This window comes from Actinomadura terrae (assembly GCF_022751215.1).
GTDB lineage: Bacteria > Actinomycetota > Actinomycetes > Streptosporangiales > Streptosporangiaceae > Spirillospora > Spirillospora terrae.
Genome location: NZ_JAICDG010000010.1, coordinates 1 through 113241, shown reverse-complemented (window position 1 = coordinate 113241; position 113241 = coordinate 1). Strand labels below are relative to the sequence as shown.

107 protein-coding genes, 1 rRNA gene and 1 pseudogene (1 of these 109 only partly in view) are annotated in these 113241 nt (G+C 73.9%); 77 read left to right on the top strand and 32 right to left on the bottom strand.

What is annotated here, in order from left to right:
* From K2F47_RS39135 to K2F47_RS39115, 5 genes are all read left to right on the top strand, one after another.
* On the top strand, positions 1 to 679 hold the 3' portion of the coding sequence (locus K2F47_RS39135) for an ABC transporter ATP-binding protein (protein WP_242911307.1). It extends 335 nt beyond the left edge of the window; 679 of the gene's 1014 nt are visible here — the last part of the coding sequence; the start codon falls outside the window, past its left edge; its stop codon occupies positions 677 to 679.
* The gene (locus K2F47_RS39130; protein ID WP_242911306.1) at positions 663 to 1754 is read left to right on the top strand and encodes an ABC transporter ATP-binding protein; all 1092 of its coding nucleotides are present in this window, start codon (positions 663 to 665) and stop codon (positions 1752 to 1754) included. The genes K2F47_RS39135 and K2F47_RS39130 overlap by 17 nt, the downstream gene beginning before the upstream one ends.
* A 10-nt stretch (positions 1755 to 1764) precedes the next feature.
* A complete protein-coding gene (locus K2F47_RS39125; protein WP_242911305.1) occupies positions 1765 to 2625 on the top strand; it encodes a spermidine synthase in 861 nt (286 codons plus the stop codon).
* Between the two features lie 40 nt (positions 2626 to 2665).
* Positions 2666 to 3433 carry an SDR family oxidoreductase gene (locus K2F47_RS39120; RefSeq protein WP_242911304.1) on the top strand — a complete coding sequence of 256 codons (768 nt, stop codon included), beginning with the start codon at positions 2666 to 2668 and terminating at the stop codon, positions 3431 to 3433.
* Positions 3434 to 3613: 180 nt separating this feature from the next.
* Positions 3614 to 5611, top strand: coding sequence for an ATP-binding SpoIIE family protein phosphatase (locus K2F47_RS39115; protein WP_242911303.1), 1998 nt, complete (start codon positions 3614 to 3616; stop codon positions 5609 to 5611).
* 16 nt (positions 5612 to 5627) lie between these two features.
* Here K2F47_RS39115 and K2F47_RS39110 read toward each other — a convergent pair whose 3' ends face one another.
* From K2F47_RS39110 to K2F47_RS39095, 4 genes are all read right to left on the bottom strand, one after another.
* Positions 5628 to 6467 carry a DUF4253 domain-containing protein gene (locus K2F47_RS39110; RefSeq protein ID WP_242911302.1) on the bottom strand — a complete coding sequence of 280 codons (840 nt, stop codon included), beginning with the start codon at positions 6465 to 6467 and terminating at the stop codon, positions 5628 to 5630.
* A 124-nt stretch (positions 6468 to 6591) separates the two neighbouring features.
* A complete protein-coding gene (locus tag K2F47_RS39105) occupies positions 6592 to 6765 on the bottom strand; it encodes a hypothetical protein (RefSeq protein WP_156221685.1) in 174 nt (57 codons plus the stop codon).
* A gap of 22 nt (positions 6766 to 6787) precedes the next feature.
* Entirely contained in the window at positions 6788 to 9241 is a 2454-nt protein-coding gene (locus K2F47_RS39100; protein ID WP_242911301.1) for an ABC transporter permease, read from the bottom strand.
* Positions 9238 to 9981: an ABC transporter ATP-binding protein gene (locus tag K2F47_RS39095; RefSeq protein WP_242911300.1), complete on the bottom strand. Its 744-nt coding sequence runs from the start codon at positions 9979 to 9981 to the stop codon at positions 9238 to 9240. Before K2F47_RS39095 ends, K2F47_RS39100 begins: the two co-directional genes overlap by 4 nt.
* 169 nt (positions 9982 to 10150) lie before the next feature.
* Between K2F47_RS39095 and K2F47_RS39090 the strand changes: the two genes are divergently transcribed.
* The gene (locus K2F47_RS39090; protein WP_242911299.1) at positions 10151 to 11371 is read left to right on the top strand and encodes a sensor histidine kinase; all 1221 of its coding nucleotides are present in this window, start codon (positions 10151 to 10153) and stop codon (positions 11369 to 11371) included.
* Positions 11359 to 11997 (top strand): LuxR C-terminal-related transcriptional regulator, encoded by a 639-nt coding sequence (locus K2F47_RS39085; protein WP_242911298.1) that lies wholly within the window; start codon positions 11359 to 11361, stop codon positions 11995 to 11997. Before K2F47_RS39090 ends, K2F47_RS39085 begins: the two co-directional genes overlap by 13 nt.
* On the opposite strand, the gene K2F47_RS39080 is transcribed toward K2F47_RS39085, so the two are convergent.
* Entirely contained in the window at positions 11982 to 12668 is a 687-nt protein-coding gene (locus K2F47_RS39080; protein ID WP_242911297.1) for a TetR/AcrR family transcriptional regulator, read from the bottom strand. The two genes, K2F47_RS39085 and K2F47_RS39080, sit on opposite strands and share 16 nt — an antisense overlap.
* 80 nt (positions 12669 to 12748) lie before the next feature.
* On the opposite strand from K2F47_RS39080, the gene K2F47_RS39075 reads away from it, so the two are divergent.
* Positions 12749 to 14323 carry an ABC-F family ATP-binding cassette domain-containing protein gene (locus K2F47_RS39075; protein WP_242911296.1) on the top strand — a complete coding sequence of 525 codons (1575 nt, stop codon included), beginning with the start codon at positions 12749 to 12751 and terminating at the stop codon, positions 14321 to 14323.
* 8 nt (positions 14324 to 14331) lie between these two features.
* On the opposite strand, the gene K2F47_RS39070 is transcribed toward K2F47_RS39075, so the two are convergent.
* Positions 14332 to 15204: an aldo/keto reductase family oxidoreductase gene (locus tag K2F47_RS39070; RefSeq protein ID WP_242911295.1), complete on the bottom strand. Its 873-nt coding sequence runs from the start codon at positions 15202 to 15204 to the stop codon at positions 14332 to 14334.
* Between the two features lie 205 nt (positions 15205 to 15409).
* On the opposite strand from K2F47_RS39070, the gene K2F47_RS39065 reads away from it, so the two are divergent.
* Positions 15410 to 16285 (top strand): alpha/beta hydrolase, encoded by an 876-nt coding sequence (locus K2F47_RS39065; RefSeq protein ID WP_242911294.1) that lies wholly within the window; start codon positions 15410 to 15412, stop codon positions 16283 to 16285.
* A gap of 13 nt (positions 16286 to 16298) precedes the next feature.
* Here K2F47_RS39065 and K2F47_RS39060 read toward each other — a convergent pair whose 3' ends face one another.
* Positions 16299 to 17249 (bottom strand): LysR substrate-binding domain-containing protein, encoded by a 951-nt coding sequence (locus K2F47_RS39060; RefSeq protein WP_242911293.1) that lies wholly within the window; start codon positions 17247 to 17249, stop codon positions 16299 to 16301.
* Between the two features lie 129 nt (positions 17250 to 17378).
* On the opposite strand from K2F47_RS39060, the gene K2F47_RS39055 reads away from it, so the two are divergent.
* The 8 genes from K2F47_RS39055 to K2F47_RS39020 all read left to right on the top strand — a co-directional run bounded on the left by K2F47_RS39055 (position 17379) and on the right by K2F47_RS39020 (position 24158).
* Positions 17379 to 18815: a 2-hydroxymuconic semialdehyde dehydrogenase gene (locus tag K2F47_RS39055; RefSeq protein WP_242911292.1), complete on the top strand. Its 1437-nt coding sequence runs from the start codon at positions 17379 to 17381 to the stop codon at positions 18813 to 18815.
* 11 nt (positions 18816 to 18826) lie between these two features.
* Positions 18827 to 19627 carry a 2-keto-4-pentenoate hydratase gene (locus K2F47_RS39050; RefSeq protein WP_242911291.1) on the top strand — a complete coding sequence of 267 codons (801 nt, stop codon included), beginning with the start codon at positions 18827 to 18829 and terminating at the stop codon, positions 19625 to 19627.
* Positions 19624 to 20370, top strand: a complete 747-nt coding sequence (locus tag K2F47_RS39045; RefSeq protein ID WP_242911290.1) for a 2-keto-4-pentenoate hydratase — start codon at positions 19624 to 19626, stop codon at positions 20368 to 20370. Before K2F47_RS39050 ends, K2F47_RS39045 begins: the two co-directional genes overlap by 4 nt.
* A complete protein-coding gene (locus K2F47_RS39040; RefSeq protein ID WP_242911289.1) occupies positions 20367 to 20810 on the top strand; it encodes a RidA family protein in 444 nt (147 codons plus the stop codon). The genes K2F47_RS39045 and K2F47_RS39040 overlap by 4 nt, the downstream gene beginning before the upstream one ends.
* Entirely contained in the window at positions 20807 to 21379 is a 573-nt protein-coding gene (locus K2F47_RS39035) for a 3-hydroxyanthranilate 3,4-dioxygenase (protein ID WP_242911288.1), read from the top strand. The genes K2F47_RS39040 and K2F47_RS39035 overlap by 4 nt, the downstream gene beginning before the upstream one ends.
* Positions 21372 to 22418 (top strand): amidohydrolase family protein, encoded by a 1047-nt coding sequence (locus tag K2F47_RS39030; RefSeq protein WP_242911287.1) that lies wholly within the window; start codon positions 21372 to 21374, stop codon positions 22416 to 22418. Before K2F47_RS39035 ends, K2F47_RS39030 begins: the two co-directional genes overlap by 8 nt.
* Entirely contained in the window at positions 22415 to 23698 is a 1284-nt protein-coding gene (kynU, locus tag K2F47_RS39025; RefSeq protein ID WP_242911286.1) for a kynureninase, read from the top strand. Before K2F47_RS39030 ends, kynU begins: the two co-directional genes overlap by 4 nt.
* A gap of 256 nt (positions 23699 to 23954) precedes the next feature.
* Positions 23955 to 24158 carry a cold-shock protein gene (locus tag K2F47_RS39020; protein WP_030173892.1) on the top strand — a complete coding sequence of 68 codons (204 nt, stop codon included), beginning with the start codon at positions 23955 to 23957 and terminating at the stop codon, positions 24156 to 24158.
* 79 nt (positions 24159 to 24237) lie between these two features.
* Here the strand turns inward: K2F47_RS39020 and K2F47_RS39015 are convergent, their stop codons facing one another.
* The gene (locus K2F47_RS39015; RefSeq protein ID WP_242911285.1) at positions 24238 to 24804 is read right to left on the bottom strand and encodes a luciferase domain-containing protein; all 567 of its coding nucleotides are present in this window, start codon (positions 24802 to 24804) and stop codon (positions 24238 to 24240) included.
* A 137-nt stretch (positions 24805 to 24941) separates the two neighbouring features.
* Positions 24942 to 26138, bottom strand: a complete 1197-nt coding sequence (locus K2F47_RS39010) for an MFS transporter (RefSeq protein WP_242911284.1) — start codon at positions 26136 to 26138, stop codon at positions 24942 to 24944.
* A 74-nt stretch (positions 26139 to 26212) separates the two neighbouring features.
* On the opposite strand from K2F47_RS39010, the gene K2F47_RS39005 reads away from it, so the two are divergent.
* Positions 26213 to 27232 carry an ROK family transcriptional regulator gene (locus K2F47_RS39005; RefSeq protein ID WP_242911283.1) on the top strand — a complete coding sequence of 340 codons (1020 nt, stop codon included), beginning with the start codon at positions 26213 to 26215 and terminating at the stop codon, positions 27230 to 27232.
* 36 nt (positions 27233 to 27268) lie between these two features.
* On the opposite strand, the pseudogene K2F47_RS39000 reads toward K2F47_RS39005, so the two are convergent.
* Positions 27269 to 28497: pseudogene (locus K2F47_RS39000) on the bottom strand (acyl-CoA dehydrogenase family protein).
* A 40-nt stretch (positions 28498 to 28537) separates the two neighbouring features.
* On the opposite strand from K2F47_RS39000, the gene K2F47_RS38995 reads away from it, so the two are divergent.
* Entirely contained in the window at positions 28538 to 29494 is a 957-nt protein-coding gene (locus K2F47_RS38995; RefSeq protein ID WP_242911282.1) for a quinone oxidoreductase family protein, read from the top strand.
* A 29-nt stretch (positions 29495 to 29523) separates the two neighbouring features.
* On the opposite strand, the gene K2F47_RS38990 is transcribed toward K2F47_RS38995, so the two are convergent.
* Together K2F47_RS38990 and K2F47_RS38985 are read right to left on the bottom strand one after the other, a co-directional pair.
* Entirely contained in the window at positions 29524 to 30198 is a 675-nt protein-coding gene (locus K2F47_RS38990; protein ID WP_308198541.1) for a response regulator, read from the bottom strand.
* Between the two features lie 51 nt (positions 30199 to 30249).
* Positions 30250 to 31497 carry a sensor histidine kinase gene (locus K2F47_RS38985; protein WP_242911281.1) on the bottom strand — a complete coding sequence of 416 codons (1248 nt, stop codon included), beginning with the start codon at positions 31495 to 31497 and terminating at the stop codon, positions 30250 to 30252.
* Between the two features lie 164 nt (positions 31498 to 31661).
* Here K2F47_RS38985 and K2F47_RS41880 point away from each other — a divergent pair, with 164 nt between their 5' ends.
* The 6 genes from K2F47_RS41880 to K2F47_RS38960 all read left to right on the top strand — a co-directional run bounded on the left by K2F47_RS41880 (position 31662) and on the right by K2F47_RS38960 (position 37628).
* Positions 31662 to 31745: a putative leader peptide gene (locus K2F47_RS41880; RefSeq protein WP_372491008.1), complete on the top strand. Its 84-nt coding sequence runs from the start codon at positions 31662 to 31664 to the stop codon at positions 31743 to 31745.
* Positions 31746 to 31785: 40 nt separating this feature from the next.
* Entirely contained in the window at positions 31786 to 32361 is a 576-nt protein-coding gene (locus K2F47_RS38980; protein WP_242911280.1) for a cysteine dioxygenase, read from the top strand.
* A gap of 126 nt (positions 32362 to 32487) precedes the next feature.
* A complete protein-coding gene (locus tag K2F47_RS38975; RefSeq protein WP_242911279.1) occupies positions 32488 to 33120 on the top strand; it encodes a class I SAM-dependent methyltransferase in 633 nt (210 codons plus the stop codon).
* Positions 33121 to 33171: 51 nt separating this feature from the next.
* Positions 33172 to 34653, top strand: a complete 1482-nt coding sequence (locus K2F47_RS38970) for a sugar porter family MFS transporter (protein ID WP_242911278.1) — start codon at positions 33172 to 33174, stop codon at positions 34651 to 34653.
* Positions 34654 to 34938: 285 nt separating this feature from the next.
* The gene (thrS, locus tag K2F47_RS38965) at positions 34939 to 36924 is read left to right on the top strand and encodes a threonine--tRNA ligase (protein WP_242911277.1); all 1986 of its coding nucleotides are present in this window, start codon (positions 34939 to 34941) and stop codon (positions 36922 to 36924) included.
* Positions 36925 to 37013: 89 nt separating this feature from the next.
* A complete protein-coding gene (locus K2F47_RS38960) occupies positions 37014 to 37628 on the top strand; it encodes a hypothetical protein (RefSeq protein ID WP_242911276.1) in 615 nt (204 codons plus the stop codon).
* A gap of 35 nt (positions 37629 to 37663) precedes the next feature.
* Here the strand turns inward: K2F47_RS38960 and K2F47_RS38955 are convergent, their stop codons facing one another.
* On the bottom strand, positions 37664 to 38296 hold the full coding sequence (locus K2F47_RS38955; RefSeq protein ID WP_242911275.1) for an Asp23/Gls24 family envelope stress response protein: 633 nt from the start codon (positions 38294 to 38296) through the stop codon (positions 37664 to 37666).
* Positions 38297 to 38478: 182 nt separating this feature from the next.
* On the opposite strand from K2F47_RS38955, the gene K2F47_RS38950 reads away from it, so the two are divergent.
* Together K2F47_RS38950 and K2F47_RS38945 are read left to right on the top strand one after the other, a co-directional pair.
* Entirely contained in the window at positions 38479 to 39105 is a 627-nt protein-coding gene (locus K2F47_RS38950) for an HIT family protein (protein ID WP_372491005.1), read from the top strand.
* A gap of 41 nt (positions 39106 to 39146) precedes the next feature.
* Complete coding sequence (locus tag K2F47_RS38945) at positions 39147 to 39542, top strand: thiol-disulfide oxidoreductase DCC family protein (RefSeq protein ID WP_242911274.1); 396 nt, start codon at positions 39147 to 39149, stop codon at positions 39540 to 39542.
* Positions 39543 to 39588: 46 nt separating this feature from the next.
* Here K2F47_RS38945 and K2F47_RS38940 read toward each other — a convergent pair whose 3' ends face one another.
* The 4 genes from K2F47_RS38940 to K2F47_RS38925 all read right to left on the bottom strand — a co-directional run bounded on the left by K2F47_RS38940 (position 39589) and on the right by K2F47_RS38925 (position 44200).
* Positions 39589 to 40530 (bottom strand): HTTM domain-containing protein, encoded by a 942-nt coding sequence (locus K2F47_RS38940; protein ID WP_242911273.1) that lies wholly within the window; start codon positions 40528 to 40530, stop codon positions 39589 to 39591.
* Positions 40527 to 40982 carry a hypothetical protein gene (locus K2F47_RS38935; protein ID WP_242911272.1) on the bottom strand — a complete coding sequence of 152 codons (456 nt, stop codon included), beginning with the start codon at positions 40980 to 40982 and terminating at the stop codon, positions 40527 to 40529. Before K2F47_RS38935 ends, K2F47_RS38940 begins: the two co-directional genes overlap by 4 nt.
* 9 nt (positions 40983 to 40991) lie before the next feature.
* Complete coding sequence (locus K2F47_RS38930) at positions 40992 to 41849, bottom strand: polysaccharide deacetylase family protein (protein WP_242911271.1); 858 nt, start codon at positions 41847 to 41849, stop codon at positions 40992 to 40994.
* A 185-nt stretch (positions 41850 to 42034) separates the two neighbouring features.
* On the bottom strand, positions 42035 to 44200 hold the full coding sequence (locus K2F47_RS38925; RefSeq protein ID WP_242911270.1) for an elongation factor G-like protein EF-G2: 2166 nt from the start codon (positions 44198 to 44200) through the stop codon (positions 42035 to 42037).
* Positions 44201 to 44565: 365 nt separating this feature from the next.
* On the opposite strand from K2F47_RS38925, the gene pgsA reads away from it, so the two are divergent.
* The 18 genes from pgsA (at position 44566) to K2F47_RS38835 (ending at position 63307) form a co-directional block, all read left to right on the top strand.
* Positions 44566 to 45243: a phosphatidylinositol phosphate synthase gene (pgsA, locus tag K2F47_RS38920; RefSeq protein WP_242911269.1), complete on the top strand. Its 678-nt coding sequence runs from the start codon at positions 44566 to 44568 to the stop codon at positions 45241 to 45243.
* Positions 45244 to 45287: 44 nt separating this feature from the next.
* Complete coding sequence (locus K2F47_RS38915) at positions 45288 to 46166, top strand: phosphatidylinositol mannoside acyltransferase (protein WP_242911336.1); 879 nt, start codon at positions 45288 to 45290, stop codon at positions 46164 to 46166.
* Complete coding sequence (locus K2F47_RS38910; RefSeq protein ID WP_242911268.1) at positions 46163 to 47335, top strand: glycosyltransferase family 4 protein; 1173 nt, start codon at positions 46163 to 46165, stop codon at positions 47333 to 47335. The genes K2F47_RS38915 and K2F47_RS38910 overlap by 4 nt, the downstream gene beginning before the upstream one ends.
* An 8-nt stretch (positions 47336 to 47343) precedes the next feature.
* Positions 47344 to 47886, top strand: coding sequence for a LemA family protein (locus K2F47_RS38905; RefSeq protein WP_242911267.1), 543 nt, complete (start codon positions 47344 to 47346; stop codon positions 47884 to 47886).
* A gap of 117 nt (positions 47887 to 48003) precedes the next feature.
* Positions 48004 to 49053, top strand: coding sequence for a DUF3048 domain-containing protein (locus K2F47_RS38900; RefSeq protein ID WP_242911266.1), 1050 nt, complete (start codon positions 48004 to 48006; stop codon positions 49051 to 49053).
* Between the two features lie 144 nt (positions 49054 to 49197).
* Positions 49198 to 50121, top strand: a complete 924-nt coding sequence (pdxS, locus tag K2F47_RS38895; RefSeq protein WP_242911265.1) for a pyridoxal 5'-phosphate synthase lyase subunit PdxS — start codon at positions 49198 to 49200, stop codon at positions 50119 to 50121.
* A gap of 196 nt (positions 50122 to 50317) precedes the next feature.
* Positions 50318 to 50932 (top strand): DUF6928 family protein, encoded by a 615-nt coding sequence (locus tag K2F47_RS38890; RefSeq protein WP_242911264.1) that lies wholly within the window; start codon positions 50318 to 50320, stop codon positions 50930 to 50932.
* 101 nt (positions 50933 to 51033) lie between these two features.
* Positions 51034 to 51651: a pyridoxal 5'-phosphate synthase glutaminase subunit PdxT gene (gene pdxT / locus K2F47_RS38885; RefSeq protein ID WP_308198539.1), complete on the top strand. Its 618-nt coding sequence runs from the start codon at positions 51034 to 51036 to the stop codon at positions 51649 to 51651.
* Positions 51652 to 51654: 3 nt separating this feature from the next.
* On the top strand, positions 51655 to 52410 hold the full coding sequence (locus tag K2F47_RS38880) for a YebC/PmpR family DNA-binding transcriptional regulator (RefSeq protein WP_156221743.1): 756 nt from the start codon (positions 51655 to 51657) through the stop codon (positions 52408 to 52410).
* A gap of 55 nt (positions 52411 to 52465) precedes the next feature.
* The gene (locus tag K2F47_RS38875; RefSeq protein ID WP_242911263.1) at positions 52466 to 53617 is read left to right on the top strand and encodes a GNAT family N-acetyltransferase; all 1152 of its coding nucleotides are present in this window, start codon (positions 52466 to 52468) and stop codon (positions 53615 to 53617) included.
* Positions 53618 to 53725: 108 nt separating this feature from the next.
* Entirely contained in the window at positions 53726 to 54334 is a 609-nt protein-coding gene (gene ruvC, locus K2F47_RS38870; RefSeq protein WP_242911262.1) for a crossover junction endodeoxyribonuclease RuvC, read from the top strand.
* Complete coding sequence (ruvA, locus tag K2F47_RS38865) at positions 54331 to 54936, top strand: Holliday junction branch migration protein RuvA (protein ID WP_242911261.1); 606 nt, start codon at positions 54331 to 54333, stop codon at positions 54934 to 54936. The genes ruvC and ruvA overlap by 4 nt, the downstream gene beginning before the upstream one ends.
* Positions 54933 to 56000 carry a Holliday junction branch migration DNA helicase RuvB gene (gene ruvB / locus K2F47_RS38860; protein ID WP_242911260.1) on the top strand — a complete coding sequence of 356 codons (1068 nt, stop codon included), beginning with the start codon at positions 54933 to 54935 and terminating at the stop codon, positions 55998 to 56000. The genes ruvA and ruvB overlap by 4 nt, the downstream gene beginning before the upstream one ends.
* A gap of 174 nt (positions 56001 to 56174) precedes the next feature.
* Complete coding sequence (gene yajC / locus K2F47_RS38855; protein WP_242911259.1) at positions 56175 to 56828, top strand: preprotein translocase subunit YajC; 654 nt, start codon at positions 56175 to 56177, stop codon at positions 56826 to 56828.
* Positions 56829 to 56927: 99 nt separating this feature from the next.
* Positions 56928 to 58676: a protein translocase subunit SecD gene (gene secD / locus K2F47_RS38850; protein ID WP_242911258.1), complete on the top strand. Its 1749-nt coding sequence runs from the start codon at positions 56928 to 56930 to the stop codon at positions 58674 to 58676.
* 4 nt (positions 58677 to 58680) lie between these two features.
* Positions 58681 to 59829 carry a protein translocase subunit SecF gene (gene secF / locus K2F47_RS38845; protein ID WP_242911257.1) on the top strand — a complete coding sequence of 383 codons (1149 nt, stop codon included), beginning with the start codon at positions 58681 to 58683 and terminating at the stop codon, positions 59827 to 59829.
* A gap of 205 nt (positions 59830 to 60034) precedes the next feature.
* Positions 60035 to 60559: an adenine phosphoribosyltransferase gene (locus tag K2F47_RS38840; protein ID WP_242911256.1), complete on the top strand. Its 525-nt coding sequence runs from the start codon at positions 60035 to 60037 to the stop codon at positions 60557 to 60559.
* 573 nt (positions 60560 to 61132) lie between these two features.
* Complete coding sequence (locus K2F47_RS38835) at positions 61133 to 63307, top strand: RelA/SpoT family protein (protein ID WP_272498115.1); 2175 nt, start codon at positions 61133 to 61135, stop codon at positions 63305 to 63307.
* 52 nt (positions 63308 to 63359) lie between these two features.
* On the opposite strand, the gene aspS is transcribed toward K2F47_RS38835, so the two are convergent.
* Genes aspS through K2F47_RS38820 form a run of 3 tightly spaced genes read right to left on the bottom strand, consistent with a single transcriptional unit; the run spans position 63360 to position 67201 of the window.
* Entirely contained in the window at positions 63360 to 65186 is a 1827-nt protein-coding gene (gene aspS, locus K2F47_RS38830; protein ID WP_242911255.1) for an aspartate--tRNA ligase, read from the bottom strand.
* Positions 65183 to 66451: a histidine--tRNA ligase gene (hisS, locus tag K2F47_RS38825; RefSeq protein ID WP_242911254.1), complete on the bottom strand. Its 1269-nt coding sequence runs from the start codon at positions 66449 to 66451 to the stop codon at positions 65183 to 65185. Before hisS ends, aspS begins: the two co-directional genes overlap by 4 nt.
* 12 nt (positions 66452 to 66463) lie before the next feature.
* Positions 66464 to 67201, bottom strand: coding sequence for an MBL fold metallo-hydrolase (locus tag K2F47_RS38820; protein WP_242911253.1), 738 nt, complete (start codon positions 67199 to 67201; stop codon positions 66464 to 66466).
* A 230-nt stretch (positions 67202 to 67431) separates the two neighbouring features.
* Between K2F47_RS38820 and K2F47_RS38815 the strand changes: the two genes are divergently transcribed.
* Together K2F47_RS38815 and K2F47_RS38810 are read left to right on the top strand one after the other, a co-directional pair.
* Positions 67432 to 68226 carry a peptidylprolyl isomerase gene (locus K2F47_RS38815; protein WP_242911252.1) on the top strand — a complete coding sequence of 265 codons (795 nt, stop codon included), beginning with the start codon at positions 67432 to 67434 and terminating at the stop codon, positions 68224 to 68226.
* A 73-nt stretch (positions 68227 to 68299) separates the two neighbouring features.
* A complete protein-coding gene (locus K2F47_RS38810; protein WP_242911251.1) occupies positions 68300 to 69535 on the top strand; it encodes a DUF349 domain-containing protein in 1236 nt (411 codons plus the stop codon).
* 63 nt (positions 69536 to 69598) lie between these two features.
* Here K2F47_RS38810 and K2F47_RS38805 read toward each other — a convergent pair whose 3' ends face one another.
* From K2F47_RS38805 to K2F47_RS38790, 4 genes are all read right to left on the bottom strand, one after another.
* On the bottom strand, positions 69599 to 70213 hold the full coding sequence (locus K2F47_RS38805; protein WP_242911250.1) for a TIGR03086 family metal-binding protein: 615 nt from the start codon (positions 70211 to 70213) through the stop codon (positions 69599 to 69601).
* A gap of 76 nt (positions 70214 to 70289) precedes the next feature.
* A complete protein-coding gene (locus K2F47_RS38800) occupies positions 70290 to 70949 on the bottom strand; it encodes a DUF305 domain-containing protein (protein ID WP_242911249.1) in 660 nt (219 codons plus the stop codon).
* Entirely contained in the window at positions 70946 to 71617 is a 672-nt protein-coding gene (locus K2F47_RS38795) for a thioredoxin-like domain-containing protein (protein WP_242911248.1), read from the bottom strand. The genes K2F47_RS38800 and K2F47_RS38795 overlap by 4 nt, the downstream gene beginning before the upstream one ends.
* A gap of 95 nt (positions 71618 to 71712) precedes the next feature.
* Positions 71713 to 72135, bottom strand: coding sequence for a hypothetical protein (locus tag K2F47_RS38790; RefSeq protein ID WP_242911247.1), 423 nt, complete (start codon positions 72133 to 72135; stop codon positions 71713 to 71715).
* Positions 72136 to 72300: 165 nt separating this feature from the next.
* Here K2F47_RS38790 and K2F47_RS38785 point away from each other — a divergent pair, with 165 nt between their 5' ends.
* The 8 genes from K2F47_RS38785 to K2F47_RS38750 all read left to right on the top strand — a co-directional run bounded on the left by K2F47_RS38785 (position 72301) and on the right by K2F47_RS38750 (position 80717).
* Entirely contained in the window at positions 72301 to 73101 is an 801-nt protein-coding gene (locus K2F47_RS38785) for a phosphatase PAP2 family protein (RefSeq protein WP_242911246.1), read from the top strand.
* A 140-nt stretch (positions 73102 to 73241) separates the two neighbouring features.
* Entirely contained in the window at positions 73242 to 74510 is a 1269-nt protein-coding gene (locus K2F47_RS38780) for a replication-associated recombination protein A (protein ID WP_242911333.1), read from the top strand.
* Positions 74511 to 74702: 192 nt separating this feature from the next.
* Positions 74703 to 75209: a DUF948 domain-containing protein gene (locus tag K2F47_RS38775; RefSeq protein ID WP_242911245.1), complete on the top strand. Its 507-nt coding sequence runs from the start codon at positions 74703 to 74705 to the stop codon at positions 75207 to 75209.
* Complete coding sequence (locus tag K2F47_RS38770; protein ID WP_242911244.1) at positions 75206 to 75526, top strand: DUF6167 family protein; 321 nt, start codon at positions 75206 to 75208, stop codon at positions 75524 to 75526. The genes K2F47_RS38775 and K2F47_RS38770 overlap by 4 nt, the downstream gene beginning before the upstream one ends.
* 2 nt (positions 75527 to 75528) lie before the next feature.
* The gene (gene alaS, locus K2F47_RS38765; RefSeq protein ID WP_242911243.1) at positions 75529 to 78198 is read left to right on the top strand and encodes an alanine--tRNA ligase; all 2670 of its coding nucleotides are present in this window, start codon (positions 75529 to 75531) and stop codon (positions 78196 to 78198) included.
* 55 nt (positions 78199 to 78253) lie between these two features.
* Complete coding sequence (gene ruvX / locus K2F47_RS38760; protein ID WP_242911242.1) at positions 78254 to 78712, top strand: Holliday junction resolvase RuvX; 459 nt, start codon at positions 78254 to 78256, stop codon at positions 78710 to 78712.
* Positions 78709 to 79869, top strand: coding sequence for an endolytic transglycosylase MltG (gene mltG / locus K2F47_RS38755; protein ID WP_242911241.1), 1161 nt, complete (start codon positions 78709 to 78711; stop codon positions 79867 to 79869). The genes ruvX and mltG overlap by 4 nt, the downstream gene beginning before the upstream one ends.
* Complete coding sequence (locus K2F47_RS38750) at positions 79842 to 80717, top strand: shikimate dehydrogenase (RefSeq protein WP_242911240.1); 876 nt, start codon at positions 79842 to 79844, stop codon at positions 80715 to 80717. Before mltG ends, K2F47_RS38750 begins: the two co-directional genes overlap by 28 nt.
* A 25-nt stretch (positions 80718 to 80742) precedes the next feature.
* On the opposite strand, the gene K2F47_RS38745 is transcribed toward K2F47_RS38750, so the two are convergent.
* Positions 80743 to 82122 (bottom strand): prenyltransferase/squalene oxidase repeat-containing protein, encoded by a 1380-nt coding sequence (locus tag K2F47_RS38745; protein WP_242911239.1) that lies wholly within the window; start codon positions 82120 to 82122, stop codon positions 80743 to 80745.
* Positions 82123 to 82275: 153 nt separating this feature from the next.
* Here K2F47_RS38745 and K2F47_RS38740 point away from each other — a divergent pair, with 153 nt between their 5' ends.
* Positions 82276 to 82998, top strand: coding sequence for an HIT family protein (locus K2F47_RS38740; RefSeq protein WP_242911238.1), 723 nt, complete (start codon positions 82276 to 82278; stop codon positions 82996 to 82998).
* 15 nt (positions 82999 to 83013) lie between these two features.
* Here K2F47_RS38740 and K2F47_RS38735 read toward each other — a convergent pair whose 3' ends face one another.
* On the bottom strand, positions 83014 to 83955 hold the full coding sequence (locus tag K2F47_RS38735; protein WP_242911237.1) for a carbohydrate kinase family protein: 942 nt from the start codon (positions 83953 to 83955) through the stop codon (positions 83014 to 83016).
* Between the two features lie 7 nt (positions 83956 to 83962).
* Entirely contained in the window at positions 83963 to 84490 is a 528-nt protein-coding gene (locus K2F47_RS38730; RefSeq protein ID WP_242911236.1) for an NUDIX domain-containing protein, read from the bottom strand.
* 564 nt (positions 84491 to 85054) lie between these two features.
* Between K2F47_RS38730 and infC the strand changes: the two genes are divergently transcribed.
* The 9 genes from infC (at position 85055) to K2F47_RS38685 (ending at position 95391) form a co-directional block, all read left to right on the top strand.
* On the top strand, positions 85055 to 85618 hold the full coding sequence (gene infC, locus K2F47_RS38725; protein WP_308198544.1) for a translation initiation factor IF-3: 564 nt from the start codon (positions 85055 to 85057) through the stop codon (positions 85616 to 85618).
* 281 nt (positions 85619 to 85899) lie between these two features.
* Positions 85900 to 86094, top strand: coding sequence for a 50S ribosomal protein L35 (gene rpmI, locus K2F47_RS38720; protein ID WP_242911234.1), 195 nt, complete (start codon positions 85900 to 85902; stop codon positions 86092 to 86094).
* Between the two features lie 70 nt (positions 86095 to 86164).
* Positions 86165 to 86542, top strand: coding sequence for a 50S ribosomal protein L20 (gene rplT / locus K2F47_RS38715; RefSeq protein WP_131736762.1), 378 nt, complete (start codon positions 86165 to 86167; stop codon positions 86540 to 86542).
* 33 nt (positions 86543 to 86575) lie between these two features.
* Positions 86576 to 87436 (top strand): TrmH family RNA methyltransferase, encoded by an 861-nt coding sequence (locus K2F47_RS38710; protein ID WP_242911233.1) that lies wholly within the window; start codon positions 86576 to 86578, stop codon positions 87434 to 87436.
* Between the two features lie 273 nt (positions 87437 to 87709).
* Positions 87710 to 88240 carry an STAS domain-containing protein gene (locus tag K2F47_RS38705; RefSeq protein ID WP_242911232.1) on the top strand — a complete coding sequence of 177 codons (531 nt, stop codon included), beginning with the start codon at positions 87710 to 87712 and terminating at the stop codon, positions 88238 to 88240.
* A 256-nt stretch (positions 88241 to 88496) separates the two neighbouring features.
* The gene (locus K2F47_RS38700; protein WP_242911231.1) at positions 88497 to 89570 is read left to right on the top strand and encodes a sensor histidine kinase; all 1074 of its coding nucleotides are present in this window, start codon (positions 88497 to 88499) and stop codon (positions 89568 to 89570) included.
* A gap of 132 nt (positions 89571 to 89702) precedes the next feature.
* Positions 89703 to 90812, top strand: a complete 1110-nt coding sequence (pheS, locus tag K2F47_RS38695) for a phenylalanine--tRNA ligase subunit alpha (RefSeq protein ID WP_242911230.1) — start codon at positions 89703 to 89705, stop codon at positions 90810 to 90812.
* A complete protein-coding gene (gene pheT, locus K2F47_RS38690; RefSeq protein ID WP_242911229.1) occupies positions 90812 to 93301 on the top strand; it encodes a phenylalanine--tRNA ligase subunit beta in 2490 nt (829 codons plus the stop codon). The genes pheS and pheT overlap by 1 nt, the downstream gene beginning before the upstream one ends.
* A 473-nt stretch (positions 93302 to 93774) precedes the next feature.
* Positions 93775 to 95391 carry an ABC-F family ATP-binding cassette domain-containing protein gene (locus K2F47_RS38685; RefSeq protein ID WP_242911228.1) on the top strand — a complete coding sequence of 539 codons (1617 nt, stop codon included), beginning with the start codon at positions 93775 to 93777 and terminating at the stop codon, positions 95389 to 95391.
* A 48-nt stretch (positions 95392 to 95439) separates the two neighbouring features.
* Here the strand turns inward: K2F47_RS38685 and K2F47_RS38680 are convergent, their stop codons facing one another.
* The 5 genes from K2F47_RS38680 to K2F47_RS38660 all read right to left on the bottom strand — a co-directional run bounded on the left by K2F47_RS38680 (position 95440) and on the right by K2F47_RS38660 (position 101128).
* On the bottom strand, positions 95440 to 96771 hold the full coding sequence (locus K2F47_RS38680) for an extracellular solute-binding protein (RefSeq protein ID WP_242911227.1): 1332 nt from the start codon (positions 96769 to 96771) through the stop codon (positions 95440 to 95442).
* A 70-nt stretch (positions 96772 to 96841) separates the two neighbouring features.
* Complete coding sequence (locus tag K2F47_RS38675; protein WP_242911226.1) at positions 96842 to 98671, bottom strand: vWA domain-containing protein; 1830 nt, start codon at positions 98669 to 98671, stop codon at positions 96842 to 96844.
* Positions 98672 to 98808: 137 nt separating this feature from the next.
* Complete coding sequence (locus K2F47_RS38670) at positions 98809 to 99648, bottom strand: ABC transporter permease (protein ID WP_242911225.1); 840 nt, start codon at positions 99646 to 99648, stop codon at positions 98809 to 98811.
* Entirely contained in the window at positions 99645 to 100589 is a 945-nt protein-coding gene (locus K2F47_RS38665; RefSeq protein ID WP_242911224.1) for an ABC transporter ATP-binding protein, read from the bottom strand. The genes K2F47_RS38670 and K2F47_RS38665 overlap by 4 nt, the downstream gene beginning before the upstream one ends.
* Positions 100590 to 100609: 20 nt before the next feature.
* The gene (locus K2F47_RS38660) at positions 100610 to 101128 is read right to left on the bottom strand and encodes a MarR family winged helix-turn-helix transcriptional regulator (protein WP_242911223.1); all 519 of its coding nucleotides are present in this window, start codon (positions 101126 to 101128) and stop codon (positions 100610 to 100612) included.
* A gap of 165 nt (positions 101129 to 101293) precedes the next feature.
* Here K2F47_RS38660 and argC point away from each other — a divergent pair, with 165 nt between their 5' ends.
* The 12 genes from argC to K2F47_RS38600 form a co-directional block, all read left to right on the top strand.
* Positions 101294 to 102322, top strand: a complete 1029-nt coding sequence (gene argC, locus K2F47_RS38655) for an N-acetyl-gamma-glutamyl-phosphate reductase (protein ID WP_242911222.1) — start codon at positions 101294 to 101296, stop codon at positions 102320 to 102322.
* Positions 102319 to 103476: a bifunctional glutamate N-acetyltransferase/amino-acid acetyltransferase ArgJ gene (argJ, locus tag K2F47_RS38650; protein ID WP_242911221.1), complete on the top strand. Its 1158-nt coding sequence runs from the start codon at positions 102319 to 102321 to the stop codon at positions 103474 to 103476. Before argC ends, argJ begins: the two co-directional genes overlap by 4 nt.
* The gene (argB, locus tag K2F47_RS38645; RefSeq protein ID WP_242911220.1) at positions 103473 to 104438 is read left to right on the top strand and encodes an acetylglutamate kinase; all 966 of its coding nucleotides are present in this window, start codon (positions 103473 to 103475) and stop codon (positions 104436 to 104438) included. Before argJ ends, argB begins: the two co-directional genes overlap by 4 nt.
* Positions 104435 to 105661 carry an acetylornithine transaminase gene (locus tag K2F47_RS38640; RefSeq protein ID WP_242911219.1) on the top strand — a complete coding sequence of 409 codons (1227 nt, stop codon included), beginning with the start codon at positions 104435 to 104437 and terminating at the stop codon, positions 105659 to 105661. The genes argB and K2F47_RS38640 overlap by 4 nt, the downstream gene beginning before the upstream one ends.
* A 2-nt stretch (positions 105662 to 105663) precedes the next feature.
* A complete protein-coding gene (gene argF, locus K2F47_RS38635; RefSeq protein ID WP_242911218.1) occupies positions 105664 to 106578 on the top strand; it encodes an ornithine carbamoyltransferase in 915 nt (304 codons plus the stop codon).
* A gap of 8 nt (positions 106579 to 106586) precedes the next feature.
* Positions 106587 to 107108, top strand: a complete 522-nt coding sequence (locus K2F47_RS38630; RefSeq protein ID WP_242911332.1) for an arginine repressor — start codon at positions 106587 to 106589, stop codon at positions 107106 to 107108.
* A gap of 47 nt (positions 107109 to 107155) precedes the next feature.
* A complete protein-coding gene (locus tag K2F47_RS38625) occupies positions 107156 to 108358 on the top strand; it encodes an argininosuccinate synthase (protein WP_242911217.1) in 1203 nt (400 codons plus the stop codon).
* 153 nt (positions 108359 to 108511) lie between these two features.
* Complete coding sequence (argH, locus tag K2F47_RS38620) at positions 108512 to 109918, top strand: argininosuccinate lyase (protein ID WP_242911216.1); 1407 nt, start codon at positions 108512 to 108514, stop codon at positions 109916 to 109918.
* 131 nt (positions 109919 to 110049) lie between these two features.
* Positions 110050 to 110685, top strand: coding sequence for a DNA-3-methyladenine glycosylase (locus K2F47_RS38615; protein ID WP_242911215.1), 636 nt, complete (start codon positions 110050 to 110052; stop codon positions 110683 to 110685).
* Positions 110678 to 111133 carry a hypothetical protein gene (locus tag K2F47_RS38610; RefSeq protein ID WP_242911214.1) on the top strand — a complete coding sequence of 152 codons (456 nt, stop codon included), beginning with the start codon at positions 110678 to 110680 and terminating at the stop codon, positions 111131 to 111133. Before K2F47_RS38615 ends, K2F47_RS38610 begins: the two co-directional genes overlap by 8 nt.
* Before the next feature lie 94 nt (positions 111134 to 111227).
* Complete coding sequence (tyrS, locus tag K2F47_RS38605; protein ID WP_242911213.1) at positions 111228 to 112505, top strand: tyrosine--tRNA ligase; 1278 nt, start codon at positions 111228 to 111230, stop codon at positions 112503 to 112505.
* 644 nt (positions 112506 to 113149) lie between these two features.
* A 16S ribosomal RNA gene (locus tag K2F47_RS38600) occupies positions 113150 to 113241 on the top strand; the annotation flags it as partial.

Here is a 113241-nt window from a genome sequence, read left to right as displayed (position 1 = left end):
GAACCCGGTGTTCACGGTCGGCGACCAGATCCGCGAGATGTACCAGGTGCACCGGGGGATGCGGCGCAGGGAGGCGACGGCGAAGGCCGTGGAGCTGATGGAGCGGGTGCGGATCCCGTCGGCGGCCAGGCGGCTCGGCGACCACCCGCACCAGTTCTCCGGCGGCATGCGGCAGCGCATCATGATCGCGATGGCGCTGGCGCTGGAGCCGGACGTGCTGATCGCCGACGAGCCCACCACCGCGCTCGACGTGACCGTCCAGGCGCAGATCATGCGGCTGCTCGCGGCGCTCCAGGACGAGCTGCGCATGGGCATGGTCCTGATCACCCACGACCTCGGCGTCGTCGCGGGCGTCGCGGACCGGATCGTCGTCATGTACGCGGGCTCGGTCGCCGAGCGGGCGCCCGCGCGGGAGCTGTACGCGCGGCCCGCCCACCCCTACACGCGGGGGCTGCTGGCGTCGGTGCCGCGCCTGGACCGGCGCGGCGCGCCGCTCGTCCCGATCAAGGGGGCGCCGCCGAATCCGGCGGCGCTGCCGCCCGGCTGCGCGTTCGCGCCGCGCTGCCCGCGCGCCGAGGCGCTGTGCTCGGCGGAGCCGCCGCCGCTGGTCGCCGTCGCGCCGGGCCACGAGTCCGCCTGCCACTTCGCCGAGGAGGTGCACGGTGCCGCAGCGCGGTGAGGACCCGATCCTGCGGGTGGAGGGCCTGGTCAAGCACTACCCGGTGACGCGCGGCGTGCTGCTGAAACGGGCCGTCGGGCAGGTCCGGGCCGTGGACGGCGTGGACCTGGAGCTGGCGCGCGGCGAGACCCTCGGCGTCGTCGGCGAGTCCGGGTGCGGCAAGTCGACGCTCGCCAAGCTGCTGCTCGCGGCCGAGCGGCCCACCGCCGGGACCGTCCGGTTCGAGGGCCGCGACGTGTTCGCGCTGCCGAGGGGCGAGCTGCGCGCGCTGCGGCGCCGCGTCCAGATGGTGATGCAGGACCCCTACTCCTCCCTCAACCCCCGGATGACCGTCGGCGACATCGTGGGGGAGCCGTTCGCGATCCACCCGGAGGTCGCGCCGAAGGGGGAGCGGCGTGCCCGCGTCCAGGAGCTGCTGGAGCTGGTCGGCCTGGACCCCGACCACGTCAACCGGTACCCGCACCAGTTCTCCGGCGGGCAGCGCCAGCGCGTCGGCATCGCCCGCGCGCTCGCGCTGCGCCCCGACGTGATCGTCTGCGACGAGCCCGTGTCGGCGCTGGACGTGTCCGTCCAGGCGCAGGTGATGAACCTCCTCGCGGGGCTCCAGCGCGAGCTGGGCCTGGCGTACGTTTTCATCGCGCACGATCTGGCGGCGGTCCGCCACATCTCCGACCGCGTCGCCGTCATGTACCTCGGCAAGGTCGTCGAGACCGGCGACGACGCGCAGATCTACGAGCACCCGACCCACCCCTACACGCAGGCGCTGCTGTCGGCCGTCCCCGTCCCCGACCCGGACGCGCCGGGCTTCGCCGGGGGGTTCCGGCTGGAGGGGGAGCCGCCGTCGCCGCTGGACCCGCCGTCCGGCTGCCGGTTCCGCACCCGCTGCTGGAAGGCGCGCGACGTCTGCGCCGCCGAGGAGCCCGCGCTCACGGCCCGCGACGGCTCCGCGCACCCGAGCGCCTGCCACTTCGCCGCCGAGGACTTCGACTCTGTCACCTGTGAGGGGACGACCCCCCACACCCCCCGGAACGAACCAACTACAACCCCCGGCGAGCGCCCAGAGGCCGTTCCGTAGGGTGGGGCACATGGCACGCAAGGGCAGGCGGGGCCCCTGGCCCGACCGGTATCCGATCGCCGGCGGGGAGGCCGAGATCCTGCGCGACGCCGACCGGGACGGCGGCTGGATGCTGCTGGTGGGCGGGGTCCCGCAGTCGTATGTGGACCTGTCCGACCCGACCTACCTCGACTTCGAGTACATGCGGCTGATGGGCGACTGCGTCGACACGATCGCCCCCGCGGGCGGCCCGCTCGACGCCGTGCACATCGGCGGCGCCGGGTGCACGCTGCCGCGCTATGTCGCCGCGACCCGTCCCGGCTCGCGGCAGGTCGTGCTGGAGCCGGACGGCGAGCTCGTGGCGGTCGTCCGCGAGCGGCTCCCGGTCAAGGGAGTGCCGGGCCTGCGCATCCGCGTCACCGACGGCCGCGCCGGGATCGCCGCGCTGCCGGACGCCGCCGACGACCTCGTCGTGATGGACGCGTTCGCCGAGGCGTCGATGCCGGTCGAGCTGGCCACCCGGGAGTTCGTCGAGGACGTCGCGCGGGTGCTGCGACCCGGCGGCGCGTACCTGGTCAACGTCGCCGATGGGTTCCGGCTGCCGTTCGCCCGCCGGGTCGCCGCGACGGTCCGGTCGGTGTTCCCGCACGCGCTGCTGATGGGCGACCCGGGCGTGCTGCGGGGCCGCCGGTTCGGCAACCTCATCGTCGCCGCGTCCCGCGCGCCGCTGCCGGTGGACGCGCTGACCCGCCGCGCGGCGGGCGGCATCACCCGGGCGCGGCTGGTGGAGGGCCGCGACCTGGCCGGGTTCTGCGCCGGTGTCGCGCCGCTGCGCGACGGCGAGGAGGTCACCGCGCCCGTCCCGCCGCCGCGGACCTTCGGCAAGTCCTGACGTCCGCCGCGCCGCCCGGCGCCGGCCTGGAGGGAAGCACATGATCATCGTGACCGGGGCGAGCGGCACGCTCGGCCGCCCGCTCACCCGGGCCCTGCGCGCCGCGGAGGCGGACGTGCGCGGGCTCAGCCGCGGCACCAGGGAGCCGGAGGACGGCATGACCTGGGCCAGGGGCGACCTGAAGACCGGGGAGGGCGTCCGCGCGGCGCTGGCGGGCGCCGAGACGATCGTGCACTGCGCCAGCGACGCCCTGCACCCGAGGAACGACCTGTACGCCGCCCGCAACCTCATCGAGGCCGCGCGCGAACAGGGCGCGCCCCATTTGGTCTACATTTCGATCGTCGGCGTGGACCGAATCCCGTACCGCTACTACATGATCAAGCACACGGTCGAGCGGATGATCGAGAAGTCGGGGCTGCCCTACACGATCCTGCGGGCCACACAGTTCCACACGCTCCCCGCCGCCGTCCTGGACTACCTCTCCCGAGCCCCGGGCGTGATGCCGCTGCCGACCGGGCTGCGCTGCCAGCCGGTCGAGGTCGCCGAGGTCGCCGACCGGCTCGCCGGGTTCGCGCTCGGCGCCGGGCCCGTCCGCCGGGCCGACGACATGGGCGGACCGGAGGTGCTGACGCTGGAGGAGATGGCGCGCACCTACCTGCTGGCCCGGGGACGGCGCCGCACGCGGGTGCCGCTGCCGGTTCCGGGCCGGGCGATGCGCGGTTTCCGGGCCGGCCTGCACCTCGCCCCCGGCGACGCGACGGGCCGCCGGACATGGCAGGAGTTCCTCGACGCGTCTTTTCCCAGATAGCAGCGGCAATATACGAAATCGGCAACGGGTGAAAGGCGCCCACGTGTCCGCGGATTCCAATTTCGCGCGGCGCGGAGGGCGGCGGCGCGCGGCCCGCGAAGCCTACGGGACCGGGGTTCCGGGACGGTTTCCCCCGCCGTATCGGCCTCACGGGCGCGCGGGATGTCCCATAATCGAGCGATGGAGTCGTCCACCCGAATTCTTATTCTCGGCATGGATTCGTCGGGGAGAATACTCCAGTTCGACCGTAACGCCGCCGGAGTGCTGTCCGGTATACCGGGCGGACTGCGCGGCGCCGACCTCGACGAGGTGATCGCCGGAGCGCGCAGGCCGCTGCTGGAGGCGCTGCGGGCCGGGCGGGAGCGCACGGCCATGCTCGCCGTGGAGACGCCGGCGGGCGGCACGCTGGACGCGGTCGTCACCGTGCACCCGATGAGCGGCGGCGCGCCCGACCTCGCGGCCCTCGCCGTCGTCCGGGTGCCGGTGCCGCTCGCCGACCGGTTCGTCGACCCCGCCGTGATCCGCCGGGCGCTGCTGGACGACGCGCTCCCGCGCATCGGCTCCACCCTCGACCTCGACCTGCTGGCGCGCGGCCTGATGGACGTGCTGATCCCGCACTTCTGCAACGCGGGCGCGCTGCTGCTGCTGGAGAGCCTCGTCGACGCCGACGAGTCCCCGGCGGGCGCCGACGGGTCGCTGCTGCTGCGCCGGATGGCGCTCGGCTTCGACGACGGCGACCCCGCCTGGGACGCGACGTTCCCCACCGGCGAGACGCTCACCTACCCGAGCGGCACGCCGTACTCGCGGTGCATGGAGACCGCCGAGCCGGTGCTGGTCGGGCTCGGCGGCGACGGAGCCGCGCGGATCGCCGCCGCGTGGCGCCGCCCGCCGGTCGCCGACCTGCTCAAGGGCGCCTCGATGCTGCTGCTGCCGATCACCACGCCGACCGGCGTGCTCGGCTTCTTCGTCTGCACCCGCAGCGTCGCGCACCGCCCGTTCGACGCCTACGACGTCGAGATCGGGATGGAGTTCGCGGGCCGCGCGTCGATCTTCGTCGAGACCGCCCGCCGCTACTCGCGGGAGCGTGCCACCGCGCTCACCCTCCAGCGGAGCCTGCTGCCGACGGGCCTGTCGGCGCCCTCCACGGTCGAGGTCCACCACCGCTACCTGCCCGGCAGCCGGCTCATCGAGGTCGGCGGCGACTGGTACGAGTCGATCGCGCTGCCCGGCGCGCGGGTCGCGCTCGTCGTCGGGGACGTGGCCGGGCACGGCGTGAAGGCAGCGGTCACGATGGGACGGCTGCGCACCGCCATCCACACGCTCGCGGGCCTCGAACTGCCGCCCGCCGAGGCGCTGGAGCGGCTCGACTCGCTGATGCGGACGCTCGGCGAGCGCGAACCGCACTTCGCCACCTGCGCCTACGTCGTCTACGACGCGGTCAGCGGCCGGTGCGAGGTCGCCAGCGCCGGGCACCTGCCGCCGCTGATCGCCTCGCCCGGCACCGGGTCGGACTACCTCGCGGTGCCGCCCGCCCCGCCGCTCGGCGTCGGCGACGGCCCGATCGTCAGCCGCGAGTTCGCCGTCGACGACGGCACGCTGCTGTTCCTCTACACCGACGGGCTCGTGGAGAACCGGGCCCGCGACATCGACGACGGCCTCGCCCGGCTCCAGCAGACGTTCGGCCGCGACGCCGCCGCGCGGCCGCTGGAGGAGCTGTGCCAGGCCGCGCTGGACGGCGTCTACGACGACCAGCACCGCGACGACATCGCCATGCTCGTGGCGCGGCTGCGGCGCATCCCGGCCGACCACCACGCGTCCTGGGAGCTGCCCGCCGAGCCGGCGGCGGTGCGGCGGGCGCGCGGGCTCGTCCGCGACCGGCTCGACCGCTGGGACCTGAGCGAGCTGGCCGACACCACCGTGCTCCTGGTGTCGGAGCTGGTCACCAACGCGATCCGGCACGCGGGCGGCCGGGTGACGCTGCGGCTCGTCCGCGAGGGCGGGCTCGTGTGCGAGGTGTTCGACCACTCCGACGGCCGTCCCCGCATCCGCCTCGACGAGGACGGCGAGATGCCCGAGTCGGGACGCGGGCTGCACGTCGTGGGGCGGCTCGCCGAGCGGTGGGGCGTCCGGCACACCGGCGGCGGCAAGGTCGTCTGGTGCGAGCAGCGGACGTCCTAGCCCCGCCGGGTCGGCGTCAGTCCCACCAGAACGACCACCAGGTCTTGCCGCGGATCTCCTCGGCGTACCCGGCGAGCGTGCCGGGGCCCTGGAACAGGATGTCGGGGCAGAACGCCCAGTGCTCGGCCGCGACGTGGACGGCGTGCCGGGTCGTGACCGGCGGGGCGGCGACGCTGAGCTCCAGCGTGTTGAACCCGAGCCCGACGACGCGGGCGCCGAACCGCTCCTCCCAGCTCCGCACGACGGCGGCGAGCGGGGCCGTCCACTCGTTGTGGTTGAGCGCGCCCTGCCAGCCGACGGCGGCCAGCGCGTCCGCGCCCCGCTCGACGGCGACGAGCCCGAGCGACAGGCCCCGGGCCGACAGGGCGCGGGCGTAGCGGTCGGCCATGGCGTCCGGGTCGTCCAGCGGGTGGCCCTCCGGGGCGGGGCCGGGGCAGTGCCGCCCAAAGGGGGCGAGGTCGTCGTGGTCGCCGTCGGCGGCCTGCGCCGCCCAGTCGCCCCACACCTCGTACATGAACGCGTGGGGGACGTAGTTGCCGACCTCCTCGACCGGCTCGGGCGCGATCTGGCCGGACGCCCACGGCTGGTCGGTCTCGTCCATCAGCAGCGGCCACAGCCCCGACCGCTCGTGCTCGGCCCGCAGCCGCCCCCACAGCTCCCCGTGCACCGGCTCGTCGCTGAGCCAGAACGCGGGGCGCGGCAGCAGCTGCCGCTGCGGGTACCCGGGGTCGGGCCACACCACGTCGCCCTCGGGCAGCGGCACCGACAGCGTCCGCCCGGCGGCGTCCTCCGCGCCGCCGGTGAACAGCTGGGGCAGGTTGCCCGGCAGGTGCCGCCGGACCTCTACGTCATCCATTTCACGCCGTTCCGGTACAGAGCATGCCAACGGGATCTTGGCACTCCGAGATGGTAACGGCGTGGGACGCCCGCCGTGGCCGGAGCGGCCGGGTTCGGTAACCCGGCCGGGCTCCGGCCTCGGATCAGCGCGCGCCGCCGCGCCCGCGGACCAGGTAGTCGATCACCACGGCGAGCACGCCCAGGCCGGTGACGACGCTGATGACGGTCTGGTACCAGGTGCCCCGCAGCATGACGCTGCTCATGACGTTGACGGTGAGCAGCACGCCGAAGATGGTCCAGCGCCCGTTGTTGGTCATCGTGTTCTTCCTTCCGGTGGGGTCAGGGGAGGTGGGGGGAGGAGCCGCGGCGCAGCATGGCGCGCGCGGGCAGGAGCATCGCGGCGGCGGCCGGGCCCGCCACGCCCGCGAGGAGCGCCGCGGCGGCCACCGGGGAGATCGCGGGCAGCGGCGTCCCGGTGACGGCCATGGCGAGCGCCGCCAGCGTGACCAGGGCGATCGCCGCGCCGGTGAGGAGCCCGGTGCCGAGGACGATCGCGGCCTCCCAGCGCAGCGCCGCGAGCACCTGCCGCCGCGTCGCGCCGACCAGCCGCAGCAGCGCGAACTCGCGCCGCCTGGCGCCGGTCGCGAGCGCGAGCGTGGTGACGAGGCCGATGACGATGAACCCGCCGATCGCCGCGACGACGATCAGGCTGACCAGGCTCTGGAGCCGCATCTCCCGCGACAGCGCGTCGCCGTAGGCGTCGCGGTCGACGACCTGGGCCCCCGCGTAGGCGGCGGTGACCGGACGCAGGTCCGCCCTCCCTCGGACGAGGACGTGGTCGTCCAGCGCCGTGGTGGAGTGCGCGACGGCCGTCGCGTGGGGGAGGAGCACGTCGCCGAACCCGAGCCCCCGGTCGTAGACCGCGACCACGCGCGCCTGGACGCGCGTCCCGTCGCCGAGCCAGAGCCGCGCGGTCGAGCCGACGTGCAGTCCGGCGGCGACGTCGCGGCTGAGCGCGACCGTGTCGCCGCGCAGGTCGGCGAGGCGCCCGGAGCGGACCTTCGGGTCCATGGTCGTCTCGGCGCCCGCGCCGACGCCCTGGGCGTTCAGCGTCTTGAGGTTCTTCTCGCCGAGCTCCTTGACCGCCATCACGACCGTGGTCCGCTTGACGGGCGTCGCGGCGGTGACGCCGGGCACGCGCCGCGCGGCCTCGGCGGCGCCGACCGGCAGCCCCGGCCCGGCCGAGACGATCACCTGGTCCGCGCGGTTGCCGCTCGCCGCCTGCTCCTGTGTGGCGTGGGCGACCGTGGACTGGGCGAACAGCTGCGTGCAGCCGAACGCGATCGCCAGCGCGACCGGGGTGAGCACCGACCCGGCGCGCAGCGCGGCGGCGCCGCTCGCGTGCCGGCCGAGGCGTCCGGGCACCGGCGAGGCGAGCACGGCCGCGCGGCCGAGCCACCTGCTGCCGAGCCGGGCCAGCAGCGGCCCGAGCAGCGCGGTCGCGACGATCAGCGAGATCACCAGCCCGCCGACCGACGCGGCGGCGGTGGGGCCGCTGGTGGCGGTGGAGACCCCGAGCGCGTTCAGCCCGAGGACGACGAACACCACGCCCGTGATCAGGCGCCAGCGGGGCAGCCGCGCGGATTCGGCGGCGGACTCGCCGAGCGCCTCGACGGGACGGATGCGCGAGACGCGCAGGGAGGCCAGCAGGGAGGTGAGCAGCGCGGCGACGATCGTGATCGCGAACGCGGCCAGCGCGGGGAGCGGGCTGAGCGAGAGCCCGAACCCGTCCGGGAGGGCGTCCCGGCCGATCATGAGCGAGTGCATCGCGGCGCCGAGCCCGAGCGACAGGACGCCGCCGGCGAGCGCGGCGGGGACGCCGGTCCGCGCGGTCTCGCGCAGCAGCATGGCCCGCACCTGCCAGGGCGTCGCGCCGACGGCCCGCAGCAGCGCGAACTCGCGGGCCAGCTCCCGCGTCGCCAGCGCGATCAGCCCGCCGACGACCACGAGCGCGGTCATCACCGCGACGGCGCCGATCGACACCGCCAGCTCCACGATGTCGGGACGCGCGGCCAAGACCGCGCGGTCCTCGACGTCGCCGCGCGCGGACCCGGTCGCGACGGTCATCCCGGGGACGGCGGCGCGGAGCGCGTCCTTGTCGAGCTTCCCGTCGGCGGTCACCACGAGCGCTTCGGCCATGCCGGGACGCCCGTAGAGCGCGGCGGCCGTGGCGGGGGTGAAGAACGCCGCGCCGGGGCCGGACGCGACGGTCCCGGTGACCCGGTACGGACGCGGCGTCCCGCTCGTCTGCAACGACACGCGCTTGCCAGCGGGAATCCCGGCGGACTCGCTGAGGACGACCTCGTCCGGCGCCTGCGGGGCCCGCCCGGCGCTCAGCCGGTAGGGGCGGAGGGCCGCCGAGTCCCATCCGTGCCCGCTGACCGACGCCCCCGTGGACGTCAGGACGGGGAACGACACGTCCGCCACCACGCCCCGGACGCCGGGGACGGCCCGCAGCTTCGCGGCCGCCGCGACCGGGACGCGGGGACGCTCGGCCACCGGCCGGGTCTGCCGCTCCGGGGAGTCCCCGGGCCGCCGCAGCCGGTCCTCGACCTTCTCCGGCCCGCCGACGACGGCCGCCGCCGCGCCGTAGCGCTCGACCGGCGCGTGCGCGCGCAGCGCCGACTCCAGCAGCACCCCGCACGACCCGACCAGGGCCGCCGCGAACAGCAGCGCCGCGAACACCCCCGCGAACGCGCCCTTGCCTGCCTTACTCCTCCGGCGCGTGCTCACAGCGACTCCCAACGGCTCATGACGCCCTGGACGGTCGGGGAGGTCAGCTCGTCGACGATCCGCCCCCGGCTCAGGAACAGCACCGAGTCGGCCCACGTGGCCGCCATCGGGTCGTGCGTGACCAGCACGAGCGTCTGCCCGGCCGTGTCGACCGCCTCGCGCAGCAGCCGCAGGACGTCGCGGGCCGTGCGGGGGTCGAGCGCGCCGGTCGGCTCGTCCGCGAACACCACCTCGGGGCGGGTCACCAGCGCGCGGGCGAGCGCGACGCGCTGCTGCTGCCCGCCCGACAGCTCCCCGGGGCGGTGCCGCAGCCGGTCGGCCAGCCCGACGCGCCGGGCGACCTCGGCCACCAGGCCGGGGTCGGCCCGCGTCCCCGCGAGCTGGAGCGGGAGCGTGATGTTCTGCTCGACGTCCATCGAGGGGATCAGGTTGAACGCCTGGAAGACGAACCCGACCCGCTCGCGCCGCAGCCGCGTCCGCTTGGCCTCGCTGAGGCGGCCGATGTCGGTCCCGCCGATCCGGACCGTGCCCGCGCTCGGCCGGTCGAGCCCGGACGCGCAGTGCAGGAACGTGCTCTTGCCCGAGCCCGAGGGCCCCATGACGGCGGTGAACCCGCCGCGGGGGAACGCCCAGCTCACCCCGTCCAGCGCCCGCACGTCACCGTAGTCCTTGGTGACCGCCTCCAGGCTCACCGCCCCGGCGGTCGCCCGTGCGGTCGCCTCGGCCGTCATCGTCGTCATGGTCCCTCCGTCTGGTCGCCGCCTCACCTGGTCGAACCTAGGTTCCGGAGGGGGCCCGCCACATGGGCGAACGCCCCCGAATCGGTGGTGTAGCGGGCTACACCACGGGCCCGGGTGCGCGCCCCGGTGCGCGCCGGGGCGGCGTCTCATACGGTGGCTACGAGGTGACATGAACAAGGCGTTGAGACGGAGTGCGAACGCGACCGGGACCCTGGTCGCGGCCCTTCGCACGGCCGGGCCCGCGCTGGTCGGGCTGCTCCCGCTGGCGTTCTGGGCCGTGCTGCTGCTTCCCGCGCTGCCGTGGCTGCCCGAGGCCGTGAGGCCGCTGCGCGCCCTCGCCGACGCCGAGCGGCGCCGGGCCGGGAGGCTGCTCGGCCGCGACATCCCGAGCCCCTACCGGCGGACGGAGGCGGCGTCGCTGGGGCAGGGGATCGCGCTCCTCCGGTCGCCCGTCCTGTGGCGGGACCTGGGCTGGATGGCGGCCCACGGGATGCCCGGCCTCGTGATGGCGGTGCTCGCGCTGGGGTTGTGGCCCGCGATCCCGTTCTCGGCGTCGCTGCCGCTGTGGTGGTGGGCGGCGCCGGAGGGGTCCCAGTCGGCGTTCGTCACGCTCGACAGCTGGCCGAAGGCGCTCACGCTGCCGTTCCTCCAGGTGGCGCTGGACGGGTTCCTCCTGCTGTGGCTGGTGCCGAGGCTCGCGCGCTGGCAGGCCCGGCTGTCGGAGCTGCTGCTGCGCCCTACCCGCCGCACCAGCCTCGCCGAGCGGGTCGAGGTGCTGACCGAGAGCCGCGCCGAGGCGCTGGAGGCGCACGGCGCGGAGCTGCGCCGGATCGAGCGCGACCTGCACGACGGGACGCAGGCGCAGCTCGTCGCGGCGGCGCTGCGGCTCGGCCTCGCCGACCGCCGCTTCGACGCCGACCCCGACGCCTCGCGCGCTCTGTTCCTGGAGGCCAGGGCGGGGGTGGAGGAGGCCCTGACCCAGCTGCGGACGGTGATCCGCGGGATCTACCCGCCGATCCTGTCCGACCGGGGCCTCGCGGGGGCGCTGCGGGCGCTGGCCGCCGGGCAGCAGATCCCCGTCGAGATGGACGTCGTGGAGGGCCGCGTCCCCGCCGCCGTGGAGGCCGCCGCCTACTTCGTGGTGGCCGAGGCCCTCACCAACATCGCCAAGCACAGCGCCGCCGGGCACGCGTGGGTGTCCGTCCGCCGCGAGGGGTCGATGCTGCGGGTCGCGGTGCGCGATGATGGCAAGGGCGGGGCCGACCCGGACCGCGGCAGCGGCCTCGCGGGCATCCGCCGCCGGGTGGCGGCGCTGGACGGCACCACCCGCATCGACAGCCCCGACGGGGCGGGGACGACGCTGGAGGTGGACCTGCCGTGCGAATCGTGATCGCCGAGGACAACGTCCTGCTGCGCGAGGGCCTGGTGCTCCTGCTGACCTCCGACGGGCACGAGGTCGTGGCCGTCGCGGGCACCGGCCCGGACGTGCTGCCCGCGCTGCTGGAGCACCGTCCCGACGTCGCCGTCCTGGACGTGCGGTTGCCGCCCGGCTTCCGCGACGAGGGGCTGCGCGCCGCGATCGAGGCCCGCAAGCGGCTGCCGGGGCTGCCGCTGCTCGTGCTGTCGCAGTACGTCGAGGAGACCTACGCCGCCGAGCTGCTCGCGGGCGGCGCGGAGGGCGTCGGCTACCTGCTCAAGGACCGGGTGAGCCGCGTCGACGAGTTCCTGGAGGCGCTGGCGCGGGTCGCGGGCGGCGGCACCGCGCTCGACCCCGAGGTCGTGTCGCAGCTGATGACGTCCCGCAGCGACCCCCTCCAGGCGCTCACGCCCCGCGAGCGCGAGGTGCTCGGGCTGATGGCGCAGGGCCTCGACAACGCCACGATCGCCACCACGCTCGTCATCACCGAGCGGTCGGTCAGCAAGCACATCGGCGCCGTGTTCGCCAAGCTCGGCCTGCCGCCGAGCGACAGCGGGCACCGCCGCGTCCTCGCCGTGCTGGCCTACCTCAACTCCTGAGCCTCCGGCCGGGCCGCTGATCCGGGGCGCCCGACCCCGTCCAGGAGGTACTCCAGCCCCTGGGCGAACGCCGCGTCCCAGCCGTCGCCGTGCAGGCGGCCGTGTTCGGCGAGGTGCGGATACCGGTCGCGGACGCGCGCCAGGTACCCGTCCGCGTCCCGCTCGTCCGCGCCGCCGCGCGCCCCGACCTCCATCAGCGCCGAGCCGATGACGTAGTTCGCGATCGCGTGCGCCGCGCCCGCCAGCCTCGCGCCGCCGAGGCCCGCCGCGGCCAGCGCGCCGTAGAGGCGGTCGGTGCGGGCGAGGACGTTCGGCCCGAGCAGCGGACGCCCGCCGAGCACCGCCGCCGACCAGGGGTGCGCGAGCATCGCGGCCCGCCACCCCGACATCAGCGCGACCACCCCGGTACGCCACTCCGGCCCCGGGGGCGGTACCGGGACGTCGCCGAAGATCGCGTCGAGGGCCAGTTCAAGCACGTCGTCCTTGGTTTTGACGTGCCAGTACAGCGTCGTGGAGCCGGTGCCGAGCCGCTCGGCGAGGCGGCGCATGGTCAGCCGGGCGGCGCCCTCCTCGTCCAGCAGCGCCACGGCCTCGGCCACGATGCGCTCCCGCGTCAGCGGCGGCGCGTCCCGCCGGGGACGGTCCTCGCGCAACCACACGCTCTCGCTCATGCCCGCCCACCCTAGTACATTGGGCGATCACTGGATCGTTGGTCCGGTAACTCGAACACTGTACGAGGAGAAGCCCTTTCGTGGGACACATCGAGGTCAGCGGCCTCAGCTACGCCCTGCCCGACGGCCGCCTGCTGCTGGACGAGGTCTCGTTCCGCGTCGGCGAGGGTGCGAAGGCCGCGCTCGTCGGCCCTAACGGTTCAGGCAAGACCACGCTGCTGCGGCTGATCGCCGCCGAGCTGGAGCCCGCCGCGGGCACCGTCGCCACCGGCGGCGGCCTGGGGGTGATGCGGCAGTTCGTCACCGGGCGGACCGTCCGCGACCTGCTGCTGTCGGTCGCCCCCGCGCGGGTCCGGACGGCGGCGGACGGCCTGGCGCGCGCGGAGGGCGCCCTGGACGACGACGAGCGCACGCAGTTCGCCTACGCCCAGGCGATCACCGACTACACCGACGCGGGCGGTTACGACATCGAGGTCGTCTGGGACGCCTGCGCGACGGTCGCGCTCGGCCTGTCCTACGACGAGGCGAAGGACAGGCCGGTGGCCACGCTGTCCGGCGGGGAGCAGAAGCGCCTCGTCCTGGAGGCGCTGCTTCGCGGGCCCGACGAGGTGCTGCTGCTTGACGAGCCCGACAACTACCTGGACGTGCCCGGCAAGGAGTGGCTGGCCGAGCGGCTGCGCGCGACGGGCAAGACCGTCCTGCTGGTCTCGCATGATCGCCAGTTGCTCGCCGACGCGGCCGACCGGATCGTCACCGTCGAGTCCCGGGACGTGTGGGTGCACGGCGGCGGCTTCGCGGGCTACGCGCGGGCCCGCCGCGAGCGCGCGGACCGCCTCCACGAGCGCCGCCGCCGGTGGGACGAGGAGCACGCGCGGCTGCGGCGGCTCGTCCACACGCTCCGGCAGCGCGCGACGCACAACGACGCGGTCGCCTCGTCCTACCAGGCCGCCCGCACCCGCCTCCAGCGGTTCGAGGACGCGGGGCCGCCCCGCGGCGCCCCCAAAGAGCAGAACGTGCGCATGCGGCTGCGGGGCGGACGCACCGGCAAACGTGCCCTCACCTGCGAGTCGCTGGAGCTGACCGGTCTGACCGAGCCCTTCGGCGCCGAGGTCTGGTACGGCGAGCGCGTCGCGCTGGTCGGCCCGAACGGCTCGGGCAAGTCGACCTTCCTGCGGCTGCTGGCCGGGCAGGACGTCGCGCATCGCGGGTCGTTCCGCCTGGGCGCCCGGGTCGTGCCCGGCCTGTTCGTCCAGACCCACGCGCGCCCCGACCTGCGCGGCCAGGCGACCGCGGAGATCGTCATGTCCCGGTACGCGCTGACCCGCAACGACGCGATGGCCGCCCTCGCGCGCTACGAGCTGGCCCCGGCGGGCGCACGCCCGTTCGAGACGCTGTCGGGCGGCCAGCAGGCGCGCCTGCAAATCCTGCTCCTGGAACTGTCGGGCGCGACGCTCCTGCTGCTGGACGAGCCGACCGACAACCTCGACCTCGCCAGCGCGGAGGCCCTCCAGGAGGGCCTGGCCGCCTACGCGGGGACCGTCCTCGCCGTCACCCACGACCGCTGGTTCGCCGCCGACTTCGACCGCTACCTGGTCTTCGGCTCCGACGGCCGGGTCGCCGAGTCCGACATTCCCGACTGGACCGGCGCGCGCTGACCGGCGGGTCAGGAGGCGATGGCGTCGAGCCTGGCCAGCTCGTCCTCGGGCAGGTGCAGCGCCGCCGCCGCGACGTTCTCCCGCAGGTGGGCGACGGACGAGGTGCCGGGGATCAGCAGAATGTTCGGCGAGCGGCGCAGCAGCCACGCCAGCGCGACCGCCGGAGGCGTGGCGCCGAGACGTCCCGCGACCGCCTCCAGCTCCGCGGACTGGAGCGGGGTGAAGCCGCCGAGCGGGAAGTAAGGGACGTAGGCGATGCCCCGCGCCGCGAGCGCGTCGATCAGCTCGTCGTCGGTGCGGTCGGCGAGGTTGTAGAGGTTCTGCACGCACACGACCGGCGCGATCGACTCGGCCTCCGCGACCTGCTCGGCGGAGACGGTGCTGAGCCCGAGATGCCGGATCAGCCCCTGCTCCCGCAGCTCGGCGAGCACGGTGAACGGCTCGGCGATCGAACCCGGCTTGGGGCGCTCCAGCTCGCCGACGCGCAGGTTGACGACGTCGAGCACGTCCAGCCCGAGCCGGTCGAGGTTGTCGTGCACGGCCCGGCGCAGCTCGTCGGGCCGGAGCGCGGGGGGCCAGTTGCCCTCCGCGTCGCGCCGCGCCCCGACCTTGGTCACGATGCGCAGGTCGTCCGGGTAGGGGTGCAGCGCCTCCCGGATGATCTCGTTCGTGACGTAGGGGCCGTAGAAGTCGCTGGTGTCGATGTGCCGGACGCCCAGCCGCACGGCCTCCCGCAGCACCGCCACGGCGCCGTCCCGGTCGGCGGGCGGGCCGAAGACGTGCGGGCCGGCGAGCTGCATGGCGCCGTATCCCATTCGGGTGAGCGTCAGGCCGCCGGGGAGCGTGAACGTTCCGCCGGGGAGCGTGGTGGTCGAAGTCATCGCGAGCCCTTCCTCAGCGGCGCGGTGCCTCCCGCGCCAGGGGCCCATGCTTCACCGGACGGCGCGGCGCAGGCAGAGTCCGGTGATCCGGGGAGCGGGAGAACAAGGCCGCACATAGCGGTCCGGTGATAGCGGGCGGCCGGAACGGTATTTGATCGTGGTGCCGCCGGCCGGGAGGCTGAGTGCCCGAGCCGAAGGAGCGCGCGTGGAGACCGACGACCTGAACGACTGGCCCGGCAACGACCTCACCGACGAGGAGCTGGACCTCGCCTACAACGTCCGGCGCAAGGCCGGGCCCGAGCTGTTCGAGCGGCACATGGAGCGCTACCGCGCCGAGTCGCTGCGGGCCGTCGAGGGGCTGCCGGGGCATCCGGGGCTGGTCTACGACGAGGCGAGCGGCGAGCGGCTGGACGTGTGGGGCGTCGGCGGCGCGCCGCGTCCGGTCTTCCTGTTCCTGCACGGCGGCTACTGGATGGCGCTGTCGCGCGAAGTGTCGTCGTTCATGGCGCGGGCGCTCCACGACCGGGGCGTCGCGACCGTCGTGCCCGACTACACCCTCGCCCCCGGCGCGACGCTGGAGGAGATCGTCCGGCAGGTGCGGGCGGCGGTCGCGTGGGTCCACCGGCACGGGCGCGAGCACGGCCTCGACCCCGACCGGATCGTGGTCGGCGGCAGCTCGGCGGGCGGGCACCTGACCGGGATGACGATGACCGGCGGCTGGCAGGGGCCGCTCGGCCTGCCCGAGGACGTGGTCAAGGCCGCGATGCCCTTCAGCGGCCTGTTCGACATCCGCCCCATCACGCGGACCTACGTCAACCAGACCGTGGGCCTGGACGTGGCGCGGGCGGCGGCGCTCAGCCCGGCGCTGCTGCCCGCCGCGCGCCGCTGCCCCGCCGTGGTCGCCGTCGCCGAGCACGACGGCGCGGGGTTCCTCGCGCAGTCGCGCCGGTTCCAGCCGCACTGGGGGAACGGCGAGCTGATGGTCGTCCCGGACCGCGACCACTTCGACGTCGTGCTCGACCTCGCCGACCCGGACTCGGCCGTCCTCCGCGCCCTGCTCGACCTGATCGGCTCGATCTGACCAGCTGACCCGATCAGCTCACAGGGCCGGTCGGCTCGGCGCCGGTGATCTCGGCGGCCTGGCGTTGCAGGTGGTCGAGCATCAGCCGCGCGGACGGCGTCGGCGCGCGCTGCGCGGGCAGCGTCACCCCCACCTGGCGGCGGACGGTCTCCAGCGGGACGGGCAGCGGCGCGATCCCCGCGTCGGTCTCGGCGACCAGCTCGGGCAGCGCGGCGATCATGTCGGTGTCGCGGACGAGGGTGCGGACGGTCAGCACCGACGTGCACTCCACCAGGTTCCCGGGCGGGACGAGCCCCTCGGCGCGGAAGACCTGCTCCAGCTCCGCGCGCAGCGCCGTCTGCTCCAGCGGCAGCACCCACGGGTAGTCGAGCAGGTCGGCGAGGCCGAGCGGGCGCCGCGACCGCGCCGGGTGCCCGAGCCGCGCGACCAGCCGCACGGGCTCGCCGTACAGGGTGACCTGCCGCAGGCCGCGCAGGTCGCCGATCGGGTTGAGGCGGCCGAGGATCAGGTCGATCTCCCCGTCCAGCAGCCGGGGCACCTGCGCGTCGAACGTCGCCTCCTGGACGATCACGGTGATGCCGGGCCGGTCGCGCTTCAGCGCGGCGATCGCGCGGGGGAGCAGCACGTTGGACCCGGCGAGCAGCGTCCCGATCGTGACCGTGCCGACCTGCCCGTCGGCCAGCCCGGTGATCCGCTCGCCCGCGCGGCGCAGCTCGGCCAGCACGGCGCGGGCGTGCTCGACGAACGCGTCGCCGAACATCGTCGGCGTGACGCCGCGCGGGCCCCGGGTGAACAGCTCGACGCCCAGGATCTGCTCCACCTCGCGCAGGCTGCGGGTCACCGCGGGCTGCGCCAGCCGCAGGTGCTCGGCGGCCCGCAGGACGCTGCCCTGGTCGGCGATGGCCACCACCAGGACGAGGTGGCGGAGCTTGAGCCGCCCGTTGAGCAGGTCGATCGCGCGCATCAGCCCTTACTATCACAGGCTCGTGATAGCTCGTCCGCCGATTGGTATTTGCCAGGCATAGCTCGGGTGGCGCAGGATCACAGGTGGCAGGGCAGATCACCAGCAGATCACCAGCGGTGGAGGACCGGGATGAAGGCTGAGCACTACGTGGGCGGGATGTTCCGTTCGGACGGCCCGGCCTTCCCCCTCCTCGCCCCGGCCGACGGCACGGAGCTGGGCACGGTCCCCGAGGCCACCCGCGAGGTCGTCGACGACGCGGTCGCCGCGGCACGGGCCGCGCTCGCCGGGCCGTGGGGCCGGGCGAGCGCCGAGGAGCGCGCCGTCGCGCTGCGCCGCGTGGCCGACGGCGTCCAGGCCCGGTTCGAGGAGTTCGTGGACGCCGAGGCCGCCGACACCGGCAAGCCCCGCGAGCTGGCCGCGACCGTCGACGTCCCCCGGGCCGTGGGCAACTTCCGCGCCTACGCCGACCTGCTCTACGGGCGCCCCGAGCGCGCGTACACGACCCAGATCCCCGGGTGGAGCGGCGGGGCCGGGCAGGCGCTGAACTACAGCGTCCGGCGCCCGCTCGGCGTGGTCGCGGTCATCTCGCCGTGGAACCTGCCGCTGCTGCTGCTCACCTGGAAGGTCGCCCCGGCGCTCGCCGCCGGGAACGCGGTCGTCGCCAAGCCCTCGGAGGAGACGCCCACCACCGCGACGCTGCTCGCCCACGTCATCGCCGAGGCCGGGCTGCCGGACGGGGTGTTCAACCTCGTCCACGGGCACGGCGCGGGCGCGGCGGGCGAGTTCCTCACCGGGCACCCGGGCGTGGACGCGATTGCCTTCACCGGCGAGTCGGCCACCGGCGCGGCGATCATGCGCAACGCCGCCGACCACGTCACGCCCGTGTCGTTCGAGCTCGGCGGCAAGAACCCGGCGCTGGTGTTCGCCGACGCCGACCTCGACGCCGCCGTGGAGGGGACGGTCCGCTCGTCCTTCACCCACTCCGGGCAGATCTGCCTGTGCACCGAGCGCGTCTACGTCGAGCGGCCCGTCTACGAGGAGTTCGTCGAGCGGCTCGGCGCGCGCGCCCGGGCGCTGACCGGCTACGGCCCGATGATCTCGGCGGAGCACCGCGACAAGGTCCTGTCGTACTACCGCCTCGCCCGCGAGGAGGGCGCCACGGTCGTCGCGGGCGGCGGGACGCCCGAGTTCGGCGACGCCCGCGACGGCGGCTACTACGTCGAGCCGACCGTGCTCACCGGGCTCCCCGAGACCGCACGGACCGTCCGCGAGGAGATCTTCGGGCCCGTCTGCCACGTCGCCCCCTTCGACGGCGAGGACGCGGCGCTCCGGCTCGCCAACGACAGCCCCTACGGCCTCGCCGCGACCGTGTGGACGCGGGACGTGTCGCGGGCCCACCGCGTCGCGCCGCGCGTCGAGGCCGGCATCGTCTGGGTGAACTGCTGGAACCTGCGCGACCTGCGGACCCCGTTCGGCGGCGTCAAGGCGTCCGGGATCGGGCGCGAGGGCGGCGAGTACTCCCTGGACTTCTTCTCCGAGCCCGTCAACGTCTGCATCCAGATCTGAAAGCGAGTCCAGTGACCGATCCGACCAGTTCCGACCCGGTACGCGCGGCCGCAGAGCGCCTGCTCGGGGCGCACGCGTCCGGCGTGCCGTGCGCGCCCGTCCGCGACCTGATCACGTCCGTGGACGAGGCGTACGCGGTCCAGGACCGCCTCACCGAGCACGCCCTGGCCGCCGGGCGCCGCCTCACCGGCCGCAAGATCGGCCTCACCTCCGCGGCGGTGCAGGCCCAGCTCGGCGTCGACAGCCCCGACTTCGGCATGCTGTTCGCCGACATGGCCGTCCCGGACGGCGCGGAGATCCCGGCGGGCGCCGTCCTGCAACCGCGCGCCGAGGCCGAGGTCGCGCTCGTGCTGGACGCCGACCTGACCCACGAGCGGCACACGGTCGCCGACCTGCTCCGCGCGACCGCGTTCGCGCTGCCCGCGATCGAGGTCGTCGGCAGCCGGATCGCCGGCTGGGACATCACGCTCGCCGACACCGTCGCCGACAACGCCTCCTCCGGCCTGTACGTGCTGGGCACCCGGCCCGTCCCGCTGCGCGACCTCGACCTGCGGCTGTGCGGGATGGTGCTGGAGCGGCGCGGCGAGCAGCTGTCCACCGGGACCGGCGCCGCGTGCCTCGGCAACCCGCTCAACGCCGCGCTGTGGCTCGCCGACACGCTCGTCCGCGTCGGTCGCCCGCTGCGCGCGGGCGACACCGTCCTGACCGGCGCGCTCGGCCCCGTGGCGCCCGCCGCGCCCGGCGACGTGTTCGAGGCCCGCATCGAAGGGCTCGGCGACGTGCGCGCCGCGTTCGCGAAGGAGGAGTCATGAGCGTCGACGTCGAGGCCCTCGCGGCGCTGCTGGACGACGCGGAGCGCGACGTCCGGGCGATCCCGCAGCTCACCGAGGCGGAGCCGTTCGACGTCGCGACCGCCTACGCCGTGCAGCGCGCGGTGATCGCTCGCCGCGAGCGGCGCGGCGAGCGGCTCGCGGGCGTGAAGATGGGCTTCACCAGCCGCGCGAAGATGGCCCAGATGGGCGTGGACGACGTCATCTGGGGCCTGCTGACCGACGCGATGCCCGCCGGGCCCTCGGTGGACGTCTCCCAGCTCATCCACCCCCGCGTCGAACCGGAGATCGCCTACCTCATCGGACGCGAGGTCGGCTCGGTCGCCGACGTCGAGGCCGCCGTCGCGGGCGTCGCCGTCGGGTTCGAGGTGCTCGACTCCCGCTTCGCCGACTTCCGGTTCACGCTCCCCGACGTGGTCGCCGACAACGCCTCGGCCGCCCGGTTCGGGGTCGGCGCCTGGCACCCGCCGCGCGACCTCGCCAACGCCGGGATGGTCCTGGAGATCGACGGGCGGGTCGCGCAGACCGGGTCGTCCGCCGCGATCCTCGGCGACCCCGCGCGGTCGCTGCGCGCGGCGGCGCGGCTCGCGCTCGGCGCGGGCATCCGGCTAGAACCCGGCTGGGTGGTGCTCGCGGGCGCCGCGACCGCCGCCGTCCCGCTGCCGAAGGACGCGCACGTCCGCGTGACCTGCGCGGGCCTCGGCGCCGTGGAGGTGACGACGTGAGCGACGCGATCCTCGTCGAGGGCAAGGCCGCGCCGCGCGGCCGGTTCCCGCACCTGCGGCGGGCCGGCGACCTCGTGTTCGTCTCCGGGACGAGCTCCCGCCGCCCGGACGGGACCTTCGCCGGGGCGAGCGCCGACGCGATGGGCGTCACCGACCTCGACATCCGCGCCCAGACGCGCGCCGTCATCGAGAACATCGGGGACCTGCTGGCGGCCGCCGGGGGAGGGCTCGCCGACGTCGTCAACATCACCACGTACCTGGTGAGCATGAACGACTTCGGCGGCTACAACGAGGTCTACGCCGAGTACTTCGACGAGACCGGGCCCGCGCGCACCACCGTCGCCGTCCACCAGCTCCCGCACCCCCACCTGCTCGTCGAGATCTCGTGCGTGGCCTACGTCCCGGCCGCCCGCACCACCGGTAAGGAGGCCGGAGCATGACCCTTCCGCAGCTCACGTTCGGACGGCCCTTCAACTTCGAGGCGTGGATCGAGGAGCACCGCGACCTGCTCAGGCCGCCGGTCGGCAACGTCCAGGTGTTCCAGGACGCGGGCCTGATCGTGATGGTCATCGGCGGTCCCAACCGCCGCACCGACTTCCACGACGACCCGAAGGAGGAGTTCTTCTACCAGCTCAAGGGCAACATGGTCCTGCGGGTCATGGAGGAGGCCGGCCGCCCGCCGGTCGACGTCCAGATCAACGAGGGCGACGTGTTCCTGCTGCCGCCGCACGTCCGGCACTCCCCGCAGCGGCCCGAGGAGGGCTCGATCGGCCTCGTCGTCGAGATCCCGCGCCCGGAGGGGACGCTGGAGTCCTTCGAGTGGTACTGCGTCGAGTGCCACCGGCTGGTGCACCGCGCCGAGTTGCAGGTGCGCTCGATCGTGGACGACCTCCCGCCGGTCTTCCAGAGCTTCTACGACAGCGACCGCAGGTGCCCGCACTGCGGCGCGGTCCACCCGGGCAAGCAGTGGCCCGAGTCGATGGTCCCGGTGACGGCGCCCCGTGGCTGAGCCCGTCGTCGACGTGCACTCGCACGTCTTCCCTCACTTCACCCGCGCCGAGGGGCGCGTGCTCGCCGACGCCGACGAGCCGTGGCTGCGCGTCGCCGCCGACGGCACCGGCATGATGATGAGCGGCGACGCCGAGTACCGGCCCGTCCACGCCGGGCTGTGGGACCCCGAGCGCCGCCTCGCCGACATGGACGCGGCCGGCGTCGACGCGCAGGCCGTCTCCTCCACCCCGCTCATGTTCGGGTACGCCGCCGAACCGGCCCGCGCCGCCGACTGGTGCGACCTCGTGAACGAGCGCATCCTCGCCTTCTGCGCGGACGCCCCCGACCGGCTGCTCCCGCTGTGCCAGGTCCCGCTCCAGGACCCGGCGCTCGCCTGCGAGGTCGCCACCCGCGCGGCGGCGGCCGGGCACCGCGGCGTGCACATCGGCAACCACGTCGGCGACCGCGACCTCGCCGACCCCGGCATCACCGCGTTCCTCGCCCACTGCGCCGGGATCGGGCTGCCCGTCCTCGCGCACCCGTGGGACATGCTCGGCGCCGACCGGATGCGCGGCCACATGCTGCCGTGGCTGTCGGGGATGCCCGCCGAGACGCAGCTCAGCATCCTCGGGCTGATGCTGTCCGGCGCGTTCGAGCGCATCCCGAGGACGCTGCGGCTGTGCTTCTGCCACGGCGGTGGCAGCTTCGCCTTCCTGCTCGGACGCGCCGACAACGCCTGGCACAACCGCGACATCGTCCGCGCCGACTCGCCGCGCCCGCCCTCGGGATACCTCGACCGGTTCAGCGTCGACTCGGCCGTGTTCGACCCGCGCGCGCTCCGCCTGCTCGTGGACGTGATGGGCCCCGAGCGGGTGCTGCTCGGCACCGACTACCCGTTCCCGCTGGGCGAGCGCGAGCCGGGCTCGACGATCCGCGCCTGCCCCGGCCTGGACGACGCGGCGCGCGCCCGGCTGCTCGGCGGCAACGCGCGCGACTTCCTCGCGCCCGCCGCGGCCCCCGCCGCGGACCTGGTGACGTCGGAAGGAGGCACCCTGTGAGCCTGGACGAGACCGGGAGCCCGGAGGAGGAGGCGCGGCGCCTGGACGCGGCCGACCCGCTCCCGCCGCCGCGCGCGGAGTTCCTCGTCCCGCCGGCGCCGGGCGGACCCCACGCGGAGGCCGCCTACTTCGCGGGCAACTCCCTCGGCCTCCAGCCGAGGGCCGTCGCGGGCCTCCTGCGCGAGGAGCTGGACGACTGGGCGCGGCTCGCCGTCGAGGGCCACACGCGGGCGCGCCGCCCCTGGGTGGACTACCACGAGCTGCTCCGCGAGCCCGCCGCCCGCCTCGTCGGCGCCCTGCCCCACGAGGTCGTCGCGATGAACTCGCTGACCGTCAACCTGCACCTGATGATGGCGACCTTCTACCGGCCCGCCGGGGAGCGCGTCCGCATCGTCATCGAGGACTCGGCCTTCCCGTCCGACTCCTACGCCGTCGCCAGCCAGGCCGTCCACCACGGGCTCGACCCGGAGCGGGCCGTCGTGCGGCTCGCGCCGCGTCCGGGCGAGGACGCGCTGCGCACCGAGGACGTCCTCGGCTTCCTCGAACGCGAGGGCGGCACGGTCGCGCTGCTCATGCTCGGCGGCGTCAACTACCTGACCGGCCAGCTCATGGACATGGCCGCGATCACCAAGGCGGGCCGCGCCGCCGGGGCCGCCGTCGGCTGGGACCTCGCCCACGCCGCCGGGAACGTCCCCCTCCGGCTGCACGACTGGGACGTCGACTTCGCCGCCTGGTGCACCTACAAGTACCTGAACTCCGGGCCCGGCGCGGTCGCGGGGTGCTTCGTGCACGAGCGGCACGTCCGGGACGCGTCGCTGCCCCGCCTCGCGGGCTGGTGGGGCACCGACCCGGCCGTCCGGTTCCGGATGGACCCCGCCATCGCGCCGCCCGCGTCCGCCGACGCCTGGCAGCTGTCCAACCCGCCGATCCTGGCGCTCGCGCCGGTGCTCGCGTCATTGGAGATCTTCGACCGGATCGGGATGGACGCGCTGCGGGCCAGGAGCGAGCGGCTCACCGGCTACCTCGCGTCCCGGCTCGGCCCGGCGCGCGGCGCCGAACTGATCACGCCGCGGGACCCGGCGGCCCGCGGCGCCCAGCTCTCGCTGCGGGTCGCGGACGCGGGCGGCCTGGTCAGGGACCTCGCCGAGCGGCACGGGGTGGTCGCCGACGCGCGCGAACCCGATGTCGTCCGGCTGGCGCCCGCCCCCCTGTACTGTACGTTCCACGACTGCCACCGCGCCGCCGAGGCCCTCGCCGATCTGGCCCCGGGCCCGGCCTGAGCGGGGGTCGGCATGCCCTCGCGCGCCCGGTGTGTCGGTGTCCTTGAGGGGCCCGCATGGGGTAGGTTCGATGCGTTGCAGTTAGGCAGGCAGTTGGCCAGCAGTCTCGAACGTTTGCTAATGAAACGCCCGCAGAAGTTCTAGACAACGGGCGTTCTCCGTTTCCCCGGGTGATCCGGCGGACGTGAGATTTGTCCGCATTGCAGCCCGGTCGTCGCCCGGCGGCCGGTGAAGCGTCACCAGAGGAGAAGGAAGCATGGCAGAAGGCACCGTGAAGTGGTTCAACGCGGAAAAGGGCTTCGGTTTCATCGCGCCTGACGGCGGCGGCCCCGACGTGTTCGTCCACTACTCGGCGATCACCACCAGCGGCTACCGCAGCCTGGAGGAGAACCAGCGCGTCGGGTTCGAGATCACCCAGGGCCAGAAGGGCCCGCAGGCCGAAGGCGTCTACCCGCTCTAAGGCTCCCGGCCGATCGCAGGGCTCCGGGCCTCCGGCGGGGTCGCCCCCCGGCGTGAGGCCCGCCCGTCGGCCTTCCGGGCTATCCGGACCGTCGCCCCGGCACCGCATCGCGGATGCCGGGGCGTTCGGCTTCCCCGCCCGGTTGATCCGCGTCCGATGCGGCTGGAGCATCCGCCCGGCCGGTCCCGTCCTGGTCGCCGGGCCCGTCGTCCGGGCGCCCCTGGACGCCTCGGCCGTCGGGTGCGCCTAAGCCGCCCGGGAGGGACGGTGAGGCGGCCGGACACGGTGTGGTCCGCGTCCCCCGCGCCGTCGGCGGGGTGTGCGCCTTGATCGCGACGCTGGCCAGCGCCACCACCATGGCGACGTCGGAGTCGGTGTCGAGCCGGACGGCGACCCAGTCGCCCCCCGGCCGGACCAGCACCCGCCCCGAGTCGGCCAGCGCGCCGCCGAGCCGGTCCAGGACCGCCCGGGTCAGGCACAGCTCCGCCTCGTCACCGGTGTGCAGGTGCATGAACTGGCCGTGCCCCGCGCAGAGCGCGACGCCCACTCCGCAGTCGGCCCGGCCGACCGAGACCCCGGACCATTCCCTGAGCCGGGCGACGACGCGTCCGGCGTTGGAGACCGTGCCACTCCCGCCAGTAGCCACACCGCAATCGTTGCGCCGAGGTGGCGTCCGGCGGAACCTGCCGTGCCGAAATCGTTACGGTCAGAATTTTCCGCGGCCTTGTCCATCCGCTTGTCCATTCGCGCTTGCAGGGCCATGTGCGGCATTTCCGGCAGAAATCAGCAGGGACCCGCCCCGGGGGAGGAGGCGGGAACCGACGCCGCCTCCGGGGCCGGGTCCGTGCCCGCCGTTTCCGTCCGCGGGCGGAGGGCGCCGGCGCTCACCGTCACCATCGCGACGATGCACGTGATCATGGCGAACGCGGCCGGGTAGGAGAACGCGCCCGCCGCCCAGCCGGTCACGGCCGGGGCGGTCAGCCCGGACAGGTAGGTGATCGTCGCGACGCCCGCCACGCCCTCGCCCGCGTTCGCCCCGGTGGCGGCCGCCGCCGCGAAGACCATCGGGACGACGGTCGCGACGCCCACGCCGAGCAGCGCGAACCCGGCGATGCCCGGCCACGGCGCGCGGGCCGTCACCACGAGCACCCCGCCGAGCACGGCGACCGCGCCGCCGCAGCGGACCGTCAGCACCGGGCCGATCCGCCCCACCAGCCGGTCGGCGGCGAGCCGGGTGGCCGCCATGCACGACATGAAGATCGTGAAGCTGGCGGCGGCGAGGCCGGGATCGGTGTCCGCGACCTTGGTGAGGTAGACCGCGGCCCAGTCGGCGCTGGCGCCCTCGGCGAAGGTCCCGCAGAAGCCGACCGCGCCGATGGCGAGGATGGCCCGCCCCGGGAGCGCGAACCGGCGCGGCGCCGGGGCGCCGGGGGCGGCGCGGTCCGGGAACAGCTCCCGGCCCGCGAGCACGCCGGCCGCCAGCAGCGCCAGCGCGACGGTCCCGAGGTGCAGCCTGGCGTCGACGCCGGCGTGGGCGGCGAGGATGCCGATGCCGCCCGCCGCGAGGCTGCCGACGCACCACAGCCCGTGCAGCCCGGAGATGATCGGCCGGCGCAGCCGCCGCTCCAGCATCAGCGCGTGCGCGTTCATGGTGACGTCGCACATGCCGGAGGTGACGCCGAACAGCAGCATCGCCGCGAACAGCCAGCCGGGCGCGGGGGCCAGCGCCGGGAGCGCGAGGACGGCGCACCAGGCGGCGAGCAGCCCGCGCGTCGCGGTGCGCCCGCCGACGCGGTGGGCGAGCCGGCCCGCCATCGGCATCGCCGTGAACGCGCCGACCGAGGGGCACAGCAGGGCGAGCCCGAGGAGGGTCGGCCCGAGGCCGAGCCGGTGCTCGATCCACGGGACCCGGGTCGCGAAGGTTCCGGCCACGGCCCCGTGAACGGCGAAGACGGCGCCGATGGCGCTGCGGTTGCTCATGCTCACCGAAACTAACAGGTAGGCTTCCTGATGAAAATAGATTAACCGGCAGGGTTCCTGACTAATATGGCGGTGTGAAGACGGCGACCCCGACGATGGCGCGCGCGATCAACGACCGGCTCGCGCTCGACCTGCTGCTCGACCGCGGCCCGCTGACGGCCCCGCAGCTGCGCGATCTGACCGGGCTGTCCCGGCCGACCGTGTCCGACCTGATCGAGCGGCTCCGCGCGGACGGGCTGATCGAGGTGACCGGCGAGTCCGGCGCCGACCGGCGCGGCCCGAACGCGCGGCTCTACGGGGTGGTGGCCGGGCTCGCCCACGTCGCCGGGGTCGACCTGCGGCGCGGCGCCGTCCACGTGAGCGTCGCCGACATCGCCGGGACGGTCCGCGGCACGGCCTCCCGCCGGGTCCCGCCGGACCCGGAGCTCGGCGCGCTCGTCGCCGACGCGGTCGTGGACGCGGCGGGCGGCGTCACCCCCCACACGGTCGTCGTCGGCGCCCCCGGGCTGATCCACCCGCGCACGGGCGCGGCGGCCTTCGGCAAGCTGCCCGGCGGACGGCCCGACCTGCGCACGGTGATCGCCGACCGGGTCGGCGTGCCGGTGGTGCTGGAGAACGAGGTCAACCTGGCCGCCATCGCCGAGCACCGGGAGGGCGCCGCCGTCGGGCACGACGACTTCGTGCTGCTGTGGCTGGACGACGGGATCGGCGCGGCGGTCGTCCTGGACGGGCGGCTGCGGCGCGGCGCGTCCGGCGGCGCGGGCGAGGTGGGGCTGCTGAAGTTCGGGGGCACCGACTTCTGCGGCCTGATGGAGACGGGCTTCGCGCGGGGCCTCGGGCCCGAGGCGCTCGCCGACCGGATCGTCGAGGGCGTGTTCGCGCTCGTCGCCGTCCTGGACCCGGGGCTCGTCGTCCTCGGCGGCGCGGTCGGCGGCGGGGGCGGCGACCGGCTCGCGGCGCTGGTCGCGGCGCGGCTCGGCGACCTGTCGCTCGCGCCGACCGAGGTGCGGCCGAGCCTGGTCGCGGGCGACGCCGTCCTGCGCGGCGCGGTGCTGACCGCGCTCGACCTCGCGCGCGACGCCGTCTTCGGCTGAGCCCTGTCCCGGCCGAGCCCCGTCCCGGCCGAGCCGTCAGCCGCCGGTGTAGGCGGCCAGCTCGGCGCGGGCGACGGAGCGGACGTGCACCTCGTCGGGGCCGTCGGCGAGCCGCAGCGCGCGCAGCCCCGCCCACATCTCGGCGAGCGGGGTGTCGTCGCCGACGCCCGCGCCGCCGTGCAGCTGGATCGCCCGGTCCACGACCTCCAGCGCGGCCCGGGGCGCGACCACCTTGATCGCCGCGACCTCCGACCGCGCCGCCGCCACCCCGTGCCGGTCGATCAGCCAGGCGGTCTTGAGCGTGAGCAGCCGCGCCTGCTCGATCGCCATCCGCGACTCGGCGATGCGCTCGCGCACCACGCCCTGCCGGGCCAGCGGCCCGCCGAACGCCTCGCGCGCCAGCGCCCTGCGGCACATCAGCTCCAGCGCCCGCTCGGCCGTGCCGAGGGCGCGCATGCAGTGGTGGACGCGTCCCGGCCCGGCCCGAGCCGCGCCTGCGCGATCGCGAACCCGCCGCCCTCCTCGCCGACCAGGTTCGCCGCCGGGACGCGGACGTCGGTGAAGGTGATCTCGCAGTGGCCGTGCTGGTCCTGGTAGCCGAACACGGGCAGGGCGCGGACGACCTCCACGCCGGGCGCGTCCATCGGCACCAGCACCATCGACTGCCGCCGGTGCGCGGGGGCCGCCGGGTCCGTCCGGCCCATCACGATCATGACCGCGCAGCGCGGGTCGGCCGCCCCGGTGATCCACCACTTGCGGCCGTTGACGACGTAGTCGTCGCCGTCGCGCTCGATCCGGGTGGCGATGTTGGCGGCGTCCGAGCTCGCCACGTCCGGCTCGGTCATCGCGAACGCGCTGCGGATCTCGCCGTCCAGCAGCGGCCGGAGCCACCGGTGCTTCTGCTCGGGCGTCCCGAACAGGTGCAGCACCTCCATGTTGCCGGTGTCGGGCGCCGCGCAGTTGGTCGCCTCGGGCGCGAGGACGGGGGAGCGGCCCGTCAGCTCGGCGAGCGGGGCGTAGTCGGTGACCGAGAGCCCGTGCGCCGGGTCCGTCGCGTCCGGCAGGAACAGGTTCCACAGCCCGCGCCGGCGCGCCTCCCGCTTCAGCTCCTCCACGACCGGCGGGACGTGGTGCTCCCGGCCGAGCGCCGCCAGCTCGCGCCGCTGCGCGGCGTACACCGGCTCGGCCGGGTAGACGCGGGCGTCCATGAAGTCCTGGAGGCGGTCGAGGTGGTCGCGCGCCCGCCCGCTCAACCCGAAGTCCATTCCGCTACAGTAACTGACCAGTCAGTCACTGGGGGTGGGCGTGCGCGCGATCCAGATCACCGAGTTCGGCGGGCCCGAGGTGCTGGTGCCGGCCGAACTGCCCGACCCGGTCGCCGGGCCCGGCCACCTGCTCGTCGAGGTCTCGCGGGCGGGGGTCAACTACGCCGACACCCACCAGGCCGAGAACAGCTACCTACGGGAGCCGGAGCTGCCGCTCGTCCCCGGCGGCGAGGTCGTCGGCACGACCGGCGCCGGGCGCCGCGTGGTCGCGCTGGTCGGCACCGGCGGGTACGCCGAGCGGGCCGTCGCGCCCGCGCCGCTGGCCTGGGACGTCCCGGAGGCCATCGACGACGTCACCGCGCTCGGCCTGCTCGTCCAGGGCGCGTCGGCGTGGCTGCTGCTGCGCCGCAGCGTCCACCTGGCGCCGGGCGAGTCGGTCGTCGTGCACGCGGCGGCGGGCGGGGTCGGGACGCTCGCCGTCCAGCTCGCGCGGGCCTTCGGCGCCGGACGGATCATCGCGACCGCCTCCTCGGCGGAGAAGCGCGCGCTGGCCCTGGAGCTCGGCGCCGACGCCGCCGTCGACGCGGCCGAGCCCGCGCTGAGGGACGCGCTCGTCGAGGCCAACGGCGGCCGCCGCGTCGACGTCGTGCTGGAGATGACCGGCGGGGACGTCACCGACCAGAGCCTGCGCGCCCTCGCCCCCTTCGGGCGGCTCGCCTTCTACGGCATGGCGTCCCGGCGCGAGCCCGCGCCGGTGCCGCCCGCCGCGCTGCTGGCGCACTCCGCCACGATCGCGGGCATGTGGCTGCCGCACGTCTTCCAGCTCCCCGGCGACGTGATGCGCACCGCCCTGGACGAGCTGTTCGGCCTCGCCTCCACCGGGCGGCTGCGGGTCGTCGCGGGCGGCGAGTACGGCCTGACCGAGGCCCGCCGCGCCCACGAGGACCTGCGCGCCCGCCGTACGACCGGCAAGCTCGTCCTCGACCCGTCCCGCTGACCGGGCCGCGGAACCCGGCGGGGGCGCGGCTAGCCGACCAGGCCGTTCTCGTAGGCGTAGACGACCGCCTGCGTCCGGTCGCGCAGCGTGAGCTTGGTCAGCACGTGCCCGACGTGGGTCTTGACCGTCTGCTCGGCCAGCACCAGCTCCGCGGCGATCTCGGCGTTGGACAGCCCGCGCGCGATCAGCCGCAGCACGTCCAGCTCGCGCGGGGTCAGCCCGGCGGTCGCCTTCGGGCTCGGCCGCTGGTGGCGCCGCCGCCGCGCGAAGTCGCCGATCAGCCGCCGGGTGATCGAGGGCGCGAGCAGCGCGTCGCCCGCCGCGACGACCCGCACGCCGCTCACCAGGTCGGCGGCCGAGGCGTCCTTCAGCAGGAACCCGCTGGCCCCCGAGCCGAGCGCCTCGTAGACGTACTCGTCGAGGTCGAAGGTGGTCAGCACGAGCACCTTCGGCCGCGTGGCGGCCGGGTCGGCGTCGGCGATCGGCTCGCCGACCAGCTCGGCGGTCGCGGCGAGCCCGTCCATCTCCGGCATGCGGATGTCCATCACGATCACGTCGGGGTCGAGCTCGCGGGCCATCGCCACCGCCTCGCGGCCGTTGCCCGCCTGCCCGATCACCTCGATCTCCGGGTCGGAGGACAGCAGCGCCGCGAGCCCGTCGCGGATCATCACCTGGTCGTCGGCGATCAGCACCCGAATCGTCACGCCTGCAACCCTATTGGCACGCGCGAACGGTCGCCTCCCCCGCTCCGCCGCTCACTCGCCGTAGGGCAGTTCTGCCACGACCTCCCAGCCGGCGGTCTCGCGGGGGCCCGCCGACAGCGTGCCGCCGAGCATCGTCACGCGCTCGCGCATCCCGACCAGTCCGTGCCCGCCGCCGTGCGACTCCTCCGGCGTGCTGCGGGCCCCGTCGTCGGTGACCCTCACCGTGAGCGTGTCCGACCCGTACCTGACCTCGACGTGGACGCGGGACCCCGGGGCGTAGCGGGCGGCGTTGCTCAGCGACTCCTGGACGATCCGGTACGCCGACAGGTCCACCCCCGCGTCCAGCGGGCGCGGCACGCCGGTGATGACGGTGGCGACCGACAGCCCGTAGCGGCGGCTGGTGGAGACCAGGTCGTCCAGCCGGTCGAGGCCGGGCTGCGGGGCGCGCTCGGCGCCGTCGTCGTCCGAGCGCAGCAGGCCGACGACACGGCGGGTCTCGGTCAGCGCCTCGCGGGCGGCGTCGCGGACGATCCCGAACGTCTGCCGCGCCGCGTCCGGCAGGTCCGGGATCTTGTAGGGGGCCGCCTCCGCCTGCATCGCGATCACCGACATGTGGTGCGCGACCACGTCGTGCAGCTCGCGGGCGATGCGGGCGCGCTCCTCCAGCACCGCCTGGCGGGCGAGGTCCTCGCGGTGCTGCTCCTCGCGCCTGCGCAGCTCCTCCTCCGCGGAGTGCCGGCCGCCGACCGCGTCGCCGAAGGTGAGCGCGAGCACGACGAGCCCGGCGAGGATCATCCCGAACCAGCTCGGCATGCCGAACAGCACGGCCGGGACCAGCGCCCCGACGATCGTGACGGCGCCCGCGCCGACCGTGGTCTCGCGGTCGCAGCCGACGCCGACGAAGAACAGGATCACGATCAGCGCCAGGATCGCGGGGACCGGCCACGGCATGAAGCCGCCGCCGTGCCGCACGATGACCGTCAGCACGAGCCCCGTCATCGCGATCCGCCACGCCGTCAGCGGCCACCGCGCCGCGAACACCAGCGGCGTCGCCTGGAGCACCCCGAGCGGCCAGGAGAGCCCGGCGGGCTGCTGGTCCACCGCGATCGGGATCGCGATGGACCCGGCGGTGAACCCGATCGTGAGGCCGCCCAGGAACAGCAGGAGCGGGATCCGCAGGAACGGGTGCGCGGGCAGCAGCGTGACGGCCGGGTCGTCGGGGCCCGGCACCAGGGCGGCGCGGACGCCCCGGACCAGCCGGGCCCGCCCGCCGACCTCGGGGCGCGATGGTTCGTTCATTTGACAGTGAGCCTAGGACGCGGCGCGCCGCGCCCGCCTGACCCCGGGGAGGGAGATCGGACCCGCTCCCTGGGTATCAGCGGGTTCCGGCGCTGAGCTGGGGCGTCGCCCCTTCTCCTAATTTCCGATTGACTTTATAGGGAATATGGTCCAGGCTGGGAGTCGTGACGTTCACCAGCCTCCACGAGCGCCTCCACGTCGACCTGCGCCGGCAGGCCAGCGCGCTGTGTCCGCACCCGTCCCGCTGAACGGAAAGGACCACGACACACCGCGAGGAGCGACACCGCAATGACCGTCACCACCGAATCGAGCACGCCCGCGAAACAGTCCCGCCGGCCGGTCCCCGCCGGGGAGACGACCCCCCGCGCGTCCCGGAACAACTCTGTCCCCGCCGGGGGGACGACCCCCCGCGCCCCCCGGAACGACCCTTTCGCGCCGCCCCGGCTGGCCGAGCGGGCCCGCGCCCTCGCCCGCGACTCCGGGGACTGGCTGCACCGCGTCCGCCTGGACCCGCAGGGCCGCTGGTACGAGCGGATCCACCAGGACGTCGACCACGAGGTCTGGGTGATCAGCTGGCTCCCCGGCCAGTCCACCGGCTTCCACGACCACGGCGGCTCGTCCGGCGCGTTCGCGGTCGCCCTCGGGACGTTGCAGGAGCACCACGTCCGGTCCGCGCGGGACGTGGGCGTGGGGGAGACGCACGCGTTCGGCCCCGACTACGTCCATGACGTGCGCAACACCTCCGACGCGCCCGCGATCAGCGTCCACGTGTACTCGCCGCCGCTGTCGTCCATGCGGCGCTACGACCTCGACCCCGCCGGGGAGCTCGTCGAGCTCGCGGCAGAGTCCGCCGAGGACTGGTGAGCCCGCGCGGCGGCGCCACCGTCGGCGGCGCTTTGGGGGCACCGTCCCCCGCCCCCGCGGCACCGCCCGACGCTCCGCCGCCCCGGTGATCTTGCGGTGATCGCCGGGGCGACGGAGACTGCGGGGATGACCGATCTCAGGCATCCGATCTTCGCCAGGCTCTACCCGAGGCTGGACGCCGCCGTCGCCAAGGCCGGCGGGGACGACCACCGCGTGGAGCTGCTGGACGGGGCGTCCGGCCGGGTCCTGGAGATCGGCGCCGGGTACGGCGCGAACTTCCCGCACTACCCTGCGGCGGTCACCGAGGTCGTCGCGCTGGAGCCGGAGCCCCGGCTGCGGGCGCTGGCGACCGAGGCGGCGAGCCGCGCGCCCGTCCCGGTGCGGGTCCGCCCCGGCCGCGCCGAGGACCTCGACCTGGACGACGCGTCCGTCGACGTCGTCGTCGCCTCGCTCGTGCTGTGCTCGGTGCGCGACCCGCTCCGCGCCCTCGCCGAGATCAGGCGGGTGCTGCGGCCCGGCGGCGAGCTGCGCTACTACGAGCACGTCCGCGGCCGGACGCCCGGCAAGATCCGCTTCCAGCGCTACGCCGACCTCGCCTGGCCCCTCATCGCCGCCGGCTGCCGCGTCTCCCGCCCGACGGACGAGTGGATCGCGGGCAGCGGGTTCACCGTGCGCGGCCAGCGGCGCTTCGAGTTCCCGCCCACCACCATGCCCAATCCGGCATCGCCGCACGTGATCGGGATCGCCGTGCGCGACTGAGCCGTCGCGGTTCGTCCGCATAACGGCTCCGCTGCGGGGAAGATCCGGCCTATGACCAGTGGATCGCGTTCGATGCCCCGGCGGGGACGCGCCGAGCCGTCGAACTCGGCCTCCACCGCCATTCTCCTGGCCGGCGCCGCCGCGCTCGGCGGCTTCCTGTTCGGCTACGACTCCTCGGTGATCAACGGCACCGTGGACGCGCTGAAGGAGCAGTTCCACCTCAGCTCGTTCGTCGTGGGCTTCGTGGTGTCCTCGGCGCTGCTCGGCTGCGCCGCGGGCGCCTGGTTCGCCGGGCCGCTCAGCGACCGGATCGGCCGCGTCCGGGTGATGCTGATCGCCTCGGCGCTGTTCGTGGTGAGCTCGCTCGGGTCGGCGCTCGCCTTCAACGCCGTGGACCTGACGTTCTGGCGGCTGGTCGGCGGCCTCGCCATCGGCGCCGCCTCGGTGATCGCGCCGGCCTACATCGCCGAGATCGCGCCCGCCGAGCTGCGCGGGCGGCTCGGCTCGCTCCAGCAGATGGCGATCGTGCTCGGCATCTTCGCCGCGCTGGTCGTCGACTACGTCATCGCCAGCGCGTCCGACGGCGGCGCGACCGGGACGTTCCCCTGGGGCGGCGGCGCGTGGCGCTGGATGTTCGCCAGCGCGGTCGTGCCCGCCCTCATGTACGGGGTGATCGCCACGACGATCCCCGAGTCGCCGCGCTACCTCGTCAAGAAGCACGAGACGGCCCGCGCCCGGCAGGTCCTCGCGCGGGTCATGGGACGCGGCGACGTCGACCTGAAGATCAGCGAGATCGTCCGGTCGCTGGCCGGTGACCGCCCGGTCCGGCTGAGCGACCTGCGCGGCCGCCGTTTCGGGCTGATGCCGATCGTCTGGACGGGAATCCTGCTGTCGGTGTTCCAGCAGTTCGTCGGGATCAACGTGATCTTCTACTACTCGTCCTCGCTGTGGCAGGCGGCGGGGATGAGCGAGGACGACGCCATGCTCACCTCCGTGATCAACTCGGTGGTGAACGTCGTGTCCACGCTGGTGGCGATCGCGCTGGTCGACCGGGTCGGGCGCCGGCCGCTGCTGCTGGCGGGCGCGGTGGGCATGGCGGTCACGCTCGCGACGCTCACCGTCTGCTTCGCCACCGCGCCGGTCGTGGACGGCGACCCGCACCTCGGCGACGTCGCCGGGCCCGTCGCGCTCGTCGCGGCCAACGTCTACGTGTTCGCGTTCGCCGCGACCTGGGGGCCGGTCGTGTGGGTGATGCTCGGGGAGATGTTCAACAACGTCATCCGCGCCTCCGCGCTCGCCGTCGCCGCGGCGGCGCAGTGGATCGCGAACTGGCTGATCACCACGACGTTCCCCGGCGTCTCCGGCTACTCGCTCGGCGTCGCCTACGGGATCTACACGCTGTTCGCGATCCTGGCGTCCCTGTTCGTGGTCCGCGGCGTCCCGGAGACCAAGGGACGCGAGCTGGAGGACATGGACGCGATCGCCGTCCCCCGGGCCCGCACCCGTGCGCCGGAGGGCCGCGCCCCGGCCTGAGCCGCGCCTGAGTGCGGCAGGTGGGCGTCGGCGGCCCTGCGGCCGTCTGAGGGCCGTGTGGACCCCCTCCCGGCCCGTGCCGTGGAATGCGCGCGCGGGCGGCGGTCGGCTACAGTAAGGGAATGCGCGCCGTACCGGAGACGACGACGCCGGGTCCACCCCGGCGCGACGGCCGCATGTCCTGACATTGCACGCGGTGAGGCCCCGGGAGCGATCCCGGGGCCTCACGGCTTTGCGACCCCGATCCGCTCCCGACGACCAGCCGCCCGATCATGAGGAGTTCCCGTGTCCACCGTGTCCGATCTGCGCGTCACCCTGGAAGGCGGCGAGCGGGTGGTGCCCGCCGGCACCACCGCGGGGGAGGCGCTGGAGGCCGACGGCCGCTCGGTCGTCGCCGCCCGCGTCAACGGCGAGCTGCGCGACCTGGCGGGCGAGCTGCGCGACGGCGACGTCGTGGCGCCCGTGGAGATCGGCTCGCCGGACGGCCGGGCCATCATGCGGCACTCGGCCGCGCACGTGATGGCGCAGGCCGTCCAGGAGCTGTTCCCCGAGGCCAGGCTGGGCATCGGGCCGCCGGTCGAGAACGGCTTCTACTACGACTTCGACGTCGCCGAGCCGTTCACCCCCGACGACCTCAAGCGCATCGAGAAGCGGATGCGCGAGATCGTCAAGCAGGGGCAGCGGTTCTCCCGGCGCCCCGTCTCCGACGAGGAGGCGCGCGCGGAGCTGGCCGCCGAGCCGTACAAGCTGGAGCTGATCGGCCTCAAGGGCTCCGGCCCGGTCCAGGACGCGGCCGACGGCGCCGACGTCGAGGTCGGCGCCGGCGAGCTGACCATCTACGACAACCTCGACGCCAAGACCGGCGACCTGCGCTGGAAGGACCTGTGCCGCGGGCCGCACCTGCCCACCACCCGCGTCATCCCGGCGTTCAAGCTGATGCGGACCGGCGGCGCCTACTGGCGCGGCAGCGAGAAGAACCCGCAGCTCCAGCGCATCTACGGCACCGCGTGGGAGTCCCGCGAGAAGCAGGACGAGTACCTGAAGCTGCTGGAGGAGGCCGAGAAGCGCGACCACCGCAGGCTCGGCGCCGAGCTGGACCTGTTCTCGTTCCCGTCCGAGATCGGCAGCGGGCTGCCCATCTTCCATCCCAAGGGCGGCGTCGTCCGCCGCGTCATGGAGGACTACTCGCGCCGGCGGCACGAGGCGGCGGGCTATGAGTTCGTCAACACCCCGCACATCACCAAGGGCGACCTGTTCGAGGTGTCCGGCCACCTCGGCTGGTACAAGGACGACATCTTCCCGCCCATGGAGGTCGACGGCGGCGACTACTATCTCAAGCCGATGAACTGCCCGATGCACAACCTGGTCTTCCGGGCGCGCGGGCGGTCCTACCGGGAGCTGCCGCTGCGGCTGTTCGAGTTCGGGTCGGTGTACCGGTTCGAGAAGTCGGGCGTCGTGCACGGCCTCACCCGCGTCCGCGGCATGACCCAGGACGACGCGCACATCTACTGCACCAAGGAGCAGATGGGCGGCGAGCTGAAGGACCTGCTCACCTTCGTCCTCGACCTGCTGCGCGACTACGGCCTGAGCGAGTTCTACCTGGAGCTGTCCACCCGCGACGACTCGCCGAAGTTCATCGGCGAGGACGCCGACTGGGAGGAGGCGACCGAGGCGCTGCGCCAGGCCGCCGAGGAGTCCGGGCTCGACCTCGTCGCCGACCCCGGCGGCGCCGCGTTCTACGGCCCGAAGATCTCCGTCCAGGCCAAGGACGCCATCGGCCGGACCTGGCAGCTGTCCACCATCCAGGTCGACTTCAACCAGCCCAAGCGGTTCGGTCTGGAGTACCAGGCGGCCGACGGCACCCGGCAGCAGCCGGTCATGATCCACCGGGCGCTGTTCGGGTCGATCGAGCGGTTCTTCGGCGTGCTGCTGGAGCACTACGCGGGCGCGATGCCGCCCTGGCTGTCGCCCGTGCAGGCCGTCGGCATCCCGATCGGCGACACCCACGTCCCGCACCTGGAGCGGGTCGCCGAGCGGCTGCGCGAGCGGGGCGTCCGCGTCGAGGTGGACGCCTCGTCCGACCGGATGCAGAAGAAGATCCGCAACGCGCAGAAGCAGAAGATCCCCTACATGCTGCTCGCGGGCGACGACGACGTCGCCAAGGACGCGGTGTCGTTCCGCTACCGCGACGGCGAGCAGCGCAACGCCGTCCCGATCGACGAGGCCGTCGAGGAGATCGTCAAGGCGGTCGAGGCGCGCGTGCAGATCTGAGCCGGTACCCTCTCTCGTCACGTGCCACGACCTGGGAGAGCGCGGAGATGACGTCCACGAGGCCGCGTCGCGGGGCCCGCGGGCCCCGCGTGCCTCGCGGGCTCGGCTCCGCCCCGGTCCGGATCGCCGGCTACGGAACGGCCCTGCTGCTCGTGGTGGCCGCCGTCGTCGTCCTGGTCCTGCCGCTGATCGACGAGGACGAGGGCCGCAGGGGCGCGGCCGGGGCCCGGGTCACCCCGCGGCCCGGCGGCACCCCCTCGGCCGCGGCGCCGGGGGTGTCGGAGCCGCCGATCGTCCCGTCCCCGGGTGGCTCCAAGGGCACGGACGACACCGGGGGCACGGGCGGCCTGCGGCCCGGCACCGGCGGGGGAGAGGGCGGCGGCCCCCCGATGCCGGGCGAGAACGGCGGCGGGACCTCGCTCACCTGGTGCCCGGCGGGAACGGCGTACTACCGCGCGGTCCGCGACGCCGTCGAGGTCGTGATCACGGTGTCGGCCAGCGGCGCGATCCGCGCGGAGATGGCGCTGCGCGGGTACGCGCCCCGGTCGCAGCAGGCGGCCGTGCGGGGCGGCGCGCCGCACACGTTCCGTTTTACCGGCGTCCCGCCGGCGCTCGTCGAACGCGTCAAGGTCACTACGATCTCGCTCGGCGTCGCCATGCAGACCTGCTACGCCCGCGTGGCCGCCCAGTCGCGTGCTCACTGAAGTCCCGGCCCACGGCTGAGGGCGCGCTGAGCCTCCTAGGCGGTCGGCGGGGGCTCGGTGGGCATGCGGACGTCCTCGACGGCGATGTTGACCGCCGCGACGCGCATGCCGAGCATCAGGGCCGCGACCCGTGCCACATTGGCCTTCACGATCCGCGCCACCTCCATGATCACGCTGCCGTAGCCGACGGCGATGCCGAGGTCGAGGGTCACCTCGTCGTCGTGCATCAGGACCCGGACGCCGCCCGTGCCGCGCCCGCCGTCCTGGCCCGGGCGCGGGACCAGCCCGGCGACGCCCCGCACCTCCAGCGCGGCCATCGCCACGAGCTTCTCGACCACCTCGTCGTCGATCGTGATGCGGCCGTCCACGGACGCGGCGTCCCCGGCGTCCCCCGGGGGCGGCGGCGCGTCCGGGGTCTCCTTGGACAGGGGCGGCGCCGAGGCGGGGCCCGGGCCGCCGCCGTGGAGCGTCAGCGGCGTGTGCGCGGCGGCGGGAGCGGGCATGTGCGGGATGAGCGAGGCCGGCGGCGCCGAGAGCGGGGCGCCCGGCGGCAGCGGCCCCGGCCCCGGCCCCGGCCGTCCCGGCGGGCCGGGGTAGAACGGCAGCGACCCGGCCTCGGCGCGCGGCTCGCCGCCGTCGCCGGCGCGGCCCTGGTCGGGGTCGGTCATGATCGCTCCCTGTGGTCGGCTAGGTGACCATGGTGGCGGAGCGGGCCGCCGGACGTCACGCAACAGCGCTTTCGCGGGCGCGTCACCAGCGGGGCCCCGCGGCCGGGGGAGCCCGGCTACAGGGGCCCGCGCGTCCCTCTCTATGCTGCTGGTCAGGCCGTGAACAAAAGGAGACCGCCGCCTTGAGCGCAGAGCCGGATGAGCCGGTGGACCGGACGGGGCGCGACGACGCGTCCGGCGCCGGCTCCGGGACCGAACGCAGCCCCCGCATCGAGGAGGAGAGGGGCGGGGCGGGCACGCCCGACAACTTCCAGCGGCTGTGGACCCCCCACCGCATGGCCTACATCAAGGGCGAGGGCAAGCCGACCGGCACCGAGGCCGACGACGGCTGCCCGTTCTGCGAGATCCCCGCGATGACCGACGAGGACGGCCTCGTCGTGGCGCGCGGCGTGGCGGTGTACGCGGTGCTGAACCTCTACCCCTACAACTCCGGGCACCTCATGGTCGTCCCGTACCGGCACGTCGCCGACTACGGCGACCTCGACGAGCCGGAGTACCGCGAGCTCGCGGTGTTCACCCAGCGAGCCCTCGCGGCGCTGCGCAAGGCCAGCGGCGCGCAGGGGTTCAACGTCGGCATGAACCTCGGCCTGGTCGCGGGCGCGGGCATCGCCGCGCACCTGCACCAGCACGTCGTGCCGCGCTGGGGCGGCGACACCAACTTCATGCCGGTCGTTGGGCACACGAAGGTGCTCCCGCAGCTCCTGCGCGACACCCGGCAGCTGCTCGCCGACGCGTGGCCGCACCCGTGAGCGGCGCGGCGACCGGAGGTTCCGTGCGGTCGGGAGGTCAGATGAGGGAGCGGCCCGTCCTCGTGTACGACGGCGACTGCGGGTTCTGCACGTCCTCGGTGCGGTTCCTGGAGCGCCGCGTGCCCGTGGACGCGACGGTCGTGGCGTTCCAGTTCGCCGACCTCGACGCGCTCGGCACCACGGCGGAGCGGGCCGAGCACGAGGTCCTGTGGATCGACAGGGCGGGCCGGATCAGCGGCGGCGCCGAGGCGATCGGGCGGCTGCTGACCGCCGCGGGCGGCCCCTGGCGCGCGCTGGGCGTCGTCATGCGCGTCCCCCCGGTGAGCTGGGCGGCGCACGTCGTCTACCGGCTGGTGGCGAACAACCGGCAGCGGATGCCGGGCGGCACGGCGGCGTGCGCGCTGCCCGCCGCGCGGCGGCCCGGGGCGTCCGGCTGACGGCGCGGGCCTGACGGCGCGGCCCGGACGGCCCGGCCAGACCTGATCAGGCCTGCGCCGGCTCCGCCGTGTCGTCGGCGGGCGCGGCGGCGGCCCCACCGCGCAGCCGCTCGGGCAGCAGGCCGGTGAGCCGCTCCAGCGGCAGGAACGCCGCCAGCCAGATCGCGTGCGGCAGGAAGTGGATCGTCATCAGCGCGTACGTGACGGCGTGGAAGCCCGCGAAGAACAGCACCAGCAGGTAGAGCGGCCACCCGCGCAGGAACAGCAGCGCGGGCGAGGTCGCCTCCGCCAGGAACATGAACCACTGGCTGATCTTGAGCAGCAGCGGGTAGTCGATGAGGCTGCGCCCGAACGGCGTCCCGCGCCTGCTCAGCGCCCACTGCACGGTGGCGCCGTTCGGCCAGTCGGGGAACCCGCCGATGCGGACCTTCGCCCACGCCGACAGGAAGTAGGCCGCGACCACCGAGATCTGGACGCACCGGATCGACCACGCCGAGGACTCGCAGGGGCGCCGGTCGCCGACGCCCGCGCGTCCGACGCTCGGCAGCACGAACAGGGCGATGACCAGCGCCAGGTGGTCGTGGTCCACCTTGCCGTAGGACATGCTGATCGTGACCCACCACAGGTAGCCGCAGGCCGTGAGGTAGCCGGTGAGCCGGGGCAGGACGCGCCCGGTCGCCGCGACGAGCCCGGCGGCGATCGTCACCACCAGCAGCGCGGTCATGGCGTTCGGCGTGGGCGCGGGTAGGTGCAGCCAGCGCGCCAGCCGCACCGGCTGGTACAGGTCGGCGGGCAGCCGCGCGTGCGCCATCGAGCTACTGGTCAGCAGCAGCATGTCGAACGGCAGGAACCCGTACCCGAGAATCCGCAGCCAGGCGATCCGGGCGCGCGGTACCGGCCCGAACCACCAGCAGTCCCACGGGGTCCGGCGGGGCGCCGCGTCCTGCTGCGTGGGGGCGGGCGTCTCCGGCGCCGCGGCGGCCGTCACCGCACCCCCCAGACGACGGCGTTCGTCCTGGTCGTCGACACGACCTTCCCGTGTTTCAACGTCTGGACCTGCTTCACGATGTAGATCCTGGTGAGCCGGGGCTCCCTCGGGTGCAGCCGGTGCTGCCCCGCCGCGATGCCCTGGAGCAGGGACGGGTCGCGCGCGAGCCGGGTCATCTGGCCCTCGATCTCGGCGCGCTTCATGCCCGACCCCACCGCGTCCATGGACAGCTTCACGTGCGCGCCCGTCGCGGTGTCGGCCTCCAGCCAGTGGGAGACGATCTCGCCGCCGTCGTTCTCGACCGAGAACGCGAACTGCGTCATGGGCCCGAACGGGAAGTCGTCGTCGGCCCCGTAGGCGCTGGTGTAGAGCAGCGCGCCGATGCCGGCCGCCGCGACGGCGGACCGCCAGAGCCTGGCGCGCGTGCCGAGGCGGAGGGCCGGAAAGTGCATCGTCCTACCCTAGGGCCGCCGCTGCCGCGCGGGGACGGACACCGGCTTGCCCGTGCCGCCCCCCGGCCCGCCCGCGCCGCCCGCCTTCGGCGGGGACGCGTTCCGGCGCAGCTCGGAGACCGTGACGAACTCGAAGCCCTTGGCGCGCAGGCCCCGGATCATGGTGGGCAGCTGCCGCACGGCGACCTCGCGGCTGCGCGCGCCGACGTCGTGGGCGAGCAGGATCGTGCCGGGACGGGTGTTGTCGACCACGGCCTTCACCAGCTCGGACGGCTCGTCGCCGAACCGCCGGTCCTGCACCAGCAGCGACCACAGGGCGATGTCGTAGCCGTGCTGGGCGGCGACGTGCAGGGTCGTCCCGCCGAGCCGCCCCCAGGGCGGCCGTAGCAGCGTCGGGGCCCGGCCGGTGACCTCGGTGATCGCCTCGTGGGTGCGGTGGATGGACCGGTAGGCGCGGGCGTGGCTCATCCTCGACAGGTCGTCGTGGTTCCAGGTGTGGTTGCCGACCTCGTGGCGGCCGAGCCGCCCCTTGACCAGCCCGGCGTTGCGGACGAGCCGGCTGCCGACGACGAAGAACGTGGCGCTGACCCGCTCGGCGTCCAGGATGTCGAGGGTCTGCGGCGTCCAGTGGCCCATCGGCCCGTCGTCGAAGGTGAGCGCCGCCAGCCGGCGCGCGGTGTCGACGGCCCAGACGACCTCGACCTGCCCGCCCTCCGGCCGCCAGGAGTCCACCGACGACGCCGACAGCGGCGCCGCGTCGCGCTTCCACTCCTGTTCGGCGGCTACTCCCGCACCGCCCACCAGAAGCCCCCCGGCGGCGAGCCCGAGCCCCTTGAGCACCCGGCGCCGCCCCGGCCGCCGTTCCATCCCCGTAGCGTCCATAGCATGATCCAGCGTGTCACGCCGGGTCTTGGAGTTGATCGACCGGGCGGCTGAACCGCCACTCACCCTGTGGGATGAGAGGCGGGTGGCGTGAGGATGAACTTCAGGGGGAGATCCCAGGTGGGGGCGGCCCGGCCGGACCCGGCCGCCCCCATGTCCTCCGGTGGGGGTCAGCCGTCGCGCGAGCCCGCGGCGACCTTCTCGGCGAGGTGCGAGGGGAGCGGCTCGTAGCGGAGGAAGCCGCGGTTGAAGGTGCCGGTGCCCTGGGACATGGACCGCAGGTCGATCGCGTACCGGATGATCTCCAGCTGCGGGACCTCCGCCTTGATCATCGTTCGGCCGCCCGGGACGGCCTCGGAGCCGAGGACCCGGCCGCGCCGGGAGGTCAGGTCGGACATGACCGCGCCCACGTACTCGTCGGCGATCAGCACGGCCACCTCGTCCACCGGCTCCAGCAGCAGGATCGGCACCGCGCCCGCCGCGTCCTTCAGGGCGAGGGCCCCGGCGGCCTGGAAGGCCATGTCGGAGGAGTCGACCGAGTGGGCCTTGCCGTCGTGCAGGGTGACCTTGATGTCCACGAGCGGGTAGCCCGCGGACACGCCGCGCCCCATCTGCTGCCGGACGCCCTTCTCCACCGAGGGGATGAACTGCCGGGGCACCACCCCTCCGACGATCTTGTCGACGAACTCGAACCCCTCGCCGGACGGCAGCGGCTCCACGTCGATGTGGCAGATGCCGTACTGGCCGTGCCCGCCGCTCTGCTTGACGTGCCGGCCGAGACCCTTGGCCGCGCCGCCGAACGTCTCGCGCAGCGGGACCCGCAGGTCGATCCGCTCGACCTCGACGCCGTAGCGGGCGCGCAGCCGGTCGATCAGCACGTCCGCGTGCGCCTCGCCCATGCACCACAGGACGAGCTGGCGGGTCTCGGGGTTGTTCTCCAGGCGGAGCGTCGGGTCCTCGGCGACGAGCCGGGCGAGGGCCTGGCTGAGCTTGTCCTCGTCCGCCTTGGAATGGGCCCGGATCGCGACCGGCAGCAGCGGGTCGGGCATCGACCAGGGAGCCATCAGCATGGGCGCCGACGGGTCGGAGAGGGTGTCGCCGGTCTCGGCGCGCGCCAGCTTGGCCACCGCGCAGATGTCGCCCGCCGCGCAGGAGGAGACGGTCCGCTGGGTCTTGCCGAGCGGCGAGGTGAGGGCGCCGACGCGCTCGTCGACGTCGTGGTCCTCGTGGCCCCGGTCCGCCATGCCGTGCCCGGAGACGTGCACGACGCTGTCGGGACGCAGCGTCCCGGAGAACACGCGGACCAGCGAGATCCGGCCGACGTAGGGGTCGGAGGTGGTCTTGACGACCTCGGCGACCAGCGGCCCCTCGGGGTCGCAGGCGAGCTCCTTGGGCGGCCCGCCCTTCACCGGCGTCACGGGCGGGATGCCGTGCTCCAGCGGGGACGGGAACGCCTGCGCCATGAGCTCCAGCAGCTCCCGCATCCCGATCACCGGGCCGGGATGGTCGCCGTGCGGCACCGACGTGGCGAGGACGGGGTAGAAGCTGCCCCGCGCGACCGCGGTCTCCAGGTCCTCGATGAGGGCCTTGACGTCGATCTCCTCACCGGACAGGTACCGGTCCATGAGGGTCTCGTCCTCGCTCTCCTGGATGATCCCCTCGATCAGCGACGCGCGCTGCTCGGCGATCTGGTCCAGGTAGCGGGGGTCGGGGTCGCACTCGGTGCGCTCGCCGGTGGAGTAGTCCAGGCAGCGGCGCGTCAGCAGCCCGACCAGGCCGGCCAGCCCGTCGTCGCCCGCCGCCGGGAAGTACAGCGGCAGCACGCCCTCGCCGAAGGCGTCCTGGCAGCCGAGCACGACGTCGTCGAAGTCGCCGCGCTGCTGGTCGATCTTGGTGATGACGACCGCGCGGGGCATCTGGACGGCCGCGCACTCCTCCCACAGCATCCGGGTCAGCCCGTCGACGCCGTCCACCGCCGAGATCACGAACAGCGCGGCGTCGGCGGCCCGCAGCCCGGCCCGCAGGTCGCCGGTGAAGTCGGCGTACCCGGGGGTGTCGAGCAGGTTGATCTTGATGTCGCCGTACTGGAGGGGCGCGAGCGCGAGGTTGACCGAGCGCTGCTGGCGCATCTCGACCTCGTCGAAGTCGCTGACGGTGGTGCCGTCCTCGACCCGCCCCGCGCGCTGCACCGTCCCCGTCGCGGCCAGCAGCGCCTCCACCAGCGTGGTCTTGCCCGCCCCCGAATGGCCGACCAGCGCGACGTTGCGCACCCTGTCGCACCCGCCGGCCTCCGGTGCCCTGCCGGGGGCTCCCGGGTGGCCTCCCTTGTCCGCCATGACTACCTCCTCGGACGGGCCTCGCCGCGGAGGCCCGCGTGCGGCTGGGGCCACGGCCCGGCGGGCCCGGCCCTGACGTCCGAGTGCGGCGTCCGACCTCGTCCAACGTGCGTGACCGACGTCACACCCGTGTCAACACCTTTTCCCGTGACGGCCAGGATCACAAGGGGTGAACGCCAAACATCCGTCATCTCTCCGCCGCGCTCCGGACCGGCGCGCCGCGCCCTCGCCTGACCTGGGGCTGATCCCGGTCCGGCCATCGGGGGCCGGTTCGCGCACTACGATTGGGCGCGCCGCGCGGCCCGCGGCGCCCCCGGGGCGCCCCCCGCCGCCCCTCGGCCCCACAACCACGAGAACGGACGGCGATGCTCAACAGAATCAGGCCCGCGCTGGGGCGCGTGCTGACCCCCATCGGAGGGGCGGTCGCGCGGACCGGGGTCTCGCCCAACGCCATCACCGTGATCGGGACCGTCGGCGTCTCCGCGGGCGCTCTCGGCCTGTTCCCGCGCGGGGAGTTCTTCTGGGGCACGATGGTCATCACCGCGTTCGTGCTGTTCGACATGCTGGACGGCGCCGTCGCCCGCGTCACCGGCAAGATCTCCAAGTTCGGCGCGTTCCTGGACTCCACGATGGACCGGGTCGCCGACGCCGCGATCTTCGCCGGCCTGATGATCGGCCTGTACCGGGACGGCCGGGAGGTGCTCGCCGGCGTCGCCCTGTACTGCCTGGTGGCCGGGGTCGTGGTGTCCTACGCCAGGGCCCGCGCCGAGGGGCTCGGGTACACCTGCAACGTGGGGATCGCGGAACGCGCGGAACGGCTGATCGTCGCGCTGGTGGCCGCCGGGTTCGACGGGCTTGGCGTCCCCTACATCCTGGCGCTGGCGCTGTGGGCGCTCGCCGCGCTCAGCACGGTCACGGTCGGGCAGCGGTTCGCGACCGTGTACGCGCAGGCGAAGGCCGACCCCGCGCCCCAGCCGGCGTCGGAGCCCGCGCCGGGCCGCCCGTCCGAACCCGCCAGGCCCAAAGCGGAGCGAAGGCCGTGACCCGGCCGCGCGGCGCCGCCCCGGCCTCGGTCCGCGACGAGGTCATGGACGCCGCGTACGCGCTCGGCTGGACGGTCGTCCGCAAGACGCCCGAGCGCGCCGCGCGGCTGGTGTTCGCCGCGCTGGCCGACCGCACCTGGCAGCGCCACGGGTCCGGGGTGCGCCAGCTCGAACGGAACCTGTGCCGCGTCCTCGGCAAGGACGCCGTGGACGACGAGATCCGCGTCCTCAGCAAGAAGGTGCTGCGCTCCTACTTCCGCTACTGGCTGGAGGTGTTCCGGCTCCCCGAGTACGACCGGGAGCGGATCGTCGGCGGCATGCGCGTCACCGGCGAGAAGAAGATCTTCAGCAACCTCGACGCGGGCCGCGGCGTCGTGCTGGCGCTGCCGCACATGGGCAACTACGAGCACGCCGGGGCGTGGCTCGTCCACAACGGCCACCCGTTCACCACCGTCGCCGAGCGGTTGAAGCCGGAGTCGCTCTACGACCGGTTCGTGGAGTTCCGGGAGGGCCTCGGCATGGAGGTGCTGGCCCACAAGGGCGCGTCCGCGTTCGGGCGGATGGCGCAGCGGCTGCGCGCCGGGCGCCCGGTGTGCCTGGTCGTCGACCGCGACCTCACCGCCACCGGCGTGGACGTCGAGTTCTTCGGCGCCACCGCCCGGATGCCCGCCGTGGCCGCCGCGCTGGCCCTCCAGACGGGCGCCGCGCTGATCCCCGTGACACTCTGGTACGAGGGGAAGTACTGGGCGGCGCGGGTTCACGAGGAGGTCCCCGTCCCCGGGGAGGGCTCCCGGCAGGAGAAGATCCAGGCCATGACGCAGGAGACGGCGCGCGTCTTCCAGGAGGGCATCGCCGCCCACCCGGAGGACTGGCACATGCTCCAGAAGGTCTGGGTGGACGACCTCGCGGAGGCACGCCGGTGAGGGTCGGCATCGTCTGCCCGTACACCTGGAACGTCCCGGGCGGCGTCCAGCGGCACATCGCCGACCTCGCCGAGACGCTGATCGGCCTCGGCCACCGGGTGTCGGTGATCGCGCCCGCCGACGACGACGCCGAGCCGCCGCCCTACGTGGTCTCGGCCGGACGCGCCGTCCCCGTCCCCTACAACGGCTCGGTGGCCCGGCTGGCGTTCGGGTTCCTGTCGGCGGCCCGGGTGCGGCGCTGGATCAACGAGGGGCGCTTCGACGTCCTGCACGTGCACGAGCCCGCCGCGCCCTCGCTCGGGCTGCTGGCCTGCTGGGCGGCCGACGGGCCGATCGTCGGCACCTTCCACGCGTCCTACGAGAAGTCCCGCGTGGTGTCGGTGACCGCGCCGATCCTGCAGAGCGCGCTGGAGAAGATCACCGGGCGGATCGCGGTGTCGGAGGCCGCCCGCACCACGCTCGTCGAGCACCTCGGCGGCGACGCCGTGCTGATCCCGAACGGCGTCGCGACCGAGCGGTTCGCGATGGGCGAGCCGCTGCCCGGCTGGCCCGGACGCGGCGACGGCCCCCGCGGCGGCGCCGGCGACGGGGACGGCGGCGCCCTCGGGTTCCTCGGCCGCATGGACGAGCCCCGCAAGGGCCTCCAGGTGCTGCTGCGCGCCTTCGAGCTGCTCGGCCGCCGGCGTCCCGGGCTGCGGCTGCTGCTCGCCGGCCCCGGCGACGCCGACGACGTCGTGTCCCGCGTCTCGCCCGAGCTGCGCGACCGGGTCGTCGTGCTCGGCATGGTCGACGAGGAGGACAAGGTCCGCGCCTACCACTCGGTGGACGTGTTCGTCGCTCCCAACACCGGCGGCGAGAGCTTCGGGATCGTGCTCGCCGAGGCGATGGCGGCGGGCGCGCCCATCGTGGCGAGCGACATCGAGGCGTTCGACCGGGTGCTGCTCGGCGGCCGCGCGGGCGTGCTGTTCCCGGTCGGCGACCACGAGGCCCTGGCGGCCGCCGCCGACGACCTCCTGGGCGACCCGGCCCGGCGCAAGCAGCTCTCGGCCGAGGCGCGCGCCGCCGTCCGCGCCTACGACTGGTCGTCGGTGGCGCGGGACGTGGTGCGCGTGTACGAGACGGTCTCGCTCGGCAGCGAGGGCGTCGTCGAGTCCGGCGTCGGGGCCTAGGGGGTCCGATGTCCTACGACTGGATCATCGACGTCCTGTTCTGGGTCGCGGTCGTCTTCCTCGCCGCCGTGTACGTCTCGTGGCGCGCCACCCGGCTCGACCGGCTGCACGTCCGCGTCGAGACCGCCCGCGCCGCGCTGGACGCCGCGCTCGTCCGCCGGGCCGCCGCCGCGCTGGAGCTGGCCGCGTCCCGGCTGCTGGACCCGGCGACCAGCCTGGTCCTCGCCACCGCCGCGCACGAGGCCCGCACCGCCGACGCCGACAACCGGGAGTTCGCCGAGAGCGACCTGTCCCGCGCGCTGCGCGCGGTCGTCGACCAGCCCGAGTTCGCCAGTACGCTCGGCGCGCGGGCCGACGGCGACGGGAAGGCCGTCCTGGAGGAGCTGTCCTCGGCCGCCGCGAAGGTCGCCTACGCCCGCCGGTTCTACAACGACGCCGTCTCCCAGGCCCGCATCGCCCGCCGCAAGCTGCTCGTCCGGGTGCTCCCGCTGCACGGGCGCGCGCCGCTGCCCGGCTTCTTCGAGATCGACGACGACCCCCCGGGCATCTGAGGGGCTCCGCGTCCGGCCTCTCCGGCGGTCCCCGCCTCTGCCGGGGTTCGCATCCGGGGGTTCGGATCTGGATGGGTTCGCTACCCTCGGGCAGATCGCTCAAGGGAGGGCCATATCGTGCGATACGCGTGGGAAACACCCCGCCGCGGCCGGACCGCCACACGCGGGCGGACGGCCACGGGGCTCGCGGCGCTCGCGCTGCTCGGCGCCGCGGGGACCGCGTGCTCGGACGGCTCGGACGGCGGCCAGAGCGCGAGTCCCCCCGGCGCCCCGGGCGCCTCCGGGTCCGGCGCGCCGACGACGCACCCGTTCACCGGCGGCGCGACGGGCCTGCGCAACCCCGTCCTCGCCGTCAAGATCGAGAACACCCGGCCCGCGCTGCCGCAGTCGGGGGTGTCCTCCGCCGACCTCGTCTACGTCGAGCAGGTCGAGGGCGGCGAGACGCGGCTGATGGCGGTCTACTCGTCCCGGCTGCCGGCCCGCGTTGGACCGGTCCGCAGCGCCCGCATCTCCGACCTGCACATCCTCCCGCAGTTCGGCCGCCCCGCGTTCGCGTTCAGCGGCGTCCAGAGCAAGATGAAGCCCTATATCCGCAAGGCGCCGGTCTACGACATCTCCCAGGACAACGGGGGCTCCGCCTACTTCCGCGCCGGGCCCAAGCCCATCCCGTACAACCTCTACGCCGACCCGAGGAACCTGCTGAAGCAGGCGCCTAAGGCCGAGCCGCCCCGCGACATCGGGTTCCGCTTCGGCCCGGCGCCCGAGGGCGGCAGGCCCACCGCCTCCTTCACCGCCCGCTGGCCGGCGACGACCATGGGGTTCACCTGGTCGGCCAAGCAGAAGCGCTGGCTGGCGTCGTGGGGCGGGCGGCCCGACCTCGCCGCCGAGGGCGGGCAGCTCGGCGGCCGGACGATCGTCGTCCAGTACGCCCAGACGACCCGGTCTCGCTTCCACGACTTCCTGGGCAGCTACACGCCGCTGATCCGCACCACCGGCTCGGGACGCGCGCTCGTCCTGCGCGACGGGAAGTCCTACGAGGCCAGGTGGACGCGGCCGGCCGAGGACAAGGGCACCACCTACACCACCCCCGACGGCAGGCCGATGACGTTCGCGCGCGGCCAGGTCTGGGTCGTCCTGCTCAACGACGGCAAGCCTCACATTCCGTAACGAATCCTTACGGACCAGTGGTTGTAGGGTGTTCTGCGGTCACTTCGTAAGCCAAAACACCGGCCCGATGACACTCTGCCCGGTCGAAAAGTCCCGCTAGCAGGCGATATCTTGGAAGTGACCTGTCTTCCGCCGAGATGAGGAATGCCCGTGTCCACTTCCAGTCCCGCCCCCGAGAACGCCGCGCCCGAGACCGGGACCGCCCGCGTCAAGCGCGGCATGGCGGAGATGCTCAAGGGCGGCGTGATCATGGACGTCGTCACGCCCGACCAGGCGAAGATCGCCGAGGACGCGGGCGCGGTGGCCGTCATGGCCCTGGAGCGGGTTCCCGCCGACATCCGCGCCGAGGGCGGCATCTCCCGGATGAGCGACCCCGACATGATCGACGGGATCATCTCGGCGGTGTCGATCCCCGTGATGGCCAAGGCGCGCATCGGCCACTTCGTCGAGGCCCGCGTGCTCCAGGCGCTCGGCGTCGACTACGTCGACGAGTCCGAGGTGCTCACCCCCGCCGACTACGACAACCACATCGACAAGTGGGCGTTCACCGTCCCGTTCGTGTGCGGCGCCACCAACCTCGGCGAGGCGCTGCGCCGCATCACCGAGGGCGCGGCGATGATCCGCTCCAAGGGCGAGGCCGGCACCGGCGACGTCTCCAACGCCACCACCCACATGCGCCAGATCCGGCGCGAGATCAGCCGGCTCGGGTCGCTCGCCGACGACGAGCTGTACGTGGCCGCCAAGGAGCTCCAGGCGCCCTACGAGCTGGTCAAGGAGGTCGCGCGGGCCGGCAAGCTGCCCGTCGTGCTGTTCACCGCGGGCGGCATCGCCACCCCCGCTGACGCCGCGATGATGATGCAGCTCGGCGCCGAGGGCGTGTTCGTCGGCTCGGGCATCTTCAAGTCCGGCAACCCCGCCCAGCGCGCCGAGGCCATCGTGAAGGCCACCACCTTCCACGACGACCCCGAGGTGATCGCCAAGGTCTCGCGCGGGCTCGGCGAGGCCATGGTCGGCATCAGCGCCGCCTCCCTCGGCGAGGACCAGAAGTTCGCCGGCCGCGGCTGGTGACCCTTCCCCGGTGATCCACGGCCGGTGATCTCCGGCGCCCGGCCGCCGCCCGAGCCGTCCGGCACGGGCGGGCGGCCGGGCGGCAACCGGGGGACCCCCCTCCACAACCCGCAGGTCGAGGGATTACGCTGGCCGCGCGGCTGGCGGGGAGGCGCGAGGCCTCCCGGGCGGTCCCCGGCCGCGGGAGGGGCGGAGCATGGCTTGGTCGGTCGCGCTGGCATGCGCGAGCGCGGGTGAACCCACCGATGTGTTCCGGCCGGGCCTCGTGCCCGATCCGGGCGCCGCGGCGGAGATCGCGCGCGGTCTCTACCCGGCGGCCACCCTCACCGAGACCGGTGACACGGTCCTGGACTTCGCGCTCTGGCCCTACGAGGACGAGCTGTTCGTCGGCGCGTTCGAGCGGGCGCTGCTGCTGTGCGACCGGCGGCTGTTCAGCCTCGACGACGACGCCCGCCGGATCGCCGACACCGCCGCCGCCGCGCTGCCGGGCTCGCGCTGCGGCGTCCTCGTCCTGCACACCGTGATCCACGGCTGCTGGTTCCGCTGGTACGAGTCCGGCGCGCTGCTCCGCGAGGTCTTCGTGACCGCCGAGGACGGCGTCGTCGTCGACCAGGGCGACCGGCTGCCCGCCGAGCGGCCCTTCTGGAGCGCCATCGACGCGGGCGCCGCCGACGTGCCGCTGCCGTTCGACCCCGAGGAGTTCGGCCTGGCGCTCGCCGAGGCCCACATGTTCGGGCGCGGCATCGCCAGCCGGGGCCAGGACGGCTTCCTCCCGCTGGAGCTCCCGCTCCGCCGGTTCAAACACGCCTGACCCGTCCATTCCATGCCCGGGAAGATCCCGCAGGCCCTGGAACGTTGTACGGGACGTCTAATGTTGGTCACACCCCCCGAGCACCTCCGGAAGGTTCCTACGTGACTGCTGTGCCGACGATCGGTGTCCTCGCCCTGCAAGGAGACGTGCGCGAGCACGCCCGCGCGCTGGAGGCCGCCGGGGCGCGGACGCTGGACGTCCGCCGCCCCGACGAGCTGGAACGGGTGGACGGCATCGTCCTGCCCGGCGGGGAGTCAACGACGATGTGGCGGCTGGCCCGCTCCTTCGAGCTGCTGGAGCCGCTGCGCAAGCGGATCGAGGGCGGCATGCCCGCCTACGGTTCCTGCGCCGGCATGATCATGCTGGCGGACCGGATCCAGGACGGCGTGGCCGGCCAGGAGACCGTCGGCGGCATCGACATGACCGTGCGCCGCAACGCCTTCGGCCGCCAGGTGGACTCCTTCGAGGCCGACGTGCCGCTGACGGGGATGGGAGACACGCCGTACCACGCCGTCTTCATCCGCGCGCCGTGGGTGGAGTCGGTCGGCGACGCCGTCGAGGTCCTCGGACGCGCCGAGGGCGGCCCGAACGCCGGTAGGATCGTCGCCGTCCGCCAGGGCCGCCTCGTGGCGACCGCCTTCCACCCGGAGCTGACGGGCGACTTCCGCGTGCACCACTACTTCGCCGATCTGGTGCGCCGGGCGACCGAGGAGGATTGACAGATGTCCGGCCATTCCAAGTGGGCGACGACCAAGCACAAGAAGGCGGCCCTCGACGCCAAGCGGGGCAAGCTCTTCGCCAAGCTGATCAAGAACATCGAGGTCGCGGCCCGCACCGGCGGCGGCGACCCCGACGCGAACCCCACGCTGTACGACGCCATCTACAAGGCGAAGAAGAACTCCGTCCCCAACGACAACATCGAGCGCGCGCGCAAGCGCGGCGCCGGTGAGGAGGCGGGCGGCGCCGACTGGCAGAACATCACCTACGAGGGCTACGCCCCCGGCGGTGTCGCCGTGCTCATCGAGTGCCTGACCGACAACCGCAACCGGGCCGCGTCCGAGGTCCGGGTGGCGCTCACCCGCAACGGCGGCTCGCTCGCCGACCCCGGCTCGGTGTCCTACATGTTCAACCGCAAGGGCGTCGTGATCGTCCCCAAGGCGGGCACCAGCGAGGACGACCTCATGATGGCGGTGCTGGACGCCGGCGCCGAGGAGGTCGCCGAGCTGGACGAGGAGAACTTCGAGGTCGTCAGCGAGGCCGGCGACCTGGTGGCCGTCCGCAGCGCGTTGCAGGAGGCCGGCATCGACTACGAGTCGGCCGAGAGCAAGTTCCTGCCGAGCGTCACCGTCCCGCTGGACGAGGACAACGCCAAGAAGGTCTTCCGGCTGCTGGACGCCCTGGAGGACTCCGACGACGTCCAGGACGTCTACGCCAACTTCGACGTCTCGGACGAGATCATGGCGTCCATCGACGCCTGAGCCCGGTTCCCGCCCGGCCCGCCGCGTGCCACCGGCGGCGGGTACGGTCTGGATCATGGAGATCCGCCCCCTGGAACCCGGTGAGCTGGACGCCACCCGCGACCTCCGGACCCGCGCCTTCGGCCCCTGCTCGCAGGAGGAGTGGGAGCGGGCGCTGCGCTTCAACCGCGCCGCGGTGGAGGCCGGACGGCAGTTCGCGGTCTTCGACGGTGGGCGCGTCGTCGCCAGTGGGCGCCTGCACGACATGACGCAGTGGTGGCACGGCCGCGCGGTGCCCATGGCGGGCGTCAGCGCGGTCGCGGTCGCCCCGGAGGAGCGCGGCCGGGGGCTCGGCCGCATGCTGATGGCCCATCTGCTGGAGCGGTGCGCCGCGTTCGGGCACCCGCTGTCCATGCTGTACCCGGCGACGACGCGGCTCTACCGGTCGCTCGGCTGGGAGCACGCGGGCGCCCAGCACGAGATCGACATTCCGGCCGAGGCGCTGCGGGGGATCGCGGCCGAGCGCGTCCCGGTGCGCCGCGCCGGCACGGCGGACGCCGCCGAGGTCGCGGCCGTCATCCGCCGCGTCCACGAGGGCGCGGGCGACTGCGGTCCGATCGGATGGGCGGACGCGAACTGGCGGGTCCTGCTCGCCGACGAAAACGACTTCTCCTACCTGGCCGATGACGGGTTCCTCACCTTCCGCTGGGCGGACGGCAACGCGGCGCTGGAGGTCGCCCGGCTCGTCGCGGCGTCGGAGCGCACGCTGCGGGCGCTGTGGGCGATCGTCGGGTCCGGCTCGTCGACGGCGCCGACCGTGCACGCGTGCGTCGGGCCCATGGACGCGGCGCTGTGGCTGCCCGCCGAGCGCGAGGTCGACCACGTCCGCCGCGTCCAGTGGATGCTGCGCGTGGTCGACGCGCCCGCCGCGATCGAGGCGCGCGGCTATCCGGCCGGGGTGGGCGTCGAGGTGCCGCTGCTGATCGACGATCCGCAGCGCCCGTCGAACTCCGGCCACTGGCTGCTCTCGGTCGCGGACGGCCGCGGTCGGCTGGAACGTTCCGCCCCACATCCGGACGCCGTCCGGCTCGGGCCGCGCGGCCTCGCCGCGCTCTACGCGGGCGTCCCGGTCGCCACCCTGCGCCGTTCGGGGCTGCTCCAGGGCGGCGACGCGGGCGCGCTCACGGCGCCCTTCGCAGCCACGCCCTTCTCGCTGGACCACTTCTAGGGCCTTCGCGGAAGTGGATTACTTCCGCGACACGTCCGCCGCCACCGAGCGGGGTGGGATGCTGGCTTGGTAGCGTGACCGACCGAACAGATGATCGAAGGAGCGGCCGTGCGGGTGATGGGGGTGGACCCCGGGCTCACCCGGTGCGGGGTGGGGGTCGTCGAGGGCGCCCCGGGGCGGCGGCTCCACCTGGTGCACGTGGCGGTCGTCCGCACCGATCCGGACGAGGACCACGCCCTCCGGCTGCTCGGCATCGAGCGCGGCGTCGAGGCGCTGATGGACGAGCTCGCCCCCGAGGCCGTCGCCGTCGAGCGGGTGTTCTCCCAGCACAACGTCCGCACGGTGATGGGCACGGCCCAGGCCGCCGGGATCGCCATGCTCGCCGCCGCCCGCCGCGGGCTGCCGGTCGCGCTGCACACCCCGAGCGAGGCCAAGGCCGCCGTCACCGGCAACGGCCGCGCCGACAAGGCGCAGGTGACCCGGATGGTGACGCGGCTGCTGAACCTGGAGACGGCGCCGAAGCCCGCCGACGCGGCCGACGCGCTGGCGCTCGCCATCTGCCACGTGTGGCGGGGCGGCGCGCAGCGGCGGCTGGCGCACGAGCAGCGGACGCGGATCGAGGACGCGGCGCGCGCCGAACGCGAGCGCCTCGCCGCCCGCGCCCAGGCCGCCAACGCCGCCCGCACCGCCCCGACCAGAGGAGGAACCAGCCAGTGATCGCCTTCGTCAGCGGCCAGGTGGCCGCCGCCGGACCCGACGGGGCGGTGATCGACGTGCACGGCGTCGGGTACGCGGTGCAGTGCACCCCCGCCACCCTGGCCGGACTGCGGGTCGGCGACCAGGCCCGGGTGCCGACGTCCCTGGTCGTCCGGGAGGACTCCCTCACCCTGTTCGGGTTCGCCGACGACGACGAGCGCACCGTGTTCGAGCTGCTCCAGACCGCCAGCGGGGTCGGGCCCCGGCTGGCGCTGGCGATGCTCGCCGTCCACACCCCCGACGCGCTGCGGCACGCCGTGGCCGCCGAGGACCTGGCCGCGCTCACGCGCGTCCCGGGGATCGGGAAGAAGGGCGCCCAGCGCATCGTCCTGGAACTGAAGGACCGGCTCGGCGGGCCCGTCGGGGACGGCGCGCCCGCCGCCCGCGCGGCGAACCCCGCCCAGGCGTGGCGCGCCCAGGTCCAGGCCGGGCTGATCAACCTCGGCTGGTCGGCCAAGGACGCCGACGCCGCCGTGGAGGCCGTCGCCGCCGACCTGGACGGCGGGGAGACGCCCCCGGTCGCCGCCTTGCTCAAGTCCGCGCTGCGGAAGCTCAGCGGATGAGCGAGGAGGAACGGCTCGTCTCCGCGGACGCCGAGAACGTCGACGAGCAGGTGATCGAGGCGGCGCTGCGGCCGAAGAAGCTCGACGACTTCGTCGGGCAGGAGCGGGTGCGCGAGCAGCTCTCGCTCGTGCTGCACGGCGCGCTGCGGCGCGGCCGCACCCCCGACCACGTCCTGCTGTCGGGCGGCCCCGGCCTCGGCAAGACCACCCTCGCCATGATCATCGCCGCGGAGCTGGGGCAGCCGCTGCGGATCTCCTCCGGGCCCGCGATCGAGCGGGCGGGCGACCTCGCGGCGGTGCTGTCCACGCTCGCCGAGGGCGAGGTGCTGTTCCTGGACGAGATCCACCGGCTGGCGCGGCCCGCGGAGGAGATGCTCTACATGGCGATGGAGGACTTCCGGGTCGACGTCGTCGTCGGCAAGGGCCCCGGCGCCACCGCCATCCCGCTCGACATCGCGCCGTTCACGCTGGTGGGCGCCACCACCCGGGCCGGGATGCTGCCCGGCCCGCTGCGCGACCGGTTCGGGTTCGTCGCGCACATGGACTTCTACGGCCCCGCCGAGCTGGAGGTGATCGTCCGCAGGTCGGCGCGGCTGCTGGACGTGGAGATCACCGACGACGGCGCCGCCGAGATCGCCGGCCGGTCCCGGGGCACCCCCCGGATCGCCAACCGGCTGCTGCGCCGCGTCCGCGACTACGCCGAGGTCCGCGCCGACGGCCTGATCAACCGGGAGCTCGCCCGGGCCGCGCTGAAGCTCTACGAGGTGGACGAGCGCGGCCTCGACCGGCTCGACCGGGCCGTCCTCGGATCGCTGCTGCGCAAGTTCGGCGGGGGACCGGTGGGGCTGTCGACGCTGGCGGTGTCGGTGGGGGAGGAGCCCGAGACCGTCGAGGTCGTCGCCGAGCCCTTCCTCGTCCGGCAGGGTCTGCTCGCCCGCACGCCGCGCGGCCGCGTCGCGACCGGCGCCGCCTGGGCCCACCTCGGCCTCACGCCGCCGCCCGCCGCGCCGCTGACCGGCACGCTCTTCGACGTGGACGGGGAGGCGGAGGGCACGGGGGAGTGATCATCGGATAACGGCTTGGGAACTTCCCGGCGTCACCGATCGTCACGTCGTTGCCGGGGTCTCGCGTACTCTCTAGACTCCGGGACTTGGTTCACCGTCCCCAGCCGACGGTCCCGCGGGAGTGACCGCCTCGGTCACAGGCTGGGCAAACCACATCGGAAGGATGCCCCAGTAATGGGCGGCAGCGACATGATTATCGCGGCGGGTGGCGGCGGCGGCGGGGGTTTCAACCTGCTGCTCCTCCTCGCCGTGCCCCTGGTCTTCTACTTCTTGCTGATCCGGCCGCAGAGCCGGCGCCGCAAGGAGCAGGCGCAGATGCAGAGCCGTATGGAACCCGGCGCCCGGGTGCTGACGACCAGCGGCATGCGCGCCACCGTCGTGGAGGTCGACGACGACGGGCTTCTCCTGGAGATCGCCCCCGGCGTCGAGGTCCACTTCCTCAAGCAGGCCGTCATGCAGGTCCTCAAGGACGACGAGCCCGAGGACGTCGACGACGAGCTCGACGAGGACGACGAGGACGAGGCCGAGGACGCGGGGCGTGTCGAGCTGACCAAGTCCGGTGCGGCCGGCGGTGGCGAGGCCGGCAAGGCCGACGACACCGGCGCCGCCGACGACACCGCCTCCGCCGACGACTCCGCGGACGAGGACGGCGACGACGACGACGCCAAGGGCTCCAGGCGCTCCAAGGGCGCCGAGTCCGTCGAGGTCGCCGAAGGCTCCGGGGCCACGGCCGCGGACGTCGCGGACACCGACGCCCCGGCCGCCAAGACCGGGTCCAGGTCGAGGGTGCGCGTGAAGGCGAAGGCCGCGGAGAAGCCCTCGGCCTGACGCCCCTCCGGCACCGATACAAGACGGGAATAACGACCAGTGGCTCCGCCTAGCAATGTCCCCAAGCCAGGGCGCACGCTCCTAGCGCTCTTCGCGATCATGGTGGTGCTGGCCTGCGTGGCCGTCCTGCAAGGGCGGACCACGCCCAAGCTGGGGCTGGACCTCGCGGGCGGGACCACCGTCACCCTCACGGCCAAGACCGAGTCGGGGAAGAATCCCCCGTCCTCGCAGATGAACCAGGCCGTCAAGATCATGACGCAGCGCGTCAACGGGCTGGGCGTCTCCGACGCGGAGGTCGCCAAGCAGGGCAGCAACAACATCGTCGTGAACGTGCCGGGCGAGGGCCAGGGGCGCGTCGTCTCGCTGATCGGGACGACGGCCAAGCTCCAGTTCCGCCAGGCGTTCGCGATCGCCGACGGCAAGCCGACCACCGGGGCGCCCGCCCCCCAGACGCCGACGCCGACACCGACGGGCAAGAAGGACGGCAAGGCCAGCCCCTCGCCGTCCGCGTCGGCCTCGGCGTCGCCGTCGGGCTCCCCGTCCGCCACCCCGCGGGGGCGGGCGCTGTCGCAGGCGCTCACCGCGCCGACCCCGACGCCGTCCGGCTCGGCGACCCCGTCCGGCACCCCCTCGGGGACGCCCACGGGCGTCCCGTCGGGCATCCCCCAGCAGCCTCAACAGCCGCAGCAGGACTACTCCGGCATCGACGACAAGAACGTCATCAAGCAGTTCGAGGCGCTCAACTGCTACACCGGCGACCGGCGCGCGCCCGGGTCCAACGACCCGAACCGCAAGTGGGTCGCGGCCTGTGACCAGAAGGAAGAGAACGGCCAGGTCACCAAGTACATCCTCGGGCCCGTGCGGGTCCTCGGCGAGAACGTCGACGGCGCCAACGCGATGCCGCCGGACTCCCAGCAGGGCCAGGCGAGCTGGTCGGTCTCGCTGAAGTTCGACGGCAAGGGCGGCCGCCAGTTCGGCGAGGTCACCACCGAGGCCTACCGCGCCTACCAGCAGAACCCGAGCTCCCCGCAGGCGCAGATCGCGATCGTCCTGGACGGCCAGGTCGTCTCGGCGCCCAGCATCAACCGGGGCGCGATCAACGGCGGCACCGCCAGCATCGACGGCCCGCCCGACAGCTTCAACCGGCAGTACGCCACCGACCTCGCCAACGTGCTCAAGTACGGCGCGCTGCCGCTGGAGTTCACCCAGAGCTCCATCGACGAGGTGTCCTCCACGCTCGGCGCCGACCAGCTGGAGGGCGGCCTGATCGCCGGCGGGATCGGCCTCGGCCTGGTCGTGCTGTACTGCATGCTCTACTACCGGGGCCTCGGCCTGGTGGCCGTGTCCAGCCTCGCGGTGGCCTCGGCGATCACCTACGTCTCGGTCGTGATCCTCGGTGAGGGCATGGGCTTCCGGCTCTCGCTCCCGCACATCATCGGCCTGATCGTCTCCATCGGCATCACCGCGGACTCGTTCATCGTCTACTTCGAACGGCTGCGGGACGAGCTGCGCGCCGGCCGCAAGCTGCGCTCGTCGGTGGAGAACGCGTGGAAGCGGGCCCGGCGCACGATCCTGGTCGCCGACGCCGTCACCTTCCTCGCCGCGCTGGTGCTGTACTTCCTCGCCGTCGGCGGCGTGCGGGGCTTCGCGTTCGCGATGGGTCTCACGACGCTGATCGACGTCGTCGTGGTGTTCTTCTTCACCAAGCCGATGGTCGCGCTGCTGTCGCGCACCGACTTCTTCGGCCGCGGCCATCCGCTGTCCGGGTTGGACGCCAAGCGGCTGCGCAGGTCCGCGCAGAACTCGGCGGCCTCGAAGGCCGCGCGCACGACGAGCCAGGAGGTCTGAGGAAATGGGGCTGCGTGCGGCGATCTCCCGGATCTACCGGGGCGAGATCAGCGCCGACATCGTCGGCAAGCCGAAGATCTGGTACTCGATCTCCGGGCTGCTGCTGGTGCTGTCGATCGCGGGCCTGCTCGTCCAGGGCCTCAACATCGGCGTGGAGTTCAAGGGCGGGTCGGTCTTCACCTTCAAGGCCTCCGGCCACTCGATCGAGGACGTGCGCGGCGCCGTCACCGGCGGCGGCGCGCACCAGGCGATCGTCCAGAAGGCCGGCGGCGACTGGCGGGTGACCACCGAGAGCCTGTCCTCGGCCCAGGTCTCGGAGATCAAGAAGAACGTCACCCGGCAGCTGAGCGTGCCGGAGAGCAAGGTCAGCACCCAGGTCGTCGGCGCCTCGTGGGGCGGCGAGATCCAGAAGAAGGCCTGGCAGGCGCTGGTCGTCTTCATGATCTTGATCATCGGCTACCTGTCGGTGGCGTTCGAGTGGCGGATGGCGCTGGCCGCGGTGGTCGCGCTCGTCCACGACCTGGTCATCACCGCGGGCGTGTACGCCTGGTCGGGCTTCGAGGTCACCCCGGCGACCCTGCTGGGCTTCCTGACGATCCTCGGCTACTCGCTGTACGACGCGGTCGTGGTCTTCGACATGATCAAGGAGGTCACCAGACCGCTCACCGCGACCTCCAGGACGACCTACAGCGAGGCGGCGAACCAGGCGCTCAGCAGCACCCTGGTCCGCTCGCTGAACACCTCCCTGGTCGCGATCCTGCCGGTCGGCGCGATCCTGTTCATCGGTACCACGCTGTTCGGCGCGGGCACGCTGAAGGACCTGTCGCTGGCCCTGTTCGTCGGCATGATCATCGGTACCTACTCCTCGCTGTGCGTGGCGACGCCGCTGCTCGTGCAGCTCAAGGAGCGCGAGCCGAAGTACAAGGCGATCCGCGCCAACATCGCGCGCCGCGAGCACAGCGCGAAGCGGCAGGCCAAGGCCGCCAAGGTCACCCAGGCGACCGGGGCCGCCGATGACGACCCGGGCGACGCCGGCGACGGGGACGGCGGCGCCGAGGACGTAAAGGCGAGCGTCACCGTCCGCAAGGTGGTGCAGCAGGGGCCGCGGCAGCAGCCCAAGCGCGGCAGCCGCCAACAACGCCGGAACAAGTAGTACGCGCAGGCAAGCACAGGTAGGGACCAACCGGCCGTGCCCGCGCCCCTCCCGAACGGGAGGGGACGCGTGCACGGCCGTCCCTTGAGCGGTGGAGCCCATCATCAGGGGATCGGCCGCGGTACCCACCACCGTGGTACTCAGCACAGTGGTACTCAGCACAGTGGTACTCAGCACGAGCGGTACTCAGCACAGGGAGACGAGCGTGGACCTCGACAAGCTGATCCGGGAGCGGATCCGCGACGTGGACGACTATCCGAAGCCGGGAGTGGTGTTCAAGGACATCACGCCGCTGCTCGCCGATCACGTCGCGTTCGCGGGCGTGGTGGACACGATCGTCAACCACCACGGCCGCGGCACCATCGACAAGATCGTGGGGATCGAGGCGCGCGGCTTCATCATCGCCGCGCCCGTCGCCTACCACTTCGGCGCGGGCTTCGTTCCGGTGCGCAAAAAGGGAAAGCTGCCCTCGCGGACGCACGAGGAGACCTATGATCTCGAGTACGGGACCGAGACGATCGAGATGCACGTCGACGCCTTCGGCCCCGGTGACCGGGTGCTGATCGTCGACGACGTGCTGGCCACCGGCGGGACGGCCAAAGCGGCCGTCGATCTCGTCCGCCGAGGCGGCGGGGAGGTCGCCGGGATCAGCGTCCTGATCGAGCTGTCGTTCCTGCGGGGACGCGAGCAGCTCGGGAATGTGGACGTCCATTCGCTGGTTACGGTCTAGCACCAAAAAGGGGCCGGATACACTGGCGGAATCCGGGCCGGTCGCCGGCCCGCGGGGCGGCCGGGGAGCCGCGCCCGCACTGACCAGGGAGGCTGAGTGCCAGGTGAGGTGGTATCGACCGACGCGGTGACCGACACCGCGGCGGATCCCACGGCCGGATCCCGCCCCGAACGGGGCGGCGCCGAGGCCGGGACCGCCGAGGCATCGGGCGTGCCGCCCTCCGCCATGCCTCCCGCCCAGCCGCCCGGGCGCCCGCCCGCCCAGTCGTCCGCTCCATCGCCGTCCGCCGCCGCGCGCCCACCGGCCGCACCCTCGGGTGACCGGCCGCCCGCAGGCAGGGCGTCGTCCGACAGCGCGCCGCCGGGCAACGCGGCGCCCGAGCGGACCCCGGCCGAGCGGGCACCGTCCGACCGGCCCGCCGCGCCCGCCGCCCCCGCCGCGACGCCCGGGAGCGCGGCCACCGCCGACGGCCCCGCCGCCGAGGGCCCCTCCTCCACGTCCACCACCATCCCGCCGTCCGCCGCCCGGGTGCGCCGCAGGCTCGCCAGGCTGGGCGCCCAGCGCGGTCCCACTATGAACCCGGTACTCGAACCACTCATCAAGACGGTCCGCAACACCCATCCGAAGGCGGACCTCCGGCTGATCGAGCGCGCCTACGACGTCGCCGCGCACTACCACCGGCACCAGAAGCGCAAGAGCGGCGACCCCTACATCACCCACCCGCTCGCGGTCGCGACGATCCTCGCCGAACTCGGCATGAACACCGAGACCCTGTGCGCGGCGCTGCTGCACGACACCGTCGAGGACACCCCCTACACGCTGGAGGAGCTCGCCACCGACTTCGGCGACGAGATCGCCGCGCTGGTCGACGGCGTCACCAAGCTCGACAAGGTCAAGTACGGCGAGGCGGCCGAGGCCGAGACCGTCCGCAAGATGGTCGTGGCGATGTCCCGCGACATCCGCGTCCTGGTGATCAAGCTCGGCGACCGGCTGCACAACATGCGCACGCTGCGCTACATGCCCCGGCACAAGCAGGAGAAGAAGGCCCGCGAGACGCTGGAGGTGTTCGCGCCGCTCGCGCACCGCCTCGGCATGAACACGCTCAAGTGGGAGCTGGAGGACCTCGCGTTCGCGACGATGTACCCCAAGCGGTTCGACGAGATCGCCCGCCTGGTGTCCGAGCGCGCCCCCCGCCGCGACGTCTACCTCCAGGAAGTGATCGAGAACGTCTCGACCGACCTGCGCGAGGCGCGGATCAAGGCGACCGTCACCGGGCGGCCCAAGCACTACTACTCGATCTACCAGAAGATGATCGCGCGGGACGTCAGCTTCGACGACATCTACGACCTGGTCGGCATCCGGGTCCTCGTCGACAGCGTCCGCGACTGCTACGCCGCCCTCGGCTCGATCCACGCGCGGTGGAACCCGGTCCCCGGCCGGTTCAAGGACTACATCGCGATGCCGAAGTTCAACATGTACCAGTCGCTGCACACGACGGTCATCGGGCCCGAGGGCAAGCCCGTCGAGTTGCAGATCCGCACCTGGGGCATGCACCGCCGCGCCGAGTACGGCGTCGCCGCGCACTGGAAGTACAAGGAGGAGACCGTCGGCGGCCGCAAGGCCGGCGACATGCAGTGGCTCCGCCAGCTGCTGGACTGGCAGAAGGAGACCGCCGACCCCGCCGAGTTCCTGGAGTCGCTGCGGTTCGACCTGTCGGTCTCGGAGGTCTTCGTCTTCACCCCGAAGGGCGACGTGATCGCGCTGCCGCAGGGCGCGACCCCCGTCGACTTCGCGTACGCGATCCACACCGAGGTCGGGCACCGATGTATCGGCGCCCGCGTCAACGGCCGCCTCGTCCCCCTCGAATCGACCCTCGACAACGGCGACACCGTCGAGGTGTTCACCTCCAAGTCGCAGGACGCGGGCCCGAGCCGCGACTGGCTCGGCTTCATCAAGAGCGCCCGCGCCCGCAACAAGATCAAGCACTGGTTCTCCAAGGAGCGCCGCGACACCGCGATCGAGTCCGGCAAGGACTCCATCGCCCGCGCGATGCGCAAGCAGAACATGCCGCTCCAGCGCATGATGTCCGGTGAGGCGCTGCTCGCCCTCGCCCGCGACATGCGCTACACCGACGTCTCGTCGCTGTACGCGGCGGTCGGCGAGGGGCACGTCTCCGCGCAGACCGTCGTGCAGCGGCTCGTGGAGGCCCTCGGCGGCGTGGAGAGCGCCGAGGAGGACCTCGCCGAGATCGCGTTCCCGACGCGGCGCAAGCGGAACCGTCCCGCCGGCGACCCGGGCGTCGTCGTCGCCGACGACCCCGACGTGTGGGTGCGGCTGTCGCGCTGCTGCACGCCCGTCCCCGGCGACGACATCGTCGGCTTCGTCACCCGCGGCCACGGCGTGTCGGTGCACCGCGCCGACTGTTCGAACATCGCGAGCCTGAAGGCCCAGCCCGACCGCCTGATCGACGTGAAGTGGTCCCCGGGCGAGGACTCGGTCTTCCTCGTGGCGATCCAGGTCGAGGCCCTCGACCGGCCCCGGCTGCTGTCGGACGTGACGCGCGTCCTGTCCGACCAGCACGTCAACATCCTGTCGGCGTCGGTCACCACCACCCGCGACCGGGTCGCGGTGTCGCGCTTCACCTTCGAGATGGGCGACCCGAAGCACCTCGGCCACGTGCTGAAGGCCGTCCGGTCGATAGACGGCGTGTACGACGTCTACCGGGTGACCAGCGGCGCGACCCGATAGCACGACGAGGCGTTCCAGGGCGGCCGCGCGGAGCGGCCGCCCTGAACCGTTCCTAGGCCTCGGCGGGGGCCTCGTCCTCTTCGGGGATCACGTCGACGCCCGCTTCCGCGCGCTGCCGCGCGGTGATCGTGGTCGGCGCGTCGGTCAGCGGGTCGGTGCCGGACGCCGCCTTGGGGAACGCGATCACGTCGCGGATCGTGTCCTGGCGGGACAGGAGCATGACGGTCCGGTCCCAGCCGAAGGCGATGCCGCCGTGCGGCGGCGGGCCGAACTTGAACGCCTCCAGCAGGTGCCCGAACTGCGACTCGGCCTCCTGCTTGGACAGCCCGAGCACGTCGAACACCCGCTGCTGGGTCTCGGCGCGGTGGATGCGCAGCGACCCGCCGCCGATCTCCGTGCCGTTCAGGACGAGGTCGTAGGCGTCGGCGAGCGCGGCGCCCGGGTCCTCGTGGAAGGAGTCGGCGAACTGCGGCTTGGGCGCGGTGAAGGGGTGGTGGACCGACGTCCAGCCGATCTGCTCGCCCTTCTCGTCCTCGACGGGCTCGAAGATCGGCGCGTCGACGACCCAGACGAACTCCCAGGCCGACTCGTCGATCAGGTTCCCGCGCCGGCCGATCTCCAGGCGGGCCGCGCCGAGCAGCTCCTGGGTGGCGTGCCGCTTCCCGGCGCCGAAGAAGATCGCGTCACCGGCGGCCGCGCCGGTCGCGGCGGCGAGCCCGGACTTCTCGGAGTCGGAGAGGTTCTTGGCGACGGGGCCGCCGAGCGTGCCGTCCTCGCCGACGAGGACGTAGGCGAGGCCCCGGGCGCCGCGCGCCTTCGCCCAGTCCTGCCAGCCGTCCAGCTCCTTGCGGGTCTGGGACGCGCCGCCCGGCATGACCACCGCGCCGACGTAGGGCGCCTGGAACACCCGGAACGCGGTGCCCGCGAAGTACTCGGTCAGGTCGGTCAGCTCGTTGCCGAACCGCAGGTCGGGCTTGTCGGAGCCGTAGCGGGCCATCGCGTCGGCGTAGGTGATGTGGGGGATCGGACGGGGAATCTCGTATCCCGCGACGTCCTTCCACAGCCGGGCGACGAGGTCCTCGCCGACCCGCAGGACGTCGTCCTGCTCGGCGAACGACATCTCGATGTCGATCTGGGTGAACTCGGGCTGCCGGTCGGCGCGGAAGTCCTCGTCGCGGTAGCAGCGCGCGATCTGGTAGTAGCGCTCCATCCCGGCGACCATGAGGAGCTGCTTGAACAGCTGCGGCGACTGCGGCAGCGCGTACCAGTGGCCGGGCCGGAGCCGGACGGGGACGAGGAAGTCGCGGGCGCCCTCGGGCGTCGACCGGGTGAGGGTGGGCGTCTCGATGTTGACGAAGCCGTGCTCGCGCATCACCTCGTGGGTGATGAACGTCGCCTCCGAGCGGACCCGCATCGCCCGCGCGACGGCGTCGCGGCGCAGGTCGAGGTAGCGGTACCGGAGCCGGATCTCCTCGTTGACGTTGACGTCGCCCTCGATCGGGAACGGCAGCGGCGCCGAGTCCGACAGGACCTCGATCTCGGTGGCGGCGACCTCGATGTCGCCGGTGGGCAGCTCCGGGTTCTCGTTCCCGGCGGGCCGCACCCGGACCTCGCCGGTGACCTTGACGCAGAACTCGGCGCGCAGGTCGTGCGCGACGCCGCTCACCACGGCGCCCGCGCCGCCGGCGGGGGCCGCCTCGGCGGCGCCGTCCGGGCCCTCCTCCTCGCGGAACACGACCTGCGCCGTGCCGGACGCGTCGCGCAGGTCGATGAACGTGACGCCGCCGTGGTCGCGGCGGCGTCCCACCCAGCCGGCCAGCGTGACCTGCTGCCCGGCGTGCTCCTTGCGGAGCGTCCCCGCCTCGTGCGTGCGGATCATCTCGAAAGCCTTTCCTTCAACGTCGGGGTGATGTCGGCGAGGGGGACGGCGGTCTGCTCGCCCTCGGTCAGATCCTTGACCTGGGCGACGCCGTCCGTGATATCTCGCTCGCCGAGAATCACCGCGTAGCGGGCACCCGACCGGTCCGCGTCCTTCATGGCGCCCTTGAGCCGCTTGCCCCCGAACGCCATGTCGGCGGCGACGCCCGCGCCGCGCAGCTCCGCCACGAGCGCGAACATCGCGCGCTCCGCCGCGTCGCCGAGCGCCACCCCGAACACCTCGCAGCGGGGCTTGGCGGCGAACGCGGCGCCCTCGGCCTCCAGCGCGAGGACGGTCCGGTCGAGGCCGAGGCCGAACCCGATGCCGGGCAGCGGCGGGCCGCCGATGTCCTCCGACAGGCCGTCGTAGCGCCCGCCGCCGCCGATGCCCGACTGCGCGCCGAGCATCGGGTGGTCGAACTCGTAGGTGGTGCGGGTGTAGTAGTCCAGGCCGCGGACGAGCGTGGGGGTGTCCTCCCAGCCGATGCCGAGGTCGGACAGCAGCCCGCGGACGCGGTCGTGGTGGGCCTTGCACGACGCGCACAGGTGGTCGGCCATCAGCGGCGCGCCCGCGAGCCGCTCCCGGACCTGCGGGCGCTTGTCGTCCAGGACGCGCAGCGGGTTGATCTCGATGCGGGCGCGGGTCGCCTCGTCCAGGTCGAGGCCGCGCAGGAAGTCCTGGAGCAGCGCCCGGTAGGCCGGGCGGCACTCCCGGCAGCCGAGCGAGTTCAGCAGCAGCCGCACCCGCGTCAGGCCGAGCGAGCGGTACCAGTTCGCGGCGATCGCGATCGTCTCGGCGTCGACCTGCGGGTCCTCGCTGCCGATCGCCTCCAGGTCGAGCTGGTAGAACTGCCGGTACCGGCCCTGCTGCGGGCGCTCGGCGCGGAACGCGGGCCCGCTCGTCCACACCTTGACCGGCAGCGCGCCCTGCTTGTGCAGGTTGTTCTCCAGGACGGAGCGCAGCACGGTCGCGGTGAACTCCGGGCGCAGCGTCAGCGACCTGCCGCCCCGGTCCTCGAACGTGTACATCTCCTTGGACACCACGTCGGTCGACTCGCCGACGCCCCGCCGGAACAGGTTGGTGTCCTCGAAGACGGCCAGCTCCAGGTAGCCGTAGCCGGCGAGGCGCGCCTGCTCGGCGAACGCCTCCCGGATGGCGTAGAACAGGTCCGCGCGCGGCGGGACGTATTCACTGACCCCCTTGGGGGCCTGAAAGCTCGAACTCATGATCTTCTTGGCTCAGATTCCCTTGGTGGGCGCGTTCAGCGGCCCCTCGCCCGGCGCGCCCGGCGAACCGGGAGAGCCGCCCGGCGCGAGCCGCGTGAGGAAGGGGTTGGTCGCGCGCTCGCGGCCGATTGTGGTCTGCGGGCCGTGGCCGGGCAGGACGGCGGTGTCGTCGGGACGCGGCAGGCACACCCGCCGCAGGCTCGCGGCCATCTCCTCGTCCGACCCGCCGGGCAGGTCGGTGCGGCCGATCGACCCGGCGAACAGCAGGTCGCCCGCGAACATCACCTCGGGCAGCTCGGCGGTCGCGGGCGTCCGGAACGTCACCGAGCCGGGGGAGTGGCCGGGCGCGTGGTCGACGGTGAGGGTCAGCCCCGCCAGCTCCAGCGCCGTCCCGTCGGCGAGCTCCCGCACGTCGTCGGGCTCGCTCATCTCCAGGCCGCCGAGCAGCTGCTGGGAGACGGCGAGGCTCAGCCCCTTGCCGGGGTCGCTGAGCAGCACCCGGTCGTCCGGATGGATGTAGGCGGGGACGTCCCTGGCGCCGCAGACGGGGGCCACCGACATGACGTGGTCGAAGTGGCCGTGCGTGATCAGCACCGCGACCGGCTTCAGCCGGTGCTCGCGGAGGATCTCCTCGATGCCGCCCTCGGCGTCCTGGCCGGGATCGACGATGACGCATTCCTCACCCGCGGCGGGCGCCACGACGTAGCAGTTCGCGGCGAGCGATCCAGCGGGGAACCCGGCGACGAGCACGACCGTCCTTCCTTCGAGCCATCTCGGATGGGCGTGTCCGAGGGTACCGGCGCGGCCGAGGCCACCGCGAACGAGATAGCCCGGCCGCCGTGTCGTGAGCCCGGCGTCCGGGGCGCGGCGGGGGCGGCCTGGAGGGTTCCTCCACGTTCGTTCAGCGGGAGCGACGGCCCGCGCGCGGTACCGCTACTATGCGCTGCACGTTCACCTGATCACCGTGGAGAGGCAGGCCCGTGGCGGGGAAGGATCGCAAGAAGCAGCTCGCTCGGCAGCGCTACGAGCGCCAGGAGCAGCGGCGGCAGGCCGAGGCCGCCAGGGCCCGCAGGTTCAAGATCATAGGGTCCGTCGCGGGGGTGGTCGTCCTCGCGGGCGGCGGCACCGCGGCCGCCGTGGTCATGAAGGACGACGACAAGCCCAAGACCGATCCCAAGCCCGTGGCCTCGGGGTGCGCCTACAAGCCCGTCGACGCCGCGCAGGCCGGGGACTCCAAGAAGGTCGGCACGCCGCCGGGGAAGCCCGCCTACGCCGGGATGGTCCAGGCGACCGTCAAGACCAGCGAGGGCGACGTCGTCATGTCGCTGGACGCGTCCAAGGCGCCCTGCACGGTGAACTCCTTCGCGTTCCTCGCCCAGAAGAACTACTTCGACTCCACCCCGTGCCACCGGCTGACCGGCGGGGGCTCCCTCAGCGTGCTCCAGTGCGGCGACCCCAAGGGGACCGGGCGCGGCGGGCCCGGCTACCAGTACGCCAACGAGAACACCACCGGCGCCAAGTACCTCAAGGGCACGCTCGCGATGGCGAACTCCGGGCCCGACACCAACGGCAGCCAGTTCTTCATGGTGTACGCGGATTCGCAGCTCCCGCCCGACTACACCGTGTTCGGGAAGATCACCAAGGGTGTCGACGTGCTGGAGAAGGTGGGCAAGGCGGGCGTGGAGGACAACAAGCAGGAGAAGGGGCAGCCCGGCTTCGACGGCGCGCCCAAGAAGAAGGTCACGATCCAGGACGTAACGATCGTCGGGAAATAGCCGAACGGGATACTAAGGTGTGGAGGGTCCGGTGGCCGAGAGCTCGATCGGACCTGCGATTCAGGAGGCAAGGGTGTCCAGCGCTACCGATCCCTGGGGCCGGGTGGACGAGGACGGCACCGTCTACGTGAGGACGTCGGACGGTGAGCGGGTCGTGGGGTCCTGGCAGGCGGGTGCGCCGGAGGAGGCTCTGGCCTACTTCAAGCGCAAGTACGACGCGCTCGTCACCGAGATCGGCCTGCTGGAGCAGCGCGTCCGCACCACCGACCTGCAGCCCGCGCAGGCGCAGCAGAGCATCGAGCGGCTGCGCGAGGCGGTCACCGACGCGCACGCCGTGGGCGACCTGGAGTCGCTCGGGCGGCGGCTGGACGGGCTGACCGAGCAGGTCGGGCGGCGCCGCGAGGAGGTCAAGGCCCAGCGCGAGCAGCACCGGCACGAGGCCCGCGAGGTCAAGGAGCGCATCGTCGCCGAGGCCGAGCGGATCGCCGCCGAGGAGACGCACTGGAAGAACGGCGGCGAGCGGCTGCGGAAGCTGGTCGAGGAGTGGAAGGCCGCCGACCGCATCGACCGGCCGACCGAGACCGCGCTGTGGAAGCGGCTGTCGGCCGCCCGCAACGCCTTCACCAAGCGCCGCAAGGTCTACTTCGCGACACTGGACGACCAGCGCGAGGAGGCCCGCCGCGAGAAGGAGCGGCTGGTCGCCGAGGCCGAGGCGATGGCCGGGTCCACCGACTGGGGCGACACCGCCGCCGCCTACCGCGACCTGATGCGCCGCTGGAAGCTGGCCGGGCGCGCCTCCCGCGACGCCGAGGAGGAGCTGTGGGCCCGCTTCAAGGGCGCGCAGGACACCTTCTTCCAGGCGCGCGGCTCGGCGTTCGCCGAGCGGGACGCCGAGTTCCGCGGCAACGCCGAGGAGAAGGAGAAGATCCTCGCCGAGGCCGAGCGGCTGCTGCCCGTCCGGGACGTCCGGGCGGCCCGGCAGGCGCTGCGGACCGTCCAGGAGCGCTGGGAGGCCGCCGGGATGGTGCCCCGCGAGCAGCGCGACCGGCTGGAGGGGCGGCTCCGCAAGATCGAGGAGGCCGTCCGCTCCGCCGAGGAGAACGAGTGGCGGCGCACCAACCCCGAGGCCCGCGCCCGCGCCGAGGCGACCGTCAACCAGCTGCGCAGCTCCATCGAGCAGCTGGAGCAGCGCCTCGACAAGGCCCGTGGCGCGGGGCGCGACAAGGACATCAAGGACGCCGAGGAGGCGCTGTCGGCCCGCCGCGCGTGGCTGGAGGAGGCCGAGCGCACGCTCGCCGAGTTCTCCTGACCCCGGCGGTTCCCCCGACCCCGGCGGTCCTCCCGACCGCGGCGGTTCTCTCGACCGCGGCGCTCAGGCTCCGGGGGTTCGCGCGTCCGCGGTTCGCTCGTCGACGGCATGCCGGTCGGTGGCGCGGCCGAGGAAGGCCAGCAGGCGGGTCTGCTCGTCCGCGCCGCGCGCGGCGGGCAGCGCCGGGGCCAGGTGCCCGGCCGCGCGCAGCGGCGCCGCGATCAGATGGGCGGTCGCGAAGGCGTGGTGGACGAGGCCCGGGTCCAGCCGGGACGGCTGGCCGGTGGCCACGGCCAGGTCCCACGCGTGCGCCAGCGGCTCCAGGACGTAGCCGCCGAGGTAGTCGCCCAGCGGCAGCTCGCCCAGCGCCCCCACCGGGACGGGGCGCCGCAGCGCGTCCGGGGTGAGGGCCGCCGCGCACTCGGCGCGCGCCGCCCGCCACGCCGCCAGCGCGTCGCCGGGGACGAACCGCGCCGGGTCCTCGGTGACGTCGGGGACGGGCTCGCCGCACGCCAGCGCGCGGACCAGGTGCTGGCCGCCGGTGACGTGGCCCGCGACGTCCAGCGCCGACCAGCGGGCGCAGGGCGAGGGGGCGTCCCAGCCGTCCCGGGGGACGCCGGCCACCAGGCCCTCGAACAGGTCGAGGGCCCGGTGGTAGCCGGTGAGGTCCTGAGCCATGGTCGTCAGTGACCCGCGATCGGCGGACGCTGTCAAGCGATATCACGAAGGTGGCGCGGCGCTCACGCGGCGGCGCTCACGCGGCGGCGCTCCCGCGCTCGGCGAGCATCCGGTTCATCAGGGCGATCTCCGCGTTCTGGCCGTCCACCATCGTGCGGGCCAGCCGCCGCACGCGGTCGTGGCCGGTGCGGGCGATGACCGCCTCGGCCATGCCGACGCCGCCGCGGTGGTGGGCGATCATCAGGCGCAGGAAGCGCAGCTCGGCGTCCCGACCCTCGGCCTTCTCCAGCTCCGCGAGCTGCTCGCGGGACGCCATCCCCGGCATCCGCGCCGCGCCCGCCCCGCCCGACGCCGTGCCGCCCGACGCCGTGCCCGACGCGCTCCCGTGGCCGGGGTGGCCGGTCATCCAGCGCATCGGGCCCGCCGGGTCGGTCTTGGGCGCCCCCCACTCGTCCAGCCAGGCGGTCATCATGCCGATCTGGGCCGACTGCGTGTTGATGATGTCGTAGGCCAGCAGGCGGACGGCGGGGTCGCGCGTGCGGTCCCGGACGAGGAACGACATCCGGACGGCCTGCGCGTGGTGGGCGCTCATGTCGCGGGCGAACCCCGCCTCGGGGCCGTCCGGGCGCGGGCCGCTCGAGCGCGTCATCGCCAGTGTTGCGAGCGCCGCGGCGACGAGGAGCGCCGCGAGGACGACGGTGACCCGCCGTCCTCGCGCGGGGGCGCGCGTGCTCACGGGGTGTCCTTGGCCCCGTCGCAGGCCGCGCCCGGCTCGGGCGTCTGCGGGCCCTTGACGAACGCGCGCAGGAACGCGTCCACGCGCCCGTCGGACGCGTCCTGGAGCTTGACCTGGCGGCCCCACGCGGTGAGCGCGAGCGGGGCGTCCAGCGCCGGGTAGGGGCTCAGGAACGTGTAGTCGGTGGAGGCGACCCGGGACTTGAGCCGGTCGAGCTGCTCGGCGGGCAGGCCGGGACGGTAGGTGATCCACACGGCGCCGTGCTCCAGGGAGTGGACCGCGTTCTCGTTGCGCAGCGGTGCGTCGTAGACGTGCGCGTCGCAGTTCTGCCACGTGGGGTCGTGGTCGCCGCCCATCGGCGGGTTGGCGCCGTACTTGACGGCGCCGGTCGTGTGGTCGCGGCCCAGCCCGTCCTTCTGGACGAGCCCGGAGATCGACGCCGACCCCGCCGACGCCGACCTGGTCTGCATGAACGCGTAGGTGATCCCGACGATCGCCACCAGGCCGATCACGGTGAAGAAGGCGATGCCGCCCCACGGCACCTGCCGCTGCGTCAACACGTTCTTGTTCTTGTTCCTGGCGGCGGTGTTCCTGGCACTGGCGTTCTTGGCGCCGGGACCCTTAGTGGTGGAGTTCCTGGCGTTCCTGTTCCGACTGCTCTTGGACATGGCTGTCCCCTCTGCTCTGGCTGGATGTCCGGAAACGGCGGCAGTGCCGCACCACGGCGGGTACGGCGGGTGCCGGTGGCCTTACGGCCGGTCCGTCACAGCCGGAGCACCTGGAGAGAGGACGAGAGGGAGATCGCCGGTACGCCGCCCCGGGGGAGGGCCGGCGACCAGCCGAGGCGGGCGGGCAGGCGCCGGACGGGGCGTCCGAGCCCCGCCGCCAGCAGGCCCAGGGCCAGGAGCGTGAACAGCACGGCCAGGCACAGGCAGACCTCGGCGGGGCCGTGCGAGGGGGGCTTCGGGACGCTCACCGCCACGTCGGCGGCGGCCCGCGGCAGGGCGTGCCCGGCCGGGGTGTGGCCGGCCAGGGCGCCCACGGGGGCGGTCACCGCGTGCTCGGTGCACGCGCGCGCGGGCGGGGCGTGGCCCAGCCCGTAGCTGAAGACGAGCCCGGCCACGACGAACAGCGCCACGAGCAGCCCTGCCAGCCCGTGCCGCCGACGCTGGGTCGTCCCTGCCACCGTCACGCTCCTGATTCAACCCTCCGCGCCGTTCCAACGCCAAACCCCGCCTCCGGGTTCCCCCGCGCCTGGGACCTGGGAGGGAGCACCGCCCCTCCTGACGTACCAGGCGAACCCTCCTGACGTAGCACGCGCGCAAGTCCGGGGCGGCTGGATGATGAACGGATGCGGCGAGGGGCGGGCGAGGGGGCGGCACTGCGCGGCGGCAGGCGTGTCCCGGGCCTGGCGCAGGCGCTCGCCGCCGTCGCGCAGTTCCTGTTGATGGCGGCGGCGTTCGGCGCCTACGCCTACGGCCGCCACCTCGCCGACGGGCGCCCCGAGCGGGCCTACGAGCACGCGCGGGCCGTGTGGGGGCTGGAGCGTTCCCTGTGGCTTCCGGACGAGTCGTCCCTGCAAAAGGGCGCGCTGCGCTGGGACGGATGGGTCCGGGCCGCCAACGAGTACTACGTCCGCGTGCACTTCCCCGCGATCACCGTGTTCATGGTCTGGGTGTACTTCTGGCGGCGCCGCGCCTGGCCGCGGGTCCGCGCGGTGATCCTCGGATCGGCGGCGGCGGCGCTGCTCGTCCACTTCGCCTACCCGCTGGCGCCGCCGCGAATGCTGCCCGGCCACGGGTTCGTGGACCTGATGACCGCCTACGGCCCGAGCGCGTACGCGACCGAGCCCGGGGAGGGCATGACCAACCAGTTCGCCGCGATGCCCTCGCTGCACGTCGGCTGGGCGCTGCTGGTCGCGTGGGGCGTGATCCGCTACGGCCGCGGCCGGTGGCGCTGGCTGGCCGCCGCCCATCCCGTGGTCACGCTGCTGGTCGTGGTGCTGACCGCCAACCACTACTGGCTGGACGGCGTCGCCGGATCGGCCATCGTCGTCGCGGCGCTGTGGGCCGCGTCCCGGGTCCCGGCGCTGGACGACCGGGACCGCGGCGGGACCGGGGCGGCGGCGCGGCGAGATAGTGTCGGAGCGTGACCAGTAGGGCGGAATCGGGCCAACCAGAGGGCCTCTTCGACGATCCCGCCGGCGGCCGGGCGGAGCCCCCGGCGCCGGAGTTCCCGCCGGCGGCCGGAAGGGCCGCCGCGACCGACGTGGAGCAGCCGCTCGCGGTGCGGATGCGCCCCCGCGGGCTGGACGAGGTCGTCGGTCAGGCGCACCTGCTCGGCCCGGGCACCCCGATCCGCCAGCTCGTCGACCGGGACGCGCCGATGTCGCTGGTCCTGTGGGGCCCGCCCGGCACCGGCAAGACCACCCTCGCCACCGTCGTGAGCCACGTCACGTCCCGCCGGTTCGTGGAGGTCTCGGCCGTCAGCGACGGCGTCAAGCGCGTCCGCGCGGAGATCGACCTGGCCCGCCGCGAGCTCGGCATGACCGGCCGGCAGACGGTGCTGTTCGTCGACGAGGTGCACCGCTTCAACAAGGCCCAGCAGGACGCGCTGCTGCCCGCCGTGGAGAACCGCTGGGTGTCCTTCATCGGCGCCACCACCGAGAACCCGTTCTTCTCGGTGATCAGCCCGCTGCTGTCCCGGTCGCTGCTGCTCACCCTGCAACCCCTCGGCGAGGACGACCTGCGCGAGGTGATCCGCCGCGCGCTCGCCGACGAGCGCGGCCTCGGCGGCGCCGTCGGCCTCGACCCGGCCGCCGAGGACCACCTGATCAGGCTCGCGGGCGGCGACGCCCGCCGCACGCTCACCTACCTGGAGGCGGGCTCCCTCGTCGTCGAGGAGGGCGGCACGATCGACGTGGACGTGCTGGAGCGCGCCGTGGACCGCGCCGCCGTCCGCTACGACCGCGAGGGCGACCAGCACTACGACGTGATCAGCGCGTTCATCAAGAGCATCCGGGGCAGCGACGTCGACGCCGCGCTGCACTACCTCGCCCGGATGATCGAGGCCGGCGAGGACCCGAGGTTCATCGCGCGGCGGCTGGTCGTGCACGCCAGCGAGGACGTCGGCATGGCCGACCCGACCGCCCTCCAGACCGCCGTCGCGGCGGCGCAGGCCGTGGAGCTGGTCGGCCTGCCCGAGGCCCGCATCAACCTGGCACAGGCGGTGATCCACTTGGCCCTCGCCCCGAAGTCCAACGCGGTCGTCAAGGCGGTGGACGAGGCGCTCGGCGACGTCCGCAAGGGCCTCGCGGGGGCCGTCCCCGGGCACCTGCGCGACTCGCACTACAAGGGCGCGGCGAAGCTCGGCCACGGGAAGGGCTACAAGTACGCCCACGACCACCCGGGCGGCGTCGTCCGGCAGCAGTACGCGCCCGACGCCGTGGACGGCCGCGAGTACTACCGCCCGACCCGGCACGGCGCCGAGTCCCGCTTCACCGAGGTCCTCGCCCGGATCCGGTCGGTGCTGCGCGGCTCGCGCGCGAACGGGACGTCCTGACCCGGCGCACGGCGCCGCCCGACGCCGGCGCGTTCCCACGTCGTGATCACGCCCACGCCGTGATCGCGCCGTGCTCGCGCCATCGGCGGCGTTCGCCCGATAGCCTGGATCGCCCGAGCGGCCGGGCCCGGCGCCCACGGTAGGGTCTGCTGACCCGGCCCCAGCCGAACACACGTCGAACGGAAAGCCCCGATGCTCACTGGTGGACAGCTCGCAGGTCTCATCGTGGCCGTCTTCTGGGCGGTGCTCGTCACGTTCGTCGCGCTGACGCTGCTGCGCCTCGCGCGGCTGCTCGGCGAGGCCAGCGAGGTCGTGCGCGAGATCGGCGAGCAGGCCGGCCCGCTGATGGACGACATGGCCCGCACGGTCAGCCGCGCCAACGAGCAGCTCGGCCGCACCGACGTGATCACCAAGCAGGTCGCGGGCGTCACGCAGAACGTCTCGGCCGTCACGACCGTCATGACCTCGGTCGTCGGCGGCCCGGTGGTGAAGGCCGCCGCGTTCTCCTACGGCGTCCGCAAGGCGCTCGGCGGTTCGGCGAAGGGCTCGGGGGACGACACCGGCCCGGAGCCCGCCCCGGCGCCGCGCAAGCGCTCGGGCAGGCGCTCGGGCGAGCGCGCGGGGAAGGGCAGGGGCCGCTCCGCCGGGTCCGGGCGGCGCGAGCTCCGGGCCCGTTCCGACGGGAAGGGACGCGGATGAGAAGGCTGTTCTGGCTCTCGGTCGGGGCGGGCGCCGGCATCTACGCCACGCACCGCGTCAAGCGTCGCGTGGAGCGGATCGCGCGGACCTGGTCGCCCGAGGGCGTCGCGGCCCGCGCGGTCTCGACCGGGCAGGGCGCGGGCGAGCGGTTGAGGGATTTCGCCGCCGACGTGCGTACCGGGATGCGGGCCCGCGAGGAGGAGCTGCGCGAGGCCGTCCGCATGGACCAGGCTCCGCCCGAGCTCGACGGCCCCCGGCCCCGCCGGGTCCTGCGGGCCAGGTACACGATCATCGACGACGACAAGGATGGCCACTGATCATGGAGTCGGCAGAGGTAGCGCGCCGCTTCCTTCGGTTCTACGAGGAGCGCGGCCACACGGTGGTGCCGTCGGCCAGCCTGATCGCCGAGGACCCGACCCTGCTGCTGGTCAACGCCGGCATGGTCCCGTTCAAGCCGTACTTCCTCGGCCAGCGCACGCCGCCGTCGCAGCGGATGGCCAGCGCCCAGAAGTGCGTCCGGACCCCCGACATCGAGGAGGTCGGCCGGACCACCCGGCACCTCACCTTCTTCCAGATGCTGGGCAACTTCTCCATCGGCGACTACTTCAAGGAGCAGGCGATCCCCTTCGCGTGGGACCTGCTGACCCGGCCGCGCGAGCAGGGCGGCTTCGGGTTCCCCGAGGAGAAGCTGTGGGTGACCGTCTTCACCGACGACGACGAGGCCCAGGACATCTGGCACCGCAAGGTCGGGGTGCCGCTGGAGCGCATCCAGCGGCGCGGCATGGAGGACAACTTCTGGTCGATGGGCGTCCCGGGCCCCTGCGGGCCCTGCTCGGAGATCTACTACGACCGCGGTCCCGAGTACGGGCGCGAGGGCGGGCCCGTCGCTGATGAGGACCGCTACCTCGAAGTGTGGAACCTCGTGTTCATGCAGTTCGAGCGCGGGCCCGGCGACAGCAAGACCGACTTCCCGATCCTCGGCGACCTGCCCGCCAAGAACATCGACACCGGCATGGGCCTGGAACGCATGGCGGCGGTCCTCCAGGGCGTCGACAACATCTACGAGACCGACACGCTGTGGCGGGTCCTGGACCGTGCCGCCGAGCTGACCGGCGCGAAGTACGGCCGCGACCAGCGCGCGGACGTGTCGCTGCGCGTCGTCGCCGACCACGTCCGCAGCGGGACGATGATGGTCGCCGACGGCATCCGCCCCGGCAACGAGGGCCGCGGCTACGTGCTGCGCCGCATCCTGCGCCGCTCGATCCGCAACCTGCGGCTGCTCGGCGGCCAGGACGCCGGGCTCATGCACGAGCTGACCGCCGTCGCGGTCGCCGCGATGGGCGAGCAGTACCCCGACCTCGTCCGCACCGCGCCGAACATCCACACGGTCATCGACGCCGAGGAGGACTCCTTCCTCCAGACGCTGCGCACCGGCACCGCGATCTTCGACACGGCGGTGGAGGAGACCCGGAGGACCGGGGGCCGCGCGCTGGCGGGCGAGCAGGCGTTCAAGCTCCACGACACCTACGGCTTCCCGATCGACCTCACCCTGGAGATGGCCTCCGAGCAGGGCCTCCAGGTCGACGAGGAGGGCTTCCGCAGGCTCATGCGCGAGCAGCGGGAGCGCGCCAAGAAGGACGCCCGCGACAAGAAGACCGGCAACCTCGACGTCTCGGTGCTCGACGAGCTGCTCACCGGCGCGGGCGGGACGGTCGACTTCATCGGCTACAGCAGCCTGCTCGGCGACGCCCGCGTGGTCGGGCTGCTCGTCAACGGCGCCAACGCGCGGGCGGCGGGCGAGGGCACCGAGGTCGAGGTCGTCCTCGACCGCACGCCCTTCTACGCCGAGGGCGGCGGCCAGCTCGCCGACCAGGGGCTGATCAGGCTCGGCAACGGTGCCGTCATCGAGGTCACCGACGTGCAGGCGCCGCTCGCCGGGCTCATCGTGCACCGCGGCCGCGTGCTCAGCGGCGAGGCGCAGGCCGGCGACGCCGCGCACGCCGAGGTCGACGTGGAGCGGCGGCGGGCGATCTCCCGCTCGCACACCGCGACCCACATGGTCCACGCCGGATTCCGCCGCGCGCTCGGCGAGTCCGCCGCGCAGGCCGGCTCGGAGAACTCGCCGGGCCGGTTCCGGTTCGACTTCACCGCCTCCGGCGCCGTCCCGGTGAGCGTGCTGCGCGACGTCGAGGACGAGGTCAACGAGGTCCTGGTCAACGACCTGGACGTGCGGGCCTTCCACACCTCGCTCGACGAGGCGCGCGCGATGGGCGCGCTCGCGCTGTTCGGCGAGAAGTACGGCGATGACGTCCGGGTCGTGGAGGTCGGCGACTACTCCCGCGAGCTGTGCGGCGGCACCCACGTCGCGAGCTCGGGGCAGCTCGGCCTGATCAAGGTGCTCGGCGAGTCGTCCATCGGGGCCGGGGTGCGCCGCGTCGAGGCGCTCGTCGGCATCGACGCGTTCCGCTTCCTGGCGCGCGAGAGCGTCCTGGTCGCGCAGCTCGCCGAGCAGATGAAGGCGCGCAAGGAGGAGCTCCCCGAGCGGATCTCCGGCGTCGTCACCCGGCTCCGCGACGCCGAGAAGGAGCTGGAGCGGCTCCGCTCGCAGCAGGTCCTCGCGGTCGCCGGGTCGCTCGCCGAGGGCGCCCGCGACGTCGGGGGCATCGCGTTCGTCGGGCACCGCGCGCCGGACGGCACCGGCGCCGACGACCTGCGCAAGCTCGCCGTCGACGTGCGCGGGCGGCTGACCGGCCGGCCCGCCGTGGTCATGGTCGGCGGCGTCCCGAAGGACCGCCCGGTCGTCGTGGTCGCGGTCACCGAGGGCGCCCGCGAGCGCGGCCTCAAGGCGGGCGCGCTCGTCGGCCTGGCCGCCAGGACCCTCGGGGGCGGGGGCGGCGGGAAGGACGACCTCGCCCAGGGAGGCGGCGCGAACGCCGCGGCCCTCGGGGAGGCGCTCACCGCCGTCGAGAACGCCGTAGGGGCCGCGTGAGCCCCGCCCACGGGGGAACAAGGGCGAGGCCGCCCCGTCCGAGGCGGGCCGAGCGATGAGGCCGGGCGTCCGGCTCGGGGTGGACGTGGGGACCGTCCGCGTGGGCGTCGCCCGCTGCGACCCGGCCGGGATCCTCGCCTCGCCGCTGGAGACGGTGAAGAGCGGCAAGGGGGACGTCGACCGGCTCGTCCGGCTCGCCGCCGAGCACGAGGCGATCGAGGTCGTCGTCGGCCTGCCGACGTCGCTGTCGGGCCGGGAGGGCCCGGCGGCGGAGGCGGCGCGCAGGTTCGCGGTGCGGCTGGCGGGCCGCCTCCCGGACGCGGAGGTCCGCCTTTACGACGAGCGGCTCACCACGGTCACGGCCGAGGCGGGGCTGCGCGCGAGCGGAGTGCACGGTCAGGCGCGCCGCCGCGTCGTCGATCAGGCCGCCGCCGCCGTCCTGCTTCAAGCGGCTCTTGACGGGGAACGGTTGACTGGGCGCCCCCCAGGCGAGATCGTCCGGGGGAGCTCATGAACGATTTGGACCTTTTCTCCGATCCCTACGGGGACGGCCCGCAGCCGGAGCAGCAGCCCGGCCGGCGGGCCCAGCGGCGCGTCCGCAAGAAGCAGCGCAGGCGCAAGGGCAACGGCCGCGCGGCCGCCCTGTTCGCGATGGCGTTCATCGTGGCGGTGTTCGGCACCGGCGGCGTCCTCGGCGCCGCCTGGCTCGACAACAAGCTCCACCCGCCGGACTACAAGGGCGCCGGGAGCGGCCGCGTCACCGTCCAGATCAAGGACGGCGACAGCGGCTCGGCGATCGGCACGACGCTTCAGGAGCACCGCGTCGTCAAGAGCGTGCGCGCGTTCGTGAAGGCCTACGGGAAGGAGACCAGGGCCTCCTCGATCCAGCCGGGCTTCTACCAGATGCGGCTGAAGATGTCCTCGTCGGCGGCGATGGCGCTGCTGCTGGACACCAGGTCGCGCGCGGGCAACCAGGTCACGATCCCCGAGGGCCGCCGCGCCATCGAGGTCTACCAGCTGCTAGCGAAGAAGACCGGTATCCCGGTGAAGGACTTCCAGGCGGCCGCCAAGGACGGGGCGGGCCTCGGCCTCCCGGCCTACGCCAAGGGCAACGTCGAGGGCTTCCTCTACCCGGGGCGCTACGACCTCGACCCGAACGGCTCGGCGAAGCAGGCCCTCAAGCTCATGGTGGACCGCTTCCGCAAGGAGGCGGAGTCGGTCGGCCTGGAGGAGAAGGCGAAGGCGGCGGACCTGAGCCCCGCGACGGTGCTGACGCTGGCGAGCCTGGTCCAGGCGGAGGGGGGCCTCTCCTCGGACTTCCCGAAGATCTCGCGGGTGATTTACAACCGGCTCAAGGTCGGGATGCCGCTCCAGTTCGACACCACGGTCCTGTACGCGCTCAACAAGCGCACGCTGGACGTGCGCAACCGCGACCTCCAGGTCGACTCGCCCTACAACACCTACAAGCACAAGGGGCTGCCGCCGGGGCCGATCTCCAACCCGGGGCCGGAGGCGATCGAGGCGGCGGTCACGCCGGAGAAGGGGACCTGGCTGTTCTTCGTCGCCACCGACCCCACCAACAAGGTCACCAAGTTCGCCACGACGGAGGCGGAGCGGCAGAAACTGGAGCAGGAGTTCCGCGAGTGGCAGCGCAAGCACCCGGGCAACTGACCCGGGTAGAGCGGGACGGCAGCGCGGTCCGGCGGGCGGCGGTGCTGGGCTCGCCGGTCGCGCACTCGCTGTCGCCGGTGCTGCACCGGGCGGCGTACGCGGCGATGGGCCTGGACGCGTGGTCCTACGACGCGGTCGAGTGCGGCGAGGACGGCCTTGCCGCGCTGCTGGACGGGCTCGGCCCCGAGTGGGCGGGCCTGTCGCTGACGATGCCGCTCAAGCGGGTCGCGCTGAAGCTGGCGGACTCGGTGTCGGACCTCGCGGCCGGGGTCGGCGGCGCCAACACGCTCGTCCTGCGGGACGGGCGGCGGCACGCCGACAACACCGACGTGTACGGGATCGTGACCGCGCTCACCGAGGCGGGCCTTTCGGCGCCCGGCTCCGCGCTGGTGCTCGGCGGCGGCGCGACCGCCGCCTCGGCGCTGGCGGCGCTCGCCGAACTCGGCCTGCCCGAGGCGGTGCTCGCCGCCCGCGTGCCCGAGCGCGCCGCCGAGGCCGCCGCCGTGGGGGAGCGGTTCGGGCTCGCGGTCCGGGTCGTCCCGCTGGACCGGCTGGCCGAGCACCTCCCGGCCGGGCTGGTGGTCTCGACCCTGCCCGGACGGGCCGCCGACGCCTACGCCGAGCCGGTCGCCGCCTCGGGCGCGGCGCTGTTCGACGTCGTCTACGCGCCCTGGCCCACCGCCCTCGCCCGTGCGGTCGCGCGGGCGGGCGGGACGGTCGCGGGCGGCTTCGGCATGCTGCTGCACCAGGCCGTCCGGCAGGTGGCGCTGATGACCGGGCGCGCCGACGTCCCGGTGGAGGCGATGCGCGCCGCCGGGGAGGCCGAACTCGCCCGGCGCGCCGGCTGAGGGCCGGCCGAGGACCGGCTGAGGGTCAGGTCGGGTCGAGCGGCGGGTCGCGCGGGCCGCGCCGCCGCTTCACCGACTCGTCCACCATCGTCAGCACGATCGGCAGGATCACGCTCAGCCAGAAGTCCCGCCAGCCCCACGCGCCCGTCGTGACGCCGAACGCGCTGCCGAGGCAGATGCAGGCCAGCAGCAGCGCCGACCAGTGCCGCCGGACGAGCGCCACCGGCTCCAGCCGCCGGTGGTGCGGCAGCAGCGCGGCGAGGGGGAGTTCGCGCGCGTGGGCGTGCTGCACGATCGTCGCGTCCGGCAGCCAGTGCAGCACGTCGGCGCCCCCCGCGAGCGGGAGCCGGGTGAGCGCGACCAGGCTCTCCAGCCGCCACCACAGCGTCCACAACGAGGTGCGCCCGCCGCCGGGATGGGTGGTCCAGCGGGGACCGGTGATCTCGCCGCGCACGAGCGCGCGGAACACGCGGGCGACGGCCGGGCCGCGCGGGCCGCGGGGGTCGCGCAGCAGCGCGACGAGCGCGATCGGCAGCCCGTAGTGCCACAGCGCGAGCCGGCAGACGGCGGCCGACCCGGCGCCCGGCGGGCAGACGTCGTAGGTCTCGATCCAGATGTGGTCGTCGTCGCCGTCCAGCCCCTCCGCGAGCCAGTCGTGGGCGTCCAGCAGCCGCTCGGTCCGCAGCTCCGGGCGCGCCTCGGCCAGCGTCACCAGCGCGAACGCCGTGTGGGTGACGGTGGGCGCGGCGTCCGGGGTGGGGCCCCAGCCGGGGCGGTGCGCGGTCCGGTCGGCGGTCAGCCACTCCACGCCCCGGTCGACCGCCGGGTCGTGCGGGTTGAGCTGGCTCAGCGCCCGCAGCGCCAGGCACGTCAGCCACACCCGCGAGGGGCAGCCGCGCAGCGAGCCCCAGCCGCCGTCGGGGTTCTGGTTGCGCAGCAGCCACCGGTAGGCCCGCCGCAGGTCGGGCGCGTCCTCGCGCAGGTCGCAGCGGGCGCGGGCGAGGAACCGGGCGATCCAGCCGGTGGCCTCGACGACGGGCATGCCGAGGCTCGTCCGGGTGGCCCAGCCGCCGTCGCGCAGCGCGTCCTCGGAGGCGGCCTGCCGCGCGGCGAGCAGCGCCAGCCCCTCGTGGAAGTACTCGAAGGGGCGCCCGGTCTCCACGAACGCCAGCAGGCCGAGGGCCGTCGCGGTCGTCCCCGGCTCGGGCCGCGCGAGCTCGTGGTACCACCCGCCGCCCGCGCCGAGCGCGGGCGCGTAGGTGTCGCGCAGCACGTCGAGCGACTCCTCCAGCCGCGTCACGAGGACGGCCATGTCGATCACGGCCTCGGCGACCGGGGACGGTTCGGCCGGACGGGCGGCACGGGTGGGCCGCGGAAGCGGGGGTTCGGGGGGAGACTGGTGCACGGTGATCGCCTTCTGTTGGCTTTATGCCCGCTTCGCCACGATTTGTACCCCGCGGGTGCCATGTCTGTATCGGCACCCGGACGGAGCGGGACGCCCGGCCACCGGGCACGCTGGGAGGGGAGAACCCGTGCGGTTCCCAGCGCAGGAGGACGGTTGGCCCGGCCATCGACGTGGAGCGCGACCCGCGGCGCGCCCGTCCACGACTGCGTCCTGTGCCCGCCGCTGCGGTTCCGCGTCAACGCCATGGCCGGGCTCCCCGGCGAGTCGTCCGTGCTCGCCCGCGACGCCGCGTTCCTGCTGATCCCGGACGTGGCGCCGCTCGCGCGCGGCCACCTCCTCCTGGTGACGCGGCGCCACCGCCAGTGCGCCGGGGCGTTCGGCGCCGGCCTGTGGGGACGGGCCCTCCGCTGGCGCGACCACGTCTCCCGCCTCTACGACGCGGCCTACGGCGGCGGCGACCTGCTGCTGCTCGAACACGGCCCGGCGACGTCCCAGGGCGGCGGCGCGTGCGTCGACCACGCGCACTGGCACCTCCTGCCGGGGGCGCCGGGCGTCCGCGCGGTGCTGGAGGAGCGCGGCCTTCCCGGCGTCCCGGCCGGGCACGCCGCCCTGCGCGCGCGCTTCCGCGCGGGCCGTTCCTACCTGCTGGTCGAGGAGGAGGGCCGCGCCACCGTCCACGCGGGGGACGGCGTGCGAAGCCAGTTCCTCCGCTGGGCCGTCACCGCCGCCGCCGGAAACGCCGCCGGAGGTGCCCAAGCGGGTGGGCCGTGGCGCTGGCAGGAGACGTTCGGGACGCCGGAAAGCAGGCGCCGCTTCCAGCGCACCGTCCGGGACATGCGGCGGGCGGCCGCCGCCGTCGAGGCCGCGCGCCGCTGACCGCCGGAGCCGGGATCAGCGCCGCGACAGCCACCAGTACAGCTCGCTCGACGCGAGCCGGTCGCCGAAGCCCGCGCGCGCCGCCCCCGCCCCGTACCCGGTCGGGTACTCCATCAGCAGCCGGTCCCGCTGGTAGGCCAGCACGTGCTCCAGCGACGTCGCCCCGAACCGCAGCAGCCACAGCGGGCGCCCCGGCGCCGCCCGGTCCAGCGCGGGCAGTAGGTCGCGCATCTCGCCCGACCCGGCCGGCGGCTCGTGCCCGAGCAGCCGCGCCACCGTGGGCGCCTCGGTGAACACCACGTCGGCGAGCGACAGCGCCGGCAGCACGTCGAGCGCGGGCAGCCGCCCGTCGATGTCGTGCGGGACGAGGTCGAAGGCGACCAGCGTCCCCGCGTCCCGCGCGACCTCCGCGGCCGTGCGCAGCGCCGCCCGCGACACCGGCGACAGCAGCGCGTACCCGTCGACGAACAGCGCGTCGGCGCGGCGGATGCCGGCGGACGCGGCGCGCACCTCCGACTCGGTCAGCCGCCGCCCCGGCGCGTCCTCCGCCGCCACGAGCAGCCGCACGCCGGGGCCGTCGCCGTCCGGGCGGTCCCGCAGCATCACCGTCACCCCGTTCGCCGCGCCCTCCTCCACGCGCAGCAGGTCGCGGACGCCGAGCCGCCGCAGCTCCCGCCGGATCACCGGCGTGAACGCGTCGTCCCCGACCTTGCCCAGCACGCTCACCCTGCGGAAGTAGCCGACCGCGCACCGCGCCATGTTGACGGCCGTCCCCGCGACCAGCGCCCGCGCCGGCGCGTAGGACAGCCGGTCCGCCGTCAGCTCGCCGAACCGCACGTCGGGCAGGGACGCGCGCGCCTCGACCCGCACGTCGCCCATGACGAACAGCGAGAACCGGCGGCGCGCCGCGCCGTCCAGGCCGGGCGACAGCGCGGGCGAGGGGGCCGCGACGTCCATCGGCGGCTCAGCCGGACCGCGACAGGCCGGAGCGCGACAGGTAGGCCCGCATCACCGGGCGCAGGCTCGGGATCAGCGCGTACCCGCCGACCTCGGCCAGCGGCACCCAGGCGCACTCGGCCAGATGGTCGCCGGCCTCCTGGTTGCCGAGGTCGGCGTCCAGCGACAGCGGGCGGCAGCGGCGGGCCGTCGCGACCACGCGGATCCGCGCGTTCCGGGCCCGCGCGTCGCGGGCCCTGGTGTCGAGGTCGGGCATGAACCACTGCCACAGGTGGAAGGGCGGGCCCGGGTCGATCTTCAGGCCGACCTCCTCCCAGACCTCCCGGCGGACGTGGTCGTCCAGATCGAGGTCCTCCTCCACCTCCAGCCGGCCCCCGGGCACCTCCCAGCGGCCGGGCTGGAAGGGGTCCTCCGCCGACTTGCGGACCAGCAGCAGCCTGCCGCGGGCCTCGATGAACGCCTTCTGCGCGAACTGAAGCCTGACCGGGGACATGCCGGTGAGGGGGCCGGGGGCGCCGGCCTCGACCGAGGGCATCGCGGGAGACCTCCCTGGTGCCGGCCCCACCGGGCCGTCGTCCGCCCTACCGTAACAAGCCGCGCCCCCCGCGCCGAGAGACCCGGCGGGCCAGAAGAACCTCACCCGTCCGGGCCGCGCCACGAGGGAATGGCCCGCCCGCGCGGCCGGTTGTAGACGGGGACGTACCCCGGGACCGCCGTGAGCGCGCGATCCCGCGAGATGGCGGACGAACAGGCGGGCGAGCGCGGGAGAACCGGACGAACGAGGAGCGAACCGGCAGGGCGCGCCAGGGCTGCGCAGGTGGTAGTCTTGGAGGCCGACCGGCCCTGTGCGCGCGATCGAGGCGATGGCGCGTGCCGGGCGCTCAAGCGGAGGCCACCTCCCACCTGACCGGCCGTGCGGCCGGTGGGTCTCGGTCCGGCGAAACGCGCGCCGCGCGCTCGTTCCGCCGTCGTCCCCGGGCGGTTCCGCCGTACGGGGAGACCGAAGGTGGCCCCGTACGTGAGTCGTGCGGGGCTTTTCGCGTGAGAGCCTCGGGGTACGACCGGTCTACGAACTTGAGAACGGCCCCAAGGAGGTCCCATCAGCGCCGAACCGCGTATCAACGACCGCATTCGCGTGCCCGAGGTCCGGCTCGTCGGCCCGAACGGCGAACAGGTGGGCATCGTGCCCATCGCCAAGGCCCTTGAACTCGCGCGCGAGTCGGATCTCGACCTCGTCGAGGTGGCGCCGACCGCGCGCCCGCCCGTCGCCAAGCTCATGGACTACGGCAAGTTCAAGTACGAGTCCGCGATGAAGGCGCGTGAGGCGCGGAAGAACCAGGCGCACACGGTCATCAAGGAGATCAAGCTCCGCCCGAAGATCGACCCGCACGACTACGAGACCAAGAAGGGTCACGTGGTGCGGTTCCTGAAGGCCGGGGACAAGGTGAAGGTCACGATCATGTTCCGTGGTCGTGAGCAGTCCCGTCCCGAGCTCGGTTACCGGCTGCTCCAGCGGCTCGCCGACGACGTCGAGGAACTCGGCTTCGTCGAGTCGCGGCCCAAGCAGGACGGCCGGAACATGATCATGGTGCTCGGTCCGCACAAGAAGAAGGCGGAGGCCAAGGCCGAGCGCGCCGCGAGCCGCGACGCCGGCACCGCCTGAGGCCCGGCCGGTGCCCGCCCCCGCGGGGACCTTCGGCGGAGCCGAGCGCCGGGAGGCCGGCGGCGAGCCCGGAGATCCGGGGCGGCGCGGGGTGAACCGGTCACCAGGGCACGCCTCACCGGGCGGGTCCGTATCGCGCCCTCGCGGTTTCGCGGGGTCGTGACGCACGTACATTGAAGCCTGACCCGGCGCGTCACACGGGGTTCCGTGCGATGCGCCGATTCAGGCGCGCCACCGTGCCGCCGCGCGGGGGCCACACAGCGAGGGAGACGACGGCGACCATGCCGAAGACCAAGACCCACAGCGGTGCCAAGAAGCGGTTCAAGCTGACCGGCTCCGGCAAGGTGATGCGCCGCCGCGCCAACAAGAACCACCTGCTCGAGCACAAGCCGAGCAAGCGGACCCGCCGGCTGTCCGGCCCCGCCGTGGTGGCCCCCGCGGACGCGAAGAACATCAAGAAGCTGCTGCGCAAGTAGTACCCGACCGGCAACATCAGCGACCGGCCGAGGCCCGGATGGCCCCGGCCCCCACGAAGGAGTCCATCACGTGGCACGCGTGAAGCGGGCGGTCAACGCCGCCAAGAAGCGTCGGGTCGTCCTGGAGCGGTCGAGCGGCTACCGCGGCCAGCGGTCGCGCCTGTACCGCAAGGCCAAGGAGCAGCAGCTCCACTCGATGACCTACGCCTTCCGGGACCGCAAGGACCGCAAGGGCCAGTTCCGCCGGCTGTGGATCCAGCGGATCAACGCCGCCGCCCGCGCGAACGGCATCACCTACAACCGGTTCATCCAGGGCCTGAAGGCGGCCGAGGTCGAGGTCGACCGGCGCATGCTCGCCGAGCTCGCCGTGAACGACGCCGCCGCGTTCGCCGCCCTGGTCAAGGTCGCCAAGGACGCCCTCCCGGCCGAGGGTTCGGAGGCCGCCTGAGCCGGCGACCGGCACTCAGGCGATCACAGCGACATGGCGGGCCGCGAGCTGACCTCCCTCCGATCACCACGGGTGAAGGCGGCTCGCCGGCTCGCCAAGCGCGCCTTCCGGCGCCGTGAGGGCCGGTTCCTCGCCGAGGGACCGCAGGCGGTGCGGGAGGCGCTGCTGATCCCCGGCGGCCTCGCCGAGCTGTTCACCACGGCCGAGGCCGAGGCGCGCCACCCCGAGCTGGTGCTGGCCGCCGAGCAGGCCGGTGCGCCGGTGCTGCGGGTCAGCGGCGAGGTCATGGCCGAGCTGGCGCAGACGGTCACGCCCCAGGGGCTGCTGGCCGTCTGCGGGTTCCTCGACGTCCCGCTCGGCGCCGCGCTGGAGTCCGGCCCCGAGCTCGTGACCGTGCTCGCGCACGTCCGCGATCCCGGCAACGCCGGGACGGTGCTGCGCACCGCCGACGCGGCGGGCTCGGAGGCGGTCGTGTTCACCGACGCGTCCGTCGACCCCTACAACGGCAAGTGCGTGCGCGCCTCGGCGGGCAGCCTGTTCCACCTGCCGGTCGTGGTCGGCCCGCGCTTCGACACCCTGATCCCCGAGCTGCGCGGCGCCGGGCTCACCGTCCTCGCCGCCGACGGCGCGGGCGAGCGCACGCTGGACGAGTGCATCGACGACGGGCTCCTCGCCCGCCCCACCGCCTGGGTGTTCGGCAACGAGGCGTGGGGGCTGCCCGAGGAGATCCTCCGGCACGTCGACGAGGTCGTCCGGGTGCCGATCCACGGCCGCGCCGAGAGCCTGAACCTCGCGACCGCCGCCGCCGTCTGCCTGTACGCCTCGGCGCGCGCCCAGCGGGCACGGCGGGCGCAGGAGGCCCAAGGGGCACAGGGGGCAAGTTCCCGCACGTGATCCGCGTGTGACAGGTATGTGACACGTATGTGACGAGCGTTACGCAGGCGCTTGCACTGGATTCACTGCGTTCCGTGTTCGGATGGCCGCAAGCGGTCGCCTCCGAACTGATTTCTCCGGTTGTGACCTGCGAAGATGGTGCCTCGCGACGGCGGGGCGGGGGCCTGGCCGGCGCGGCGGGCCCTCGTCCCCAGGTAGGAGCGGGATACCGGCCCGGCGAGGGATTTGCACGTTCCAACGGGTGCTTACCGTGGTTGACCAGGGGCGGCGACGATGCCGCGCAGAGTGGGGGCGAACGTGATGACCGAGGAGACCAGGGCGGCCAGGAGGCCGGGCCGGCGGGGGCCGGAGTTCAGGTGCCGGGCGGGCGTGTCCGCCGTGGCCGCCGACGGCGCGCCCGCGGCGCCCGGCGCGCCGGGCGCCGCGGTGACCGCCGCCGTGGGCACCGGCCTCGCCATCGAGACCGCCCGGGTCCGCGGCGACACCGCCGTCACCGCCCTGACCGGCGAGATCGACCTCCAGACCGCCGACACGCTGCGCGCCCACCTCATCGACCTGTACGGCGCGGGCTTCCGCCGCCTCGTCGTCGACTTCGCCGCCGTGCCGTTCTGCGACGCGGCCGGCCTCGGCGCCCTCGTCGCCGCGCACAACCAGGTCTCCGCGTCCGGCGGCGAGATCGTCCTCGCCGGCGTCCGCCCCGCGCAGCTGCGGCTGCTGCGCATCACCGGCCTGCACCGCCTGTTCGCCCTGCACCCGGACGCCGACCGCGCGCTGACGGAGGGCCCGCCCAGCCGGGCGAGCTGATCCCGCCCGTCCCGCGCCGGGAAGCGATCTCGGTCGAGCGGGGCCCGATCGAACCGCGGCGGGGGCGGCCTGCGTACTCCCTGGTGAGGACGTCCGCGGCGGGGCGCGCACCCCACCCGGTGGCTACAAAAGCCTTGCCGCAGGGCGTTTTCCGGGTCCCGCGAGGGGCCCGAGTCCAGATAGAGTCTCTACTCGACAGGCCACGTCCCGACCGGTGTTTCTGGAGGCCGCAGTGGGCGGAGATCGACCTCCCCGCGTGGCCGCGCGCGCGCCGGCGGGCGATTCGACCGGTCCGGCCGACGACCTGCCCGACGGGCTGCTCGTGGCCGACCGGGACGCCCGCGTCGTGGTGTTCAACGCCGCCGCCGTCCGGATGACCGGTGTCGGCGCGGAGACCGCGCTCGGCGCCGACTTCCGCGACGTCCTCCCGCTGCACGACGCCGAGGGCCGCGACTGGTGGAAGTGCCTGGCGCCCTACGAGGGCCTCGCCACTCGCACCCGGCACCCCGAGCGGGTGCTGTTCATGCCCGGCGGCACCGAACTGCTGGTGACCGCCGCCTACCGCCGCGACCCCTGCGGCCGGGTCGAGCGCTTCAGCGTCTCACTGCGCGACGCCGCCCACCGCGCCCGGCAGGAACGCGACCGCGCCGACCTCGTCTCCACCGTGGCGCACGAGCTGCGGTCCCCGCTGACCAGCGTGAAGGGCTTCACCGCGACGCTGCTCGCCAAGTGGCACCGCTTCAACGACGACCAGAAGCGCGTCATGCTGGAGACCGTCAACGCCGACGCCGACCGCGTCACCCGGCTCATCACCGAGTTGCTGGACGTCTCGCGCATCGAGGCGGGCCGCCTGGAGATGCACCGCCAGGTCGTCGACCTGCCCGAGGAGGTCCGCAAGGTCATCGCCGGACGCGTCGCGGCAGGCGAGCCCGAGGACCGGTTCCGCTTCGAGACGCGCGGCGAACTGCCCGAGATGTGGCTCGACCCCGACAAGGTCGACCAGATCCTCGGTAACCTGGTCGAGAACGCGGTCCGGCACGGAGCCGGCACCGTGACGATCGTGGTGGAGCCGGACGCGCACAAGGAGGGGGCCGCCGTGTCGGTGCGCGACGAGGGCGAGGGCATACCGCCCGAGGCCGTCCAGCGCGTGTTCCGGCAGTTCTGGCGCGGCCCCGGCGGCAACCGCCGCGGCGGCACCGGCCTCGGCCTCTACATCGTGAAGGGCCTCGTCGAGGCGCACGGCGGCGTGATCACGGTGCGGCGCGCGCCCGGCGGCGGCGCCGAGTTCCGATTTACCGTGCCCGCCGGGGCCCCCGACTACGCGAGCTGAAGCGGCCGACGGCCGGAGCCGCGGCACCGGGCCCCCGGTGGGCCGCGCTGAGCGCGCACGAACGTTCCGGAACCTTCGCGCCCGCGCACTAGACTGCGGGCGTCCCACGCCGACCGGAGTTATCACACCACCATGTCTGCACCCAACAAGTCCTACGATCCCGTCGAGGTGTCCGCGTTGAGCCCGCAGGAGCTGGAGCGCGCCCGCGACGAGGCGCTCGCCGCCATCGCCGCGGCCGGCACCCTCGACGACCTCAAGCAGGTCCGCCTGGCGCACGCCGGCGACCGGTCCCCGCTGGCGCTCGCCAACCGCGAGATCGGCGCGCTGCCGCCCGCCGGCCGCGCCGAGGCCGGCAAGCGCATCGGCGCCGCCCGGGGCGCGGTCGCGCAGGCGCTCAAGAAGCGGCAGGCCGAGCTGGAGGACGAGCGCGACCAGCGCGTCCTCGTCGAGGAGACCGTCGATGTCACGCTGCCGTGGGACCGCGCCCCCCGCGGCGCCCGGCACCCGCTGACCACCACGCAGGAGCGGATGGCCGACGTCTTCGTCTCCATGGGCTTCGAGGTCGCCGAGGGTCCCGAGGTCGAGGCGGAGTGGTTCAACTTCGACGCGCTGAACTTCACGCCCGACCACCCCGCCCGCACCATGCAGGACACGTTCTTCGTCGGGTCCGAGGAGACGGGCCTGGTGATGCGCACCCACACCTCGCCGGTGCAGATCAGGTCGCTGCTGTCGCGCCCGCTGCCGGTGTACGTGGTGATGCCGGGCAAGACGTTCCGCACCGACGAGCTGGACGCCACGCACAGCCCCGTCTTCCACCAGCTGGAGGGCCTCGCCGTCGACGAGGGCCTGACGATGGCCGACCTGCGCGGCGGTATCGGCGTGTTCGTGGAGGGGATGTTCGGTGAGGGGCTGAAGACGCGGTTCCGCCCGTCCTACTTCCCGTTCACCGAGCCGTCGGCCGAGGTCGACATGCAGTGCTTCGTGTGCCGGGGCGCCTCGGCCGAGCCGGGCGGCGACCCGTGCCGGACGTGCAGCTCCGAGGGCTGGATCGAGCTGGGCGGCTGCGGGATGGTCAACCCCCGGGTGCTGGTGGCCTGCGGCGTCGACCCCGACCGCTACAGCGGCTGGGCGTTCGGGCTGGGCGTCGAGCGGACGCTGATGTTCCGGCACGGTGTCGAGGACATGCACGACATGGTGGAGGGCGACGTCCGGTTCACCCTCCCGTTCGGGATGGAGATCTGATGCGGGCGCCGCTTTCCTGGGTGCGCGAGTACGTCGAGCTGCCCGCCGGGGTCACCGGCCGCGAGCTGGCCGCGAAGCTGATCGCGGCCGGTCTCGAAGTCGAGACCGTCGAGCGGGCGGGCGCCGACCTGACCGGCCCGCTGGTGGTCGGCCGAGTCCTGGCGATCGAGGAGCTCGCCGGGTTCAAGAAGCCGATCCGCTACTGCCAGGTGGACGTCGGGCAGGCGAACGGCACCGGCGAGCCGCAGAACATCATCTGCGGCGCGACGAACTTCGCCGTCGGCGACCACGTCGTGGTCATCCTGCCCGGCGGGGTGCTGCCGGGCGGGTTCGAGATCGGGGCGCGCAAGACCTACGGCAGGCTGTCGGAGGGGATGATCTGCGCGGTCGACGAGCTGGGCATCGGCGACGACCACGCGGGCATCCTCGTCCTGCCGTCCGACACCACGCCCGGGACGGACGCGGTGGAGCTGCTCGGCCTGCGCGACGACGTCCTCGACATCGCCGTCACGCCGGACCGCGGCTACGCGCTGTCGATCCGCGGCATCGCCCGCGAGGCGGCCACGGCCTACGGGGTTCCGTTCAAGGACCCGGCCGACGTCGAGCTGCCCGCCGACACCGGCGCGTCCTACCCGGCGAGCATCGCCGACCCGTCCGCGTGCGACCGGTTCGTGCTGCGGGAGGTGCGCGGCTTCGACCCGGACGCGACCACGCCCGTGTGGATGCAGACGCGCCTGTACCGTGCCGGGATGCGGCCGGTGTCGCTGGCCGTGGACGTCACCAACTACCTGATGCTGGAGCTGGGCCAGCCGCTGCACGCCTTCGACCGGTCCAAGCTCACCGGCCCGATCGTGGTGCGGCGCGCCGCGCCGGGCGAGGCGCTGGAGACCCTCGACCACGCCAAGCGGACCCTCGACCCCGAGGACATCCTGATCACCGACGAGTCGGGGCCGATCTCGATGGCGGGCACGATGGGCGGCCTCGCCACCGAGATCGACGACCGGTCGTCGGACATGGTCATCGAGGCCGCGCACTTCGACGCCGTCGGCACCGCCCGGATGAGCCGCCGGCACCGGCTGCACAGCGAGGCGTCCTACCGGTTCGAGCGCGGCGTCGACCGCGAGCTGCCGCTGTACGCCTCCTACCGGGCGGCGCGGATGCTGGCCGAGCTGGGCGGCGCCGAGATCGTCCCCGGTGTGACGCACGCGCAGGCGCCGGTGGAGCGGGTCACGGTCACGATGGCCGCGGGCCACCCCGGACGGGTCGCGGGCGTGACCTACACCCCGGACACGGTCGTCCGGCGGCTGGAGGACGTCGGCTGCGCCGTCGCGGGCGGCACCGGCGAGGGCGACGTGCTGACCGTGACGCCGCCGTCGTGGCGTCCCGACCTCGTCGACCCCAACGACCTCGCCGAGGAGGTCATCCGGTTGGAGGGGTACGAGGACATCCCGGTCCGCGCGCCGCGTCCGTCCAACGGGCGGGGGCTGACGCTCCAGCAGCGGCTGCGGCGCCGGGTGGGCCGGGCGCTCGCGGGCGCCGGGTACGTCGAGGTGCTGTCGTTCCCGTTCGCCGCCGAGAAGGACTGGGACGACCTCCAGCTCCCGGCCGGCGACGACCGGCGGACCGCGCTGCGGCTCGCCAACCCCCTCTCCGAGGACGAGCCGCTCCTGCGCACGACGCTGCTGCCCGGGCTGCTGCGCGCCCTCGTCCACAACGTGGGGCGCGGCTTCGGGGACGCGGCGCTGTTCGAGATGGGCCTGGTGTTCCGCCCCCGGCCGGACGCGCCGGAACGGGCGCCGCGGCTCGGCGTCGACCGCGGGCCGACGCCGGAGGAGGTCGCCTCCGTGGAGGCGGCGCTGCCCGACCAGCCGCACCGGGTGGCCGTCGTGCTGTCGGGCGACCGGGAGCCGTCGGGCTGGTGGGGGGCGGGCCGTCCCGCGCTGTGGGCGGACGCCGTCGAGGCCGCCCGCACCGTGGCCCGCGAGGCCGGCGTCGAGCTGGAGGTGCGGGCCGACCAGCACGCCCCGTGGCACCCGGGCCGCTGCGCCGCGCTCTACGCGGGCGACGTCCTGGTGGGCCACGCCGGCGAGCTGCACCCGCGCGTCACCAAGGCGTACGGGCTGCCGCCGCGCACCTGCGCGATGGAGCTGGAGCTGCGCCGCCTGGGCGAGCCCGCGGCGCCCCGCGCGCCGCACGTGTCGACCTACCCGGTCGCCACGCAGGACGTCGCGCTCGTCGTCGACTCCGACGTGCCCGCCGCACGCGTCGCGGCGGCCCTGCGCGAGGGCGCGGGCGAACTGCTGGAGGCGATCCGGCTGTTCGACGTCTACACCGGCGAGCAGGTGGGGGAGGGGCGGAAGTCGCTGGCCTACACGCTGCGCTTCCGCGCGCCCGACCGCACGCTGACGGCGGAGGAGGCGACCACCGCCCGCGACGCGGCGGTCGCCGCCGCGACGGCCCACACCGGCGCCACCCTGCGCGGCGCCTGACCGACCGTCGGACACCTGACCACCGGCAGGCGCCCGACGGGCGGGCTTCCGTCCGCGGCGCCTGACGAACCACAGGCGCCTGATGACCGGCGGGCGCCCGACGATTGACGGGGCGCCTGAGGAGCGGTAGGCAGCGGACGAGCGACAGGGCGGTCTCGCGCGTGATGCGTGGGGCCGTCCTTTCGCGCCTGTTGACGTGGTTTGCTTCATGGTGGCGGTTCGGGTAAGGTGGCCGCGTCACATTGCCGCCCGGTAGGGGAGTCCATTGAGGATCTGAGGTCCGACACCGCGCGACGGCCGCTCTTCGGCCCGCGCACGTGACCTCAGCCGTGGACCTTCGTCCCCGCCGGGCTTTTCCATGCCGTGACGGCTTCTTCCGCCGTGACCGCCTCCAGCCCGCCGGCCGCGTCGCGCGTCCCACGCGGTGTCTCCATGTGTTCTGCCATTCGCTACGCCATCATGGAGGCCCCCTCATGTCATTCGCCATCGTGTGCTCCGGCGTGTCCTTCGCCTGGCCCGACGGCACCAGGGTCCTGCACGATCTGGACGTCGCGTTCGGCGCCACCCGCACCGGCCTGATCGGCGTCAACGGCTCGGGCAAGTCCACGCTGCTGAGGCTGATCGCGGGGGAGCTGGCGCCCGCCTCCGGCAAGATCAGCGTGGCCGGGGAGGTCGGCTACCTGCCGCAGAACCTCCCGCTCGACGGCGCCAGCACCGTCTCGGACCTGCTCGGCATCAGCGCCGCGCGGGCGGCGCTGCACGCCATCGAGCGCGGCGAGGCCACCGAGGAGAACTTCGCCGCCGTCGGCGACGACTGGGACGTCGAGGAGCGCGCCCGCGCCGAACTCGACCGGCTCGGCCTCGGCGAGATCGGCCTGGACCGCACCGTCCCGACGCTGTCGGGCGGCGAGGCCGTCATGGTCGCGCTCGCGGCGCTGTTCCTGGCCCGCCCGGACGTCCTGCTGCTGGACGAGCCGACCAACAACCTCGACCTGGACGCGCGCCGCCGCCTGTACGACGCGGTCGAGTCCTGGACGGGCGTGCTCGTCGTCGTCAGCCACGACCGGGAGCTGCTCGACCGGGTCGAGGAGATCACCGACCTGCGCGAGGGCGCCGTCCGGACGTTCGGCGGCAACCTCACCGCCTACGAGGAGCTGCTCGCGGTCGAGCGGGAGGCCGCCGAGCGGACCGTCCGCGCGGCCGAGACCGACATGCGCCGCCAGAAGCGCGAGCTGGAGGAGGCGCACGTCAAGCTGGCGCGGCGGCTGCGGTACGGCAAGAAGATGCAGGAGAGCAAGCGCGAGCCCAAGATCGTGATGGGCGAGCGCAAGCGGCAGGCGCAGGTCGCGGCGGGCAAGCACCGCGTCATGCACGAGGAGCGGCTCGCCGGGGCCCGCGCCCGGCTCACCGAGGCCGAGGAGGCGGTGCGCGGGGACGCCGAGATCCGGGTGGCGCTGCCCGCCACCGAGGTCCCCGCCGGGCGGACGGTCGTGACCGTGGCCGGGCTCGCGCCGCCCGAGCCGGAGACCGGGTCGCTGGAGGAGCTGATCGTCCGGGGCCCGGAGCGGATCGCGCTGGTCGGCCCGAACGGCTCGGGCAAGACGACGTTCCTGCGGGCCCTGACCGGCGAGTCCGTCCCGGACGGGATGGCGGTGCGGTTGGGGGTCGAGGGCGTCCGCTACCTGCCGCAGCGGCTCGACGTCCTCCACGAGGAGCTCAGCGTCATCGACAACGTGCGCGCGGTCGCGCCGTCGGTGCCGGTGAACCAGGTGCGGGCCGGGCTGGCGCGGTTCCTGTTCCGGGGCGCGCGGGCCGAGCAGCCGGCGGGGACGCTGTCGGGCGGCGAGCGGTTCCGCGCGGTGCTGGCGTCGCTGCTGCTCGCCGAGCCCGCGCCGCGGCTCCTGCTGCTGGACGAGCCGACGAACAACCTCGACATGGCGAGCGTCCGGCAGCTCGGCGAGGCCCTGTCGGGGTACCGGGGCGCGCTGCTGGTGGTCAGCCACGACCTGCCGTTCCTGCGGACGGTCGGGATCACCCGCTGGCTCGCCATGGACCGCCGCGCGGGCCTGTCCGAGGTGGACCCGATGTGACCCCGGGCGGGTCGGCGGGCGGGTGGCACACCCGGTCGGCACACCCGGTCAGCGCACGCGTCCGCGCGCCGCCCGCTCCAGGGCCTCTTCGAGGTCGTCGAGGAACTGCTCGTCGCCGCCCTGCGCCGAGCAGTCCGCCAGCCCGGTCGTGCACCGCAGCCGGTCGCGCAGCCGCTCCTGGAGGACGCGGCTGAACTCGGGGTAGTAGACCGACGAGGGGCGCGGACGCGCGGACGCCACGGCCGCGCGGATCACGGGGGCCTCGGCGTGCAGGACGACCTCCTTGTTCGGGGTCCCCTGGGAGTCGCAGGCCTGGGAGCCCCGGTAGGCGTCCTCGCGCACGGGCGCCCACCCGCCGCAGGCGAACAGCAGCCGCTGCCGCTCCGCGTCGGTGAGGTACTCGACCAGCTCGCGTGCCGCGCGGGCCCGCTCGCCGGTGAGGGAGGCGGCCAGGGCGAGGCTCTGGCCGCCCAGCACCCGCTCGCCCGGGTAGGGGACGGCGCCGAGGCGCTTGGAGAACTCGCTCCCGCTGTTGAGGAGCAGGGCGTAGAACGCGGGCCAGTCGCGCAGGAACGCCACCTCGCCGTTCTCGAAGGCCCGGACGCCCGCCGTCTCGTCGGCCTCCAGCGACGCCGGGGAGATCACCGGCCGCTGCCCCCGCATGGCGTTGGAGAGGTCGCCCAGCGCGTCGCGGACGGCCGCGCGGTCCATCGCGACCTTCCCGTCCTCGTCGACGGTGATGTCGCCGCCCTGGTCGCGGATCAGTTCGAGCATGTCGACGGTGAAGCCCTCGTAGCGGTCGAGTTGCAGCATGAGCCCCGCCTTGAGGCCGGTGCCGGGCCGCATGACCGCGCGCGCCTCCCTCCTGAGCTCCGCCTGGGTCGCCGGGACGCGGGCGACGAGGTCGGTGCGGTAGATGAGCAGGGGCGCGTCGGTGTTGAGCGGCACCGTCCACCGCTCGCCGCGGTACCGCCCGGTGCGCAGGAGGGCCGGGAGGATCGGCCGCAGGCTCGCCTCGGGAAGGTCGTCGAGGGGCCGGATGTAGCCGGCCTCGGCGAACTCCGGCGTCCAGGGGGTGTCGAGGATGTAGACGTCGCCGTCGCAGCCGCCGGAGCGCGCGGTCGACACGAGCTCGCTGTGCTCCATGTCGCTGTTCAGCGGCAGGTGGCGGAACGTCGCCCGGAGCCCGTGCCGGCCGGGCCACTCGCCGACGAGCGCCTGCCGCACGCCGATCGGGTCCTTGCCGCCGACCACGACGAGCGGGGCGCCCGGCGCGCAGCCCGTGGACGGCGCGGACGCCGCCTTCGGGTAGGCGACCAGGCCGACCAGGGTGACCAGTGCTCCGGCGACGGCACCGGTCCACACCGTGTTGGGACGCACCTTCTTCGGCTCCGTTTCTGTGCGTGCGGCCGGTGGCCGGGCCGATGGCCAGGACGATGGCTGGGGGCGGCTAGGGCGAGCGGAAGAGGGCGTCGAACAGCGGGTCGCCGTCCGCGCTCGCGGGGACGCAGTGGAGCCTGTGCTCCGTTCGTCCGAGGTCGACCAGTTCCTTCGGGCATCCCGCACCGGTGAGCGCGAGGACGTGGACGTCCGGGGCGTTCGCGTCCTTCAGGGCGGCCTGGAGCTCCCGGCGGGTGGCGCGGCCGTCGCGGCCCGGGTCGTCGTCGAGGCCGTCGGTGAGCACGACCAGTGCCCGCGGGCCGTCCTGGTCGCCCCCGGCGCGCCGGTCGGCGGCCTCCCCCGCCGCGCGCCGCGCCGCGGCCGCGATCGCGTGGTAGAGCGGCGTCGTCTCGGCGTCGGCCTCGCGCGCCTGCTTCAGCCACCGCTCGATCCGCGTCCTGGCGGCCTCGTCGGCGGGCGCCGTGGGGACGAGCTGCCGCGGGTCGCGGCCCCCGGGGGCGTCCGGGAACCGCCACAGGCCAACCCGGTCGTTGGGGCCGAGCCGGTCCAGCGTGTGGTAGACGAGGTTGCGGGCCTCCGTCAGCAGGGTCCCGTCGTCCACGGGCGTGTTCATCGTCCGGGAGAAGTCGAGCATGAAGTCCACCGAGCGCGGTTTCCACGCGTTGTTCATCAGGGCGCGCGCGTTCCTCAGGTCGTTCAGGCCGAAGCGGGGGTGCGCGGCCGGCACCGCGCCCCGGGGACGCGAGCGGGCCAGCCAGTCGCCGAACCTCTCGGCGAACGAGATCCCGTCCGGGTCGCCGTCCTGCCAGCGGACCTGGACCACCGGCCGGTCGACGGCCATCGCCCCGCCGTCGGGCTGCACGGTCACCAGCTGCCGGGCCCGCGCCCCCGGAGCGTCGCAGCGGGTGCCGGGCCGGTCCTCCTTGACGGTGTCCAGCGGCACGACGGCGGCGGTGACCGGGTCGCCTTCGGGTGCCGTCCGCAGCCGGCAGAGCACCTCGCCGGGGTCGTCCGCCGCGGCGCCGCCGTCGTCGACCCGTCCGGCGAGGGCCCCGCGCCGCTGCTGGGACGGGTCGGCGGTGTCGCCGGAGCGGAGGGCGGCGAGGCCGACCAGGCCCGTCTCGGTGGTGCGCGGGCTCGGCATCAGCAACCGGGCGTCGCCGACCTTCTCCGCGAGCTGCCTCCAGGTCGGGGACTCCGAGGCGGTGAGGCCGAGCCTGCGCGCGTCCGGCTCGGACAGCACGAGCACCAGCGGCGACGGCGGTCCGACGTACCGGCCGCCCCAGCTCAGCCGAGCCTCCGGGGCGTTGTTCCGCACGACCTCCTCGACCGCGGCGCTGGTCGCCGGAAGCCAGACGTCGGGACGCGGCAGCTCCGTGAGGACCCCCATGTCCTTAAAGACGCCGCCGAGGACGTTGCCGGGCGGCGGCGCCTCGAAGACGGTCACGCGGACGGCCAGGCAGCCGTCCGCGTCGCTCTCGGCCTGGACGAACCCGGCGGCCTCGGCCTGCGCCATGGCCATGTTCTCCGGCGCGGCCATGACGCGCACGTCGGGCGGCGGCTCGCAGGCCTCCGCGCCGAGGGACCGGGCCTGGAGCACGACGACCCACCCCGCGACGACGACGGCCGCTCCGCCCAGCGCGGCGCCCCCGACCTTGACGGCGCTCCACCCGCGGTCGACGCCGGCCCGGGCCAACCTCTCCTTGAAGGCGGCGACCCGGTCGGTGTCCTCCAGCCACCACGCCACGAGGCAGACCACGCAGAAGACCCCGGCGAGGTAGAACGGGAAGCGCCGGGGCTCGTCGGCGGCCGCCAGCCCGCCCGCGATGGGCGCGGCGACGCCGAGGAACTGGACCCAGTTCTTGAGCGGGTTCGCCATGCGGGCCTCCGGCCCGCTGCGGGTTCGGGCCTGGTCGCCGGTGGGAGTGGGGAGATGGACACTCTCCGTTCACCTCTGTGACGACCCCGCGGGCACCGGGGTTCCGTGCCCGGCCCCGGGGGCCGGGCCGGATCCGGTCAGGTGAGGACGCGTTTGGTGAAGGTGCGGGTCGCCGCCCAGGACAGCACGACCGTGCCGCCGACGATGGCGAGCAGGAACGCCCAGGCCGGCATGTGGTCGATGCCGGGGGTCAGGGCGGTGCGCAGGCCCTCGCTGACGTACACCAGCGGGTTGACGAGGCTGAGGATCTGGAGCCAGCGGATGTCCTCCAGCGCCGACCACGGGTAGTACACGCAGCCGAGCATGGTCATCGGCAGCAGCACCAGCGCGAACAGCATCTGGACCTTCTGCGGGTTCAGCAGCGTGCCGAGCAGCAGCCCGCCCGCGGCCGACAGCAGCGACCCGGCCACCATCACGAGGATCAGGATCGGCCAGTTCCCGACGTGGACCTTCGGGGCCTGCCCGTCGGCGTGGATGAACAGCACCGCCGGGAACACCAGGACGCCGCCGATCAGCCCCTGCGCCGCCGCCGCGACGATCTTCTGGATCGCCAGCAGCGGCACCGGGATCGGCGCCAGCGCCCGGTCGGTGATCGACTTCTGCCAGTTCAGCTCCATCATCAGCGGGAAGATCACCGCCATCATCGCCTGCATGATGATGGACGAGCCGACGAGGCCGGGCACGAGGATCGTGGAGAACGTCGGCCCGCCGGGCCCGCCCGCCATCGCGCCGCCGCCGAGCTTCGGCAGGACGTAGGCGAACACGAACACGAACATCACCGGCTGCACCAGCACCCGCAGGAACGTCGACAGGAAGTTCTTGCGCATCACCCGCGCCTCGCGCGCCATCATCGCGGCGAACGTGCGGGGGACCGTCGCCCTGGCGGGGGGCGGCGGCGTGAGGACGTGGGAGCTCATTCGCGGTAGTCCCTTCCGGTGATGGTGAGGAAGACGGTCTCCAGGCTGGGGCGGAGCTGGGTCGCGTCGGTGACGCCGACGCCCGCCGCGGCGCCGATCGCGACGAGTTCGCCGAGCACGCCCTCGTGGTCGGCGGCGAACACCCGCACCTGCCCGTCGTTGATCTCGACCTTGCTGATGCCGTCCCGGTCGCCGAGGGCCTTGATCTCCTCCGGGGCCGGCGCGTCGTAGACGACGGTGATGACGGTGTCGGTGCCGGCGCCGCTCTTCAGCTCGTCCACCGTGCCGCTGGCGAGAATCCTGCCGTGGTCGACGACCGCGACCTTGTCGCAGAGCGCCTCGGCCTCCTCCATGTAGTGGGTGGTCAGCACGATCGTCTGGCCGCCCGCCTGGAGGCCGCGCAGCACCTCCCACAGGTTGGTGCGGGTCTGCGGGTCGAGCCCGGCGGTCGGCTCGTCCAGGAACAGCACCTCGGGGCCGTGCATGAGCGCGCGGCAGATCATGAAGCGCTTGGCCTGCCCGCCCGAGATCTCGAACGGGTTGCCGCCGCGCTGGTCGGTGAGCTCGAACAGCTCCATCAGCTCGTCGGCGCGGCGCCGCGCGTCGCGGGCGCTCAGCCCGAAGAACCGGCCGCGGAACTCCAGGTTCTCGCCCGCGGTCAGGTCGCTGTCGAGGGTGTTGTTCTGCGAGACGACGCCGATGCGCCGCTTGATCTCGACCGCGTTCCTCACCACGTCCAGCCCGCAGACCCGAGCGCTGCCGCCGGTCGGGACGACGAGCGTGGTGAGCATGCCGATCGTGGTGGACTTGCCCGCGCCGTTCGGGCCGAGCAGCCCGAAGAACTCGCCCTTCGGGACGTCCAGGTCGATGCCGCGGACGGCGTGCACCTCCGGCCGGGGGCCGGAGGCGGGGTAGGTCTTCTTCAGGTCCGTCGTGCTCACGGCGGATCCGGGGGGTGCGCTCACGCGCCGTCTCCCTTCGCTTCCGGCCGATCCTCGGGGATCGCCACCGGATATTCCTCGAAGCGTTTGATCAGGTTGACCAGGAACCGCCGGACGGCGGGCGCGTCGGGCTCGTCGACGACGTCGTAGAGGTGCCAAAGGTCGCGGCCGATGGGCGGGCCCTTCTCGACGAGCAGCCGCCGCCCCTCCTCGGTGATGTAGACGAGCACGGCGCGCCGGTCGCTCTCCGAGCGGCGCCGTTCCACGTGTCCGTTGCGTTCCAGGGTGTCGACGACCGAGGTCGCCGACGCGGGGGTGATGAGCATCCGCTTGGCGATCTCCCCGGCCCGCAGCCCGTCCTCGGCGAGGAGCATGCGCAGGGTGAAGAACCCGACCGGGCTGACGCCGTGCCGTTCGATGAGCCGCGACACGACGGGGCCCGACATGCGGGACGCGAGGGCGAACAGGCGGCCGACGGGCCACTGCTCGATCGGCCCGAGGCCCGTGAGGTCCCCGAAGCCGAGCTGGCGGGTGTCCATGCCCGGGATTATTAGGGCCCTGATGTTTAGGTGTCAAATCATTAGATTCCTAAGTACTTCGGTGTGGTGCTGGTCTCAGTGGGGTGGGATCGGCCGTTCCGGCGTTGAATAGTCATCCACGCTCCTGCATACTCTTGCTCATTGCTTCCGAAGGGCGAGTGTGAGATGGGAATCCGGACGGCCGTCGCCGGCGCCAGCGGCTACGCGGGCGGCGAGGTGCTGCGCCTCCTGGCGGGACATCCAGAGTTCGAGATCGGCGCGCTGACCGCGGGCTCCAACGCGGGCACCGAACTGGGCGAGCACCAGCCCCACCTGCGATCCCTGGCCGGGCGCGTCCTGGCCGAGACCACCCCCGAGACCCTCGCCGGGCACGACGTGGTGTTCCTGGCGCTGCCGCACGGGCAGTCGGGGCCGCTCGCCGCCGAGCTGGGCGAGGACGTCCTGGTCGTCGACTGCGGCGCCGACCACCGCCTCACCGACCCCGCCGCCTGGGAGCGCTTCTACGGGACGCCCCACGCCGGCACCTGGCCCTACGGCCTGCCCGAGCTGCCCGGCCAGCGCGAGCGGCTGCGCGGCGCCCGGCGGATCGCGGTCCCCGGCTGCTACCCGACGGCGGTCGACCTCGCGCTGTTCCCCGCGTTCGCCGCCGGGCTCGCCGAGCCCGACGTGGTCGTGGTCGCCGCGTCCGGCACCTCGGGCGCCGGGCGGGCGCTCAAGCCGCACCTGCTCGGCAGCGAGGTCATGGGCTCGGTCGGCGCCTACGCCGTCGGCGGGACGCACCGCCACACGCCCGAGATGGTCCAGGGCCTCAGCGCCGTCGCGGGGGAGGAGGTCACGGTCTCCTTCACCCCGACGCTCGCGCCGATGAGCCGGGGCATCCTCGCGACCTGCACCGCCAAGGCCCGTCCCGGCGTCACCGCCGCGACGCTCCGCGCCGCCTACGAGTCCGCCTACGCGGGGGAGCCGTTCCTCGGCCTGCTGCCGGAGGGGCGATGGCCCGCCACGTCCATGACGCTGGGCGCCAACACCGCGCTCGTCCAGGTCGCCCTGGACGAGGCCGCCGGGCGCGTCGTCGCCGTCGCCGCCATCGACAACCTCACCAAGGGGACCGGCGGCGCCGCCGTGCAGAGCGCCAACCTCGCCCTCGGCCTTCCGGAAGAACTCGGGCTGACCACGATCGGAGTGTCCCCTTGAGCGTCACCGCCCCCCAGGGCTTCCGCGCCGCAGGCGTCGTCGCCGGACTGAAGGAGAACGGCGCCCGCGACGTGGCCCTCGTCGTCAACGACGGGCCGTCGCGCGCGGCGGCCGGCGTCTTCACCCGCAACCGGGTCAGGGCCGCTCCCGTCCTGTGGACCGAGCAGGTGATCAAGGGCGGCCGCGTCCACGCCGTCGTGCTGAACTCCGGCGGCGCGAACGCCTGCACGGGCGCGTCCGGCTTCCAGGACACCCACGCCACCGCCGAGGCCGTCGCCGCCGCGCTGGAGGACTCGGCCGGCGAGGTCGCGGTCTGCTCCACCGGCCTGATCGGCGAGCGCCTCCCGATGGACGTCCTGCTGCCCGGCGTCGGCAAGGCCGCCGCCGAGCTGTCGCGCGGGGACGGCGGGCTCGCCGCCGCCGACGCGATCCGCACCACCGACACCGTCGCCAAGATCGCCTTCCGGCAGGGCGAGGGCGGCTACCGGATCGGCGCGATGGCCAAGGGCGCGGGCATGCTCGCCCCGTCGCTGGCGACGATGCTGTGCGTCATCACCACCGACGCCGACCTGCCCGCCGCCGCGCTGGACCGGGCGCTGCGCGCCGCGACCGGCGCCACCCTCGACCGGCTCGACGCCGACGGCTGCATGTCCACCAACGACACCGTCCTGCTGCTGGCCTCCGGCGCCGCCGGGGTCGTCCCCGGCGAGGAGGAGTTCACCGCGCTCGTCACCGACGTGTGCGCCGACCTCACCCGGCAGCTGCTCGTGGACGCCGAGGGCGCGAGCAAGGCCATCGCGATCGAGGTCGTCGGCGCCGCGTCCGAGGACGACGCGGTCGCCGTCGGGCGCTCGATCGCCCGCAACAACCTGCTCAAGTGCGCCATCCACGGCGAGGACCCGAACTGGGGCCGGGTCCTGTCGGCCGTCGGGACCACCGACGCGGTCTTCGACCCCGACCGGATCAACGTCGCGATCAACGGCGTGTGGGTGTGCCGGAACGGCTCGTTCGGCGACGACCGCGACCGCGTGGATCTGCGCCCCCGGGACGTGACGATCACCGTCGACCTCTCGGCGGGCTCGGCGGCCGCGACGGTCTGGACGACCGACCTCACCGCCGAGTACGTCCACGAGAACTCGGCGTACTCGACATGAGCGACCTGACCGCCAGCACCGAGACACAGACCGAGACGCAGAACGAGACGCGGACCGAGCCGCGGGCCGGGGCGCGCGGCGAGCCGCAGCGCCGCGCGGAGACGCTGATCAGGGCGCTGCCGTGGCTGGAGCGCTTCCACGGCGCGACCGTCGTGATCAAGTACGGCGGGCACGCGATGTCCGACGAGGCGCTGCGCCACTCCTTCGCCGAGGACGTGGTGTTCCTGCGCTACGCGGGCCTGCGGCCGGTCGTCGTGCACGGCGGCGGCCCGCAGATCGACACCGCGCTCGCCCGCAACGGCATCGACTCCACCTTCACCGCCGGGCTGCGGGTCACGACGCCGGAGGCCATGGAGGTCGTCCGGATGGTGCTGACCGGGCAGGTGCAGCGCGACGTCGTCGGGCTCATCAACCGGCACGGCCCGTTCGCGCTCGGCATGTCCGGCGAGGACGCCAACCTGTTCACCGCCGAGCGCAAGCGCGCGCTCGTCGACGGCGAGCCCGTCGACATCGGCCAGGTCGGCGAGATCGTCGAGGTGCAGGTCGGGGCGCTGAAGGCGCTGCTGGACGACGGCCGGATCCCGGTCGTGTCCAGCATCGCGCGCGGCGACGACGGCGAGGTGTTCAACGTCAACGCCGACACCGTCGCCGCGGCCGTCGCGGTCGCGCTCGACGCCGCGAAGCTCGTCGTCCTCACCGACGTCGAGGGCCTGTACGCCGACTGGCCGAACAGCGAGGACGTGATCGACAGCCTCACCACCGACGAGCTGGCGGAGCTGCTGCCGGGCCTGTCGGCGGGGATGGTGCCGAAGATGGAGGCCTGCCTGTCCGCCGTGCGCGGCGGCGTCCCGCGGGCCCACGTGCTGGACGGCCGCGTCCCGCACGCGCTGCTGCTGGAGATCTTCACCGACGAAGGGATCGGCACGATGGTGCTGCCCACCCCCCAGGGGACGGCGTCATGACCGCGAACGACGACCTCAGGACGCGGTACGAGGCCGCGTTCATGCCCAACTACGGCGTCCCGCCGCTCGCGCTGGCGCGCGGCGAGGGCGCCCGGGTCTTCGACGTCGACGGCCGCGCGTACCTCGACCTGATCGCCGGCATCGCGGTCAGCTCCCTCGGGCACGCCCACCCGGCGCTGGTCGAGGCCGTGTCCACGCAGGTCGCGACGCTGGCGCACACCTCCAACCTGTTCCTGCACGAGCCCGAGGTGCTGCTCGCCGAGCGGCTGCGCGGCCTGCTGGACGGCGACGGCCGCGTGTTCCTCACCAGCAGCGGCACCGAGGCCAACGAGTGCGCGCTCAAGCTCGCGATCAAGTACGGCCGGGCGCACGGGCGGGCGCGCTTCGTCGCGACCGAGAACGGGTTCCACGGCCGCACCATGGGCGCGCTGTCGCTGACCGGCAAGGCGTCGATCCGCGAGCCGTTCGGACCGTTCGCGCTGGACGTGACCTTCGTCCCCTACGGGGACGCGGAAGCGCTCAAGGCCGCCGTCGCCGAGGACTGCGCGGCGGTGTTCCTCGAACCCACGCAGGGCGAGGCCGGGGTCGTCCCCCCGCCGGAGGGCTACCTCGCCGCCGCCCGCGAGATCTGCGACGCCGCCGGCGCGCTGCTGGTCGCGGACGAGATCCAGGCCGCGATCGGGCGCACCGGAGCCTGGTTCGCCTTCCAGGCCGAGAACGCCAAGCCCGACATCCTGACGCTGGCCAAGGGCCTCGGCGGCGGCCTGCCGATCGGCGCGTGCGTCGCGTTCGGCGAGCACGGCGACCTGTTCGCCAAGGGCGACCACGGCAGCACGTTCGGCGGCAACCCGGTCGGCGCCGCCGCCGCCCTCGCCGTCCTCGACACGATCGAGAAGGACGGCCTGCTCGGCAACGCCGCCGCCGTGGGCGAGGTCCTCGGCAGCGGGCTCGCCGCCGTCGAGCACCCGCTGCTCGCGGGCGTCCGGGGCCGCGGGCTGTGGCTCGCCACCGTCCTCACCGGGCCGCACGCCCCCGCCGTGGAGGCCGCCGCCCGCGACGCCGGATTCCTCATCAACGCGCTCCAGCCCGACGCGCTGCGGATCGCGCCGCCGCTCGTCCTCACCGCCGCGCAGGCGGAGTCGTTCGTCGCCGCGTTCCCCTCGATCCTCGACGCGGCGTCCGCCGCCCTCACGCCCGCGCACCCTCACGCGAAGGAGAGCTGACCGTGACCAGGCACTTCCTCCGCGACGACGACCTCGCCCCCGCCGAGCAGGCCGAGGTGCTCGACCTCGCCGTCCGGGCCAAGGCCGACCGGTTCGCGCTGCGGCCGCTGGAGGGCCCGAGGACGGTCGCCGTCCTGTTCGACAAGCCGTCCACCCGCACCCGGATCTCGTTCGCCACCGGCGTCGCCGAACTCGGCGGCCACGCCCTGGTCATGGACGCCGGATCCAGCCAGCTCGGCCGCGGCGAACCCATCGCCGACACCGCGCGCGTCCTGGAACGGCAGGTCAGCGCCATCGTCTGGCGGACGTCCAGGCAGGAGCGCATCGAGGAGATGGCCGCCGGCACCACGGTCCCGGTGGTCAACGCCCTCACCGACGAGTTCCACCCCTGCCAGATCCTCGCCGACCTCCAGACCGTCCGGGAGGCCAAGGGCGCCCTCGCCGGCGCCACCCTCGCCTACTTCGGCGACGGCGCCAACAACATGGCCCACTCCTACCTGCTCGGCTGCGCCACCGCCGGGATGCACGTCCGGATCGGCGCGCCCGCCGCCCAGCCCCCGGACGCCGCCGTCGTCGCCCGCGCCACCGAGATCGCCGCCGCGACCGGCGGCTCGGTCACCGTGACCGACGACGCCAAGCGCGCCGCCGCCGGAGCCGACGTCCTCGCCACCGACACGTGGGTGTCGATGGGGCAGGAGGGCAAGGACACCTCCCTGTACGACCCCTACGCCGTCGGCGAGGAGCTGCTCGCCCTCGCCGACCCCGCCGCGATCGTCCTGCACTGCCTGCCCGCCTACCGGGGCAAGGAGATCGCCGCGTCCGTCCTGGACGGCCCCCGCAGCCGCGTCTGGGACGAGGCGGAGAACCGGCTGCACGCCCAGAAGGCCCTGCTGACGTGGCTGCTGGAGCGCTCGTGACGACCCCCATGACCAAGGCCGCCCGGCACGCCCGGGTGATCGAGCTGCTGACCCGGCACCCCGTCCACTCCCAGGGCGAGCTGGCGAAGCTGCTCGTCGACGAGGGCGTCGAGGTCACCCAGGCCACGCTCTCGCGCGACCTCGTGGAGATCGGCGCGGTCAAGCTCCGCGCCGACGACGGCACGCTCATCTACGCGGTCCCCGGCGAGGGCGGCGAGCGCATCCGGCGCGCCCGCACCGGCACTGCCGAGACCTTCACCGGACGGCTCGGCCGGATCGCGGCGGAGCTGCTGGTGTCGGCCGAGGCGTCCGCCAACCTCGTCATCGCGCGGACCCCGCCTGGGGCCGCGCAGTACCTCGCGTCGGCGATCGACCACGCCGAATGGCCCTCGATCCTCGGCACCGTCGCCGGCGACGACTCGATCCTCGTCATCGCCCGCGACCCGCAGGGCGGCGAGCACGTCGCCGAGTCGCTGCTCAAGCTGGCGGGCGGCCGCGAGCGACGAAGTCAGGGGCCGACGGCCCCCTGACCCCGCCCTTCCACCATCGGACACTTTTCTCACAGGAGATGACGACCATGAGCGAGCGCGTCGTACTCGCGTACTCCGGGGGCCTGGACACCTCCGTGGCGATCCCGTTCCTCGCCGAGCAGACCGGCGGCGAGATCATCGCGGTGGCGGTCGACGTCGGCCAGGGCGGCGAGGACCTCGACGCCATCCGCGACCGGGCGCTGGCCTGCGGCGCGGCCGAGGCCGTCGTCGTCGACGCCAGGGAGGAGTTCGCCGCGGACTTCTGCGTCCCCGCGCTCCAGGCGAACGCCCTCTACATGGACCGCTACCCGCTGCTGTCCTCGCTGTCCCGGCCGCTGATCGTCAAGCACCTCGTCTCGGCCGCGAAGGAGTTCGGCGGGACGTCGGTCTCGCACGGCTGCACCGGCAAGGGCAACGACCAGGTCCGCTTCGAGGCCGGCCTGTCCGCCCTCAACCCCGACCTGAAGGTCATCGCGCCCGCCCGCGACTTCGCCTGGACGCGCGACAAGGCCATCGCGTTCGCCGAGGAGAAGGGCCTGCCGATCGACGTGTCGGCCAAGTCGCCCTACTCCATCGACCAGAACCTGTGGGGGCGCGCCGTCGAGACCGGGTTCCTGGAGGACATCTGGAACGGCCCGATCGAGGACGTCTACGACTACACCGCCGACCCCGCGCAGCCGCGCGAGGCCGACGAGGTCGTCATCACCTTCGCCGCCGGCGTCCCGGTCGCGCTGGACGGCCGCCCGCTCACCCCGTACCAGGTCATCGACGAGCTGAACCGGCGCGCGGGCGCCCAGGGCGTCGGCCGCATCGACATGGTCGAGGACCGGCTCGTCGGCATCAAGAGCCGCGAGGTGTACGAGGCGCCCGGCGCGATCGCGCTGATCACCGCGCACATGGAGCTGGAGAGCGTCACCGTCGAACGCGACCTCGCCCGCTTCAAGCGGTCGGTCGACCAGCGGTGGGGCGAGCTCGTCTACGACGGCCTCTGGTTCTCGCCGCTCAAGGACGCCCTCGACGCGTTCATCGCCGACGCGCAGCGGCAGGTGTCCGGCGAGATCCGGATGACCCTGCACGGCGGCCGCGCCGTCGTCACCGGGCGGCGCAGCGACGCGTCCCTGTACAGCTACGACCTCGCCACCTACGACACCGGCGACACCTTCGACCAGAGCCTCGCCAAGGGCTTCGTCGAGCTGTGGAGCCTGCCCAGCAAGATCGCCGCCAAGCGCGACCGGGACCAGGCCGGCTGACCGCCGCCCGGCTCTCAGCCGGGGCGCGGCGCCGCGGGGGGTGTCCCCGGCGGCGGCGCGCCCCGGATACCGTTTGCCCATGCCCCGCGGCGGACAGCCGTGGTGGGATGGCAGGAACACGACACGCACAGCGGTGGGAAGAAGAGGATCTCCGTGACCAAGGCACCGACGCGACTGTGGGGCGGCCGGTTCGAAGGCGGCCCGGCGGACGCGCTCGCGCGGCTCTCGGTGAGCGTCCAGTTCGACTGGCGGCTCGCCCCGTACGACCTGATGGGCTCCCGCGCGCACGCCCGCGTCCTCAACCGGGCGGGGCTGCTCACCGACGACGAGCTGACGCGCATGCTCGGCGCGCTGGACGACCTGGAGGCCGCCTGCCGGTCCGGAGAGTTCCGTCCCGCCGTCGCCGACGAGGACGTGCACACCGCCCTCGAACGCGGCCTGCTGGAACGCCTCGGCACCCTCGGCGGCAAGCTGCGCGCCGGCCGCAGCCGCAACGACCAGGTCGCCACCGACCTGCGCCTGTACCTGCGCGACCACGCCCGCCAGATCGTCTCCCGGCTGGTCGAGCTGGAGACCGCGCTGATCGCGCAGGCCGAGCACAACCTCGGCGTGGCCGCCCCGGGCATGACCCACCTCCAGCACGCCCAGCCCGTGCTGTTCTCCCACCAGCTGCTCGCGCACGTCCAGCCGCTCACACGCGACATCGACCGGCTCCGCGACTGGGACCGCCGCGCCGCCGTGTCCCCGCTCGGCTCCGGCGCCCTCGCCGGGTCCTCGCTGCCGCTGGACCCGCAGGCCACCGCCGCCGAGCTCGGCTTCGACGCCGCCGCCGCCAACTCCATGGACGCCGTCGCCGACCGCGACTTCGTCGCCGAGTTCCTGTTCGCCGCCGCGCTGACCGGCGTCCACCTGTCGCGCCTCGGCGAGGAGATCTGCCTCTGGGCGTCCCAGGAGTTCCGCTGGATCGAGATGGACGACACCTACGCCACCGGGTCGTCGATCATGCCGCAGAAGAAGAACCCCGACGTCGCCGAGCTGGCGCGCGGCAAGGCGGGCCGCCTCATCGGCCACCTCGTCGGCCTGCTGACGACGCTCAAGGGCCTGCCGCTCACCTACAACCGCGACCTCCAGGAGGACAAGGAGGGCGCCTTCGACGCCGTCGAGACGCTCCTGCTCGTCCTGCCCGCCATGTCCGGGCTGATCGCGACCATGCGGGTCAACACCGAGCGCCTGGAGGCCCTCGCCCCCGACGGCTTCGCCCTCGCCACCGATCTCGCCGAGCTGCTCGTCCGCCGGGGCGTGGCGTTCCGCGACGCCCACGAGATCGTCGGGCACCTCGTCGTCTGGTGCCAGGTCAACGACAAGGACTTCGGCGACCTCACCGACGACGAGCTCGCGAAGGTGTCCCCGTCGCTGACGCCCGACGTGCGCGAGGTGCTCAACGTGCAGGGCGCGCTCGCGTCCCGGAAGGCCTACGGCGGCACCGCCCCCGAGCGCGTCCGTGAGCAGATCGACAACCTGCGCGCCGAGGTCAACGACCACGCCGCGTGGGCCTCGTAGGCCCGGCCGGGGTCGGCTGGACGGCTGAGGGCACCCCGGAACGCCCTTAGGCTTTTGCGGACGCCCGGCGGTTCCCTCGGTCCCGGGCCGAGGGCGCCCGCCGGATCCACCCCACGACCCACGGTGAGGCGATGAACGGAGCGCTGCTGCCACGGGACTTCCTCGACCGCCCGGTGGACGAGGTCGCGCCCGCCCTGCTCGGACAGGTGCTCCGGCACCGCACCCCCGCCGGCGAGGTCGCCGTCCGGCTCACCGAGGTCGAGGCGTACGCGGGGCCCCTGGACCCCGCGTCCCACGCCTACCGCGGGCCGACACCGCGCAACGCCGTCATGTTCGGGCCGCCCGGCTTCGCCTACGTGTACTTCACCTACGGCATGCACTTCTGCATGAACATCGTCTGCGGACCCGACGGGACCTCCTCGGCGGTCCTGCTCCGCGCCGGGGAGATCGTCGCGGGCGAGGAGACGGCGCGGGCGCGCCGGCCCCGCTCGTCCGTCCGCGACCTGGCGCGCGGCCCCGCGCGGCTCTGCCAGGCGCTCGGCATCGCCCGCGAGCAGAACGGCCTCGACGTGTGCTCCCCGGGCGGGCCGCTGACCGTCCACGTCGGCGAGCCCGCCGACCCCGCGCTCATCAGGACCGGGCCCCGGACGGGGGTCAACGGCGCCAAGGACGTGCCCTGGCGGTTCTGGATCGACGGCGACCCGAGCGTCTCCCCGTACCGTCCGCACGTCCCGAGGAAGCGCAAGAAGGTCGTCGCCGATGACTGACCCGGCCCCGCCGGCTTCGCTTGCGGCCGGCGGCCCGCCGCACCCTCGACCGTGGTCCAGACGCCGGCGGTGGGCCGGCGGCGGCCTGGTCGCGGCCGTCCTCCTCCTGGCGGTCACGCTGGGCGTCGACTCCTACGGCGCGTCGATCAGCGAGTCCGGAGAGTCGAGGCAGCCGCCGCCGAAGGGCGAGGCGTCCGTCCGGTACTTCGTCGCCGTCCAGGACAACCGCAGCAAGATCCTGCATCGGCATCGGTACTACGACCTATTCGTGGGCATGATCGTGTCGGGCCGCCGCGACCCGGCCTACGGGCACTGGGTCCGCCTGGACCGGGGGTTCTCCGAGCGGCCCGCCATCAAGAACGTCCACTGGGACCGGACGGGCGTCCGGGTGGCCTTCACCTCGGGACACGACGTGTTCGTCCCCGCCCGCGCCTACACCGGGCATTGAATATCGTTGGCCAGACGCCGACGGGCCGGGGCACCCTGGACACGCCGGGCCCGCCCGGCGACCACCACAGAGCAAGCCGGAGACGAGGAAGACCGTGACCGACATCCTGGACGATCTCGCGTGGCGCGACCTGATCGCGCAGTCCACCGACCTGGACGAACTGCGGGCGCTGCTCGCCGCGGGACCGGTCACGCTGTACTGCGGGTTCGACCCGACGGCCCCCTCGCTGCACCTCGGCAACCTGATGCAGATCCTCCTGCTGCGGCGCTTCCAGCGGGCCGGGCACCGGCCCCTCGGCCTGGTCGGCGGCGCCACCGGCCTGATCGGCGACCCGAGCGGCAAGAGCGCCGAACGCGTGCTGAACTCCGAGGAGACCGTCGCCGGCTGGGTCGAGCGCGTCCGCGCCCAGGTCGCGCGGTTCCTGGACTTCGGTGACGGCCCGACGGCCGCGACGATGGTCAGCAACCTCGAATGGACCGGACCGATGTCCGCGATCGAGTTCCTGCGCGACATCGGCAAGCACTTCCCGGTCAACCGCATGCTCGCCCGCGAGACCGTCAAGGCCCGCCTCGACAGCACGGGGATGAGCTACACCGAGTTCAGCTACGTCCTGCTCCAGTCGATGGACTTCCTGGAGCTGCACCGCCGGTACGGGTGCGTCCTCCAGACCGGCGGCAGCGACCAGTGGGGCAACCTCACCGCCGGGGTGGACCTCATCCGCCGCGTCGAGGGCGGCACGGCGCACGCACTGACCACGCCGCTGCTCACGAAGGCGGACGGGACCAAGTTCGGCAAGACCGCCGGCGGCGAGACGTACTGGCTCGATCCCGAGCTGACCCCGCCGTACGCGTTCTACCAGTTCTGGATCAACGCGGACGACCGGGACGTCGAGATGTACCTCAAGGCGTTCAGCTTCCGCTCCCGCGAGGAGATCGAGGACCTGATCAAACAGGGCGTCGGCCGCCCCGCGGCCCGCGCCCCGCAACGGGCGCTCGCCGAGGAGATGACCACGCTCGTCCACGGTGCCGACGAGACCGCCCGGGTCGTGGCCGCGTCCCGCGCCCTGTTCGGCCAAGGCGCCCTGGAGGAGCTGGACGAACGGACGCTGAAGTCGGCGCTCGCGGAGGTTCCGCGCACCGAGGTCCCGCCGGGCGCCCTGCCGACCGTCGCCGACCTCCTGGCCGCCACGGGCCTGTGCAAGAGCAAGTCCGAGGCGCGCCGCGCGATCGCCCAGGGAGGCGCCTACCTCAACAACGCCAAGGTCGAGTCGGACGACGCGGCGCCCGCCGCGACCGACCTCCTGCACGGTCGCTTCCTCGTCCTGCGGCGCGGGAAGCGCAACGTCGGCGGCGTCGAGGTGACGTCGGAGTGAAGCACGTCTGACCTGCGAAGAACGGACGCCCGCTCGGCTCGCGCCGGGCGGGCGTCCGTCATCGCGCGCCCAAAGTTCGGCAAGTAAACGTCACAGTGCGGTTACGGGCGACGGCCGGTGGGCATGTTCAAAGGTCCGAAAACATACTCTGACCAGGCCTTTCATGCCGCTGGGAGGGTGATTTGACGGTCCCGCCGACGGGACCTAATCTTCTAAACGCCCCACGGGGGAGCGGGACGCCGACACGGTGGCCGGCCCCAAGGGGACACCTCCACAGACCAGCTGGGCGGGACTTTCTCCTGCCCAAATGGGACGTGAGGTGCCAAAGAGCCCACAGTTTGACATACCGGGCGCTTCGGATAGCATAGAAGGGTTGCCCCGGAGCGGGGCTCGCGGAAGCGGGTTCGGCGCGGTGGGTGTCCGTTTCTTGAGAACTCAACAGCGTGTTAAAAGCCAGTGCCTTTATCGGCCCGGCCATGTTTGGTCGGGTCGCCCCGTGGCTCTGAACTCCCTTTTCGGAGGGTGGTTGAGGGCTGGGGATTTCTTTGAGGCAATATGCCAGCCCTATTTGGGGTTGGTGTTTGCTGGGATTTTCTTCTGAGGTTTGGCTGCTTGGGGTTCGCCCCCTGGGTGGTCGTGTGGCCTTGATGGAGAGTTTGATCCTGGCTCAGGACGAACGCTGGCGGCGTGCTTAACACATGCAAGTCGAGCGGAAAGGCCCCTTCGGGGGTACTCG

Bases quoted from the DNA above. Each gene is read 5' to 3' on its own strand.
- K2F47_RS39125 (WP_242911305.1), top strand. From the start codon at position 1,765: ATGGCACGCAAGGGCAGGCGGGGCCCCTGGCCCGACCGGTATCCGATC.
- K2F47_RS39120 (WP_242911304.1), top strand. From the start codon at position 2,666: ATGATCATCGTGACCGGGGCGAGCGGCACGCTCGGCCGCCCGCTCACC.
- K2F47_RS39115 (WP_242911303.1), top strand. From the start codon at position 3,614: ATGGAGTCGTCCACCCGAATTCTTATTCTCGGCATGGATTCGTCGGGG.
- K2F47_RS39110 (WP_242911302.1), bottom strand. From the start codon at position 6,467: ATGGATGACGTAGAGGTCCGGCGGCACCTGCCGGGCAACCTGCCCCAG.
- K2F47_RS39105 (WP_156221685.1), bottom strand. From the start codon at position 6,765: ATGACCAACAACGGGCGCTGGACCATCTTCGGCGTGCTGCTCACCGTC.
- K2F47_RS39095 (WP_242911300.1), bottom strand. From the start codon at position 9,981: ATGACGACGATGACGGCCGAGGCGACCGCACGGGCGACCGCCGGGGCG.
- K2F47_RS39090 (WP_242911299.1), top strand. From the start codon at position 10,151: ATGAACAAGGCGTTGAGACGGAGTGCGAACGCGACCGGGACCCTGGTC.
- K2F47_RS39080 (WP_242911297.1), bottom strand. From the start codon at position 12,668: ATGAGCGAGAGCGTGTGGTTGCGCGAGGACCGTCCCCGGCGGGACGCG.
- K2F47_RS39070 (WP_242911295.1), bottom strand. From the start codon at position 15,204: ATGACTTCGACCACCACGCTCCCCGGCGGAACGTTCACGCTCCCCGGC.
- K2F47_RS39060 (WP_242911293.1), bottom strand. From the start codon at position 17,249: ATGCGCGCGATCGACCTGCTCAACGGGCGGCTCAAGCTCCGCCACCTC.
- K2F47_RS39055 (WP_242911292.1), top strand. From the start codon at position 17,379: ATGAAGGCTGAGCACTACGTGGGCGGGATGTTCCGTTCGGACGGCCCG.
- K2F47_RS39045 (WP_242911290.1), top strand. From the start codon at position 19,624: ATGAGCGTCGACGTCGAGGCCCTCGCGGCGCTGCTGGACGACGCGGAG.
- K2F47_RS39035 (WP_242911288.1), top strand. From the start codon at position 20,807: ATGACCCTTCCGCAGCTCACGTTCGGACGGCCCTTCAACTTCGAGGCG.
- K2F47_RS39020 (WP_030173892.1), top strand. From the start codon at position 23,955: ATGGCAGAAGGCACCGTGAAGTGGTTCAACGCGGAAAAGGGCTTCGGT.
- K2F47_RS39010 (WP_242911284.1), bottom strand. From the start codon at position 26,138: ATGAGCAACCGCAGCGCCATCGGCGCCGTCTTCGCCGTTCACGGGGCC.
- K2F47_RS38985 (WP_242911281.1), bottom strand. From the start codon at position 31,497: ATGAACGAACCATCGCGCCCCGAGGTCGGCGGGCGGGCCCGGCTGGTC.
- K2F47_RS38980 (WP_242911280.1), top strand. From the start codon at position 31,786: ATGACCGTCACCACCGAATCGAGCACGCCCGCGAAACAGTCCCGCCGG.
- K2F47_RS38975 (WP_242911279.1), top strand. From the start codon at position 32,488: ATGACCGATCTCAGGCATCCGATCTTCGCCAGGCTCTACCCGAGGCTG.
- K2F47_RS38970 (WP_242911278.1), top strand. From the start codon at position 33,172: ATGACCAGTGGATCGCGTTCGATGCCCCGGCGGGGACGCGCCGAGCCG.
- K2F47_RS38955 (WP_242911275.1), bottom strand. From the start codon at position 38,296: ATGACCGACCCCGACCAGGGCCGCGCCGGCGACGGCGGCGAGCCGCGC.
- K2F47_RS38945 (WP_242911274.1), top strand. From the start codon at position 39,147: ATGAGGGAGCGGCCCGTCCTCGTGTACGACGGCGACTGCGGGTTCTGC.
- K2F47_RS38935 (WP_242911272.1), bottom strand. From the start codon at position 40,982: ATGCACTTTCCGGCCCTCCGCCTCGGCACGCGCGCCAGGCTCTGGCGG.
- K2F47_RS38930 (WP_242911271.1), bottom strand. From the start codon at position 41,849: ATGGAACGGCGGCCGGGGCGGCGCCGGGTGCTCAAGGGGCTCGGGCTC.
- K2F47_RS38925 (WP_242911270.1), bottom strand. From the start codon at position 44,200: ATGGCGGACAAGGGAGGCCACCCGGGAGCCCCCGGCAGGGCACCGGAG.
- pgsA (WP_242911269.1), top strand. From the start codon at position 44,566: ATGCTCAACAGAATCAGGCCCGCGCTGGGGCGCGTGCTGACCCCCATC.
- K2F47_RS38915 (WP_242911336.1), top strand. From the start codon at position 45,288: ATGGACGCCGCGTACGCGCTCGGCTGGACGGTCGTCCGCAAGACGCCC.
- K2F47_RS38905 (WP_242911267.1), top strand. From the start codon at position 47,344: ATGTCCTACGACTGGATCATCGACGTCCTGTTCTGGGTCGCGGTCGTC.
- pdxS (WP_242911265.1), top strand. From the start codon at position 49,198: ATGCCCGTGTCCACTTCCAGTCCCGCCCCCGAGAACGCCGCGCCCGAG.
- K2F47_RS38890 (WP_242911264.1), top strand. From the start codon at position 50,318: ATGGCTTGGTCGGTCGCGCTGGCATGCGCGAGCGCGGGTGAACCCACC.
- K2F47_RS38880 (WP_156221743.1), top strand. From the start codon at position 51,655: ATGTCCGGCCATTCCAAGTGGGCGACGACCAAGCACAAGAAGGCGGCC.
- K2F47_RS38875 (WP_242911263.1), top strand. From the start codon at position 52,466: ATGGAGATCCGCCCCCTGGAACCCGGTGAGCTGGACGCCACCCGCGAC.
- ruvB (WP_242911260.1), top strand. From the start codon at position 54,933: ATGAGCGAGGAGGAACGGCTCGTCTCCGCGGACGCCGAGAACGTCGAC.
- yajC (WP_242911259.1), top strand. From the start codon at position 56,175: ATGGGCGGCAGCGACATGATTATCGCGGCGGGTGGCGGCGGCGGCGGG.
- secD (WP_242911258.1), top strand. From the start codon at position 56,928: ATGGTGGTGCTGGCCTGCGTGGCCGTCCTGCAAGGGCGGACCACGCCC.
- secF (WP_242911257.1), top strand. From the start codon at position 58,681: ATGGGGCTGCGTGCGGCGATCTCCCGGATCTACCGGGGCGAGATCAGC.
- K2F47_RS38835 (WP_272498115.1), top strand. From the start codon at position 61,133: ATGAACCCGGTACTCGAACCACTCATCAAGACGGTCCGCAACACCCAT.
- aspS (WP_242911255.1), bottom strand. From the start codon at position 65,186: ATGATCCGCACGCACGAGGCGGGGACGCTCCGCAAGGAGCACGCCGGG.
- hisS (WP_242911254.1), bottom strand. From the start codon at position 66,451: ATGAGTTCGAGCTTTCAGGCCCCCAAGGGGGTCAGTGAATACGTCCCG.
- K2F47_RS38805 (WP_242911250.1), bottom strand. From the start codon at position 70,213: ATGGCTCAGGACCTCACCGGCTACCACCGGGCCCTCGACCTGTTCGAG.
- K2F47_RS38795 (WP_242911248.1), bottom strand. From the start codon at position 71,617: ATGTCCAAGAGCAGTCGGAACAGGAACGCCAGGAACTCCACCACTAAG.
- K2F47_RS38785 (WP_242911246.1), top strand. From the start codon at position 72,301: ATGCGGCGAGGGGCGGGCGAGGGGGCGGCACTGCGCGGCGGCAGGCGT.
- K2F47_RS38780 (WP_242911333.1), top strand. From the start codon at position 73,242: ATGCGCCCCCGCGGGCTGGACGAGGTCGTCGGTCAGGCGCACCTGCTC.
- K2F47_RS38775 (WP_242911245.1), top strand. From the start codon at position 74,703: ATGCTCACTGGTGGACAGCTCGCAGGTCTCATCGTGGCCGTCTTCTGG.
- K2F47_RS38770 (WP_242911244.1), top strand. From the start codon at position 75,206: ATGAGAAGGCTGTTCTGGCTCTCGGTCGGGGCGGGCGCCGGCATCTAC.
- alaS (WP_242911243.1), top strand. From the start codon at position 75,529: ATGGAGTCGGCAGAGGTAGCGCGCCGCTTCCTTCGGTTCTACGAGGAG.
- ruvX (WP_242911242.1), top strand. From the start codon at position 78,254: ATGAGGCCGGGCGTCCGGCTCGGGGTGGACGTGGGGACCGTCCGCGTG.
- mltG (WP_242911241.1), top strand. From the start codon at position 78,709: ATGAACGATTTGGACCTTTTCTCCGATCCCTACGGGGACGGCCCGCAG.
- K2F47_RS38735 (WP_242911237.1), bottom strand. From the start codon at position 83,955: ATGGACGTCGCGGCCCCCTCGCCCGCGCTGTCGCCCGGCCTGGACGGC.
- K2F47_RS38730 (WP_242911236.1), bottom strand. From the start codon at position 84,490: ATGCCCTCGGTCGAGGCCGGCGCCCCCGGCCCCCTCACCGGCATGTCC.
- rpmI (WP_242911234.1), top strand. From the start codon at position 85,900: ATGCCGAAGACCAAGACCCACAGCGGTGCCAAGAAGCGGTTCAAGCTG.
- K2F47_RS38710 (WP_242911233.1), top strand. From the start codon at position 86,576: ATGGCGGGCCGCGAGCTGACCTCCCTCCGATCACCACGGGTGAAGGCG.
- K2F47_RS38705 (WP_242911232.1), top strand. From the start codon at position 87,710: ATGCCGCGCAGAGTGGGGGCGAACGTGATGACCGAGGAGACCAGGGCG.
- pheS (WP_242911230.1), top strand. From the start codon at position 89,703: ATGTCTGCACCCAACAAGTCCTACGATCCCGTCGAGGTGTCCGCGTTG.
- pheT (WP_242911229.1), top strand. From the start codon at position 90,812: ATGCGGGCGCCGCTTTCCTGGGTGCGCGAGTACGTCGAGCTGCCCGCC.
- K2F47_RS38685 (WP_242911228.1), top strand. From the start codon at position 93,775: ATGTCATTCGCCATCGTGTGCTCCGGCGTGTCCTTCGCCTGGCCCGAC.
- K2F47_RS38675 (WP_242911226.1), bottom strand. From the start codon at position 98,671: ATGGCGAACCCGCTCAAGAACTGGGTCCAGTTCCTCGGCGTCGCCGCG.
- K2F47_RS38670 (WP_242911225.1), bottom strand. From the start codon at position 99,648: ATGAGCTCCCACGTCCTCACGCCGCCGCCCCCCGCCAGGGCGACGGTC.
- K2F47_RS38660 (WP_242911223.1), bottom strand. From the start codon at position 101,128: ATGGACACCCGCCAGCTCGGCTTCGGGGACCTCACGGGCCTCGGGCCG.
- argC (WP_242911222.1), top strand. From the start codon at position 101,294: ATGGGAATCCGGACGGCCGTCGCCGGCGCCAGCGGCTACGCGGGCGGC.
- argB (WP_242911220.1), top strand. From the start codon at position 103,473: ATGAGCGACCTGACCGCCAGCACCGAGACACAGACCGAGACGCAGAAC.
- K2F47_RS38640 (WP_242911219.1), top strand. From the start codon at position 104,435: ATGACCGCGAACGACGACCTCAGGACGCGGTACGAGGCCGCGTTCATG.
- K2F47_RS38630 (WP_242911332.1), top strand. From the start codon at position 106,587: ATGACCAAGGCCGCCCGGCACGCCCGGGTGATCGAGCTGCTGACCCGG.
- K2F47_RS38625 (WP_242911217.1), top strand. From the start codon at position 107,156: ATGAGCGAGCGCGTCGTACTCGCGTACTCCGGGGGCCTGGACACCTCC.
- K2F47_RS38615 (WP_242911215.1), top strand. From the start codon at position 110,050: ATGAACGGAGCGCTGCTGCCACGGGACTTCCTCGACCGCCCGGTGGAC.
- K2F47_RS38610 (WP_242911214.1), top strand. From the start codon at position 110,678: ATGACTGACCCGGCCCCGCCGGCTTCGCTTGCGGCCGGCGGCCCGCCG.